Annotated in this window: 115 protein-coding genes (2 of these 115 only partly in view); 68 read left to right on the top strand and 47 right to left on the bottom strand. The window is 63.1% G+C overall.

Annotated elements, in window-relative coordinates; genetic code table 11:
* Together PKB_RS05835 and PKB_RS05840 are read left to right on the top strand one after the other, a co-directional pair.
* On the top strand, positions 1-309 hold the final stretch of the coding sequence (locus PKB_RS05835; RefSeq protein ID WP_043249827.1) for an efflux RND transporter permease subunit. Its footprint begins 2,775 nt before the window's first position; 309 of the gene's 3,084 nt are visible here — the last part of the coding sequence; its start codon lies beyond the left edge, outside the window; it ends in the stop codon at positions 307-309.
* A 293-nt stretch (positions 310-602) separates the two neighbouring features.
* Positions 603-1,553: an IS110 family transposase gene (locus tag PKB_RS05840; RefSeq protein ID WP_043248478.1), complete on the top strand. Its 951-nt coding sequence runs from the start codon at positions 603-605 to the stop codon at positions 1,551-1,553.
* 39 nt (positions 1,554-1,592) lie between these two features.
* Here the strand turns inward: PKB_RS05840 and PKB_RS05845 are convergent, their stop codons facing one another.
* Positions 1,593-2,438, bottom strand: a complete 846-nt coding sequence (locus tag PKB_RS05845; protein ID WP_043249829.1) for a crotonase/enoyl-CoA hydratase family protein — start codon at positions 2,436-2,438, stop codon at positions 1,593-1,595.
* A gap of 98 nt (positions 2,439-2,536) precedes the next feature.
* On the opposite strand from PKB_RS05845, the gene PKB_RS05850 reads away from it, so the two are divergent.
* Positions 2,537-3,136, top strand: coding sequence for a TetR/AcrR family transcriptional regulator (locus tag PKB_RS05850; protein ID WP_043249831.1), 600 nt, complete (start codon positions 2,537-2,539; stop codon positions 3,134-3,136).
* A gap of 19 nt (positions 3,137-3,155) precedes the next feature.
* Positions 3,156-4,304, top strand: a complete 1,149-nt coding sequence (locus PKB_RS05855; protein ID WP_043249832.1) for an aromatic ring-hydroxylating oxygenase subunit alpha — start codon at positions 3,156-3,158, stop codon at positions 4,302-4,304.
* A 53-nt stretch (positions 4,305-4,357) separates the two neighbouring features.
* On the opposite strand, the gene PKB_RS05860 is transcribed toward PKB_RS05855, so the two are convergent.
* The 18 genes from PKB_RS05860 to plsB form a co-directional block, all read right to left on the bottom strand.
* The gene (locus PKB_RS05860; RefSeq protein WP_043249835.1) at positions 4,358-4,762 is read right to left on the bottom strand and encodes a YbaY family lipoprotein; all 405 of its coding nucleotides are present in this window, start codon (positions 4,760-4,762) and stop codon (positions 4,358-4,360) included.
* 129 nt (positions 4,763-4,891) lie between these two features.
* Positions 4,892-6,988, bottom strand: a complete 2,097-nt coding sequence (locus tag PKB_RS05865; protein ID WP_043249837.1) for a YjbH domain-containing protein — start codon at positions 6,986-6,988, stop codon at positions 4,892-4,894.
* Entirely contained in the window at positions 6,985-7,755 is a 771-nt protein-coding gene (locus tag PKB_RS05870; RefSeq protein WP_043249839.1) for a capsule biosynthesis GfcC family protein, read from the bottom strand. Before PKB_RS05870 ends, PKB_RS05865 begins: the two co-directional genes overlap by 4 nt.
* A complete protein-coding gene (locus PKB_RS05875) occupies positions 7,752-8,411 on the bottom strand; it encodes a YjbF family lipoprotein (RefSeq protein WP_043249841.1) in 660 nt (219 codons plus the stop codon). The genes PKB_RS05870 and PKB_RS05875 overlap by 4 nt, the downstream gene beginning before the upstream one ends.
* 18 nt (positions 8,412-8,429) lie before the next feature.
* Positions 8,430-9,542, bottom strand: a complete 1,113-nt coding sequence (locus PKB_RS05880) for a polysaccharide export protein (protein WP_084166578.1) — start codon at positions 9,540-9,542, stop codon at positions 8,430-8,432.
* Positions 9,543-9,671: 129 nt separating this feature from the next.
* Complete coding sequence (locus PKB_RS05885) at positions 9,672-9,941, bottom strand: hypothetical protein (RefSeq protein ID WP_043249842.1); 270 nt, start codon at positions 9,939-9,941, stop codon at positions 9,672-9,674.
* A 201-nt stretch (positions 9,942-10,142) separates the two neighbouring features.
* A complete protein-coding gene (locus PKB_RS05890) occupies positions 10,143-11,558 on the bottom strand; it encodes an undecaprenyl-phosphate glucose phosphotransferase (RefSeq protein WP_043249844.1) in 1,416 nt (471 codons plus the stop codon).
* Between the two features lie 62 nt (positions 11,559-11,620).
* Positions 11,621-12,361, bottom strand: coding sequence for a WecB/TagA/CpsF family glycosyltransferase (locus PKB_RS28965; protein WP_084166579.1), 741 nt, complete (start codon positions 12,359-12,361; stop codon positions 11,621-11,623).
* 1 nt (position 12,362) lies between these two features.
* A complete protein-coding gene (locus PKB_RS29530; protein WP_156957994.1) occupies positions 12,363-13,562 on the bottom strand; it encodes a hypothetical protein in 1,200 nt (399 codons plus the stop codon).
* Positions 13,559-14,635, bottom strand: a complete 1,077-nt coding sequence (locus tag PKB_RS29535; protein WP_156957995.1) for an alpha-2,8-polysialyltransferase family protein — start codon at positions 14,633-14,635, stop codon at positions 13,559-13,561. Before PKB_RS29535 ends, PKB_RS29530 begins: the two co-directional genes overlap by 4 nt.
* Entirely contained in the window at positions 14,632-15,855 is a 1,224-nt protein-coding gene (locus PKB_RS28970; protein ID WP_084166580.1) for an oligosaccharide flippase family protein, read from the bottom strand. The genes PKB_RS29535 and PKB_RS28970 overlap by 4 nt, the downstream gene beginning before the upstream one ends.
* A 17-nt stretch (positions 15,856-15,872) precedes the next feature.
* Positions 15,873-16,607: a 3-deoxy-manno-octulosonate cytidylyltransferase gene (locus tag PKB_RS28715; protein WP_052355193.1), complete on the bottom strand. Its 735-nt coding sequence runs from the start codon at positions 16,605-16,607 to the stop codon at positions 15,873-15,875.
* Positions 16,604-17,272 carry an HAD hydrolase-like protein gene (locus PKB_RS28975; RefSeq protein ID WP_084166581.1) on the bottom strand — a complete coding sequence of 223 codons (669 nt, stop codon included), beginning with the start codon at positions 17,270-17,272 and terminating at the stop codon, positions 16,604-16,606. Before PKB_RS28975 ends, PKB_RS28715 begins: the two co-directional genes overlap by 4 nt.
* A complete protein-coding gene (locus tag PKB_RS28980; protein ID WP_043249847.1) occupies positions 17,247-18,842 on the bottom strand; it encodes an aldolase catalytic domain-containing protein in 1,596 nt (531 codons plus the stop codon). The genes PKB_RS28975 and PKB_RS28980 overlap by 26 nt, the downstream gene beginning before the upstream one ends.
* A 359-nt stretch (positions 18,843-19,201) precedes the next feature.
* On the bottom strand, positions 19,202-19,798 hold the full coding sequence (rfaH, locus tag PKB_RS05900; protein ID WP_242411211.1) for a transcription/translation regulatory transformer protein RfaH: 597 nt from the start codon (positions 19,796-19,798) through the stop codon (positions 19,202-19,204).
* Positions 19,799-19,867: 69 nt separating this feature from the next.
* Complete coding sequence (locus PKB_RS05905; protein WP_043249852.1) at positions 19,868-22,096, bottom strand: polysaccharide biosynthesis tyrosine autokinase; 2,229 nt, start codon at positions 22,094-22,096, stop codon at positions 19,868-19,870.
* A 39-nt stretch (positions 22,097-22,135) separates the two neighbouring features.
* Complete coding sequence (locus PKB_RS05910) at positions 22,136-22,582, bottom strand: low molecular weight protein-tyrosine-phosphatase (RefSeq protein WP_043249854.1); 447 nt, start codon at positions 22,580-22,582, stop codon at positions 22,136-22,138.
* 202 nt (positions 22,583-22,784) lie between these two features.
* Complete coding sequence (plsB, locus tag PKB_RS05915; RefSeq protein WP_043249857.1) at positions 22,785-25,274, bottom strand: glycerol-3-phosphate 1-O-acyltransferase PlsB; 2,490 nt, start codon at positions 25,272-25,274, stop codon at positions 22,785-22,787.
* Between the two features lie 469 nt (positions 25,275-25,743).
* Between plsB and PKB_RS05920 the strand changes: the two genes are divergently transcribed.
* From PKB_RS05920 to PKB_RS05940, 5 genes are all read left to right on the top strand, one after another.
* Positions 25,744-26,667: an ABC transporter ATP-binding protein gene (locus PKB_RS05920; protein ID WP_043249860.1), complete on the top strand. Its 924-nt coding sequence runs from the start codon at positions 25,744-25,746 to the stop codon at positions 26,665-26,667.
* Positions 26,664-27,398 carry an ABC transporter permease subunit gene (locus PKB_RS05925; RefSeq protein ID WP_043249862.1) on the top strand — a complete coding sequence of 245 codons (735 nt, stop codon included), beginning with the start codon at positions 26,664-26,666 and terminating at the stop codon, positions 27,396-27,398. Before PKB_RS05920 ends, PKB_RS05925 begins: the two co-directional genes overlap by 4 nt.
* Positions 27,399-27,408: 10 nt before the next feature.
* Positions 27,409-29,244: a GldG family protein gene (locus PKB_RS05930; protein ID WP_043249864.1), complete on the top strand. Its 1,836-nt coding sequence runs from the start codon at positions 27,409-27,411 to the stop codon at positions 29,242-29,244.
* 10 nt (positions 29,245-29,254) lie between these two features.
* A complete protein-coding gene (locus PKB_RS05935; RefSeq protein ID WP_043249866.1) occupies positions 29,255-30,226 on the top strand; it encodes a DUF4340 domain-containing protein in 972 nt (323 codons plus the stop codon).
* 387 nt (positions 30,227-30,613) lie between these two features.
* On the top strand, positions 30,614-30,823 hold the full coding sequence (locus PKB_RS05940; protein ID WP_043249868.1) for a cold-shock protein: 210 nt from the start codon (positions 30,614-30,616) through the stop codon (positions 30,821-30,823).
* A gap of 111 nt (positions 30,824-30,934) precedes the next feature.
* Here PKB_RS05940 and PKB_RS05945 read toward each other — a convergent pair whose 3' ends face one another.
* The 5 genes from PKB_RS05945 to PKB_RS05960 all read right to left on the bottom strand — a co-directional run bounded on the left by PKB_RS05945 (position 30,935) and on the right by PKB_RS05960 (position 36,192).
* Positions 30,935-31,318: a hypothetical protein gene (locus PKB_RS05945; protein ID WP_043249869.1), complete on the bottom strand. Its 384-nt coding sequence runs from the start codon at positions 31,316-31,318 to the stop codon at positions 30,935-30,937.
* 41 nt (positions 31,319-31,359) lie between these two features.
* Positions 31,360-32,169 carry a putative RNA methyltransferase gene (locus PKB_RS05950; protein WP_043249870.1) on the bottom strand — a complete coding sequence of 270 codons (810 nt, stop codon included), beginning with the start codon at positions 32,167-32,169 and terminating at the stop codon, positions 31,360-31,362.
* Between the two features lie 2 nt (positions 32,170-32,171).
* Positions 32,172-32,342, bottom strand: a complete 171-nt coding sequence (locus PKB_RS29845; RefSeq protein ID WP_167333358.1) for a hypothetical protein — start codon at positions 32,340-32,342, stop codon at positions 32,172-32,174.
* Positions 32,339-33,487 (bottom strand): succinyl-diaminopimelate desuccinylase, encoded by a 1,149-nt coding sequence (gene dapE / locus PKB_RS05955; RefSeq protein WP_043249871.1) that lies wholly within the window; start codon positions 33,485-33,487, stop codon positions 32,339-32,341. Before dapE ends, PKB_RS29845 begins: the two co-directional genes overlap by 4 nt.
* A 95-nt stretch (positions 33,488-33,582) precedes the next feature.
* Positions 33,583-36,192 (bottom strand): glycosyltransferase, encoded by a 2,610-nt coding sequence (locus PKB_RS05960; RefSeq protein WP_043249873.1) that lies wholly within the window; start codon positions 36,190-36,192, stop codon positions 33,583-33,585.
* A gap of 225 nt (positions 36,193-36,417) precedes the next feature.
* On the opposite strand from PKB_RS05960, the gene tcdA reads away from it, so the two are divergent.
* Positions 36,418-37,224, top strand: coding sequence for a tRNA cyclic N6-threonylcarbamoyladenosine(37) synthase TcdA (gene tcdA, locus PKB_RS05965; RefSeq protein ID WP_043249875.1), 807 nt, complete (start codon positions 36,418-36,420; stop codon positions 37,222-37,224).
* A gap of 110 nt (positions 37,225-37,334) precedes the next feature.
* Here tcdA and PKB_RS05970 read toward each other — a convergent pair whose 3' ends face one another.
* From PKB_RS05970 to PKB_RS05990, 5 genes are all read right to left on the bottom strand, one after another.
* A complete protein-coding gene (locus tag PKB_RS05970; RefSeq protein WP_043249877.1) occupies positions 37,335-37,742 on the bottom strand; it encodes a SufE family protein in 408 nt (135 codons plus the stop codon).
* Positions 37,739-38,944, bottom strand: a complete 1,206-nt coding sequence (locus tag PKB_RS05975; RefSeq protein ID WP_043249879.1) for an aminotransferase class V-fold PLP-dependent enzyme — start codon at positions 38,942-38,944, stop codon at positions 37,739-37,741. Before PKB_RS05975 ends, PKB_RS05970 begins: the two co-directional genes overlap by 4 nt.
* A gap of 88 nt (positions 38,945-39,032) precedes the next feature.
* Positions 39,033-40,067 carry a 2,3,4,5-tetrahydropyridine-2,6-dicarboxylate N-succinyltransferase gene (gene dapD / locus PKB_RS05980; RefSeq protein WP_043249881.1) on the bottom strand — a complete coding sequence of 345 codons (1,035 nt, stop codon included), beginning with the start codon at positions 40,065-40,067 and terminating at the stop codon, positions 39,033-39,035.
* A 27-nt stretch (positions 40,068-40,094) separates the two neighbouring features.
* Entirely contained in the window at positions 40,095-40,721 is a 627-nt protein-coding gene (locus PKB_RS05985) for a LysE family translocator (RefSeq protein WP_043249883.1), read from the bottom strand.
* A gap of 10 nt (positions 40,722-40,731) precedes the next feature.
* A complete protein-coding gene (locus PKB_RS05990; RefSeq protein ID WP_043249885.1) occupies positions 40,732-41,082 on the bottom strand; it encodes an ArsC family reductase in 351 nt (116 codons plus the stop codon).
* A 188-nt stretch (positions 41,083-41,270) separates the two neighbouring features.
* Between PKB_RS05990 and PKB_RS05995 the strand changes: the two genes are divergently transcribed.
* Positions 41,271-42,932, top strand: coding sequence for a Na+/H+ antiporter (locus tag PKB_RS05995; RefSeq protein WP_043249886.1), 1,662 nt, complete (start codon positions 41,271-41,273; stop codon positions 42,930-42,932).
* 99 nt (positions 42,933-43,031) lie between these two features.
* On the opposite strand, the gene dapC is transcribed toward PKB_RS05995, so the two are convergent.
* The 3 genes from dapC to map form a co-directional block, all read right to left on the bottom strand.
* Positions 43,032-44,228 carry a succinyldiaminopimelate transaminase gene (dapC, locus tag PKB_RS06000; RefSeq protein ID WP_043249888.1) on the bottom strand — a complete coding sequence of 399 codons (1,197 nt, stop codon included), beginning with the start codon at positions 44,226-44,228 and terminating at the stop codon, positions 43,032-43,034.
* 16 nt (positions 44,229-44,244) lie between these two features.
* Positions 44,245-46,947: a [protein-PII] uridylyltransferase gene (locus PKB_RS06005; RefSeq protein ID WP_043249890.1), complete on the bottom strand. Its 2,703-nt coding sequence runs from the start codon at positions 46,945-46,947 to the stop codon at positions 44,245-44,247.
* 138 nt (positions 46,948-47,085) lie between these two features.
* The gene (gene map, locus PKB_RS06010; protein WP_043249893.1) at positions 47,086-47,868 is read right to left on the bottom strand and encodes a type I methionyl aminopeptidase; all 783 of its coding nucleotides are present in this window, start codon (positions 47,866-47,868) and stop codon (positions 47,086-47,088) included.
* 263 nt (positions 47,869-48,131) lie between these two features.
* Here map and rpsB point away from each other — a divergent pair, with 263 nt between their 5' ends.
* From rpsB to PKB_RS06130, 24 genes are all read left to right on the top strand, one after another.
* Positions 48,132-48,872, top strand: a complete 741-nt coding sequence (rpsB, locus tag PKB_RS06015; RefSeq protein ID WP_043249896.1) for a 30S ribosomal protein S2 — start codon at positions 48,132-48,134, stop codon at positions 48,870-48,872.
* Positions 48,873-48,996: 124 nt separating this feature from the next.
* Positions 48,997-49,866, top strand: a complete 870-nt coding sequence (gene tsf, locus PKB_RS06020) for a translation elongation factor Ts (RefSeq protein ID WP_043249898.1) — start codon at positions 48,997-48,999, stop codon at positions 49,864-49,866.
* A 201-nt stretch (positions 49,867-50,067) separates the two neighbouring features.
* Entirely contained in the window at positions 50,068-50,805 is a 738-nt protein-coding gene (gene pyrH, locus PKB_RS06025; protein WP_043249900.1) for a UMP kinase, read from the top strand.
* Position 50,806: 1 nt separating this feature from the next.
* Positions 50,807-51,364 carry a ribosome recycling factor gene (gene frr / locus PKB_RS06030; RefSeq protein ID WP_043249903.1) on the top strand — a complete coding sequence of 186 codons (558 nt, stop codon included), beginning with the start codon at positions 50,807-50,809 and terminating at the stop codon, positions 51,362-51,364.
* Positions 51,365-51,380: 16 nt separating this feature from the next.
* Positions 51,381-52,139, top strand: a complete 759-nt coding sequence (uppS, locus tag PKB_RS06035; RefSeq protein ID WP_043249906.1) for a polyprenyl diphosphate synthase — start codon at positions 51,381-51,383, stop codon at positions 52,137-52,139.
* Complete coding sequence (locus PKB_RS06040; protein ID WP_043249909.1) at positions 52,133-52,948, top strand: phosphatidate cytidylyltransferase; 816 nt, start codon at positions 52,133-52,135, stop codon at positions 52,946-52,948. The genes uppS and PKB_RS06040 overlap by 7 nt, the downstream gene beginning before the upstream one ends.
* Positions 52,945-54,135: a 1-deoxy-D-xylulose-5-phosphate reductoisomerase gene (ispC, locus tag PKB_RS06045; protein WP_043249911.1), complete on the top strand. Its 1,191-nt coding sequence runs from the start codon at positions 52,945-52,947 to the stop codon at positions 54,133-54,135. The genes PKB_RS06040 and ispC overlap by 4 nt, the downstream gene beginning before the upstream one ends.
* A 15-nt stretch (positions 54,136-54,150) precedes the next feature.
* Complete coding sequence (rseP, locus tag PKB_RS06050; RefSeq protein WP_043249913.1) at positions 54,151-55,503, top strand: RIP metalloprotease RseP; 1,353 nt, start codon at positions 54,151-54,153, stop codon at positions 55,501-55,503.
* A gap of 72 nt (positions 55,504-55,575) precedes the next feature.
* On the top strand, positions 55,576-57,963 hold the full coding sequence (gene bamA, locus PKB_RS06055; protein WP_043249915.1) for an outer membrane protein assembly factor BamA: 2,388 nt from the start codon (positions 55,576-55,578) through the stop codon (positions 57,961-57,963).
* A 48-nt stretch (positions 57,964-58,011) separates the two neighbouring features.
* On the top strand, positions 58,012-58,515 hold the full coding sequence (locus PKB_RS06060; protein ID WP_043249918.1) for an OmpH/Skp family outer membrane protein: 504 nt from the start codon (positions 58,012-58,014) through the stop codon (positions 58,513-58,515).
* The gene (lpxD, locus tag PKB_RS06065) at positions 58,515-59,576 is read left to right on the top strand and encodes a UDP-3-O-(3-hydroxymyristoyl)glucosamine N-acyltransferase (RefSeq protein ID WP_043249920.1); all 1,062 of its coding nucleotides are present in this window, start codon (positions 58,515-58,517) and stop codon (positions 59,574-59,576) included. The genes PKB_RS06060 and lpxD overlap by 1 nt, the downstream gene beginning before the upstream one ends.
* A 48-nt stretch (positions 59,577-59,624) precedes the next feature.
* Positions 59,625-60,065 carry a 3-hydroxyacyl-ACP dehydratase FabZ gene (gene fabZ, locus PKB_RS06070; protein ID WP_043249923.1) on the top strand — a complete coding sequence of 147 codons (441 nt, stop codon included), beginning with the start codon at positions 59,625-59,627 and terminating at the stop codon, positions 60,063-60,065.
* On the top strand, positions 60,062-60,838 hold the full coding sequence (gene lpxA, locus PKB_RS06075) for an acyl-ACP--UDP-N-acetylglucosamine O-acyltransferase (protein ID WP_043249925.1): 777 nt from the start codon (positions 60,062-60,064) through the stop codon (positions 60,836-60,838). The genes fabZ and lpxA overlap by 4 nt, the downstream gene beginning before the upstream one ends.
* A 2-nt stretch (positions 60,839-60,840) precedes the next feature.
* Positions 60,841-61,983 (top strand): lipid-A-disaccharide synthase, encoded by a 1,143-nt coding sequence (gene lpxB, locus PKB_RS06080; protein WP_043249926.1) that lies wholly within the window; start codon positions 60,841-60,843, stop codon positions 61,981-61,983.
* Positions 61,983-62,594, top strand: a complete 612-nt coding sequence (gene rnhB / locus PKB_RS06085) for a ribonuclease HII (RefSeq protein ID WP_043249927.1) — start codon at positions 61,983-61,985, stop codon at positions 62,592-62,594. The genes lpxB and rnhB overlap by 1 nt, the downstream gene beginning before the upstream one ends.
* A gap of 96 nt (positions 62,595-62,690) precedes the next feature.
* Positions 62,691-66,221 carry a DNA polymerase III subunit alpha gene (dnaE, locus tag PKB_RS06090; RefSeq protein ID WP_043249929.1) on the top strand — a complete coding sequence of 1,177 codons (3,531 nt, stop codon included), beginning with the start codon at positions 62,691-62,693 and terminating at the stop codon, positions 66,219-66,221.
* Between the two features lie 115 nt (positions 66,222-66,336).
* A complete protein-coding gene (locus tag PKB_RS06095) occupies positions 66,337-67,287 on the top strand; it encodes an acetyl-CoA carboxylase carboxyltransferase subunit alpha (protein WP_043249930.1) in 951 nt (316 codons plus the stop codon).
* Between the two features lie 138 nt (positions 67,288-67,425).
* Positions 67,426-68,739: a tRNA lysidine(34) synthetase TilS gene (tilS, locus tag PKB_RS06100; protein WP_043249931.1), complete on the top strand. Its 1,314-nt coding sequence runs from the start codon at positions 67,426-67,428 to the stop codon at positions 68,737-68,739.
* A 169-nt stretch (positions 68,740-68,908) separates the two neighbouring features.
* Entirely contained in the window at positions 68,909-70,537 is a 1,629-nt protein-coding gene (locus tag PKB_RS06105) for a CTP synthase (protein ID WP_043249932.1), read from the top strand.
* Positions 70,538-70,539: 2 nt separating this feature from the next.
* Entirely contained in the window at positions 70,540-71,385 is an 846-nt protein-coding gene (gene kdsA / locus PKB_RS06110) for a 3-deoxy-8-phosphooctulonate synthase (protein WP_043249933.1), read from the top strand.
* A 48-nt stretch (positions 71,386-71,433) separates the two neighbouring features.
* Positions 71,434-72,723: a phosphopyruvate hydratase gene (eno, locus tag PKB_RS06115; RefSeq protein WP_043249934.1), complete on the top strand. Its 1,290-nt coding sequence runs from the start codon at positions 71,434-71,436 to the stop codon at positions 72,721-72,723.
* Positions 72,724-72,798: 75 nt separating this feature from the next.
* The gene (gene ftsB, locus PKB_RS06120; RefSeq protein ID WP_197539265.1) at positions 72,799-73,077 is read left to right on the top strand and encodes a cell division protein FtsB; all 279 of its coding nucleotides are present in this window, start codon (positions 72,799-72,801) and stop codon (positions 73,075-73,077) included.
* Positions 73,074-73,787, top strand: a complete 714-nt coding sequence (ispD, locus tag PKB_RS06125) for a 2-C-methyl-D-erythritol 4-phosphate cytidylyltransferase (protein WP_043249935.1) — start codon at positions 73,074-73,076, stop codon at positions 73,785-73,787. The genes ftsB and ispD overlap by 4 nt, the downstream gene beginning before the upstream one ends.
* Before the next feature lie 8 nt (positions 73,788-73,795).
* A complete protein-coding gene (locus PKB_RS06130; RefSeq protein ID WP_043249936.1) occupies positions 73,796-74,377 on the top strand; it encodes a hypothetical protein in 582 nt (193 codons plus the stop codon).
* 11 nt (positions 74,378-74,388) lie between these two features.
* On the opposite strand, the gene PKB_RS06135 is transcribed toward PKB_RS06130, so the two are convergent.
* The gene (locus PKB_RS06135; RefSeq protein WP_043249937.1) at positions 74,389-75,279 is read right to left on the bottom strand and encodes a LysR substrate-binding domain-containing protein; all 891 of its coding nucleotides are present in this window, start codon (positions 75,277-75,279) and stop codon (positions 74,389-74,391) included.
* A gap of 187 nt (positions 75,280-75,466) precedes the next feature.
* Between PKB_RS06135 and PKB_RS06140 the strand changes: the two genes are divergently transcribed.
* From PKB_RS06140 to rpoS, 8 genes are all read left to right on the top strand, one after another.
* Complete coding sequence (locus PKB_RS06140) at positions 75,467-76,579, top strand: S-(hydroxymethyl)glutathione dehydrogenase/class III alcohol dehydrogenase (protein WP_043249938.1); 1,113 nt, start codon at positions 75,467-75,469, stop codon at positions 76,577-76,579.
* Between the two features lie 52 nt (positions 76,580-76,631).
* Positions 76,632-77,489, top strand: a complete 858-nt coding sequence (gene fghA / locus PKB_RS06145) for an S-formylglutathione hydrolase (RefSeq protein WP_043249939.1) — start codon at positions 76,632-76,634, stop codon at positions 77,487-77,489.
* 59 nt (positions 77,490-77,548) lie between these two features.
* Entirely contained in the window at positions 77,549-78,022 is a 474-nt protein-coding gene (gene ispF, locus PKB_RS06150; RefSeq protein WP_043249940.1) for a 2-C-methyl-D-erythritol 2,4-cyclodiphosphate synthase, read from the top strand.
* On the top strand, positions 78,019-79,077 hold the full coding sequence (truD, locus tag PKB_RS06155) for a tRNA pseudouridine(13) synthase TruD (protein WP_043249941.1): 1,059 nt from the start codon (positions 78,019-78,021) through the stop codon (positions 79,075-79,077). The genes ispF and truD overlap by 4 nt, the downstream gene beginning before the upstream one ends.
* Complete coding sequence (gene surE, locus PKB_RS06160) at positions 79,065-79,823, top strand: 5'/3'-nucleotidase SurE (protein WP_043249942.1); 759 nt, start codon at positions 79,065-79,067, stop codon at positions 79,821-79,823. The genes truD and surE overlap by 13 nt, the downstream gene beginning before the upstream one ends.
* A gap of 22 nt (positions 79,824-79,845) precedes the next feature.
* The gene (locus PKB_RS06165; protein ID WP_156958117.1) at positions 79,846-80,481 is read left to right on the top strand and encodes a protein-L-isoaspartate(D-aspartate) O-methyltransferase; all 636 of its coding nucleotides are present in this window, start codon (positions 79,846-79,848) and stop codon (positions 80,479-80,481) included.
* An 83-nt stretch (positions 80,482-80,564) separates the two neighbouring features.
* Positions 80,565-81,419 (top strand): peptidoglycan DD-metalloendopeptidase family protein, encoded by an 855-nt coding sequence (locus PKB_RS06170; RefSeq protein WP_408004227.1) that lies wholly within the window; start codon positions 80,565-80,567, stop codon positions 81,417-81,419.
* A gap of 94 nt (positions 81,420-81,513) precedes the next feature.
* Complete coding sequence (gene rpoS / locus PKB_RS06175; protein WP_043249944.1) at positions 81,514-82,518, top strand: RNA polymerase sigma factor RpoS; 1,005 nt, start codon at positions 81,514-81,516, stop codon at positions 82,516-82,518.
* Between the two features lie 422 nt (positions 82,519-82,940).
* Here rpoS and fdxA read toward each other — a convergent pair whose 3' ends face one another.
* Positions 82,941-83,264: a ferredoxin FdxA gene (gene fdxA, locus PKB_RS06180; RefSeq protein WP_043249946.1), complete on the bottom strand. Its 324-nt coding sequence runs from the start codon at positions 83,262-83,264 to the stop codon at positions 82,941-82,943.
* Between the two features lie 66 nt (positions 83,265-83,330).
* A complete protein-coding gene (mutS, locus tag PKB_RS06185) occupies positions 83,331-85,898 on the bottom strand; it encodes a DNA mismatch repair protein MutS (protein ID WP_084166583.1) in 2,568 nt (855 codons plus the stop codon).
* A 295-nt stretch (positions 85,899-86,193) separates the two neighbouring features.
* Between mutS and PKB_RS06190 the strand changes: the two genes are divergently transcribed.
* On the top strand, positions 86,194-86,673 hold the full coding sequence (locus PKB_RS06190; RefSeq protein WP_043249949.1) for a hypothetical protein: 480 nt from the start codon (positions 86,194-86,196) through the stop codon (positions 86,671-86,673).
* On the opposite strand, the gene PKB_RS06195 is transcribed toward PKB_RS06190, so the two are convergent.
* The 4 genes from PKB_RS06195 to PKB_RS06200 all read right to left on the bottom strand — a co-directional run bounded on the left by PKB_RS06195 (position 86,670) and on the right by PKB_RS06200 (position 88,372).
* A complete protein-coding gene (locus tag PKB_RS06195) occupies positions 86,670-87,659 on the bottom strand; it encodes a tyrosine-type recombinase/integrase (RefSeq protein WP_043256993.1) in 990 nt (329 codons plus the stop codon). The genes PKB_RS06190 and PKB_RS06195 overlap by 4 nt on opposite strands.
* Positions 87,659-87,862: a DUF4224 domain-containing protein gene (locus tag PKB_RS28985; protein ID WP_084166584.1), complete on the bottom strand. Its 204-nt coding sequence runs from the start codon at positions 87,860-87,862 to the stop codon at positions 87,659-87,661. Before PKB_RS28985 ends, PKB_RS06195 begins: the two co-directional genes overlap by 1 nt.
* 74 nt (positions 87,863-87,936) lie before the next feature.
* Positions 87,937-88,059: a hypothetical protein gene (locus tag PKB_RS30290; RefSeq protein ID WP_277914514.1), complete on the bottom strand. Its 123-nt coding sequence runs from the start codon at positions 88,057-88,059 to the stop codon at positions 87,937-87,939.
* Entirely contained in the window at positions 88,052-88,372 is a 321-nt protein-coding gene (locus PKB_RS06200; protein ID WP_043249950.1) for a hypothetical protein, read from the bottom strand. The genes PKB_RS30290 and PKB_RS06200 overlap by 8 nt, the downstream gene beginning before the upstream one ends.
* 71 nt (positions 88,373-88,443) lie before the next feature.
* On the opposite strand from PKB_RS06200, the gene PKB_RS06205 reads away from it, so the two are divergent.
* The gene (locus PKB_RS06205) at positions 88,444-89,061 is read left to right on the top strand and encodes a hypothetical protein (protein ID WP_156957996.1); all 618 of its coding nucleotides are present in this window, start codon (positions 88,444-88,446) and stop codon (positions 89,059-89,061) included.
* 353 nt (positions 89,062-89,414) lie between these two features.
* Here the strand turns inward: PKB_RS06205 and PKB_RS06210 are convergent, their stop codons facing one another.
* From PKB_RS06210 to PKB_RS06245, 8 genes are all read right to left on the bottom strand, one after another.
* On the bottom strand, positions 89,415-89,957 hold the full coding sequence (locus tag PKB_RS06210) for an HD domain-containing protein (RefSeq protein ID WP_043249953.1): 543 nt from the start codon (positions 89,955-89,957) through the stop codon (positions 89,415-89,417).
* Positions 89,954-90,628: a hypothetical protein gene (locus PKB_RS06215; RefSeq protein WP_043249955.1), complete on the bottom strand. Its 675-nt coding sequence runs from the start codon at positions 90,626-90,628 to the stop codon at positions 89,954-89,956. Before PKB_RS06215 ends, PKB_RS06210 begins: the two co-directional genes overlap by 4 nt.
* Before the next feature lie 66 nt (positions 90,629-90,694).
* Positions 90,695-91,012, bottom strand: a complete 318-nt coding sequence (locus PKB_RS06220; RefSeq protein WP_043249957.1) for a pyocin activator PrtN family protein — start codon at positions 91,010-91,012, stop codon at positions 90,695-90,697.
* The gene (locus tag PKB_RS06225) at positions 91,009-91,461 is read right to left on the bottom strand and encodes a hypothetical protein (RefSeq protein WP_052355194.1); all 453 of its coding nucleotides are present in this window, start codon (positions 91,459-91,461) and stop codon (positions 91,009-91,011) included. Before PKB_RS06225 ends, PKB_RS06220 begins: the two co-directional genes overlap by 4 nt.
* Before the next feature lie 3 nt (positions 91,462-91,464).
* Complete coding sequence (locus tag PKB_RS06230; protein WP_043249960.1) at positions 91,465-91,668, bottom strand: hypothetical protein; 204 nt, start codon at positions 91,666-91,668, stop codon at positions 91,465-91,467.
* Positions 91,658-91,951, bottom strand: a complete 294-nt coding sequence (locus PKB_RS06235) for a phage antirepressor KilAC domain-containing protein (RefSeq protein ID WP_043249961.1) — start codon at positions 91,949-91,951, stop codon at positions 91,658-91,660. The genes PKB_RS06230 and PKB_RS06235 overlap by 11 nt, the downstream gene beginning before the upstream one ends.
* 8 nt (positions 91,952-91,959) lie before the next feature.
* On the bottom strand, positions 91,960-92,550 hold the full coding sequence (locus PKB_RS06240) for a hypothetical protein (protein ID WP_043249963.1): 591 nt from the start codon (positions 92,548-92,550) through the stop codon (positions 91,960-91,962).
* A 254-nt stretch (positions 92,551-92,804) separates the two neighbouring features.
* Positions 92,805-93,611 carry a LexA family protein gene (locus tag PKB_RS06245; protein ID WP_197539243.1) on the bottom strand — a complete coding sequence of 269 codons (807 nt, stop codon included), beginning with the start codon at positions 93,609-93,611 and terminating at the stop codon, positions 92,805-92,807.
* A gap of 14 nt (positions 93,612-93,625) precedes the next feature.
* Here PKB_RS06245 and PKB_RS06250 point away from each other — a divergent pair, with 14 nt between their 5' ends.
* From PKB_RS06250 to PKB_RS06360, 23 genes are all read left to right on the top strand, one after another.
* Entirely contained in the window at positions 93,626-93,901 is a 276-nt protein-coding gene (locus tag PKB_RS06250; RefSeq protein ID WP_043249966.1) for a transcriptional regulator, read from the top strand.
* Between the two features lie 295 nt (positions 93,902-94,196).
* Positions 94,197-94,706: a phage regulatory CII family protein gene (locus PKB_RS06255; RefSeq protein WP_043249969.1), complete on the top strand. Its 510-nt coding sequence runs from the start codon at positions 94,197-94,199 to the stop codon at positions 94,704-94,706.
* Positions 94,699-94,908, top strand: a complete 210-nt coding sequence (locus tag PKB_RS06260) for a TraR/DksA C4-type zinc finger protein (protein ID WP_043249972.1) — start codon at positions 94,699-94,701, stop codon at positions 94,906-94,908. Before PKB_RS06255 ends, PKB_RS06260 begins: the two co-directional genes overlap by 8 nt.
* A 20-nt stretch (positions 94,909-94,928) precedes the next feature.
* Positions 94,929-97,151, top strand: coding sequence for a VapE domain-containing protein (locus PKB_RS06265; RefSeq protein ID WP_043257000.1), 2,223 nt, complete (start codon positions 94,929-94,931; stop codon positions 97,149-97,151).
* Positions 97,148-97,522: a PA0613 family protein gene (locus PKB_RS06270; protein ID WP_043249974.1), complete on the top strand. Its 375-nt coding sequence runs from the start codon at positions 97,148-97,150 to the stop codon at positions 97,520-97,522. The genes PKB_RS06265 and PKB_RS06270 overlap by 4 nt, the downstream gene beginning before the upstream one ends.
* A gap of 611 nt (positions 97,523-98,133) precedes the next feature.
* A complete protein-coding gene (locus PKB_RS06275; protein WP_043249976.1) occupies positions 98,134-98,472 on the top strand; it encodes a phage holin family protein in 339 nt (112 codons plus the stop codon).
* Positions 98,447-98,833, top strand: coding sequence for an HNH endonuclease (locus tag PKB_RS06280; RefSeq protein WP_043249979.1), 387 nt, complete (start codon positions 98,447-98,449; stop codon positions 98,831-98,833). Before PKB_RS06275 ends, PKB_RS06280 begins: the two co-directional genes overlap by 26 nt.
* Positions 98,834-99,004: 171 nt before the next feature.
* The gene (locus tag PKB_RS06285; protein WP_043249980.1) at positions 99,005-99,529 is read left to right on the top strand and encodes a P27 family phage terminase small subunit; all 525 of its coding nucleotides are present in this window, start codon (positions 99,005-99,007) and stop codon (positions 99,527-99,529) included.
* Positions 99,492-101,318, top strand: coding sequence for a terminase large subunit (locus PKB_RS06290; protein WP_043249982.1), 1,827 nt, complete (start codon positions 99,492-99,494; stop codon positions 101,316-101,318). Before PKB_RS06285 ends, PKB_RS06290 begins: the two co-directional genes overlap by 38 nt.
* Positions 101,315-101,494 (top strand): hypothetical protein, encoded by a 180-nt coding sequence (locus PKB_RS06295; RefSeq protein WP_043249984.1) that lies wholly within the window; start codon positions 101,315-101,317, stop codon positions 101,492-101,494. The genes PKB_RS06290 and PKB_RS06295 overlap by 4 nt, the downstream gene beginning before the upstream one ends.
* Positions 101,495-101,496: 2 nt before the next feature.
* On the top strand, positions 101,497-102,771 hold the full coding sequence (locus tag PKB_RS06300) for a phage portal protein (protein ID WP_043249986.1): 1,275 nt from the start codon (positions 101,497-101,499) through the stop codon (positions 102,769-102,771).
* The gene (locus tag PKB_RS06305) at positions 102,768-103,721 is read left to right on the top strand and encodes a S49 family peptidase (protein WP_043249988.1); all 954 of its coding nucleotides are present in this window, start codon (positions 102,768-102,770) and stop codon (positions 103,719-103,721) included. Before PKB_RS06300 ends, PKB_RS06305 begins: the two co-directional genes overlap by 4 nt.
* 61 nt (positions 103,722-103,782) lie before the next feature.
* A complete protein-coding gene (locus PKB_RS06310; protein WP_043249991.1) occupies positions 103,783-105,105 on the top strand; it encodes a phage major capsid protein in 1,323 nt (440 codons plus the stop codon).
* A gap of 57 nt (positions 105,106-105,162) precedes the next feature.
* Positions 105,163-105,504, top strand: coding sequence for a hypothetical protein (locus tag PKB_RS06315; RefSeq protein ID WP_043249994.1), 342 nt, complete (start codon positions 105,163-105,165; stop codon positions 105,502-105,504).
* A gap of 2 nt (positions 105,505-105,506) precedes the next feature.
* Entirely contained in the window at positions 105,507-106,058 is a 552-nt protein-coding gene (locus PKB_RS06320) for a hypothetical protein (protein ID WP_043249997.1), read from the top strand.
* Between the two features lie 181 nt (positions 106,059-106,239).
* Positions 106,240-106,611 carry a hypothetical protein gene (locus PKB_RS06325; protein ID WP_242411212.1) on the top strand — a complete coding sequence of 124 codons (372 nt, stop codon included), beginning with the start codon at positions 106,240-106,242 and terminating at the stop codon, positions 106,609-106,611.
* Positions 106,612-106,625: 14 nt separating this feature from the next.
* Entirely contained in the window at positions 106,626-107,222 is a 597-nt protein-coding gene (locus tag PKB_RS06330) for a hypothetical protein (protein ID WP_052355195.1), read from the top strand.
* A 58-nt stretch (positions 107,223-107,280) separates the two neighbouring features.
* Positions 107,281-107,715 carry a hypothetical protein gene (locus PKB_RS06335; protein ID WP_043250005.1) on the top strand — a complete coding sequence of 145 codons (435 nt, stop codon included), beginning with the start codon at positions 107,281-107,283 and terminating at the stop codon, positions 107,713-107,715.
* Positions 107,716-107,743: 28 nt separating this feature from the next.
* The gene (locus tag PKB_RS06340) at positions 107,744-108,532 is read left to right on the top strand and encodes a hypothetical protein (protein WP_043250007.1); all 789 of its coding nucleotides are present in this window, start codon (positions 107,744-107,746) and stop codon (positions 108,530-108,532) included.
* Positions 108,529-108,894: a hypothetical protein gene (locus PKB_RS06345; RefSeq protein WP_043250009.1), complete on the top strand. Its 366-nt coding sequence runs from the start codon at positions 108,529-108,531 to the stop codon at positions 108,892-108,894. Before PKB_RS06340 ends, PKB_RS06345 begins: the two co-directional genes overlap by 4 nt.
* A 26-nt stretch (positions 108,895-108,920) precedes the next feature.
* A complete protein-coding gene (locus PKB_RS06350; protein ID WP_156957997.1) occupies positions 108,921-109,070 on the top strand; it encodes a hypothetical protein in 150 nt (49 codons plus the stop codon).
* On the top strand, positions 109,070-111,265 hold the full coding sequence (locus PKB_RS06355; RefSeq protein WP_043250013.1) for a tape measure protein: 2,196 nt from the start codon (positions 109,070-109,072) through the stop codon (positions 111,263-111,265). The genes PKB_RS06350 and PKB_RS06355 overlap by 1 nt, the downstream gene beginning before the upstream one ends.
* A gap of 35 nt (positions 111,266-111,300) precedes the next feature.
* Positions 111,301-111,382, top strand: partial view of a hypothetical protein gene (locus tag PKB_RS06360; protein ID WP_043250015.1) — the beginning only. It continues 431 nt past the right edge of the window; the window shows 82 of its 513 coding nt (coding positions 1-82); the start codon lies at positions 111,301-111,303; the stop codon falls past the right edge of the window.

The raw sequence follows: 111,382 nt of genomic DNA on the forward strand, positions 1-111,382 counted from the left end.
CTGTCCGGGATGATCATGCGCAACTCGGTGATCCTGGTGGACCAGATCGAGCAGGACATCGCCCATGGCCTGGACCGCTGGCACGCGATCATCGAGGCCACGGTGCGGCGCTTCCGCCCGATCGTGCTGACCGCCCTGGCGGCGGTGCTGGCGATGATCCCGCTGTCGCGCAGCGTGTTCTTCGGGCCGATGGCGGTGGCGATCATGGGCGGCCTGATCGTCGCCACGGCGCTGACCCTGCTGTTCCTGCCGGCGCTTTATGCGGCCTGGTTCCGGGTGAAGAAGACACCGGCACCCGATAACGCATAACGCTTCCCATAACCCGTAGGAGCGGACCTTGTCCGCGATAGCCGGAGGTTCCGGCGTGATTCGCGGATGAGATCCGCTTGTATGGCGTTAGGGTAGGAACCTGTCGGGGTGTGGAGGGACAAGATCCGCTTCTGCAAGCCAGACGGTAGGAGACTTCCCCCACCCACCCGCTCACGACAAGCGCCGATAAGGAATCCATCGGATTGAGTAGCCGCTCAAACCGACAATACCGGCAAGCCTGCGCCAATGTGAGCTCCCGACAGGTTGGACCATCTTCACTGTCGGAGAACCCCATGACAAGCCAAGTTCCGGTTATCGGTATCGATGTCGCCAAGGAGTCGCTGAGCCTCTGCGATACACGCTCGGGCGAGGTATTCGAACTGGCCAATGACGTCCGCACTATCAAGGCCTGGCTGAAAACCCTCCCTCCCTGCTGCGCCATCGCGATCGAAGCGACCAGCACCTATCACATGGATGTTGCGACCCTGGCGCATGCGCGGGGACATCGGATCTACGTCATCAATGGCTTTCGCCTGAGCAACTACCGCAAGGGGATTGGTGGGCGAAACAAGGATGATCGCAGCGATGCCCTGCTGCTGGCCCGTTACCTGACCCACGAACAAGCGCAACTGGAGCCTTGGCAGCCGCCGAGCAAGGCCTACTGCCGCCTGCAGACACTGCTGCATCGGCGTGCTGCACTGGTCCGTAGCGCCATCTCGTTGCGCCAGAGCTTTTCCCAGGATCGCTCCCTGGCCAAGGCGCTAAAGCCTGTTCTCAAGCAAATGGCCACACTGGAGTCACGCCTGGAGAAAGAGATTCAACAGGCGCTGCGAGAGGCTGGCCTAATGGAGCAAAGCAAGCGCTGCCAGGCCATCGAAGGGATCGGACCGCTGACGGCAGCGGCCCTGAACCTGGCATTTCTGCGAGGACGTTTTCGCAATAGCGATGCCTTCATCGCCTTTATCGGATTGGATGTGCGGCTCAAGGAGTCCGGCCGCTATAGCGGCCGTCGAAAGCTGACCAAGCAAGGGGATCCTGAAATCCGTCGGCTGCTCCACAACGCGGCCATGGCGGCAGCGCGCACGCAGCGCTGGCAGGCCCTTTACCAAAGCTACCTGGCGCGCGGCCTGAAGAAGATCGAGGCCCTGACTATCCTCGCCCGCAAATTGGCCCGAATTGCCTTTGCCCTGATGCAATCCCAGACCAGCTACCAGCCTCCAAAGCAGGAGCCGTCATTGACATAGAATCTCCTACGGTGCTATACCGAGCGCCTGGCGTTTCCCTCAGGGAATCGGCGCCCCCGAATCCCGCTCGCGCACCGCCTGGGCGAAGCCCACTTCCTCGCACCGCGCCTTGAAACGCACGCCTTCCGGGCTATGCCGGGTGATGCCGTCGAACAGCGTGGCGAACATCTGCGTGCTCTCCAGGCCCATGTTGTGGAAGGCCTGGTTGATCATCAGCTTCTGCATCATCAGCTGGTTCTTCGGGATGCCCTGCATGCGTGCGGCCAGCGCATCGACGGTGGCGTCCAGCTCGGCCAGCGGCACGCTCTGGTAGACCAGGCCCAGGCGCTGCGCTTCGCGGCCGTCGATCAGGTCGCCGGTGAGCAGCATGCGCTTGGCCTTTTCCGGCCCCAGGCGGTAGACCCACATGGCGGTGGTCGGGCAGCCCCAGACCCGCGCCGGCGGGTAGCCGATCTGCGCTTCCTCGGCCATCACGATCAGGTCGCAGCACAGCGCGATATCGCTGCCGCCGCCCCCCGCCGGGCCGTTGATCTTGGCGATCACCGGCTTGTAGCTGCGGAACAGGCTCATGAACTGCTCGGTGTTCCGCTTCATCAGGGCGTAATCGACCATCGGGTCCCAGGGCATTTCCTGGCTGCCGTAGACCCCGCGCGGGTTCTCGGCGAAGAACTTGAGGTCGTAGCCGCTGCAGAAACCGCGCCCGGCGCCGGTGAGCACGATGACGTGGACGGCGTCGTCGGCGTTGGCGCGGGCCACAGCGGCCTCGATGTCGGCGGGCATGCGGTCGTCGATGGCGTTGAGCCGATCGGGGCGGTTGAGGGTGAGGGTGGCGACGCGTCCTTCGACGCTATAGAGCACGGTGGAGTACACGCTGGACTCGCTCATGGACTTCTCGCTGGTCGGGGTTCGGAAGTGGGCTTGGCTAAGTGCTGAAAAGAAGTAAATTGAATTCACTTTTTCTGTCCAGTGCCACGAGTCCCGTCATGCCCGATCTTTCCGCCAAGGCCCTGAAAACCCGCGCCAGCCTGCTGGAGGCCGCGCGCGATGACCTGTTGGAGTTCGGCGGTGGCCTGGAAGTGGGCCGCGTAGCAGATCGTGCGGGCGTCTCCGTCGGGCTGATCTACCGCTACTTCGCCTCGCGCGCTGGCCTGCTGGCTGCCGTCGCGGAGGACTTCTACGACCGCTACCAGGCCCAGGTGATGGTCGCTGACCCGCTGCCCGATGCCTGCGACTGGAGCCTGCGCGAAGAGCAACGGGTACGCCGCGCGGTCGAGTTCGTCTATGCCGAACCGTTGGCGCCGCTGGTGCTGGTGAGCCTCGCGCGCGAGCCGGAGGTCGCCGCGCTCGAAGCGCAGCGTATCGCCGAGAACATCCGCCAGGGCGCCGACAACATCCGCCGCGGCCAGGCCGCCGGCCAACTCAATGCCAGCCTCGACCCGCAACTGGTGTCGGCGATGATCCTCGGCGGCCTGCACCAGGCGCTGCTGGAAGCGCTGGCGCGCCAGCCCAGGCCACCGGCCGAGCAGTTGGCACGGCAGCTCTGGCACTTCATTCGCGGCGCGCTGGCGCCGATCACTGCCTGACAGGGAAGAGGAGGCGAAGATGCACCACGAGACGCAAGTGCGGTTACTGCGAAAGGTTCTGGCGCTGGCCGAACAGGGTGTTTCCGATTGCGCTGAAACCCCGTCGGCCCTGCCGGTAACGGCGTATCTGGATGAGGTCCGCTATCGCCGCGAGCGTGAAGAAGTCCTGCTGCGCGAACCGGTGCTGGTGGCGCGCTCCGGCGAAATTCCCAGCGGCCATTTCCTCACCCGCGAGCTGCTGGTGCCGGTGTTGCTGACCCGCGACGAGCAAGGCCGCCTGCGCGCCTTCCTGAATGTCTGCAAGCATCGCGGCACGCAGTTGGTGGCAGAGGAAAGCGGCAGCAACCGAGTCTTCGTCTGTCCCTACCACGCCTGGTCGTACAACCCGGACGGCAGCCTGCGCGGCATTCCCCATGGCTACGGTTTCGAGGGTGTCGACCGGGCCTGCCTGAACCTTACCGAACTGCCGGTTGCCGAACGCTTCGGCGCAGTCTGGGCGCGGCTGTCGCCAGGGTCGGCGCTGGACCTGGATGGGTTCTTCGGCGAAGAGATCCTCGCCGACTTCGAGAGTTTTGCGGTCGACGATCATGTGTTGTTCGACCCCCGCGACATCCGCCGGCCGGTGAACTGGAAGCTGACCGTCGACACCTTCCTCGAGAACTACCACGTGGCCAAGGCGCACCAGGCGACCATCGACCACCTGTTCTGGCCCAACCTTGGCAGTTTCGAGCGTTTCGGCCGGCACATCCGCAACTACTACGCGAAGCGCAACCTGCGCGAGCTGCCCGGGCAGCCGGAATACCAATGGGACCTGCGCCGCCACGGCAACCTGCTCTATTACCTCTGGCCGAACACCCTGGTGCTGGTGGAGCCGGACCACATCGACTTCACCAGCGTCTACCCCGACGGCCCGCTGGCCACGCGGGTGCTCAGCCACACGCTCCTGCCCGAGGACCCGGCGACCGAAAAGGCCCGGCGCTACTTCGAGAAGAACAACGAAATCCTCTACGCCGCCCTGGAAGAGGACTTCGCCATGGCCACGCGGGTGCAGAACGGCATTCGCTCGGGGGCCAGCGACCGGCTCTGGCATGGCCGCTACGAAGTGGCACTGAGGTGGTTCCACCAGAACCTCGACGAGGCGCTGGACGAGCCAAGCGTCATCGCCTGACGCAAACGAAAACGCCCGGCACAAAGGCCGGGCGTTTTGCATTTCGGGTGGCGTCAGCGCACCGCATCCACGCGGATGCGCAAAGGCTGCGGATCGCTGCCATCGAGCTTCACGCTATGTCGTTCGGTGCTGATGAACTTCAGCTTGCCACCTATCTCGATACGCGCGCTGACCGCGTAGCTGTGCCCCGGCTTCACCTGCGCCGGGTCGTAGTTCAGCGTGAATGCAATCGGTACCTGCTTGCCGCTGGGCAACACCTGGTGGGCCAACTCGACAGCGGGCGCATCGGCCAGCGAGACATCCTGCAGGCTCACGGAAACCTGTGCGCTCGGCGGCAACGCGATGCGCTGCAGATAGAACACCTCGCCACTGAGCGAAGCGCTCTGCGGGGCCGAAGTAGACGAGCAGGCGGCGAGCAGGCCGGTGGCGAGGACAAGGGGGAGAGCGGTGAACTTCATCGGCGGATTCCTTCCGGGTGGATCGGGTGTGATCCGACCCAGCATAGGCCGATTGGTTGCAGCGGGTTTTGTAAGTGGAATTTTCCTTGATCTGCCGCAACCCCGGTGCGAGTGCACCGGGGATTGGCGTCACTCGGTGATCTTCTGGAAGCTGCCGTCGAACATGTCGAGGTTGCGCCCATCGGTCAGGCCATACAGCGAGTAGCTGCGCGACAGTCGCGCACCGCCGTCGCGGGTCAGCGGGGCCCAGGCCAGGTTGGCGCGGCGCATGGTCGAACTGCTCATCAGCTCGTCGAAGGGGATCGAAACGTAGATGCCTTTATCGAAGCTACCTTCGCCGTACTCTTCCTTGGACGCGGTGGTCAGCGTCACCCAGCCGCCAAAGCGCACGCCGTTGCTGAATTCGCGCGACAGGTCGAGGGTGGTGCCCCAGTCACGCGCCAGGTAGCGGCCAACGCTGACGGCTGCGAGCACGTCCTGGAAGTCGGTCTTCAGGTAGCCGGTGACATGGCCGGTGAGGACCTTGTAGTCACGCAGGCCGAAGCCCTGGTCGAAGTCGCGCTGGCGCACGTAGTTGAGGTCGGTCCCCAGCGCCCAGCGTTCGCCCATCGGCCGGTACAGCAGCTCGCCGCCGACGCCGGCGAACATCGATTCCAGGTAGCCGCCGTAGACCATGCCGTAGAGGTCTTCGTCCAGGCGCTTGGCCTTGTTCAGCTGGAAGTCCGTCATGGTGACGTCGGACGTCGTCCAGTACTCGCGCAGGTAGGTGCGCACGCGCGGCAGGTTGCTGGGCGCGTCGTACTTGAACTTGTCGAAGTTGTTCACCAGGTTGGCGCTGAGCGAGCCGTTCCACCAGGTGTCCGGGGTGAAGCGGTACTCGGCGCCGGCATCCGCGGTGAACTGGTAGAGGAGGAAGCCGTCGGGGCCGCCGACGTTCTGCTTGTAGCCCAGGCCGAATCCGTAGCTGAACGGGGCCGGCTTCTGCCGGAAGAGCTCCTTTTCCTCGCGCGGCAGCGGCCAGTTCTGCTCGGTGCCGCGACGCAGGTCCTCGAGCGGGCGTTCGTGCTGCACCACTGCGCGGAAGGTCTCGCGGGGCACGCTGGTTTCGACCACCGGCATGTCGTAGCGCTTGTCGACCACGGTGAAGTACTTGATGTCGTCGTCGACACTGTTGTCGAGAATGCGGGCCGCGCGACCAACCGCCTTGGGTGGGTAGAGATAGCGGGTCTGCTCGCCGTAAACGACGATCTCCGAGTCGCGCTGGGCGATGCGCTCGACCTTGTAGCCGGCGTTCTTCTCCAGGCGCCGCGAGACGTTGGCCCAGTCCACCTGGTCCGGGTGCAGGTCCGGCGTCTTGGCCGGCAGGGACTCGGCCGGTGGGTCGTAGGTCTTGGCCGGTGCGGTGCGGGTGGCGAAGTTGGTGTGCAGGGTGATGCCGAACATGGCGGTGTTGCCGCGTTCCCAGCCGGCCGTGAGGTCCACCGAGTCGCCGGCCTTGAAGACGAAGCCGAGGTTGATCGGGGAGCTCTGGTCCTGGTTGTTACTCAGCGGCTCGCGCTTGTAGTCGTTGCCGTCGTATTCCAGCTTGACCGAGAGGCGATCCCAAGGCGTCTGCCACTGCACGCCGCCGAACAGCGCGGGCGAGCCGCGGTAGTAGTTACTGAGGTCGAACGAGCCGGCGTTGGCCACGTCGCTGGTGGGAATGGGGCGGTTGTCGTACTTGTCGTCGATCCAGCCCAGCGGGTTGTCGAAGTCGCCCCGATTGCCCAGGTAGCCCCAGGCAACGCCGAGGCTCAGGTCGAAGTTGCCGAAGCGCTTGTTGCCGACGAAGTATTCGCTGGAGAACAGGCCGGTACCGCCGACGTCCAGGAAACCGGCAGCGACTTCCGGCGTCCAGCGGCTCTCGCGCAACAGGCGGAATTTGGCGTCCACCGCCTTGTCCTTGTAGCTCTGGTCGCCGCTGAAGTCCTCGGCGCCGTAACGGCGGTTGCTGACCGAGGTATAGCGGAAGGAGGTCTCCATCCAGTCGAACGGCTGCAGCGAGAAGCTGTAGCGCGAATACGGGTCGACACGGTTCGCGGTGATCGCCACCTCGCCGGCCGGCAGCATACGCGCGGTCGGCGTCTGCATCAGGCCGACGATGCCGAAGTCGTTGTGCGTGTAGCGCGGATCGGCGTGGCTAACGGTCCAGGGCAGCAACAGACACAGGGAATAGCGGAGCTTCATGGCGCCACCTCGGACAGCGGTTGGGTGGCGATGAATTCGGCAAGCTCGGCGTTCAGTTGCGGGAAGGCGCTATCGGCGTTGCCCACCTTGAACGGGACAAGGATGGTCGCGCCCGGTGCGGGAGGCGCTGCGTCCTGGCGATTCCACAAGGCGATGCCCAGGTGGCTGATCTGCCCGTCCGGCTGGATGAGGTAGACGTAGTCATTGTCCGCCTCGGCCCGTATCGGGCACTGGTCGAGGTAGTCGCGGGCCTGCTGCAACGGGACGAAGTCCAGGGTGCAGTCGGCGGGCACTGCGCCAATCACGCGAACGGTGGTTGGACGTGCCGGGTAGATGAAGACGTCGCCGGCGCTTACGCGTTGGTTCTGCTCGGTGTCGACTTCTACGCCCACAGGGTCCAGCAGGTGCGCTCGGCGGCCGCTGACAGGCAGCGCAGCCACCTTGTCATGCAGACGCCGCGCGAGGTTCGCGAGCACGGGTTGGTCGTCGAGCAGGGCCTTCTGCTCGAGCTGCAACAGGTCAAAGAGCACGCCGGCCTTGAGCCGCTTCTGTGGCTGGACGAGCGACTGCTGCAGCCAGGCGCCGCCCAGCCAGTAGCCCTCGGCTTTGACCTGTGCGGTGCGCAGTACATCGCCGAGGCGAGTGTCGGGCGCTATCGCGATCATGCCTGCCTTGGCGGCGTCGCCGCGGACTTCCACCGAGTCGGCGGCCGAGGCGCATGTGCTCGCGAAGAGCGCGAAAGGAATCAGCAGGGAGCGGAGTTTCATTTCCCGTCTCCCTTGTACGGCCGCAGCTGGGTGATGGCCACCTGCAGGTCCGGCGTGACCTGCTGCAGGCTCTGCATCACGAAGCCGTCCTGCGGATCGACCCAGTAGCGGTTGGTGGCGCTGAAGCCGAGCAGCGGGGCGCTGATCTCTTCATCGACGCGCAGCAGTTCGTAGTCGCGTTCGAGAATGCTGACGCGCTCCAGGCCGACCTTGCGGAATTGGCTGGTGACGGGCACGCCATAGCGATAACCGCTGGCGAGATCGAGCCAGCGTTCGCTGGTCTGGCCGTCGGCGACCTTGTTCAGCCCGGTATGGAAAGGCGAGTCGGCGCCCAGGCGGGTGCCGGCCAGGTTGTCGGCGAAGCCGGTGGTACGCACGACCAGGCCGTCGCGCATCATCACCACCTGGTGGGACGAGGCCAGCCAGTACTGCAGGTCGCCCTGCAGACGCACCAGCGCCAGTACCGCTTCGCCGCCCTGGGTCTGCAGCTTGATCTGGTAGTAGGGCAGTGCATCGACCTGAGCCTGGTTCAGCTCAAGCGGCTGCGGGCCCTGCACGGCGGCGCGCATGGTGTCCCAGGATGCGCGCATCAGCGGATTGCACGCGCATAGGGAGAGAGCCGCCCCGGCCAGGGCGGCGAATCGAAGAATCTTCACGTTCGACCTGGGTCCGGTTTAGTTGCTGCTGTCGCTCAGGTCGTTCTTGACGTTGGCGCCTGTGCCGATGATGGTCGTCGAGGGCACGAGCTGGCTGATCAAGCGGTTCCAGCGGGTTACGCCGGCCGGGCCGACATAGACCACATCCTGCGGCTGCAGATTGAAGCGCTGGGCGAGGATGAAGGCGGTGGGCGACTGGGCATCCAGCTGGAACACCTTGGCTTTCTGGCGCGCGAGGTCCTCGACGCCGCGGATGACGTAGACAGCCTTGCCGTTGGAGCTGGCCTGGTTGAGGCCGCCCACGCTGCCGAGTGCGTCGGCCAGGTTCAGGTTCTTGGTCTTGTAGGTGATGGCGCGCGGAGCGTTGACCTCACCCATCAGGTAGACCTTGCGGCGGTCGTTGTACGGCAGATAGACCTGGTCGCCGTCCTTCAGATAGACGCTGTAAAGGTCACTCTGCTGCAGGTCGTTGAGCGCATCGAGGTTGAGCGCGTATTCACGCCCGTCGCGCTTGAGCACCAGGTTGGAGAGGTCCGCCGAGCCGGCATTCACACCGGCGGTGCTGACCGCTTCCATCAGGCTCAGCGGAGTGGTGGTGATGGGCTGCGCGCCGGCCTTGGCGAAGGCGCCGTTGACCACCACCTTCTGGCTGGCGAAACGCAGGATGGCGAGGTCGACCTGCGGGCTCTCGACGTACTGGGCCAGGCGGCTGGCGATTTCCGAGCGAACCTCTTCGATGGTCCGACCGGCGACACGCACGGTGCCGATGTACGGATAGAACAGCGTGCCGTCCGGGCGCACCAGGCGGCCGTTGGCATCGATCTGCTGCTGTTGGCCGGAAGGCGCGGTCAGCTCGGGGTGGTCCCAGACGGTGATATAGAGCAGGTCGCTGGGGCCGATGCGGTAGTCCTGCGGGTGGTAGGCCAGCAGCTCGGCCGGTACCTGGCCGTCCTTTTCCGTTGCGGCATCCACGGCCAGCAGTTTCGGAGTGATCTGGATCAGCTCGACGCGGCTGCTCTCGGCAGAGCCATCGCGGACGATGCGGCTGGTATCCATGTTCTGGCCAGGGGCGAACATGCAGCCCTGGAGCGAAAGAGCGGCGACAACGGCAACGGATAAAGAGCGGATCATGGGAAAGGAACTACGCAAATAAGCCAATACGACACCACCCGGCGGGTGCCGAGAGGTGATGAAAAGTAGGGGGCGGAACGGAAGACCCTGCCGCCTAGGGCGGCAGGGCTTGGCAGTTACTCGCTGGTATCAGCGGGTAGTGCCGGTGGTGCCGGTGGTGCCACCGGTGCCCGGGTTGCTGTCGTGGCCACCGCCGCCGCCGCTGTTGGAAGCGGCTACGCCAGCTGCCACAACGGCAGCACCGATACCGACTGCACCACCAACGGTGACACCGCCGGCAACCGGGGTAGCGAGGGTCAGCGGCGAGGATGCCGGCGGAGCAGTCGGCTTGGGCTCTTCAGCCGCCAGCAGGCTGGTGCTCAGGGTCGCCATGGCGGCGATCATCAGCAGTTTTTTCACAATGGACTCCTTGTGGGAACGTTCCTTCAGAAGAAGGGAAGGGTAAAACTGGCACTAGGCCAGTGCAAGCGAAAAAGGCCCGGCGGTCAGCGTCTGCGCCGCGGCCTGGGCTGCTATCCAGAGAGGCTTTGCCGCCTGCCGGAAGGCGGCACAAGTCGGGGGCTTCGGCTGGCTGCCGGGACTTTCAGGCTTTCGGTGTTCTCAATAGGCGTTCTTGTGGACGAATCCCTTAAACACCGTGAGAAAGACGATCTTCAGGTCCCACCAGAGGGACCAGTTGTGGATGTAGGCAAGGTCGTGTTCGATGCGCTTCTGCATCTTGTCCAGGGTGTCGGTTTCACCCCGCCAACCATTGATCTGCGCCCAGCCGGTGATGCCCGGCTTGACCTTGTGGCGCAGCATGTAGCTGCTGATCTGCCCGCGGTATTCCTCGTTGTGCGCTACCGCGTGAGGGCGCGGGCCGACGATGGACATGTCGCCCAGCAGCACGTTGATGAACTGCGGCAGTTCGTCCAGCGAGGTACGGCGCAGGAAGGCGCCGACTGGGGTGATTCGGTTGTCGCCGCGAGTGGCCTGCACCACGTCGGCGCCGTTCTCCATGACCCGCATGCTGCGGAACTTCCAGACCTCGATAGGGCGGCCATCGATGCCGTAGCGCTTCTGGCGGAAGAACACCGGGCCGGGTGAGCTGAGCTTCACGGCGGCGGAGATCAACAGCATGGGAACGGCGATCAGGCACATGATCAGCGCGGAGAGAATGACGTCCTCCAGCCGCTTGATCACCGTGTTCGCGCCGGTCATGGGGCTGTCGAAAATGCTGATGGTTGGCACGCCGTTGATGTTCTGGCTGCGTGCGTGCAGCAGCTCGAAGACGAAGACGTCCGGAACGATATAGACCGATGCGGTCGTATCGCTGAGCTGGTTACCCAGCCACTTGATGCGCGCTTCGCTGCGCATCGGCAGGGTGATGTAGACGCGGTCGATCTCACCGGCGCGCGCCTGTTCGACCAACTCTTCCAAGCCACCGGAAATCGGCAATTTGACCTTGCTGTTGCCGAGGCGGATGGGGTCGCGGCGTCTGTCGTCGAAGAAGCCGAGCAGGTCCAGACCCATCCAGGGGGCGCCGGCGATGTTGGAAGCCAGGCGCTGGCCGAGTGGGCCCGCGCCTGCGATGGCGACCGAACGGGTGTTGAAGCCTTTGCGGCGCAGAGCATTGAGGGCTGTGCGCAGGAAGATCCGATAACTGCACAGGCTGACCAGCACGAGGCTGAACCATTGCAGCAGTGCGACATCCTCGAGCAGCGGCATATTGACGAAGAAGTAGTCGCTGAGGAAAACGCCAACGAAGCTGATGGCCCAAATTCCACCGACCTTACGAACTTCCTCGCGGATACGCTCGCCGCGCCAGGAGGCATACAGCTGGCCGAAGTCACCCAAGAGGTAGAACACCACCAGCGCAAGCAGGCTGGCGATCACATGTTCTTGATCGAATTCGCCGCCGTGCCAGAACACCACGGTTGCCATGCCGGCGAGGATAACCAGCAGGTCGAGAAGCCGTTGAAGAATTGAAATGGAGCCCTGGTGTGCTCTGAGAATGCCGCGATCCGTGCTGTTCATATGCATGTCTCTTTGTCTTTATGCATTCTAAAGTTGGAAATTTTGAGCGGCGCAGGATGGGATTAATTGGCGGTTCCGACAATGAAAGAGATCAGCCATTTTGCATTCTTAAAATATCGAGGAGCTAGCCGCATAGGTTCGCTAAGCATTCTATGCATCCATTCGAGATGAAGTATTTGTATCCATTTCGGGGCGCGTGATGTTTTGCCGGACAAGAAATCCAGGGACGCCCCGATGCACAGAACTATCATTGAATGCTGTGAGGTGTCCTTTATCATGCTTGCGAGTATTTCTTGGCGAGGGCTTCCAACAGCAAGAAAAAGAATGCTAGGAGCGGACTTTTCGATAAAGTCTAGGCACTTCTGGGTTTCGCAAAAGTTCTCAATGAATCCCATCGGAGGGCTGTAATGAGAGAGATGGGAAAGAGTGTATCTAGCTCTAATGTTTTCGCAGTCTCTATCGCTTGGGCCAATGAAGCAAACTTTGCACTGCTTGACCCAATGCTCATTCAAAAGCCTTTCGGTCAAATCGCTTCCAGGAACTACGTTAATTATTCTTTTTCCTTTTAGCCTGGCTGCAATGCGAAAAACCCTGCTATCGCATAGGGTGAAGGAGGCCCGCTGATAAGCTCGTTTGAATGCTCCGTTATCAGCAAGGGTAAGGCGCTGCAGGTGGTCGATGTTTGGCGTTACTACAATCTCTGTGCCCGTAGAGTTTGCTAGGGATGTTTTGAGTCTGTGGAGAAGCTCGTCGATACCTATGTCATTGATGTTGACGCCGCAAATAGAAATTACCTGGCTCATTTTAATATGCTGCTTGAGATTCGTTGATGGCGAGAGCTTTATGGTTTTTTGTTCGAGTGGAATACTTTGCGGACCAGAGGGACATCAGAAGTGCAAATAATACTATGGGCAAATTGAATGTTTGTAGTGGAAAAGAGAATATGAGTGGGTAGATAAAGAAGATGGACGCAGCCCTGCCTTTTCCAAATTTAATTATATTCCGGTACGTAGATAGGGCGAGGAGGAGCAGCAGTGGCGCGAAAAGGCCTACGCCCCCCGTTAGTGCGTACTGTAACGGCATGCTTTCTAATCGCACGTTCCATGCACCAAGCTCCCGGGCATCCCTAAAGCCCTCGCCAGTTATATTGAGTACATGATTTAAACCAAGTTGATAATTAAGTATGTGTTCAGAAATAGATCCGGTGTCGTCGGTAAAGGCTTGCTCTAATATCCATTGATAAATAGGGTTTGAAAATATTGCTGCGCTAATTAATGCGATTGGTAAAAGCAGTAGAAGATAAAGCTTCGTATGTCGTAAAAGTAATGCATAACTAGCCCATAGCATTGCTAGTAGAATGGCGCTCCTTGATAGAGACAGCGCGATGATGGTAAGCAGGATGGCGTAGATTATTTTGTCTTTGCACTCAAGCAGGTACAGTGTGATGGCTAGAATTAAAGCGGTGAATGCAGATGCTAGCGGATTAAATAGTAGGCCGTACATTCGATGAATGCGGCCGTCCATTAGGAGACCGCCGAAATCATTATCTTTCCTATAGAAAATTGCCGCAACTTCGTCCCAGAGGAGAAGGTGGATTATCAATGACAATACTAGATAGAAAAGCAAAATCGCTCTTGTCTTTTTAAATGTTGTTTCGTTTGGCGGAAGGAGTCGTTTGGTCGAAAAATAAAGGATAAAAACGACAAATGAGATAGCAGAAAAAAGCTGATAAATAAACTCTTGAGGAAGACTTCGGTTATTGGTTGCGAATGTGATTATGGTGAATAGAAGAAGCCAGGATGAAAGCGCAAGGGGAATGAGTGTGCTGCGTTTAATCTTTGTTGTGGTGGATAGTGCTTTAAATGCGAGGAGTATTAAGAATATCGGTGTTAGAGGGGCGTCTATTTCTAGGAGGTTTACTAGGGCTGCCTGTGTTATCGATAGTGCAAGTATGGAGAATAACAGTGTGTCAATAGATGCACCCTGAAGGTTTTTATTTTTCATGGTGAAGTCATTTTTACGCGATAGTCGATGTAAAATTCCGGAAATTTTTCGGACAATGTTTGATGGATCTTTTTAAGGTGGGAGTTTTCAGTTGATAGTTGTTCTATCAGGTGATGGTTCATCGTAAAACTCCTGATATGGAACAATGGGGCCGAGTATATTACGGTGTTGCTCCACATTCCAACGATGGAGTGATAAGGGCGTGTGGCGATAAGGTTTTCTGCAGGGAATTTTGTTTCCAGTATTTCAATGCCTGCTGCGCGGATTGCATCTCGTTTTAGTCTTGTTGTTCTCGGGTGTGCCTTGAGTTTTACGGGGCCGGGCAGCGTATCGCTCGCTGTCTTGTAGAGGCGAACTTCCTGTTCAAGAGTTGCGATTCCATCCTCAAATAGAGTTTGGCCAATGATCAGGCTTTCTGAGTCGTCGACAATGGCCTCTTCGGTTATTGAAAAGTTCTTACGAATTTCAGTTGCGTATTCAAGGAGGGCGATAAGTTTCTTGCTTTTCCAGCGCTGGGTAATTTTTTCTGGGAAGAAGCAATAGTAGGATGATGTTTTATTCTCAAGTTTCGAATTTCTTCTACGGTAGAGATCCGACTTTATTAATAAAGTGGCGAGAATGTTTTTTATGAGAAGGAGGGGCTTTTTATGGTTTATGAAGTTAAATTCGAAATAGTCGCAGATGCCGTCTTCTACTCGAATGACTTCTCGCTTGCTTAATGCTTTTGGTAAGCTTTTTATTATTTTTCGTGTGATCGGGCTGTAAAAATTAAAGTAGTATACTTTTCTGGTTTGGCTCTGATTGAGATACTTGCACGAGTTTTCTATGCGTTCGAATTCTAAGTGCATATTTCGAATGAAGCGGAATATGCCCAGCTTCTTAATGCTTTCGAAGCGAGTATTTTCGTGTTGAAAAATTGCTAATGTCGGGTGTTTTAATATGCCGAGTATTTGCTCTAGTGATGAGCTGGAAATTTCTTCCACAATAATACTCGGATTTTTAATTTCTTCCCGCTCGATAATGGCGTTAGCTAGCGCTGCGTGCCAAGGGCTACCAATTATGAATAGACTCATTTAAGTCTCTTCTTTGACGCTATGATAAAAATTGTTGCGGATGAAGTTACTATGAATAGTTCAGAAAGAAAAGTCGTATAGGCTGCTGCAATAATCCCGATTTTAGGGAGGTAGAGGATATTTCCTGTGATGTTTATGGCAGCCCCAATCAGCGTCAAAAAAAAGAAAGTACGTCCCTTGCCATAGATGTGTAGTGCATTGGGGTAAAGCAAGCCGAAAGAGAGCGCGACACAGGTCGCAACGAAAATGTTGGTAAGCTCAAGTGCCTGTGTTGAAAGATAGCGGCTTCCCAAGAAGATAGATATTAGCCCTGATTTCGTAAGGAAAATAATGGCGAAAATTGGCAGAAGCACTGCCCCGAATGATGTAGATAGCTTTAGGACCTTTTTACGAAGTGCGGCTGAGTTTTCAGTGTTGCAAAGACTTGGATAGAGACTATTAATCACTACGCCACGAAAAGCGATAAAGGTAATATATAAGGTTGAAATCGCAGAGTAGATTCCGACCTGGTGGCTGCCGAGGATATGTTCTATTAATAATATGTCTGCATTAAAGTATGCCTTTGCCAGAAGCGATCCGGAAACCAAGTATATTACATTTGCTGATGGTGGTTTGATTCTTGGTTTGAAGTGTTTGCGATTGCTATGCGGGATGCATGTGATTGTTATAGTAAGGGTAAGAAGAGCTAGTGCGATTCCCTTTAGTGCTGTTAGAGATTCGGGGTTGAGAAGTTTAGTGTTAGAGGTAAGTGTGAGCAACGTCACCGTGGCGATAAGTATCCCCAGGTGTGTAGTGTTCGGAATAGATGCTAGTAATTGTTTTCCAATTGCACGCAAATACCAATCTTTGCTCATGCTGTAAGCAATGACACACGCGGCCAAAGAGAGAGCTTCTCCGATGCTTAGCAGGTTAGTTATACCCAGGATTCCTAAGCAGGCAGCGCTGAGGAACAGTCCAAGCGTACGATTGCTGAGAATGTTCTGTAGCTCAGAGTTGAAGAGTTCTTTATTTCCTTTGGCTTTTATGAGCGATCTGATTCCCTCTTGATTGCTGCCGAATTCAATAAAGACGATGAAGTAAAGAAGTACTGCCTGAAGGTAGTTCCATCGTCCAAATGAATCGATATCTAATTGGCGGGCAAGTAGCAATGAAAGTGAAAGTCCGAGCGCTCTTGCAGTAAGTTCGCTAATAATAGTTTTGGATATTTCTCTCTTATGCATGGCTATCTAAGCTTCGGCTATAGACCGAGCTGAGTGAGGGCAGCTTCTGCGCGTGGAATGTCTTCTGGAGTGTCCACTGCTACCGAGTCACTCGACATTTCAATCATCGTTACATCGAAGCCTAGCTCAACGAATCGCAAGATCTCGATATCTTCGATTTCTTCTAGCGGAGTTTTTGTAGACGCCGAGGAAAAGGCAGCCAAAGCCGCTCTTGGAAACGCATAGGCACAGACTTGTCGCGAAGCGACGGTGAAGGCGCCTTTCTTGTTAGTCGGAATAGGAGCTCTCGACATGTACAGGAGGTTTCCATCAGGCCGCATCACCACTTTGGGAATGTTCGGACTACGGAAGTGGGTTTCATCCGAAATCTTGCAGTACCCATTGATTATTTTCTGTGGGTTATCCTGAGAAGCTTCTATGATTTTACGTATATCTACCGGGTTGAACGCTGGCTCGTCGCCTTGAACGTTTATGAATATATCCGCGTCAATTAGATTTGCACACTCTGCGACTCGGTCCGTACCTGTTAAACAATCCTTCGATGTCATTAGGTACTGTATTCCTTCGCTTTCGCAAAGCTTCCTTATTAAATCGTCGTCGGTAGCAACATAAATCATCGAGGCCGGGGCCGCTTTCAAGCACTGGCGGTAGGTCCTGACTATCATTGGAATTCCGCGTAACTCAATTAGCGGCTTTCCGGGAAGGCGGGAGGACTCATAGCGAGCGGGGATTATGATTGCAATTTTTTTCATGGAGAAATCTCTTGAGCTAGTTCCTGTAGGTTGGAGATGACTCTGAGGCCTTGCATTGCGTACTTTTCACCAAGTTCTGGGGTGTTGGAGTAGTTTCTACAGAATATAAAATCTATGTCGTTGTCACGAGCGGCCTGATAGTCACCAGATGAATCGCCGATTATGCATAGAGTGGATGCTTCCAAGTTATTAGTTTCAATGATCTTCGCAATATTGGTGGACTTGGCCGTTGGTGAGCCCAGGACGTCTTTGAAATGCCGGCGAAGGTTACGGCTGGAAAAAACACCGCGAAGCTCTTCCTGATCACTGCCTGATACTACCCAGCAATTATCAGGGGATAGCAAGGTTAATAATTCGATAGCGCCAGTGCAAATTTCACAGGTTTGGTATTCCTCTCTGCAGGCTCTTGCATACTTTTCGAGAATCGCCTGTTGCTCTCCGTCTGCGGGAGGGCGTCCAAGGAAAACCTCGAAGAATAACTTTACGTGCATGTACCGTGATTTACCAAAGTTACTCGTAAAATATTCGATGAAATCTTTGGCAGCTGTCTCGGGATAGGAGGAAATCGCTGTGCGCATTGCCGAAACTTTGAACTTGTTACTGTCGAGCAATACCCCGTCGCAGTCGAATATGAAATTTTTATATAGCATATATCGAGCCAGCATTGATGTTGTAGCTTGTTGGTGTTAGACAGGTGATTGACAGCTTGTTCTTAAAGTGGTCAAAGGTCTCCTGAGAGTCCTTCCCTCTATTGTCTGGCGGGGCGTAACCATCAAATCCTACTAAGCTTACGCTTTCGGCGCCTCCAACCTCGCATATTGAAAGTGCGTAGCTAAGTGTAAGTTCTAAAGGAATAGTGCAGTGCGAGTTACCAGATTCCCAGTTGTCGCCGATTTGTATTTCGTAGTTAATTTTTGGGCTGATCGAGTTTTCCTCGAAGCGGGAGCGCGGTGCTATAAGCTTTTGCTCAATCTCTTTGTATTTCTTGTTGTCTGTTAGGAATTTTGCGTTATGTATGGCGGTATAGTAGTTGATTAGTTTTTCAGGAATGGTTTCGTTGACGTTTATCGAGATGACAATGGGCGCTCGCTCGCAGATGTAATCACAAATTGCACTTGCGTATTTTTTAGTGCTTGCGCCGGGCCCGATAAGAAGGACTTCTTTGCGCAAGAGCAATCCGCGGATATCATCCCCGGGTAGAACTTTAGTAGAGTAAGCACGCTTTCCAGAGTTGAGCGCCATCTCGAGGTTTTCGCCATCGTAATTGGAGCTTTCAACTGTGCTGAGATAGCTTATGGCCGCTGAACGCTCGTCAGGTCCAAATCGTGTGTCGCTGCAGAGTTGCTGAATGTAGGTCGGGTGTATGTTGGCAGTTGCGCCAATGTGATAGAGCAGATTACTTCCCCAGCCATATTCACGCTGCATAGGCTCGAAATTCCTGAGGACCAGTTCGTACAACTCTTGCGGCCTATAATTTGCGTTGTATTTCTCGCAGAGCTCTAGTAGCAATACCTCGGTTTTGGTATTTCCCGCTCCTCGCCCCATGCCTGTAATGGTCGAATCGAGATAGCTGACTCCCAACTCTACTGCCTCAAGCGTATTTGAAAGGGCGCGAGACATATTGTCATGAGCGTGGAGTCCTAAGTCGCCTTCCCATACTTCACGCAGTGATCGAATAATCCGATGTTGATCCTCGGTTCGCATGTTTCCGAAGGAGTCTGCGAAATACAACACGTCTACTGTATTAGAGTCTTTTATTTTTCTTGCTGTTTTTATTATTAGCTGCTCAGCCTTGCCAACGGTTTGCATCAAGTTTAGGCCGACAAAATATCCCAGCTTTTTGAGCTCCCGACAAATTACGATGGCTGCCTCAACTTCATGATAGTGCGCGGCCACTCGTACGAAAGAGAGACGGCTATCAGCCTTCTTTACGAAAAGCCGATTGACACTGCTGATAATGTCTGGTGGTGAGGAAATTAAGGTTTTGGCGTCAACCATGACTCCATAGGCGGGGCCTTCGGGCAGATCGAGCTGATTGATGTATCGCTCAGTTGTGAATGCGCTAGCTCCTTTGAACGACTTTCCGGGGAAGTTCCTTAGGCCTAGTTCAATTAGGTCGATTTTTGCTGCGGCTACTGCTTTGAGATAATTTGAGACTAATACCTCTGGGAAGTCCCAGTTGTTGTAATAGCCGCCATCTCTAAGTGTGCAGTCCAATATTTTTAATTTTCTCAAAAATATATTCCATTATGTTTTAGATGGCGCTGTGCGCTCATATCTTTTGACAGGGGGCTGCGATCGGCAGGTATAGGGGGCAGCTAGCCCTGTCGTATGCCTGAAAATGCGTCTATTGGCATTAGGCACGCTACCGCCCCAGGATTATCGGTCAATTTCCTGAGAACGCAGGTTTTTGGCAGTGTAATGAGTCTTGAGTTATTTCTAGTCGTGCGCTTTGATGAAAAAAGGGGCGCGTGCAGCAGTTGAATTTTCTTGAACTCTTTCTTCCACCTCTGCTAGGTGGTTTTCTGCATTGACATACATGCAGGTACGAATATTTTTGACTTTACGAGTTAGTGAGTTTTATCTGAAGAACTTCACTTCTTTGTGGTTTCTTGGTCCTTTTTGAGTTGGAGTCGCGAGACTGGCTCGTAAGTTCGAAGCTCAATCTTTTGCACTTGAGTAAGCGGAACGCTGACTACAACTTCTCTTTGAAGTAGCGAGAGCAAAAGCAATACCCGCCCGTCACTATTCTTCTCAAGGAAGATGGCTTCTATCTGTTGCAGGCTGGTGTCGTTAAGAACAACTCGGTCACCAGCAATGAGTGCAGGCAGGACGTTTGTGTGCGGGCTCTGTAGTTTTGTAACAATTGCTTCTGGCACAGGTGTAGGGCGCCCTCCAAAGCTCACGATCTGATTCACACCGCGGGTCGAACGGATGGGCATCCAATTGTCATCCACCCGATCCAGGTGAATGAACAAGTAGCCGGGGAAGAGAGGCTCACTGAGTTGCTGCAGTTTTCCCTTTTGCAGTCGCTCGATCTGGTGAGTGGGTAGCAGGCACGGGTACCCCTGGCGCTCCAGATGCTCCAGCGCGCGCATGTCCTGGCGCGGCTTGCACTGGATCAGGTACCACTGTTTTCCGGTTGCGTCCGGCATGTTTCCCTCTCTGCAGGTCAATTGCACCTGCTGCATTTCTGGATTCCCGCCTACGCGGGAACGACGAATCCATAGATGGAGGCCTTCCGTGGCCTCTTTCCGGGGTCAGGCTTTGTCCGATTTGTATTCGTAGTGGTAGTAGCCGTAGCCGCCGTACCCGTAGTAGGCCGAGGCTCGTTTTTCCACGCCGTTGAAGATCGCGCCTTTTAGTTCGATGCCGTTCTGCGCGAAGCGGCGGATGGTCAGGTCGATTTCCCGTGCCGGGTTCAGGCCGAAGCGGGTGACGATCAGGTTCGTGCCCGACTGGCGGCCGACGATGGCGGCATCGGTCACGGCCAGCAGCGGCGGGGTATCGAGTATCACCAGGTCGAACTGCTTGCTCGCTTCTTCGAGGAAGGCGGTGAAGTTGGGGTGCATCAGCAGTTCCGACGGGTTCGGCGGAATCTGGCCGCGCGGAATGAAGTGGAAGCCTTCGATATCGGTGGTACGCACTGCAGTAGCAAAGTCGCAGCGCTTCACCAGTAGGTCGGACAGGCCGTTCTCTTCACCGCTGTTCAGCACCTTGTGCAGGTAGCCCTTGCGCATGTCGACATCGACCAGCAGGACGCGCTGGCCTGTCTGGGCGATGACCGCAGCCAGGTTGGAGGACACGAAGGTCTTGCCCACCGCCGGGCTCGGACCGGAAATCATCAGGCGGTTGTTGCCGGCTTCCAGCATGGCGAAGTGCAGGCTGGTGCGCAGGCTGCGCAGGGACTCGATGGCCAGGTCGGTCGAGTGGCTGATGGCGAGCAGCGGCGCGGCCTTGGCGGCACGGCCACGGCCCTTGTCGCGTTTATCTTCCTCGGCTTTCTGCAGGACGCTGTACGGAATGGATGCGTAGACCGGCAGGCCCAGTTGTTCGATGGCGTCCGGAGTCTCGATACCGCGGTTAAGGGCTTTGCGCAGCAGCACCAGGCCGATCGCGAAGAACAGGCCGAGCAGGGTGGCGACCAGTACTACGAGCGGCTTTTTCGGCTTGACCGGCTTGGTGGTGTCCACGTCGGCCGTGTCGATGATGCGCACGTTGCCCACAGCGCCGGCGCGCATGACGTCGAGTTCCTGGGCCTTGTTCAGCAGTTGGGTGTAGATGGCCGTGCTGACCTGTACGTCGCGGGTCAGGCCCAGCAGTTCCTGCTGGGTCGCCGGCAGGCCTTCGACCTTGCGCGACAGGCCATTCTGCTTGCTGGTCAGTTCGCCGATCTGCTTCTGCAGTGCCTGGTAGGCCGGGTGCTGGCGGGTAAACTTGCGGTCCATCTCTGCCTGCTGCAGCTTCAGCTCGGAGATGTTGGTGTCCAGGGCTACGATCTGGTCGAGCAGGGCCTTGGTTTCCAGGCTGATGTCCGCGGATTTGGCGCGAGTCTGATAGCTGCTAAGCGCGTCCTCGGCCTTCTCCAAATCACGGCGCACGTCAGGCAGTTGGCCACGCAGGAACTCCAGGCTGGACGCCGCTTCGGCGGAGGCGCGTTCGACGTTCTGGCGAACGTAGAGCTTGCTGATCTCGTCCAGCACCTGCAGCGCGCGATCGGGCTCGTCGTTTTCCAGCGACAGGCTGATGATCCCGGATTCCTTGCCGGTTTCGCTGACGTTGAGGTTGTCCTGGTAGTCGAGGATGGTGGTCAGGCGGCGTTCACGGACAACGTTGAAATGCGTGCCCGGGTTGGCCTGCAGTTTCTCGACCTGGAGCTTCACGCCATTTTGGTCGTAGGCCTGGCCGACCTTGCCTTCGACGAGCACGTTGTCGTCATCGTCGAGCAGGGTGAAGCCGCCGTTCTCCCCGGCAATGAGCGTGAGGTCTTTCTCGAGCAGGACCTCGGGAACCTCCAACTGGAAGATCTTCAGCTCTTCGCCGCCCCAGCCAAAACGGCTCAGGCCGAACAACGGCGCTGCGACTTCGGTTGTCGTTTCGGGTTGGAAGTGACGTGCGATAAAGCCGCCGACCAGCGGGAAGCGCGACGGCTTCACCACGATATTCAACTTGAGGTTATCCACAGCCTTGCCGATCACCGCACGCGAGGTCAGCAGCTGGATCTCGGTGATGGCTTCCGACTGGGCACCCAGCAGGTCACCCATATCCGACAAGCCCGGAATGGTCGGCTTCTTCGGCTCCACCTGAACGATGGCATCGGAGCGATAGATGGGCGGTGCCAGCAGCGCATAAGCCACGCCAACGGCCATGAAGCCGGCAGTGATCCCGGCGATCAGCCATTTGTGATCGATCAGGGTGCCGAGCAGACCGAGCAGGTCGATCTCGTCATCGTCGTGGTCTTGCATGGCTATCGCGGGTTGCTGCTGCATGGCTTGCACTGCTTCTTCTTCTATCGGTGTCGGTGAGGCTTAGCGGGTCGGGCGGATGCGTTTGGCCCAGGCGTCGACGCCCTCGGTGATCAGGGCGTAGGCGTGCTCGAAGGCGGCCGTGCTCTGCCGGTAGGGGTCGGGGATTTCGCGGTCGTCCTGCCACTTGCCGAGCAGGAAAGTCTTGCCGCGCGCTTCGGGGGCAATCTGGGTGACGCCCTGCAGGTGGCGTTTCTCCATGACCAGGACCAGGTCGGAGTCGCGCAGCAGGCTGGAAGTCAGTTGACGGGCGCGGTGGTCGTGCGGCGTCTCGCCATGCCGCTCGAGGGCGGCCAGCGCGTTGCTTTCGATGGGCTTGTCGACCAGGGCACCGAGGCCGGCGGAGCTGACCTGGATGTCGCTGCCAGCAAGGCGCTGGCGCAGCAGATGTTCGGCGGTGGGGCTGCGGCAGATGTTGCCGACGCAGACGACCAATATCCGTTTGAACACAACGACTTCCTTGTTTCGTACAGAGGCGTATGTAAGAAGCCGGCGATTTTGTAAGTCGATTCCTTCAGAGTCAAGGCCGATAGTCGCAATGTGACACTATTAAGGCGGGCTTAAACCAACGCTTTTTTGACAAGTCACCGCGCAAATTGCGGCCTTGATCACAGCCGATCAGGTCCATTGACCGGCTGTCGGGACGTTTGAACTATTTTTCAGCGCTGCTGCCTTCCTGCTCCGGCCGCTCCAACGCCACCTGCCTGATCGACAGGCGAATCTCCGCCGGCAGCACGCGCTTGGCGGCGCCTTCGACGATCTCGCCGAGCTTCTCGTGGTAGCTCAGCTTGCCCTCTTCGTCCTTGCGCAGCACGCCCTGGTCGAGCATCGCCTGGATGAAGTTTCGGAACAGGGTCTTGTCGAAGAACTCCGGGGCGTTGAGGCCGTGGAGGATCGACAGGCGCTGGGCCATCACCGTGCTCAGGTTTTCCAGTTCCTCGGCGCTCAGTTGCTTCTGCCCGGCGTTGAGCAGCAGGGCGATCGCCATGTAGAAGCGCTGCAGGGTCTGCGTGATAGCGCGGGCGAGCAGGGTCAGCAGCACGTATTCGCGTGAGCTGGGGGCCGGGCGCACGTAGGCGTCGCCTTCCTGGCGCAGCAGGCCTTGGCCTACCAGCGCGGCGAGCCACTCGTCCACCACGGCGTCCAGCTGATCCAGGTCCCAGCGGATGAAGAGTTCCTGCTGCAGGTACGGATAGAGCGCGCGGGTGTAGGTGAGCAGTTGCTCGCGGCTGATCCGCGATTTGCTCTGGAAGAAGCTGGCGATCAGCGCCGGCAGGGCGAACACGTGCAGGACGTTGTTGCGGTAGTAGGTCATCAGCACCGCGTTCTGCTCGTCGAGGTAGAGGATGCGGCCGAGCGCGTCCTTCTGTTCGGCGAGCAAGTTCATGCTCTTCACGTATTCGATCAGGTCCTGGCCATTGCCGTCGGGCAGGGTGGCGCTGGGCGAGTAGGGCACCTTGCGCAGCAGGGCCAGGTAGAGGTCGAGCACGCGGGCCAGGGCGTTCGCGTCCAGGGCCAGGCGGCTGGTCGAGAGCAGCGCCAGGGCGACCAGGTTGACCGGGTTGATCGCCGCCGCGTCGTTGAGGTGACGGGCGACTTCGCGGGCCAACTGGTTGGTCGTTTCCGACAACCAGGCCGGGCGGTACTCCGGGCCGAGCTCCTGTTTCTTCCAGCCCGGCTCCTGGCGCTCCAGGAAGGCGTCCAGGTGGATGGGTTCGCCGAAGTTCACCCACACCTGGCCGAAGCGCTGACGCAGGGCGCCGATCACCTTGAAGATGTCGAAGATGGATTCCTTCTTCTTCGCCGCGCCGCGCAGTTCGCCCAGGTAGGTGCGGCCTTCGAGCACGCGCTCGTAGCCGACGTAGACCGGCACGAAGACGATCGGCCGGCGCGAGTCGCGCAGGAAGCTGCGCAGGGTGATGGCGAGCATGCCGGTGCGCGGGTGGAGCATGCGCCCGGTGCGTGAGCGACCGCCTTCGACGAAGTACTCGGTGGGGAAGCCGCGGGTGAACAGCGTGTGCAGGTATTCGTTGAACACTGCGGTGTAGAGCTGGTTGCCCTTGAAGCTGCGACGCATGAAGAAGGCGCCGCCGCGACGCAGGATGGAGCCGACCACGGGCATGTTGAGGTTGATGCCGGCGGCGATGTGCGGCGGCGTCAGGCCGTTGCGGAACAGCAGGTAGGACAGCAGCAGGTAGTCGATGTGGCTGCGGTGGCAGGGCACGTAGACGATCTCGTTGCCCTGGGCGACGTCCTGCACGCGCTCGATGTGGTTGACCCGCACGCCCTCGTAGAGCTTGTTCCAGAACCAGGTCAGGGTGACTTCGAGGAAGCGGATCACCGGGTAGGAAACGTCGGCCGCGATCTCGTTGGCGTAGCGCAGCGCCGAGGCTTCGGCCTTCTCCTGGGAGATCTTCTGGGCGTCCATCTCCTCCTGGATGGCCTGGCGCACCAGCGGTGCGCGCAGCAGGCCCTTGACCAGTGTGCGGCGGTGGGAGAGGTCCGGGCCGATCACCGCGGTCTTCTGGTTGCGGAAGTGCACGCGCAGGATGCGCTGGACCATGCGCTGGGTGCGCTCCTGGCCCTTGCCCTGTTCGACCAGCTCGCGCAGGTGGATGGGCGCGGAGAACTGCACGCGGGTCTTGCGTCCGAGGATGAGGATGCGCGCGAGCTTGCGCAGGCGTCCGGTCACTGCCCAGTTGTCGGCGAACAGCAGTTTCCAGGCGCTCTTCTCGCTGTCCGGCGACTGCCCCCAGAACACGCTCACGGGCACGATCTGAGCATCGTCGACGCCGTTCTGCTCCAGTGCGGCCAAGGTGCGCACCAGCGCCGGCGGAGCGCCGCGCTTGTCCTGGCGACCGAACCAGTCGGGCTCGCGGGTGAGGTAGAAGAAGGCTGCCGGCTCGACGCTGCCGCCGATCGCCACCGGCATCACCGGGCGCGGCAGGCCGGCCTTGCGGCATTCGTTGTCGATGACCGCGAGGTCGCTCACCGACGGCTGCGGGAGGGCATAGAGCACCGGCTTGTTGCGGTCGATCTTCAGGCTCAGCGAGGACTGATTGATGGTTTCCGAGCGGACCCAGAGGTACAGCAGGCGGCGCAGGGCACCAAAGCCGAAGCGACGGAACGGATAGCGGGGCATACGGACTCTTGAGGCAGTTGAAAGAGGCCAGGGGCAAACCAAGCGGACGCTAGTGTGCCGCAATAGCCGGACCGGCAAAAGGGCGCCGGCCCGGCAATCCGGCGGGTATCTCCGTCCGCTTGCCGGCAACGGCGCGGAAAAATCAGGGGCTCGGCGAGCCGCCATGGATTTCTTAAGGCGACCGTAATGCGGTTCGTCGAGTCTCTGGCCGGGCAGCCGATGATGCCGTTCCGCTCCTCGGTAATAGGAAATTTCCCAACGCTTGCCAGAAAACAGCTATTGCTTTGACAGCATTTGGAAAACTTTTCACTGTGCAGGCTGTCTTGCATAGCCGTTGGTCGCCTTCTTATAGTCCGGCCTGCATTTTGGGGAGGCCTGCCTGCGCTGCGAGTTCCGGGTGGAAGGCGGGTGCTGATCAAGGCTCCGCGCCGGGTAAAGGTCGGGGCCCTTACCGCAATGGTGAGAGACCATGATCGAGATAAGCAGACTCACGAAGCGCTTCGCTCAGCAGGCTGTAGTGGACGATTTGTCCTTCAGCGTGCAGCCAGGCGAAGTCCTGGGATTTCTCGGCCCGAATGGCGCCGGCAAGTCCACCACCATGAAGATGCTCACCGGTTTTCTCGCGCCCAGCTCGGGCACGGCGAGCATCCACGGCTTCGACATCCAGACCCAGACCCTGCAGGCCCAGCGCTTGATCGGCTACCTGCCCGAGGGTGCGCCCTGCTATGGCGACATGACGGTCGGCCGCTTCCTCGAGTTCATCGCCGAGGTGCGCGGCTACCGCGGTGCCGACAAGCGCGCGCGGGTCGATCGCGTGGTCGGCCTTTTGGAGCTGGAGCATGTGCGCCGGCAGTCCATCGAAACGCTGTCCAAGGGTTTCAAGCGCCGCGTCGGGGTGGCCCAGGCGATCCTGCATGACCCGAAGGTGCTGATCCTTGACGAGCCCACCGACGGCCTCGACCCGAACCAGAAGCACCAGGTCCGCGAGCTGATCGGCAGCCTGGCGCAGGAGCGCATCGTTATCATTTCCACCCACATCCTCGAGGAGGTCACCGCGGTCTGCACCCGCGCGGTGGTGATCGCCAATGGCCGGCTGGTCGCGGACGGTACGCCCTTCGAGCTGGAAAGCCGCTCGCGTTACCACCAGGCGGTGACCCTGGTTGGCGAGAACGCTCTCGATCGCCAGGCACTGGCCGCGCTGCCGGGCGTCGCCGGCGTCGAGGAGAACCCGCTGGAGAACAGCCTGACCGTGCTGGCCCGGCCGGGCGAGGTGATCTTCCCGCAGGTGAACGCGCTGATCGCCGAGCGCGGTTGGCGAATCAAGGAACTGGACGTGGAGCGCGGTCGGCTGGATGAAGTCTTCCGCACCCTGACCCGAGGGGAGGCGGCATGAAGCAGTTGCCCGTGGTCTTCAAGCGCGAGCTGGCAAGCTACTTCGCCACGCCGCTGGCTTACGTGTTCATCGTCATTTTCCTGGTGCTCTCCGGGGTCTTCACCTTCTACCTCGGCAACTTCTACGAGCGCGACCAGGCGGATCTGACGGCCTTCTTCAACTTCCACCCCTGGCTCTACCTGTTCCTCATCCCGGCCATCGCCATGCGGCTCTGGGCGGAGGAGCGCAAGTCCGGCTCCATCGAGTTGCTGATGACCCTGCCGATCACCCGCCTGGAGGCGGTGGCCGGCAAGTTCCTCGCCGCCTGGGTGTTCGCCGGCATCGCCTTGCTGCTGACCTTCCCCATGGTGCTGACGGTCAACTACCTGGGCGACCCGGACAACGGCGCCATCCTCGCCGGCTACCTGGGCAGCTGGCTGCTGGCCGGCGGCTACCTGGCGATCGGCTCGTGCATGTCGGCGCTGGCGAAGAACCAGGTGATCGCCTTCATCCTCGCCGTGGTGATGTGTTTCGTCTTCATCGTCAGCGGCTTCCCCCTGGTGCTCGACGCTTTCAGCGGCTGGGCGCCGCAGTGGCTACTCGACGCTGTGGCCTCGATGAGCTTCCTGACCCGCTTCGACGCGATCAGCAAGGGTGTCATCGACCTGCGCGACCTGCTGTTTTTCGTCAGCCTGATCGTCGCCTGGCTCGCCGCCACGGCGGTGGTGGTCGACCTGAAGAAAGCCGACTGAGGAAGCCCTGATGAAGAAAGTGATGTTTTCCGGGGCCGGCCTGCTGGTCATCGCCCTGCTGTTCCTGGCCTTCAACCTGGTCTCCGGGGTGGCCTTCACCGGCGCGCGCCTGGACCTGACGCAGCAGAAGCTCTACACGATTTCCGATGGCACGAAGAAGGTCCTCGGCTCCATCGGCGAGCCGATCAACCTGTACTTCTTCTATTCGGACAAGGGCACCAAGGACCTGGTCCCCCTGCGCAACTACGCCAAGCGCGTCGAGGAGCTGCTCAAGGCCTACGAGCGCGAGGCGGGCGGCAAGCTCCACCTGCACATCATCGACCCGCAGCCGTTCTCCGCCGAGGAGGACCGCGCGGCCGAGCTGGGCCTGCAGGCCGTGCCGCTGTCGCAAGGTGGCGACACCGTCTACTTCGGCCTGGCCGGCACCGATGCGCTGGACAACACCCAGGTGATCCCGTTCTTCCAGCCGGACCACGAGGAGTTCCTCGAGTACGACGTCAGCCGCCTGATCAATGCCCTGGCGCATCCCAAGCGGCCGGTGGTGGGCCTGCTCAGCACGCTGCAGATGAACGGCGGCTTCGACATGCAGACGCAGCAGCCGACCTCGCCCTGGATGCTGCTCGAGGAGATTCGCCAGCAGTTCGACCTGAAGAGCATCAAGCCGGACGTCGACGCCATTCCCGACGACATCAGTGTGCTGATGCTGGTGCATCCGAAGAACCTGCCGCAGCAGACCCTCTACGCCATCGACCAGTTCGTCCTGCGCGGCGGCAAGCTGCTGGCGTTCGTCGATCCCTACAGCGAAGCGGACAAGTCTTCCGACATGGGCATGCTGGAGAATGCCGGCCTGCCGTCCTCGGACCTGGAGCCGCTGTTCAAGAGCTGGGGCCTGCAGATGCTGCCGGGCAAGGTGCTGGGGGACGGCACCTACGCGATGTCCGTGAGCATGGGCCAGGGCCAGCGTGCCGCGCACCACCCCGCCTGGCTGAACCTGGACAGCAAGGCGCTGGACGCCGGCGACGTGGCCACCGCCGGACTGGACAGCCTCACCGTCGCCACGGCAGGCATCCTCGAGCCGCTGAAGGACGCCAAGACCCGCTTCACCCCGCTGGTGCGCAGTTCGGCCTTCGCAATGCCCTTCGACGTACAACGCTTCGTCACGCTCCGTGATCCGGGTGAGCTGATGGCTCAGCTGAAACCGAGCGGTGACCGCTACGCCATCGCGGCTCGCGTGCAGGGGCCGGTGCAGAGCGCCTATCCCAATGGCATCGAAGGGCACAAGGGCGGCCTCAAGGGCGCGGCGAACATCAACGTGATCGTGGTGGCCGACACCGATCTGCTCACCGACCGGATGTGGGTGCAGGTGCAGGACTTCTTTGGCCAGCGCGTGCCGCAGCCCTGGGCCGACAACGCCACCTTCGTGATCAACACGCTGGATAACCTGGCTGGCTCCGACGCGTTGATCAGCGTGCGTTCGCGCGGGCGCTTCAGCCGGCCGTTCACCGTGGTCGACGAGCTGCAGCGCCAGGCCGAGACGCGCTTCCGCGAGAAGGCCGATGGGCTCAAGCAGCGGCTGTCCGACACCGAGCAGAAGCTCGCCGCGCTGCAGAACCAGGACCCGAGCAAGACGCTGGAACTGACGCCCGAGCAGCAGGCTGCGGTGCAGCAGTTCATCCAGGAGCGCGTGCGCATCCGCAAGGAGCTGCGCGATGTGCAGTTCCAGCTCAACGCCGACATCGAGGCGCTGGGGCGCACCCTGAAGATCATCAATATCGCGGCGGTGCCGTTGCTGCTGACCCTGGGCGTGCTTGTCCTGTGGTGGTGGCGCCGTCGGCGCCAGGCCTGAGGAGGCGGGCATGCAACGCAAGAGTCTGATGCTGCTGGTTGTCCTGGCCGTGTTGCTGGGAGGGCTGTATGCCTGGCTGCAGCGCGAGCCGGAGAGGGCTCCAGCGAAAGAGAGCCACTACTTCCCGGGCCTGCAGGTGCAGCAGGTGAGTGCGGTGAAGATCCAGCGCCCCGGCCAGCCGGATATCCGCGTGGCGCGCCAGGACGGCCGCTGGGTGATGCCGGCGAAGGCCGACTACACCGCCGCCGGGCGCCTGATCGGCGACCTCCTGCAGGACCTCGCCCAGGCCCGCAAGGTGGAGGCGAAGACCCGCGAGCCGGGCAACTTCGCCCAACTGGAGCTGGCCGAGCAGGGCCCCGGCGCCGCCGTGCGGCTGACCCTGGAGCGGGCCGGCGGCGCGCCGCTGGAGCTGCTGGTGGGCAAGGCCTCGCAGCAGGGCGGGCGGCTGGTGCGCCAGCCGGGTGACAACCAGGTCTGGCTGATCGACAAGGACCTGCGCCTGCCGCCGGACGAACTCGACTGGCTGGATCGCCGGGTCACCAGCATTCCCTTCGAGAAGATCGCCGAGGTCGCGGTGACTTATCCCCAGGGCGAGACCCTGACGGTGTTCCGCGACAAGCCCGAGGAGCCCAACCTGCGCGTACGCGAACTGCCCAAGGATGCCAAGCTGGCCTACGAGGCGGTGGCCAATGGCATGGGCACGCCCTTCGGCCAGCTGACGTTCGCCGACGCGGCCCCGCTGGACCAGGTGCAGTTCAATGGTGCACCGGAGCTGACTTTCAGCCTGAAGTCCTTCGATGGCGCGAGCCTGCGCGGGCAGGTGCACGAGCAGGGCGGTCATCCCTGGCTGATCATCGACAGCGCCAAGGGATTCGCCGACGGCCAGGTCCAGGCGCGTGCGGGGTGGGCGTATCGCATCGAGGATTTCCAGTACAAGGCGCTGGCCAGGCACCTGGCCGAGATCACCGCGAAGAAACCCTGAACGGCTGGAACGCCAGTACCGAAATCCCGCCGGTGACGGTACTGGCGTGCATCGAAAATGTGCACCGGCGCACAGGACGAACCCGCAAGAATACGCCGTGTTTACGCCTCGCCGATGCACCTAAATGGCCCTGCAAGCCCCGTAAAATGGCACTTTGGCCAGTTTGGTCATGACCCTCTGCAGTTGATGAAAAATTGCTTTTCAGCTGTAACTTTTGATTTATATACTCGGGACCGCGGTCGTCATTGGGGTGTTATTCGAATTGCCCTTCCAACTCGGCTCCGGCCCTGGATGGTCAACCCGGACAGCTCTCCGCCTGTCGAGCCGTTGCAGTCCTCATTCCCGGGGGCCAACCAAAAATAAAATCGAAAGTTGGAGAGTGTGGTAATGGCTGATCGTGAGGTCGGAACCGTCAAGTGGTTCAATGACGCCAAGGGTTATGGATTCATTCAACGCGATAGCGGTCCGGACGTTTTCGTTCACTACCGTGCCATTCGTGGCGAAGGTCACCGCTCCCTGGTCGAAGGCCAGAAAGTGGAGTTCTCGGTGATCCAGGGTCAGAAAGGCCTGCAGGCGGAAGACGTCGCCAAGGTCTGAGCCCCCGAAATCAAAGGCCCGTCGTGAGACGGGCCTTTGATTTTTCAGCCTCCCCGAACAGGAAGGCCTCTATAGACGGCGCCGCATCAGCGGAAACGCCGTTTTCGTGTTTCAGCCGGTACGCCAGGTGATTTCCTGCACGCCCTCGGCGGTCACCTTCAGCCAGCGATCCGCATCTTCCTCACCCTGTTCCTCGCTCCAGCTGCCCGGTGCGCAGCGCACCTCGACGCCCAGCGCCGCATTGGCCGCACGCGCGCAGGCGACGTCGTCGTCCCAGGGCGTGGCGTCGCTGTCGATGAACAGGCTGTGCCACTTGCCCACCGCCTTCGGCAGCCAGGTCAGCGGGATCATGCCGCTCGGGCTGTCGGCCATGCACTTGAAGGTCTCGCCCTGGGCGCGCCATTCGCTGCACGGTCCCAGTGCCTTTGCCAGCCACTCGCCCACTGCGGCCTGATCGGCGTCCTTGAGGTAGATCTCGATATCGGGTTGGCGCATGGCGTCCTCTCAGCGTCTGTGGGCGGGGCGAAGGGTGGCGGTCAGGGGATCTGGCGTTCCAGCCAATCGTAGCGCACCGCGACCGTCACCTCGAAAGGCTCGGCGAGAATGCGCTCGCGGCGTTCGGCGTTGACCCGCCAACCGTGCGGGGTCATGGACAGCAAGGTTTCGCGGGCTTCGCGGGTGTCTAGCGCAATGCGGAAGCTGAGGCTTTCGGTGTGCGCTAGCTGCAGCTCGGCGGGCAGGTCGGCCAGGTGCTTGTCTTCGACGTACTCGCGCACCTCGTCGTACAGGCGCTCGCGCAGCTCGAGCAGGTGGTCGCGCGCCGGGCCGAGGCGCAGCACGCCGCCGCCGGGCGGCAGCAGGCGCGCGGCTTCGTTCCAGTCGATCGGGCTGAACACGCTGGCCAGCAACTGGCAGCTGGCGTCGGCCAGGGGCACGCGGGCCATGCTGGCGACCATCCAGGTCAGCTGCGGCGCGCGGCGGCAGGCGGCCTTCACCGCCTCGCGGGAGATGTCCAGCGCATAGCCGTCGCTGCCCGGCAGGGCTTCGGCCAACTGGGCGGTGTAGTAACCCTCGCCGCAGCCGATGTCGAGCCAGCGTGCGGGCGCGCGCTCGGCGGCCAGCTCGGCCAGGCGTTTGGCCAGCGGGGCATAGTGACCGGCGCCAAGGAACTGCCGGCGTGCCTCGACCATGGCGGCGTTGTCGCCCGGGTCGCGGCTCTTCTTGTGCTGCACCGGCAGCAGGTTGAGGTAGCCCTGGCGGGCGCGGTCGAAGCTGTGCCCGGCCGGGCACTTCACGGCGTTTTCGTGGCGTTCCAGGCTGGCCTGGCAGATCGGGCAGACGAGCATGCTCAGTCCTTCGTCTTCTGCGCCAGCGGGTTCAGCAGGACCATCGGCAGGCTGCGCCGGCGGGCATCGAGCTGGTAAGTGCGCAGTGCATAGCGACGCTCCGGCGCCGGGGCAGGCGGCGGGATGTCGGGTTGGGTCGCGGCCAGGCAGAAGCCTTTGATCGGTTTAGTCATGCCAGCAGTCGCACCAGGGTCTGGTAATAGATTTCGGTCAGCAGGTCGAGGTCGCTGGCCAGCACGCGCTCGTCGACCTGGTGGATGGTGGCGTTCACCGGGCCGAGCTCGACCACCTGGGTACCCATGGTGGCGATGAAGCGGCCGTCGGAGGTGCCGCCGGAGGTCGACGGGGTGGTCTCGCGGCCGGTCACGGCGCGGATCGCGGCGGCCACGCCATCGAGCAGTTCGCCCGGCTGGGTGAGGAACGGCAGGCCGGAGAGGGCCCAGTCGATGTGCCATTCCAGGCCGTGCTTGTCGAGGATCTCGGCGACGCGCTGCTGCAGGCCTTCCACCGTGGATTCGGTGGAGAAGCGGAAGTTGAAGATCACCTTCAGCTCGCCCGGGATCACGTTGGTCGCGCCGGTGCCGCCGTTGATGTTGGAGATCTGGAAGCTGGTCGGCGGGAAGTAGTCGTTGCCGTTGTCCCAGTGCTCGGCGGCGAGTTCCGCCAGCGCCGGAGCGGCCAGGTGGATCGGGTTCTTCGCCAGGTGCGGGTAGGCCACATGGCCCTGCTTGCCGCGCACGGTCAGGGTGGCGCCGAGGGAGCCACGGCGACCGTTCTTCACCACGTCACCCACCAGGGTGGTGCTGGAGGGTTCGCCGACGATGCACCAGTCCAGGCGCTCGTTGCGCGCCTTCAGGCGCTCGACCACGGCCTTGGTGCCGTGATGGGCGGGGCCTTCCTCGTCGCTGGTGATCAGGTAGGCGATGCTGCCGCGATGGTTCGGGTGGTCGGCGACGAAGCGCTCGGTGGCGATGATCATCGACGCCAGGCTGCCTTTCATGTCTGCCGCGCCACGGCCGCAGAGCATGCCGTCGGCGTCGATCAGAGCGTCGAACGGCTGGTGCTGCCAGGCCTGTTCCGGGCCGGTGGGGACCACGTCGGTGTGGCCGGCGAAGCACAGCACCGGGCCTTCGCCATTGTCGCGGCCGGCGCGACGGGCCCAGAAGTTGTCCACATCCTCGATGCGCATCGGCTCCAGCTCGAAGCCGCAGGCGGCCAGGCGCTGCATCATCAGCTGCTGGCAATCGGCATCGACAGGGGTGACGGAGGGCCGGCGGATCAGCTCGCAGGCGAGGGCCAGGGTCGGCGACAGGGACATGGAGTGGGATTCCTGGGGGCGCAACGGAAAAAGGCGCACATCTTAAAGCAAAAACGCCGGCACAGGGCCGGCGTTCGACGGGGTGTGAGGCGGCCTCAGCCGACCTGCTCCGAGCCGCTCAGCACCTCTTCCTCGCGCGGCTTGGGCAGCGAGGAGAGCAGGGCCATGATCAGCGCCGCCAGGTACGGCAGCGACTGCACAAGCAGCATCACCACCCAGAACAGCAGGTCCGGGTCGACCACGCCCTGCACCAGCACGATGCCCAGCGCCGCGCCCCACAGCAGAAGCATCACGAAGACCTCTTCGCGTGCCTCCGCCAGGGCCACCATCAGGCCGTGGCTGGAGCGCATCTTCGGGGTGCGGAAGAACGGGATGGAGCTGGTGACGAAGCCGTACAGCACCGCCTTGGCGATGGTGTGCGACAGTGACAGCCCGGCCAGCGCGGCGAAGAGTGCGTCGCGCAGGTTCACCCCGACCGTGCGGCGGTAGAGGAAGAGGATCTTGCCCACCTTGAAGGCGAACAGGGTCAGCGGCAGGATCGCGAAGATCAGCAGCGGCGGGTCGACGCGCTTGGGCACGATGATCATCGCCGCCGACCAGAGCAGGGCGCCGATGGTGAAGAAGATGTTCATGCCGTCGGCGATCCACGGCAGCCAGCCGGCAACGAAGTGGTAGCGCTGGCCGCCGGTCAGCTTGCTGCCATCCGGGCTGCGGCCGCGCAGCAGGGCGTCGGTGTGGCGCTTCATGATCTGGATGGCGCCATAGGCCCAGCGGAAGCGCTGCTTCTTGAAGTCGATGAAGGTGTCGGGCATCAGGCCCTTGCCGTAGCTGCGCTCGAAATAGGCTGCCGAGAGGCCGCGCTCGAACACCCGCAGACCCAGCTCGGCGTCTTCGGTGATGCACCATTCGGCCCACTTCAGCTCGTCCAGCACCTGGCGGCGGACCATGGTCATGGTGCCGTGCTCGATGATCGCGTCGCGGTCATTGCGGGTGACCATGCCGATGTGGAAGAAGCCCTTGTACTCGGCGTAGCAGAGGCGCTTGAAGGTGCTCTCGTGCTGGTCGCGGTAGTCCTGCGGCGACTGCACCACGGCGATCTGCGGATCGGCGAAGTGCGGGACCATGTGTTTGAGCCAGTCCGGGTCGACGCAGTAGTCGGAGTCGATCACCGCGATCACTTCGGCGTCGGGTGCTACGAACTGCAGCGCGTAGTTCAGCGCGCCGCCCTTGAAGCCGGCCAGGGGCGCGACGTGGAAGAAGCGGAAGCGTGGGCCGAGCAGCTGGCAGTGCGCCTGCACCGGCTCCCACACGGCTGGGTCCTTGGTGTTGTTGTCGATCACCAGGACCTCGAAGTCCGGGTAGTCGAGCTTGGCCAGGGCGTTGAGGGTTTCCTTCAACATCTCCGGCGGCTCGTTGTAGCAGGGCACGTGGATCGACACCTTGGGCCGGTAGGCCTCGTCGGCGGTCACCGGCAGGAACAGGCGGCGGCGCCGGCGCGTCCACACCGCCTCGGCCAGCTCGTGTGCCTCGGTGAACAGCACTATCACCACGCCGAGGGCGCCGATGCCGAGCAGGACGCCGACGGTGATGCTGAACCAGGTGCTGTATTGCTGGCTGTAGTCGTAGCCGATCCACACCAGGACCGAGGCGCAGGCGAACGAAACCACGGCGAGGAAGGTCCGCCCGCGCTGGCGCAGAGCGCTGCCGTCGATCAGCAACAGGGTGAAGGTGAGCAGGGCGAGCACCACCGAGGCGATCGCCAGGGTGCGCCACTTGGGAATCGCCACCACCGGGCCGGTGAAGTTGAACTTCGGCTGGCGTTCGGCGTTGTACACGCCCCAGTAGGCGCCGACCGAGCCTTCGTCGGTGTACTTCCACGGCTGGTCGAAGGCTTCGACGACGAAGTAGCTGTAGCCCTTCTTGTTCAGCGCGTTGGTCAGCTCGCGCAGGTAGATGGCCTGGTCCGACTGGGTGGCGGTAGCGCCGCCGCGCATGCGCCCGTTGCTGGGCCAGCCGACTTCACCGAGCAGAAGCGGCTTCTTCGGGAATTCGGCGCGCAGCTCGCGGGCGCGGTCGAGGACGAACTGTACCGAGTCTTCCATCGGCACGAACTCCCAGTAGGGCAGCACGTGGGCGGCGATCAGGTCGACGTGCTTGGCCAGCTCCGGGTACTTCCTATAGATGTGCCACTGCTCGGCGGTGGTGACGGGCACTTTCACGGCGGCGCGGACGCGGTCGAGGTAGCCGATCAGCTGCTGGCGGGTGACTTCGCGTCGGAACAACGCCTCGTTGCCGACGATTACTCGCACCACGCTGCGCGAACGGTTGGCGATCTCGATGCCGCGGGCGATTTCCGCCTCGTTTTCCGCCTCGTCCGGGCCGATCCAGATGCCCAGGCTGACGCGCATGCCGTATTCCTCGGCGAGGAAGGGGATGTCGGCCAGGGTGCCCTTGGTCGAGTAGGTGCGGATGTTGTCGGTCTGCTTGGAGATCAGCTCCAGGTCCGAGCGGATCTGGTCGTCCGTCGGGAAGTTGCCGCTCTGCGGGCTCTGGTCCAGGCGGAACGGCGAGAAGGAAAAGCCGGAGATGGTTTCCGGCCAGTCCGGGGCGCTCACCGGACGGTTGTAAAGGGCCCAGGCGCCGGTGAAGAGCGCGGCGAGGGCGACCAGTACGACCAGGTTGAGTCCGAGTTTGCGTGAAGACATAGAGCGATCGGCTTCCAGAGGGGGAACGGGGGATCGGGTCGGCGCGCATCCTACTCGCCGCCCCAGCGAGTGTATAGCACTCGCCCGACGGCTCGCGGCGCCTGCGCCGGGCATAGAATGTGCGGATGGGCGCGAAGCTCCGTGCGACGCCGGCCGCTCGCCCGGAGCTGCGGCAAGTCGCCCGGCTTCCTATAGAATGCGCGGCGTTTTTCCGGAGGCTTGCAGATGCTAGTGGACCAAGAGCGATTCGGCGGTATCGCCCGCCTGTATGGCACCCAGGGGCTCGAGCGCCTGGCCGCCGCCCATGTGGCGGTGGTCGGCATCGGCGGCGTCGGCTCCTGGGCGGCCGAGGCGCTGGCGCGCAGCGGCGTCGGCGAGATATCGCTGTTCGACCTGGACGACGTCTGCGTGACCAACACCAACCGCCAGGTACACGCGCTGGACGGTTCCGTGGGCAAGCCCAAGGTAGAGGTGATGGCCGAGCGCATCCGGGCCATCAACCCGCAGTGCAAGGTGCATGCGGTGGCGGACTTCGTCACCCGCGAGACCATGGCCGAGTACATCACTACCGAGCTGGACTTCGTCATCGACTGCATCGACAGCGTGGCCGCCAAGGCCGCGCTGATCGCCTGGTGCAAGCGACGCAAGATCCAGGTGGTGACCACCGGCGGCGCCGGCGGCCAGGTCGACCCGACGCAGATCCAGATCGCCGACCTGAACAAGACCTTCAACGATCCGCTCGCGGCCAAGGTCCGTTCGACGCTGCGTCGCGACTACAACTTCTCGCGCACGCCGGGCCGCCACTACAGCGTGCCTTGCGTGTTCTCCACCGAGCAGCTGCGCTATCCCAAGCCCGACGGCAGCGTCTGCCAGACCAAGAGCTTCGTCGGCGAAGGCGTGAAGCTCGACTGCGCCGGCGGTTTCGGCGCGGTGATGATGGTCACGGCCACCTTCGGCATGGCTGCGGCGGCGCGGGCTGTGGATAAGTTGGTGGCCGGTACTCGCAGGCCGTCGGAGCGGCGCGCGGGGTAACGCGGAGTTGATTGGGTTCCCGCGTTCGCGGGAATGGCGGGGCAGGACTGGCTCGTGCGCTCCCCCTGCGTCATCCCCGCGAACGCGGGGACCCAGAAGGCGCGTGGCGTTTATGCCCGGATCAGCTCTTGCATCCGCTTCAGGACAGCATTCAGCCCATTGCTGCGCGAAGGGGAGAGCTGTCGCCCCAGGCCCAGGTCGCTGAACCACTGCGCCAGATCCAGCTGCGCCAGCTCCTCGCCGGGCAGTCCCTGTACACGAATTAACAGCAGCGCCAACAGGCCCCGCAGCAGGCGCGCATCGCTGCTCGCGCGGAAGTGCCAGGCGCCGTCGCGCTGTTCCGCCACCAGCCAGACCAGGCTTTCGCAGCCGTGCACACGGTTCGCTTCGCTGCGCTCTTCCTCGCCCAGCGGCTCGAGCTTGTCGCCCCATTGCATCAGTAGGCGTGCGCGCTGCTCCCAGGAGGCTTGCCCGGTGAAGGCGTCCAGCGCTTGCCGTGCGGTATCCGGAAGGCTCATCGCAGCAGCTCCAGGGCATTGTCGAGGGCGCTGAAGAAGCGCTCCAGGTCGCTGCCGTCGCTGTACAGGCCGAGGGAAACGCGGATCGCGCCGGGCAGGCCGAGGCGCTTGAGCAGCGGCATCGCACAGTGATGGCCGGCACGTACCGCCACGCCCTGTTCGCTCAGCAGATGCGAGAGATCGGCGCTATGTACGTCGCGCACCGTGAAGCTAGCCAGCGCCACCTGCGGTTCGCCCAGCAACTGCACGCCGTCACGGGCGCGCAGGCCGGCGAGCAACTGGGCGTGTAGCACGGCCTCGTGGGCGGCGACTTCGCTGGCGTCCAGGCTGGCCAGCCAGTCGAGGCTGGCGCCCAGGCCGATCACCGCGCCAATCGCCGGCGTGCCGGCTTCGAAGCCGAGCGGGGCGGGGCGGAAGTGGGCCTGTTGATAATCGGCGTTCTGCACCATCTCGCCGCCGAACTGCCAGTGGCGCAGCTCGGCCAGCGCCTCCGGGCGCCCCCAGAGCACGCCAAGGCCTTCCGGACCGTACAGCTTGTGGCTGGAGAATACGTAGAAGTCGCAGCCCAGTTGGCTCAACCGGTGACGACCGTGGACCACGCCCTGGGCGCCGTCGACCACGCTGAGCGCACCGTGGGCGCGAGCCATGGCCAGCAGCTCCAGCAGCGGCTGCCAGGTGCCGAGCACGTTGGAAAGCTGGCTGACTGCAAGGATGCGGGTGCGCGGACCGATCAGCTGCGAGGCAGCCGCCAGGTCGATCACCCCGAGGTCATCCAGTGGCAGGACCACCAGTTTCGCCTGGCAGCGCTGCGCCAATTGTTGCCAGGGCAGCAGGTTGGCGTGGTGCTCCAGGGCGCTGATGACGATTTCGTCGCCCGCGGCGATCCGCTGTTCCAGCCCGTAGGCGAGCAGGTTCAACGCTTCGGTTGCGCCGTGGGTGAAGACCACCTGTTCCGGCGTGCCGCCGTCCAGCCAGTGTGCCAGGCGCGTGCGGGTGCCCTCGAAGGCGCGGGTGGCGCGCTCGCCGGGCAGATGCTGGGCGCGGTGCACGTTGGCCGCGCCGCTGGCGTAGAAGCCAGACAGGGCGTCGAGCAGTGCCTGCGGCTTCTGCGCGGTGGCGGCGCTGTCGAGGTACGTCTGGCCTTCGGCGTCGAGGGCAGCCAGGGCAGGGAAGGCGGAGCGCCAGGGCGAGGTGATGGACATGGCGTGGTTCTTTCGCGGCAATGGAAAACGGGGGCCGCAGCCCCCGCTTTCTAGCTTAGAACCGCTGCCCGCGATGCGGGCCGGCGGATCAGTTGTGCGCGTGCAGCGCTTCGTTCAGCTCGATGGCGGTCTTGTTGGTCTTGCACTCGACCGCGCCGGTCTGCGAGTTGCGGCGGAACAGCAGGTCCGGCTGGCCGGCCAGGTCGCGGCCCTTGACCACTTTCACCAGGTTGTTCTGGTCGTCGAGCAGGGAGATCTTGGTACCGGCGGTGACGTACAGGCCGGCTTCGACGATGTTGCGGTCGCCCAGCGGGATGCCGATGCCGGCGTTGGCGCCGATCAGGCAGCCTTCACCGACGCTGATGACGATGTTGCCACCGCCGGACAGGGTGCCCATGGTCGAGCAACCGCCGCCCAGGTCCGAGCCCTTGCCGACGAATACGCCAGCGGAGACGCGGCCTTCGATCATGCCCGGGCCTTGGGTGCCGGCGTTGAAGTTGACGAAGCCTTCGTGCATCACGGTGGTGCCCTCACCGATGTAGGCACCCAGGCGCACGCGGGCGGCGTCGGCGATGCGCACGCCGGCCGGGACCACGTAGTCGGTCATTTTCGGGAACTTGTCCACCGAGAAGACTTCCAGCAGCTTGCCCTTCAGGCGCGCTTCCAGTTGCAGCTCGGCCAGTTCGGCCAGGTCGACCGCGCCATGGTTGGTCCAGGCGACGTTCGGCAGCAGCGGGAAGATGCCCGACAGGTTGACGCCGTGCGGCTTCACCAGGCGGTGCGAGAGCAGGTGCAGCTTGAGGTAGGCCTCGGGGGTGGAGGTTGGCGCTGCATCTTCGGCCAGCACGGTGGCCACCAGCGGCTTCTGGCTCTCGGCCAGGCGGTTGAGCAGAGCGGACTGGGCGGCATCGACGCCTTTCAGGGCGTCGGCCAGCTGGTAGGCCTGCTGGGCGGAGAAGGCGATGGCCTGGTTGCCGCCGGCGTAGGCCAGCAGCGGGCTGATCGCGTCGATCAGTTCGGCGCTCGGGTTGAGCAGCGGCTGGGCGTAGAAGACTTCCAGCCAGGCGCCCTGGCGGTTCTGGGTGCCGACACCGAAGGCCAGGCTGAACAGGGATTGGGACATGTGCAATTCCTCGAGAAAAGAAAGGGGTCAGGCCGGCCGGCGGCTGAGCAACAGGCCCAGCCCGGCGCTGCCCAGCAGGGCGGCGCAACCACGGTTGAACAGGCGCCGCGCGCGAGCGCCGGCGAGCAGCTTGCCGAGGCGGACCCCGGCGAGCCCGTAGAGGGCGATGGCCAGCCATTCCAGGAGCAGGAAGGCCGTGCCGAGTTGGGCGAACTGCGCGCCCACGGGCTGCCGCGGATCGACGAACTGCGGCAGGAAAGCGGTGAAGATCAGGATCGCCTTGGGATTGCCGGCGGCGACCCAGAACTCCTGGCGGGCCATGCGCCACAGGTTGCCGCTGGCCTGCCCGGCATTACCGGCGACCAGCTGGCCGCTCGGTGCGCGCCAGAGCTGCACAGCGAGCCAGAGCAGGTAAGCGGCGCCGCCCAGCTTGATCGCCAGGAACAGCCAGGCCGAGGCCTGCAGCACCAGGGCCAGGCCGGAGGCGGCCAGCGTCAGCATGCCGGCGAACGCCAGCAGGCGGCCGAGGCCTGCCAGGCTGGCGCGGGCGAGGCCGAAACGCGCGGCGTTGTTCAGCGACAGCAGGTTGTTCGGTCCCGGCGCCATGTTCAGGGCGAAGCAGGCGGGGAGGAACAGGGCCCAGGCGATGCTCATGGCAGGTGGCTCAGGCCAGCGCGGCAGCGTAGGCGTCGGGCTTGAAGCCGACCAGGGTGCGGTCGCCCAGGTCGAGCACCGGGCGCTTGATCATCGACGGCTGGGCGAGCATCAGTTCGATGGCGCGGGCTTCGTCGAGGTCGGCCTTCTGCGCGTCGTCGAGCTTGCGGAAAGTGGTGCCGGCGCGATTCAACACCGTCTGCCAGCCATGCTCGCTGCACCATTGCTGCAGGCGCTCGCGGTCGATGCCGGTTGCCTTGTAGTCGTGGAAGGCGTATTCGACGCCATGCTCTTCAAGCCAGGTGCGGGCTTTCTTCATGGTGTCGCAGGCCTTGATTCCGTAGATGGTCCGCTGACTCACGGCGGGGGTCCTCGTCGTTCCATACGCAAGCGCGGGATTATGCCATTTCCCGCGGCTTTGCGGGGCGCCGAGCGCAGAAGCGGGCCACGGCCGGCCGGGCAAGAGTCTATTGTCTGCCGTGTGGCTGATCGAAGGTGGTCGCGGATGTTCCAATGGGGGGCCGCGTCCTGACGTCCGGGAGAGCGTCGATGCAAACCGTTCATACCGTGCTGATCCTGCTCCTGGTGGTAGGCGGCACCCGTCTGCTGGCGAACCTGGTGCCGCTACCGCTGCCGCTGATCCAGATCGTCACCGGCGCCGCCCTGGCCTGGCCGAGCCTGGGCCTGCACCTGGCGCTGGACCCGGAACTGTTCATGTTCCTGTTCATCCCGCCGCTACTGTTCGCCGACGGCTGGCGCATGCCCAAGGGCGAGTTCTGGAAGATGCGCTGGCCGATCCTCTCGCTGGCCTTCGCCCTGGTGCTGTTCACCGTCCTTGGCGGCGGCGCCTTCATCCACCTGCTGATTCCCGAAATTCCCTGGGCCGCAGCCTTCGCCCTTGCGGCGGTGCTGTCGCCCACCGACGCCCTGGCGGTTTCCGCCATCGCGCAGAACCGCCTGCCGCGCAAGCTCATGCACGTGCTGCAGGGCGAGGCGCTGATGAACGACGCCTCCGGCCTGGTGGCGTTCAAGTTCGCCCTGGCCGCCACCCTGACCGGGGTGTTTTCCCTGCGCGACGCCGGCCTGACCTTCCTCGCCGTGGCCTTCGGCGGGCTGGCCTGCGGCCTGCTGCTCAGTTGGCTGCTGGGCCGCGTTCGCGGCTGGATGATCCGTCGCGGCTGGGACGATCCTGCGACCCATGTAGTGCTGATGCTGCTGTTGCCGTTCGCCGTATACATGGTCGCCGAGGCTTTGGGTGTGTCGGGCATCCTGGCGGCGGTGGCGGCGGGCATGATGCAGAGCTGGGCCGACCTGCTGCCGCGGCAGACCCATACCCGCCTGCTCAACCGCAGCGTCTGGTCGATGCTCGAGTTTGCCTTCAATGGCGTGGTCTTCCTGCTGCTCGGCCTGCAACTGCCGGACATCCTCAAGTCCGTGACCCAGCACGCCGACGACAGCCTGTGGCGCTATTCGCAGCTGCTGACGTACGTGCTGGCGGTCTACGTCGTGCTCCTGCTGCTGCGCTTTGTCTGGGTCTGGTGCTATTGGCGGCTCTCGGTGCGCTTCGAGCGCTGGTGGGGAATCGAACTGGGCGGCCGGCCGGGCGAGCCGATCCTGCGCCTGTCGGTGATATCGGCGCTAAGCGGTGTGCGCGGTGCGCTGACCCTGGCAGCCGTGCTCTCGCTCCCGTTGGCGCTGGGCAATGGCGAGCCGTTTCCGCAGCGCGACCTGATGATCTTCATCGCCGCCGGGGTGATTCTCGTTTCGCTTCTGGCCGCGACCGCCGGCCTGCCGGTCCTGCTGCGGGGCCTGCCGGTGGGCAGCAATGACCAGGCGGAGCTCGAATTCCGCTCGGTATGGCGGCGCACGGCAGTGGCGGCCATCCACATGCTGGAGAAGGAGGAGTTGCCGGCCGGGGAGGGTGTCGATGCCGAGGAGGCGGCGCGACTGGCCGAGCTGAAGGCGCGGCTGATGGCTGAATATCGCCAGCAACTCGATCCCGCCGCAGACAGCGCTGAAGCACGGGAGCGGGCGCGCAGCCTGGAAGTGGCCGATCAGGCGCTTCGGATCAAGGCGCTGCGCGCCCAGCGTCTGGAGTTGTATCACCTGCGCCGGGAGAACCTGATCGACGACGAGACCATGCGCAAGGTGCTCGGCGAGATGGACTCCCAGGAAGCCTGGCTGACCAGCAAGGCGGGGCGGTGGGTGTGACGGCTGTTCTTTGGGCCCCCGCATTCGCGGGGGAGACGATCGGATGGAAGCACCACCCAGCGTCATTCCTGCAAACGCGGGAACCCAGTAAGCATCGCCTCAGAGCTCCTGGACGAAGCGCTTGATCCGCTCGGCGGCTTCGACGCACTCGGCCAGCGGGGCCACCAGCGCCATGCGGATGCGGTTGGCGCCGGGGTTTTCGCCGTTCACTTCGCGCGACAGGTAGGAGCCCGGCACCACGGTGACGTGCTGCTTGTCGAACAGGCCGCGGCAGAACTCGGTGTCGGCGATGGGCGTCTTCGCCCACAGGTAGAAGCTGCCGTCCGGGCGGGTGACGTCGAGCACGCCCTGGAGGATGTCCAGCACGGCGTCGAACTTCTCGCGGTACAGGTCGCGGTTGGCGCGCACGTGGGCCTCGTCGTTCCAGGCGGCGACGCTGGCCAGTTGGGTCTGCACCGGCATCGCGCAGCCGTGGTAGGTGCGGTACAGCAGGAATTTCTTCAGCACCTCTGCGTCACCGGCGACGAAGCCGGAGCGCAGGCCCGGCAGGTTCGAGCGCTTGGACAGGCTGTGGAACACCACGCAGCGCTTGAAGTCGCTGCGGCCCAGTTCGACGCAGGCACTGAGTAGGCCGGGCGGCGGGCTTTGTTCGTCGAAGTACAGCTCGCTGTAGCACTCGTCGGCGGCGATCACGAAGTCGTGCTCGTCGGCCAGGGCGATCAGTTGCTTCAAGGTTTCCAACGGCACCAGCGCGCCGGTGGGGTTGCCCGGCGAGCAGAGGAAGAGGATCTGGCAGCGTTGCCAGACGTCCGCCGATACCGCATCGAAGTCCGGGTTGAAGCCGTTCTCTTCCAGGCAGGGCAGGTAGTGCGGCTGTGCGCCGGCGAGCAGGGCTGCGCCTTCATAGATTTGGTAGAACGGGTTCGGGCTGACTACCAGGCCGTTCTTGCTGCGATCCACCACGGTCTGGGTGAAGGCGAAAAGCGCCTCGCGGGTGCCGTTCACCGGCAGCACGTGGCGCGCGGCATCCAGCCAGCCGGCCGGGACGCCGAAGCGGCGCTCGCACCAGGCGGCGATGGCTTCGCGCAGGGCCGCAATGCCCAGGGTGGTCGGGTAGACCGCCATCTGGTCGAGGTTGTCGGCCAGGGCCTTGGCGACGAACTCCGGCGAGCGGTGCTTGGGCTCGCCGATGGACAGCGCGATGTGGCGCAGTTCGGCCGGCGGCTGGGCGCCGGCGAGCAGGGCGCGGAGCTTCTCGAAGGGGTAGGGCTGGAGCAGGTCGAGGGCAGGGTTCATGTGGGCAAGGCTCGTTCTAGATACTGATGCGGACGGGCATGGTGGCCTGTCCGTTGGCTTCCGAAAGGGTTTCGATCACGGCGCTCTGGATGCGCTTGCACAGCTCGGGGTCTGACAGCGGCTGGTTGTGTGCGTCGGTCACGAAGAACACGTCTTCCACGCGCTCGCCGAGGGTGACGATCTTGGCGTTCTGCACCGACAGGTCGAAGTCGAGGAACAGCCCGCCCAGGCGCGCCAGCAGGCCGGGTCGGTCGGGGGCGATGACCTCGAGCACGCTGACGTGGCGCGCCGCGTCGGTGGAGATGGTCACCACCGGTGCGAAGGCGAAGTGCTTGAGCTGGCGCGGCACGCGGCGCTGGATGATGGTCGGGTAGTCGGCCGGGTTCTTCAGCGCATCCACCAAGCCTTGGCGGATTTCGCTGATCCGCTGGGGATTGTCGCCGATCGAGCCGCCATCGGCGTCGAGCACTATGTAGGTGTCGAGGGTGAACTGGCTGGTGGAGGTGATGATCCGCGCGTCCTGGATGTTCAGGTTGAGCTGGTCCATCGCGGCCACGGTCACGGCGAAGAAGTCGTGCTGGTCGGCGGCGTAGATGAAGATCTGCGTGCCGCCTTCGAACTCGCGCTGCGCGGTTTCCTTGATCAGCACCAGCGGGGTGCCGTCGTCCGGATGCTGGAGGATCGCTTCGGTGTGCCAGGCCACGTCGGCGGCGCTGTGGCGCAGGAAGTAGTCGTCGCCGAGCTGGCTCCAGAGCTGCTCGGCGTCGTCCTGGTCGATGCCTTCGCGGACGAGGATGTCGATCGCCGCGTTCTGCGTCTGCAGGATCTGCTCCTCGCGGTCCAGCGGATTCTCCAGGCCGCGATGCAGGGCGCGCTTGGTCTCGGTATAGAGCTGGCGCAGCAGGCTGGCGCGCCAGGAGTTCCACAGGCTCGGGTTGGTCGCGTTGATGTCGGCCACGGTGAGCACGTAGAGGTAGTCCAGGCGGGTCTGGTCGCCGACCAGTTGGGCGAAGTCGAAGATCACCTGCGGGTCGGAGAGGTCCTTGCGCTGCGCGGTGGTGGACATCACCAGGTGGTTCTGCACGAGCCAGCTGACCAGTTGGGTGTCCCAGTGCGGCAGGTGGTGGCGCTGGCAGAACTGCTCGGCATCCACCGCGCCCAGTTCGGAGTGATCGCCGCCGCGGCCCTTGGCGATGTCGTGGTAGAGACCGGCGAGGTAGATCAGCTCGGGCTTGGGCAGGCGTTCCATGACCTTCGCGGCCAGCGGGTATTTCTCCGCCATGTCCGGGCGCTGCAGTTTGCGCAGGTGCTTGATCAGGTTGAGGGTGTGCGCGTCGACCGTATAGATGTGGAACAGGTCGTGCTGCATCTGCCCGATGATCAGGCCGAACTCCGGCAAGTAGCGGCCGAGGATGCCGTAGCGGTTCATCCGCCGCAGGTTGCGGTGGATGCCTTCCTTGCACTTGAACAGCTCGATGAACAGGCTGGTGTTGCGGATGTCGTGGCGGAAGTCGTCGTCGATCAGGTGACGGCTGTCGCGCAGCAGGCGGATGGTGTCGGCGCGTACGCCCTTGATTTCCGGGTGCTGGGCCAGCAGCACGAAGATTTCCAGGAGGGCGAAGGGAGTGCGCTTGAAGACGTTCGGGTGGGTGACCTCGAGATAGCCTTCGCGCACCTGGAAGCGACTGTTCAGCGGCGCGATCTGGCCGCCTTCACCGGCGCGCAGGATGACTTCCTCGAAGTGCTGCATGATCAGGTCGTTGAGCTCGGAAACCGCCATCACCACGCGGTAGTACTTCTGCATGAAGCGCTCGACGGCCAGCTTGGCGTCGTTGTCCTGGTAACCGAGCAGGCCGGCAATGCGGCGCTGGTGGTCGAACAGCAGGCGGTCTTCGGCGCGTCCGGCGAGCATGTGCAGCGCGTAGCGGACCTTCCAGAGGAACTCCTGGCAGGAGGCGAGCATGCTGGACTCGCTTTCGACGAGGAAACCTTCCTTCACCAGGGCGTGCAGGTTGAGGCTGCCGAAATGCCGGCGGGCGACCCAGAGAATGGTCTGGATGTCGCGCAGGCCGCCTGGCGAGCCCTTCACGTTGGGCTCGAGGTTGTATTCGGTGTCGTTGTACTTGGTGTGGCGGTGGATCTGTTCCTTGCGCTTGGCCATGAAGAACTGGCCGCTCGGCCACATCTGGCGGGTATTGGTGGCTTCCAGCATGCGCTGGCGCAGGTGGTCGGGGCCGGAGATGGTGCGGCATTCCATCAGGTTGGTGACCACCGTCAGGTCGGCGCGCGCTTCCTCGGCGCACTGCGCCACCGAGCGCACGCTCTGGCCGACTTCCAGGCCGATGTCCCAGAGCAGGGTGAGGAAGCCCTCGATGGGCTCGCGGAAGACTTCCTGGTCCTCGCTGTCGAGCAGGATGAGGATGTCGATGTCCGAGTGTGGGTGCAGTTCGCCACGACCATAGCCGCCGACCGCCACCAGGGCGATATCCGCGTCTTCGCTCCAGGGAAAGCGCTGCCAGGCCTGGTGCAGGATCTGGTCGACGACCCAGGCGCGGTCCTCGATCAGCCGGCGAATGTCGCGGCCACCATGGAAGCGCGCGTCGAGCACTTCGTTGGCCTGGCGGATGGCCTTCTTGAAGGCAGCGATAGGGCTGGATTTGAGGGCCAGTTCCGCCTGGAACTGCCCACGGTCGAACAACTCGGGATCCACCTGCGGCATGGCGGCCTTCCTACTTCAGGGATGGGGGAGGGCAGGGGCAGGGAAGCCGCCGGGGCCGAGCACAGGCAGGGCCCCGGGGCTGTGCCGGGCCGGGATTTCTATGTTCTACCCAGCCGTCGGCGAGATTGCAAACGGCTGTCACGCACCCGTGCGCGGGAAGCTCTCGTCGTTGCGCAGGGTCAGGATCTCGTAGCCGTCGGCGGTGACCAGCACGGTGTGCTCCCACTGCGCGGACAGCTTGCGGTCCTTGGTGATGGCGGTCCAGCCGTCGCCGAGCAGGCGGGTTTCCGGGCGACCCTGGTTGATCATCGGCTCGATGGTGAAGATCATGCCTTCCTTCAGTTCCAGGCCGGTGCCGGCGCGGCCGTAGTGCAGCACTTGCGGCTCTTCGTGGAACACTTGGCCGATGCCATGGCCGCAGTACTCGCGGACTACCGAGAAACCGTTCTTCTCGGCGTATTTTTGAATCACCTCGCCAATGTCGCCCAGGCGCGCGCCCGGCTTGACCACGGCGATGCCTTTGTACATGCATTCCTGGGTGATCTGGCACAGGCGGTCGGCCCACTCCGGCGTCTTGCCGACCAGGAACATCTTGCTGGTGTCGCCGTGGTAGCCGTCCTTGATGACGGTGATGTCGATGTTGACGATGTCGCCTTCCTTGAGCGGCTTCTCGTTGGGGATGCCGTGGCAGACGACGTGGTTGATCGAGGTGCAGATCGACTTGGGGAAGCCCTTGTAGTTCAGCGGGGCCGGGATCGCCTGCTGCACGTTGACGATGTAGTCGTGGCAGATGCGGTCCAGTTCATCGGTGGTGACGCCGGGCTTGACGTGCTCGCCGATCATTTCCAGCACTTCGGCGGCCAGGCGGCCGGCAATGCGCATCTTCGCGATGTCTTCGGGCGTCTTGATGGTGACGGTCATAGAATTCTCGGACGCAGGCTTAAAAGCGGCTATGTTACCAGCTTCGTGCCGCAAGCCATAAGCCGTACGCTGGTCCGGCAGTTCTCGCCAGTAGCCGGGCCCTGCTTTCTGTGATATAAAGCGCCCCGCTTTTGCGGGTGAGTGCCCGCGAAGCCTTAAAACCACACATGCATCGACACGATGGCCTGGGTGCCTTTCGACAAGATCGAAGGGTTGGCCATTGGGATGCATGGAGGCCCAACCCGACTTATCGAGGAATCAAAATGTCCCAAGTCAACATGCGCGATATGCTGAAGGCCGGTGTGCACTTCGGCCACCAGACCCGTTACTGGAACCCGAAAATGGGCAAGTTCATTTTCGGCGCGCGCAACAAGATCCACATCATCAACCTGGAAAAGACCCTGCCGATGTTCAACGAGGCCCTGACCTTCGTTGAGCGCCTGGCCCAGGGCAAGAACAAGATCCTGTTCGTCGGCACCAAGCGTTCCGCTGGCAAGATCGTTCGCGAAGAAGCTGGTCGTTGCGGCATGCCGTACGTCGACCACCGTTGGCTCGGCGGCATGCTGACCAACTACAAGACCATTCGTCAGTCGATCAAGCGCCTGCGCGAGCTGGAAACCCAGCAGCAAGACGGCACCTTCGAGAAGCTGACCAAGAAAGAAGCCCTGATGCGCTCCCGTGATCTGGAAAAACTGGATCGCAGCCTGGGCGGCATCAAGGATATGGGCGGCCTGCCGGACGCTCTGTTCGTGATCGACGTTGACCACGAGCGCATCGCTATCACCGAAGCCAACAAGCTGGGCATCCCGGTCATCGGCATCGTCGATACCAACAGCAGCCCGGAAGGCGTCGACTACGTCATCCCCGGTAACGATGATGCCATCCGCGCCGTGCAACTTTACCTGGGCGCCATGGCCGAGGCCGTTCTGCGCGGTAAGCAGAACGCCGTTGGCGGTGCTGACGAGTTCGTAGAAGAAGCGCCGGCCGAATCCGCCGAAGGCTGATTCCAGGACGTCCAGACGTCCAGCGGTGCGCAAAAAGGGGGCCTGGCCCCCTTTTTGCCACTCCCGAATTCCGCCCGGTTAGCCGGGCGATCTGGTTTTGAGAGCAACTCAAGAGGATTTGCAAATGGCAGAAATCACTGCAGCACTGGTTAAAGAACTGCGCGAGCGCACTGGCCAGGGCATGATGGAATGCAAGAAGGCCCTGGTTGCCGCTGAAGGCGACATCGAGAAGGCCATCGACGACATGCGCGCTTCCGGCGCCATCAAGGCTGCCAAGAAGGCCGGCAACATCGCCGCCGAAGGCTCCATCGCCGTGAAGGTGTCTGACGACGCCAAAGCCGCCACCATCATCGAAGTCAACTCGCAGACCGACTTCCTGGCTCTGCAGGACGATTTCAAAGGCTTCGTCGCCGCCTGCCTGGACAAGGCTTTTGCGCAGAAGCTGACCGACGCCGCTCCGCTGATCGCCGAGCAGGAATCCGCTCGTGAAGCCCTGGTCGCCAAGTGCGGCGAGAACGTCAACATCCGTCGTCTGGCTCGCGCCGAAGGCGACGTGGTTGGCGCCTACCTGCACGGCCACCGCATCGGTGTTCTGGTTACCCTGAGCGGCGGCAACGCCGATCTGGCCAAGGACATCGCCATGCACGTTGCTGCCAGCAACCCGCAGTTCCTGGACCCGTCGCAGGTTTCCGAAGAAGCCGTTGCCAAGGAAAAGGAAATCTTCCTGGCCCTGAACGCCGACAAGATCGCCGGCAAGCCGGAAAACATTGTCGAGAACATGGTCAAAGGCCGTATCGCCAAGTTCCTGGCCGAAGCCAGCCTGGTCGACCAGCCGTTCGTCAAGGATCCGGAAGTCAAGGTCGGTGATCTGGCCAAGAAAGCCGGCGCCACCATCGTTTCCTTCATCCGCTACGAAGTGGGCGAGGGCATCGAGAAGGTCGAAGCCGACTTCGCTGCCGAGGTTGCTGCTCAAGTAGCCGCTTCCAAGCAGTAAGACGGACTTCACCGTCGCCCCGGAAGAGGCTGCCCGCTAACGCGAGCGGCCTCTTCGTCAAATTGGGGGAGCCATTCGGGGTGGCTTCCACGGCACGGGCCCGCACGGCGGGTCACAGCTGCCGCAAGTCGGCTAGCCGGCTTCCGCAATGGGCGCCACGTGTGGCGCCAAGCATTTCAAACGCCGCAGGAGAAAAAGGTCATGGCTCAGCAGCTGAGCGCTCGTCAACCTCGCTATAAACGCATTCTTCTAAAACTGAGCGGCGAAGCCCTGATGGGGAGCGAAGAGTTCGGCATCGATCCCAAGGTGCTGGACCGCATGGCGCTGGAAATCGGCCAGCTCGTCGGTATCGGCGTGCAGGTCGGCCTGGTGATCGGCGGCGGCAACCTGTTCCGAGGCGCCGCCCTGTCGGCCGCCGGCATGGATCGGGTTACCGGCGACCACATGGGCATGCTGGCCACCGTGATGAACGGCCTGGCGATGCGCGATGCCCTGGAGCGTTCGAACATCACCGCCATCGTCATGTCGGCCATCAGCATGGTCGGCGTCACCGACCACTACGACCGCCGCAAGGCCATGCGCCACCTGGGCAGCGGTGAAGTAGTGATCTTCTCCGCCGGCACCGGCAACCCGTTCTTCACCACCGACTCCGCCGCCTGCCTGCGCGCCATCGAAATCGATGCTGACGTAGTGCTGAAGGCGACCAAGGTCGATGGCGTGTACACTGCCGACCCGTTCAAAGACCCGAATGCCGAGAAGTTCGAGCGCCTGACCTACGATGAAGTGCTCGACCGCAAGCTGGGCGTGATGGACCTGACCGCCATCTGCCTGTGCCGCGACCAGAAAATGCCGCTGCGGGTGTTCAACATGAACAAGCCGGGCGCGCTGCTGAATATTGTTGTTGGTGGTGCCGAAGGCACCCTGATCGAGGAGGATTGAGATGATCAACGAGATCAAGAAAGAAGCGCAGGAGCGCATGGGCAAAACCCTGGAGGCCCTGGGCCACGCCTTCGCCAAGATCCGCACCGGCCGTGCTCACCCGAGCATCCTGGATAGCGTCATGGTGTCCTACTACGGCGCGGACACTCCGCTGCGCCAGGTGGCCAACGTCACCGTGGAAGACTCCCGCACCCTGGCCCTGAGCGTGTTCGACAAGAGCATGATCCAGGCCGTCGAGAAGGCCATCATGACCTCCGACCTGGGCCTGAACCCGGCTACCGCTGGCACCACCATCCGTGTGCCGATGCCCGCCCTGACCGAAGAAACCCGCAAGGGCTTCACCAAGCAGGCTCGCGCCGAGGCAGAGCAGGCCCGCGTTTCCGTGCGCAACATCCGCCGCGACGCCATGGCCCAGCTCAAGGACCTGCAGAAAGAGAAAGAAATCAGCGAGGACGACGAGCGCCGCGGCGGTGACGAAGTGCAAAAGCTCACCGACAAGTTCATCGCCGAGATCGACAAGGCCCTCGAGGCCAAGGAAGCGGATCTGATGGCCGTCTGACGGCCGGGTTGCAGTCATGGACAAGACCAAACAGGTGGTGGCCGCGGTGCCACGCCACGTGGCCATCATCATGGACGGCAACAACCGCTGGGCGAAGAAGCGCCTGTTGCCCGGCGTTGCCGGGCACAAGGCCGGCGTCAGCGCGGTTCGCGCGGTGGTCAAGACCTGTGCCGAGGCGGGCGTCGAGGTGCTGACGCTGTTCGCCTTCTCCAGCGAGAACTGGCAGCGTCCGGTCGACGAGGTCGGCGCGCTGATGGAGCTGTTCCTCATGGCCTTGCGCCGCGAGGTGCGCAAGCTCGATGACAACGGTATCCGCCTGCGCATCATCGGTGATCGCAGCCGCTTTCATCCGGAGCTGCAGGCCGCGATGCGTGAGGCGGAAAACCTCACTGCCAGTCACAAGGGCCTGCTGTTGCAGGTGGCAGCCAACTATGGCGGCCAGTGGGATATCACCCAGGCGGCGCAGCGTCTCGCTCGCGAGGTGCAAGCCGGGCATCTGGCGCCCGACGAGATCAGCCCCGAGCTGATCCAGGGTTGCCTGACCACCGGTGACCAGCCGATGCCGGACCTGTGCATCCGTACCGGCGGCGAGCACCGCATCAGCAACTTCCTGTTGTGGCAGCTGGCCTACGCCGAGCTCTACTTCTCCGATCTCTACTGGCCGGACTTCAAGAGCGCGGCGATGCGCGAAGCGCTGGCCGACTACGCTACCCGCCAGCGTCGCTTCGGCAAGACCAGCGAGCAGGTGGAGGCCGAGGCTCCCCCGTCATGCTGAAACAACGAATCATCACAGCGCTGGTGCTGTTGCCCATCGCGCTGGGTGGTTTCTTCCTCCTTGATGGCGCGGCCTTCGCGCTGTTCATCGGGCTGGTGGTCAGCCTGGGCGCCTGGGAATGGGCGCGCCTGGCCGGCTACGGTGAGCAATCCGCACGTATCGCCTATGCCGGTTTGGTCGCCGCGCTCCTGCTGTTGCTGAGCTGGCTGCCGCAGCTGGCTGGTGGCGTGCTGGTACTGGCGCTGCTCTGGTGGTTGCTGGCGACCGTCATGGTGCTCACCTATCCGGATAGCGCCTCCAGCTGGGGCGGCCGCTGGCGTCGCCTGCTGATCGGCCTGCTGATCCTCGTGCCGGCCTGGCAAGGCCTGGTAGTGCTCAAGCAGTGGCCGCTGGCCAACTGGCTCATCGTTGCGGTCATGGTGCTGGTCTGGGCCGCCGACATTGGTGCCTATTTCTCCGGCAAGGCCTTCGGCAAGCGCAAGCTGGCCCCGCGGGTCAGCCCCGGCAAGAGCTGGGAAGGTTTCTACGGTGGCCTGGCGCTGAGCCTGGCGATCACCTTCGCAGTCGCCCTTTATCGCGACTGGACGGTTCGTGAGCTGCTCCTTGCCCTTCCGTGCGCCGCCCTCGTCGTTGCGCTCTCGGTGGTCGGTGACCTGACCGAAAGCATGTTCAAGCGCCAGTCGGGCCTGAAAGACAGCAGCAACCTGCTGCCGGGCCATGGCGGCGTGCTCGATCGCATCGACAGCCTGACTGCAGCTATCCCGGTCTTCACCGTGCTGCTTTGGGCAACCGGCTGGGGTGCGCCGTGAGTCGCCCGCAACAGGTCTGCGTACTTGGGGCTACCGGCTCCATCGGCCTCAGCACGCTTGATGTGTTGGCGCGGCATCCGCAGCGCTATCAGGTATTTGCCATTACCGGGTATTCACGGCTCGCCGAGCTGGAAGCGCTCTGCCTGACCCATCGTCCGCAGTTCGCCGTCGTCGCCAATGACGAGCAGGCCCGGCATCTGCTGGGCGGCTTGCAGGCGGCGGGGCTGAAAACGCGCGTACTGGTTGGCGAGCAGGGCCTGTGCGAGGTCGCAGGTCACCCGGATGTCGATGTGGTCATGGCAGCCATCGTTGGCGCCGCGGGCCTCAAGCCGACCCTGGCGGCCGTGCAGGCCGGCAAGCGCGTGCTGCTGGCTAACAAGGAGGCGCTGGTGATGTCCGGCGCGCTCTTCATGCACGAGGTGCATGCCAGCGGTGCAGTGCTGTTGCCGATCGACAGCGAGCACAACGCCATCTTCCAGTGCATGCCCGGCGACTACGCGCGCGGCCTGGATCAAGTTGGCGTAAGAAGAATCCTGCTGACTGCCTCAGGTGGTCCGTTCCGCGAGACACCGCTCGAGGCGCTTGCCAATGTCACGCCCGAGCAGGCCTGTGCACATCCCAACTGGTCGATGGGCCGGAAGATTTCCGTCGACTCGGCGAGCATGATGAACAAGGGGCTGGAGCTGATCGAGGCCTGCTGGCTGTTCGATGCCGCGCCGTCGCGTGTCGAGGTGGTGATCCACCCGCAGAGCGTGATCCATTCCCTGGTCGACTATGTCGATGGCTCGGTGCTGGCGCAGCTCGGCAACCCGGACATGCGCACGCCCATCGCCCATGCCCTGGCCTGGCCGGAACGCATCGACTCCGGCGTTTCGCCGCTGGACCTGTTCAGTGTCGCCCGCCTGGACTTCCAGGCGCCCGACGAGCAGCGCTTCCCCTGCCTGCGCCTGGCGCGCGAGGCGGCAGAGGCGGGTGGTAGCGCGCCGGCCGTGCTCAATGCTGCAAACGAGGTGGCAGTCGCCGCATTCCTCGAGCGGCGCATCCGCTTCACTGAGATCGCGGTTATCATCGATGAAGTTCTGAACCGCGAGGCGGCCGCTCCGGTCGAATGCCTCGACGCGGTCCTGGCGGCTGACAAACGCGCCCGCGAAGCCGCTCAAGCCTGGTTGCGTGGGCACGATCGATAAGCCCTGGAGGTTGCGATGAGTGCACTTTATATGGTCGTCGGGCTGGTCATCGCCCTTGGCGTCCTGGTGACATTCCACGAATTCGGGCACTTTTGGGTGGCGCGCCGTTGCGGCGTCCGGGTGCTGCGCTTCTCCGTCGGCTTCGGTACGCCGCTGGTGCGCTGGCATGATCGCCACGGTACCGAGTTCGTAGTTGCGGCCATCCCGCTGGGCGGCTACGTGAAGATGCTCGACGAGCGTGAGGCTGAGGTCCCGGTCGACCAGCTCGACTACGCCTTCAATCGCAAGTCGGTATTCCAGCGCATCGCCATCGTCTCCGCCGGTCCCATTGCCAACTTCCTACTGGCCATCCTGTTCTTCTGGGTGCTGGCGCTGCTGGGTTCCCAGCAGGTGCGACCTGTCATCGGTTCGGTGGTTGCCGGCAGCCCGGCTGCACTAGGCGGGCTGGTGGCCGGTCAGGAAGTGGTAGCGGTCGATGGAGAGGCGGTCGACGGTTGGGCTGCGGTCAACCTGCGCCTGGTGCGTCGCCTGGGGGAGACCGGCGAACTGACTGTCGCTGTGCGCGAGCCAGGCTCCAGCGTCGATGTGACGCACAAGGTGGCGATCAGGTCCTGGCTGAAGAGTGCCGAGAATCCTGACCCCATCGGCGGCCTGGGTATCCAGCCGTGGCGCCCGGCGATGCCGCCGGTGATCGCCGAGCTGGATCCTGAAGGCCCGGCCAAGGCCGCGGGGCTGCAGATTGGCGATCGCCTGGTGAGCCTCGATGGCGTGGCCGTGGATGACTGGCAGCAGGTTGTGGACAAGGTTCGTGCGCGTCCCGCGCAGAGCGTTGCCCTGGCGTTCCAGCGCGATGGCCAGAGCCATGAGCTGAAGCTGACCCTGTCGACGAAAGGCGAAGGCAAAGCGCGTACCGGTTATCTGGGGGCCGGTGTCTCGGGCGGCCAATGGCCGGCGGAGATGCTCCGCGAAGTGCGCTACGGTCCGGTCGCCGCGGTAGGCGAGGCGCTCTCGCAAACCTGGTCGATGAGTCTCCTAACTCTGGATTCTCTAAAGAAAATGGTGCTCGGACAGCTCTCGGTAAAAAACTTGAGTGGGCCGATAACCATTGCTAAAGTGGCGGGCGCTTCGGCCCAGTCCGGCGTGGGGGATTTTCTGCATTTCCTGGCCTATCTGAGCATTAGTTTGGGGGTTCTCAACCTGCTGCCGATTCCCGTCCTCGATGGCGGACATCTGGCGTTCTACCTGGTCGAGTGGGTGCGTGGTCGCCCATTGTCCGAGCGGGTCCAGGCTTGGGGGATGCAGATCGGCATCAGCCTGGTCGTTGGGGTCATGCTACTGGCCCTGGTCAACGATCTGAGTCGACTGTAGCTGCCATTGGTTTTCGGATCTGCCGCCTAATGCGGCAGATTCTTTATTTGTCAGTTGGAAAAAAAGGACTCCATGAAACGCTTTCTGTTACCCGCGGCCGTGTCCGCGTTGATGATCGCCCAGGTTCACGCCGAGTCCTTCACTGTTTCCGATATCCGCGTCAACGGTTTGCAGCGGGTATCCGCGGGTAGCGTATTCGCCGCGCTGCCGCTCAACGTCGGCGACCAGGTCGACGATCGCCGTCTGGTCGAAGCGACCCGTTCGCTGTTCAAGACCGGTTTCTTCCAGGACATCCACCTCGGTCGCGACGGCAGCGTGCTGGTCATCGACGTGGTCGAGCGTCCGTCGATCTCCAGCATCGAGATCGAAGGCAACAAGGCCATCAGCAAGGATGACCTGATGAAGGGCCTGAAGCAGTCGGGCCTGGCCGAAGGTGAAATCTTCCAGCGCGCGACCCTCGAAGGCGTGCGTAACGAACTGCAGCGCCAGTACGTCGCCCAGGGCCGCTACTCGGCCACCATCGAAACCGAGGTCGTGCCGCAGCCGCGTAACCGCGTCGCGCTGAAGATCACCATCAACGAAGGCACGGTGGCGGCCATCGCCCACGTGAACGTCGTCGGCAATACCGTGTTCTCCGACGAGGACCTGACCGACCTGTTCGAGCTGAAGACCACCAACTGGCTGTCCTTCTTCAAGAACGACGACAAGTACTCCCGCGAGAAGCTGTCCGGCGACCTGGAACGCCTGCGCTCCTACTACCTGGACCGCGGCTACATCCACATGGACATCGCTTCGACCCAGGTGTCCATCACCCCGGACAAGAAGCACGTCTACATCACCGTCAACATCAATGAAGGCCAGAAGTACACCGTCCGCGACGTGAAGCTGTCCGGCGAGCTCAAGGTGCCCGAGGAGGAGGTCAAGAAACTCCTGCTGGTGCAGCCGGGCCAGGTCTTCTCGCGCAAGGTGATGACCACCACTTCCGACCTCATCACCCGCCGTCTGGGTAACGAGGGCTACACCTTCGCCAACGTCAACGGCGTGCCCGAAGCGCACGACGACGACAAGACCGTGTCCATCACCTACGTGGTCGACCCGGGCAAGCGCGCCTACGTCAACCGCATCAACTTCCGCGGCAACACCAAGACCGAGGACGAGGTGCTGCGCCGCGAGATGCGCCAGATGGAAGGCGGCTGGGCATCGACCTACCTGATCGACCAGTCCAAGCAGCGCCTGGAACGCCTGGGCTACTTCAAGACCGTCAACGTCGAGACCCCGGCGGTTCCGGGTTCCGATGACCAGGTCGACGTCAACTACAGCGTCGAAGAGCAACCGTCCGGCTCGATCACAGCGAGCGTGGGCTTCGCCCAGGACGCCGGTCTGATCCTCGGCGGCTCGATCAGCCAGAACAACTTCCTGGGTACCGGCAACAAGGTCAGCATCGGCCTGACCAAGTCCGACTACCAGACCCGCTACAACTTCGGCTTCGTCGACCCCTACTGGACCGTCGACGGCGTGAGCCTTGGCTACAACGCCTTCTACCGCAAGACCGACTACAGCAACCTCAACGTCGATATCTCGGACTACTCGGTCGACAGCTACGGCGCTGGTGTGAGCATCGGCTACCCGATCAGCGAGACCTCCCGCCTGACCTACGGCCTGACCGCGCAGCGCGACAGCATCAACCCCGGCGCCTACACCGTCGATGAGATTTACGACTTCATCAATCAGGAAGGCGACACCTTCACCAACTACAAGGCCTCCATCGGCTGGTCCGAATCGACCCTGAACAAGGGCGTGCTGGCGAACCGTGGCCATTCGCAGAGCCTGGTGCTGGAATCGACCATTCCGGGCAGCGACCTGTCGTTCTACAAGCTCGACTACCGCGGCCAGATCTTCGCGCCGCTGACCAACACCTACACCATGCGCTTCCACACCGAACTGGGTTATGGCGATGGTTACGGCTCCACCGATCGCCTGCCGTTCTACGAGAACTACTACGCCGGCGGCTTCAACTCGGTGCGCGGCTTCAAGGACAGCTCCCTCGGCCCGCGCAGTACGCCCAGCGTGGCGCGCGACGCCGGCGGCAACGTGATTTCCGGCCCCGACGCGAACGGTCGCTACACCGACCCGGACCAGGATCCGCAAGCCTTCGGCGGTAACGTGATGATCACCGGCGGCGCCGAACTGCTGTTCCCGATGCCGTTCGTCAAGGACCAGACCCAACTGCGCACCGTGCTGTTCTGGGACGTGGGTAACGTGTTCGACACCAACTGCCCGCTGTCCACCACCCAGGGTTGCGATGGCATCAAGTTTAACGACATGGCCATGTCCGCCGGTGTCGGCCTGACCTGGATCACCGCCCTGGGGCCGCTGAGCTTCAGCCTCGGTACGCCGATCAAGAAGCCGGACAACGCGGAAACCCAGATCTTCCAGTTCTCCCTGGGGCAGACCTTCTAAGTCGCCGTACCGTTATAAAGACAACCTAGCTTTGTGCAGGAGTGTATTGTGCGTAAGTTGACCCAGCTCGTTCTGATCACCGCGGCCCTGATGGCCAGTCCGGCATTCGCCGACATGAAAATCGCGGTGCTCAACTATCAGATGGCGCTCCTCGAGTCCGATGCGGCCAAGCAGTACGCCGTCGATGCGGAGAAGAAATTCGGTCCGCAACTGACCAAGCTGCGCGCCCTGGAAACCGACGCCAAGGCCCTGCAGGACAAACTGGTCAACGGCGGCAGCAAGATGTCCCAGGCCGAGCGCGACAAGGCCGAGAACGACTTCAAGCAGAAAGCCCGTGACTTCCAGTTCCAGTCCAAGGAGCTGAACGAAGCCAAGGCCGCTTCCGACCGCGACACCCTGAAGAAGCTCAAGCCGAAGCTGGATCAGGCCGTCGAAGAAATCATCAAGAAGGGTGGCTATGACCTGGTGATCGAGCGTGGCGCGGTCGTCGACGTCAAGCCTCAGTACGACATCACCCGCCAGGTCATCGAGCGGATGAACCAGCTGCGTTGATGATGACTGCGCTGTCCTTCACCCTCGCCGAACTGGCCGTGCAGCTCCAGGCGGAGCTGCGCGGCGATCCGTCGCTGGTCATCACGGGCCTGGCTACCTTGCAGGATGCCGGCCCTGACCAGTTGACCTTCCTGGCCAACCCGCAGTACCGCAAGTTCCTGGGCGAAACTGCCGCGGGTGCCGTACTACTGACAGCTGCCGATGCCGACGGCTTCGCCGGCAATGCGCTGGTGGTGGCCGATCCCTACCTGGCCTACGCCGGTCTCTCGCACCTGTTCGATCCCAAGCCGAAGGCCCCGGTCGGTATCCACCCGACGGCGGTGGTCGATCCTTCTGCCAGCGTCGACCCCAGCGCTTGCGTCGGTCCCTACGTGGTGATCGAGGCCGGTGCGCAGATCGGTGCGGATGTCACCCTCGGCGCCCATAGCGTCGTAGGCGCGCGCAGCGTGATCGGCGAAGGCGGCTGGCTGGCCCCGCGCGTCACGCTGTACCACGACGTACGCATTGGCAAGCGCGTAGTCATCCAGTCCGGCGCCGTCATCGGCGGCGAGGGCTTCGGCTTCGCCAAGCAGAAGGGCGTCTGGCAGAAAATCGCCCAGATCGGCGGCGTGACCATCGGTGACGACGTCGAGATCGGCGCCAACACCACCATAGATCGCGGTGCACTCTCGGATACCCTGGTTGGCGACGGCGTGAAGCTGGACAACCAGATCATGATTGCGCACAACGTGCAGATCGGCGATCACACCGCCATGGCCGGCTGCTGCGGGATTTCCGGCAGCGCCAAGATCGGCAAGCACTGCATGCTCGCCGGTGGCGTCGGCCTCGTCGGGCACATCGAGATCTGCGACAACGTCTTCGTCACCGGCATGACCATGGTCACCCGCTCGATCACCGAGCCGGGCGCCTACTCATCCGGAACGGCCATGCAACCGGCGGCAGAGTGGAAGAAAAGCGCTGCCCGCATTCGCCAGTTGGACGACATGGCCCGTCGTCTGCAACAGCTGGAAAAACGCCTGGCTGCCGTGACCTCGAGCGGAGACACTCCATCTGATGCGTGAGTCACGCATTTTTTGGCGTTTCCCTTTTCTGAACAGGCTCCCCTGAACATGATGGACATCAACGAGATTCGCGAATACCTGCCTCATCGCTACCCTTTCCTGCTGGTGGATCGGGTAGTGGAGCTGGACATCGAGGCCAAGCGCATTCGCGCCTACAAGAATGTCAGCATCAACGAGCCGTTCTTCAATGGCCACTTCCCGCAGCACCCGATCATGCCGGGCGTGTTGATCATCGAGGCCATGGCCCAGGCGGCCGGCATCCTCGGTTTCAAGATGCTCGACGTGAAGCCGGCCGATGGCACCCTCTACTACTTCGTCGGCTCGGACAAGCTGCGCTTCCGCCAGCCGGTGCTGCCGGGCGACCAGCTGCAACTGCACGCGCAGTTCATCAGCGTCAAACGCGGCATCTGGAAGTTCGACTGCCACGCCACTGTCGATGACAAACCGGTCTGCTCGGCCGAAATCATCTGCGCGGAACGCAAACTATGAGTTTGATCGATCCTCGCGCCATCATCGATCCACGGGCAAAGCTGGCCGACAATGTTGAGGTGGGCCCCTGGTCCATCGTCGGGCCGGATGTGGAGATCGGCGAAGGTACGGTGATCGGTCCGCACGTAGTGCTCAAGGGCCCCACCCAGATCGGCAAGCACAACCGGATTTTCCAGTTCTCCAGCGTCGGTGAAGACACCCCCGACCTGAAGTACAAGGGCGAGCCGACCCGCCTGGTGATTGGCGATCACAACGTGATCCGTGAAGGTGTGACCATTCACCGCGGGACCATTCAGGACCGTTCCGAAACCACCATCGGCGACCACAACCTGATCATGGCCTATGTCCACATCGGCCACGACAGCGTGATCGGCAACCACTGCATCCTGGTCAACAACACTGCGTTGGCAGGTCATGTACACGTGGACGATTGGGCGATCCTTTCCGGCTATACGCTGGTGCACCAGTTCTGCCGCATTGGCGCCCACGCCTTCTCCGGCATGGGTACCGCGATTGGCAAGGACGTCCCGGCCTACGTGACCGTCTTCGGCAACCCGGCCGAGGCGCGCAGCATGAACTTCGAGGGCCTGCGCCGTCGCGGTTTCAGCGCGGAGGCCATCCATGCCCTGCGTCGCGCCTACAAGGTGGTCTACCGCCAGGGCCTGACCGTGGAGGAGGCGCTCGCCGAGCTGGCCGAATCTGCCGCGCAGTTCCCGGAAGTGGCGGTGTTCTGCGCCTCCATCCAGAGCTCCACACGCGGCATCACCCGCTGACCATGAGTGCGAGCGCCGGCAAGCTGCGCGTCGCCCTGGTCGCCGGCGAGGCGTCGGGGGATATCCTCGGCGCCGGCCTGATGCAAGCCTTGCGCGAGCGCCATCCGAATGTCGAATTCATCGGTGTGGGTGGCCCGCGCATGCAGGCCCAGGGCCTGGTTTCCGAATTCCCCATGGAACGCCTGGCGGTCATGGGGCTGGTCGAAGTCCTGGGGCGCCTGCGTGAGCTGTTGAAGCGGCGCAAGGATCTGATCCGAACGCTGATCGCTGCCCGTCCCGATGTCTTCATCGGGATAGACGCTCCGGACTTCACCCTCGGCGTCGAGCTGAAGCTGCGCCAGGCGGGCATCCGCACCGTGCATTACGTCAGCCCCTCGGTCTGGGCCTGGCGGCAGAAGCGCGTGTTGAAGATCAAGCAGGCCTGCGACCTGATGCTCGCCCTGTTCCCCTTCGAAGCGAAGTTCTACGAAGAACATGCCGTCCCGGTGCGCTTCGTCGGGCATCCGCTGGCCAATACCATCCCGCTCGATGCTGATCGCGCGGCGGCGCGCGATCAGCTTGGGCTACCGCAGCACGCCCAGGTCGTAGCCCTGCTGCCCGGTAGCCGTGGCGGTGAGGTCGGCCGCCTGGGCGCACTCTTCCTCGATACCGCTCAGCGCCTGCTGCAACAGCGCCCCGGTATTCGCTTCGTGCTGCCTTGCGCCAGCCCGGAGCGCCGTGAGCAATTGGAGCAGATGCTGCAAGGGCGCGAATTGCCGCTGCAATTGCTCGACGGCCAGTCCCACGAGGCTTTAGCTGCGTGTGATGCGGTGCTTATCGCTTCCGGCACCGCGACCCTCGAAGCGCTGCTGTACAAGCGCCCGATGGTGGTGGCGTACAAGGTCGCCCCGCTGACTTATCGCATCCTCAAGCGTCTGGTGAAGAGCCCCTACGTCTCGCTGCCCAACCTGCTCGCCGGTCGCCTGCTGGCACCTGAGTTGATCCAGGACGCAGCGACCCCCGAGGCGCTGGTGCAGCACCTGCTGCCTTTGCTGGATGACGGCAGCGCACAAACCGAATCCTTCGACGCCATCCATCGCGCCCTGCGCCAGGATGCGTCCGCACAGGCCGCCGAGGCCGTGCTCGAGCTCGTGGAGAAACACTGATGCAGATGGGCCTGGACTTCACCCTGGTCGAGGACCTGGTTGCCGGCGTCGACGAGGTGGGCCGCGGCCCGCTTTGCGGGCCGGTGGTGACTGCTGCGGTGATTCTCGATCCCGCGCGTCCGATCCAGGGGCTGAACGATTCCAAGAAGCTCAGCGAGGCCAAGCGCGAGGCGCTGTTCGACGAGATTCGCGAGAAGGCCCTGGCCTGGTGCATCGCCCGTGCCGAAGTCGAGGAGATCGACCAGCTGAACATCCTGCACGCCACCATGCTGGCCATGCAGCGTGCGGTTGAAGGCCTGTCCGTCACGCCCAAGTTGGCGTTGATCGACGGCAACCGCTGCCCGAAGCTCAAGGTGCCGGCGGCACCTGTGGTCAAGGGCGACGCTAGCGTTCCGGCGATTGCCGCCGCCTCGATCCTGGCCAAGGTCGCGCGCGATCGTGAAATGGCCGAGATGGAAGTGCTTTATCCCGGCTACGGCATCGGTGGGCACAAGGGCTACCCGACCCCGGTACACCTGGAAGCGCTCAGGCGCCTGGGCCCGACGCCGATCCATCGGCGCTCCTTCGGTCCCGTGCGCGAGTTGCTCGAGACCCCGAACGGACTGATCTGAGGCCGCACGGCGGCATTGGCGATCTGAAGCCTGTAGCTTTGCGGAAGGGGCCGGTACAATCGGCCGCTTATCGTTTCCGCGTTGCATAGGACCGTCATGACCGCCTCCTTCGTCCACCTGCGTCTGCATACCGAGTACTCCCTGGTCGACGGCCTGGTCCGGGTCAAGCCCCTGTGCAAGGCGGTGGCCGGTGCGGGCATGCCGGCGGTGGCGGTCACCGACCAGAGCAACATGTGCTCGCTGGTGAAGTTCTACAAGACGGCAATGGGCGCCGGGATCAAGCCGATCTGCGGCGCCGACATCTGGCTGGCCAACCGCGACGACGAAGGCCCGCTGAGCCGCCTGAGCCTGCTGGCGATGAACGCCAAGGGCTACCGCAATCTCACCGAGCTCATCTCCCGCGGCTGGCAGCACGGCCAGCGCAACGGTGAGATCATCATCGAACGCGAATGGGTCCGCGAGGCTGCCGAAGGCCTGATCGCCCTGTCCGCAGCGAAAGAGGGCGAGATCGGTCATGCCCTGCTGAACGGCGAGAACGACCTGGCCGACTCGCTGCTCGCCGAGTGGATGGAAGTCTTCCCCGATCGCTTCTACCTGGAAGTGCAGCGCACCAGCCGGGCATACGACGAAGAACACCTGCATGCCGCCGTGGCCCTGGCCGAACGCAGCGGCGCGCCGCTGGTCGCCACCAACGACGTGCGTTTCATCAAGCCCGAGGACTTCGAGGCCCACGAGACCCGCGTATGCATCGGTGAAGGCCGCGCACTGGACGATCCGCGCCGCTCGCGCAACTTCTCCGACCAGCAGTACCTGAAGACCCCGGCGGAAATGGCCGAGCTGTTCAGCGACCTGCCCGAGGCGCTGGAAAACACCGTCGAGATCGCCAAGCGCTGCAACATCGAAGTGCAGCTGGGCAAATACTTCCTGCCCAACTTCCCGATCCCCTTCGAAGGGATGGACATCAACGAATACCTTCGCCATGTCTCCTACGAGGGCCTGGAGGAGCGCCTGGCGGTGCTCTGGCCGAAGGAGACCACGCCGGACTACGAAGCCAAGCGGCAGATCTACATCGACCGCCTGGAGTTCGAGCTGGGCACCATCATCCAGATGGGCTTCCCCGGCTACTTCCTGATCGTGATGGACTTCATCAAGTGGGCCAAGAACAACGGCGTGCCCGTGGGCCCCGGCCGGGGCTCGGGTGCCGGCTCGCTGGTAGCCTACGTGCTGAAGATCACCGATCTCGATCCGCTGGCCTATGACCTGCTGTTCGAGCGCTTCCTCAACCCCGAACGTATCTCCATGCCCGACTTCGACGTGGACTTCTGCATGGAGGGCCGCGACCGGGTAATCGACTACGTGGCCGGTGCCTACGGGCGCAACGCGGTGAGCCAGATCATCACCTTCGGCTCCATGGCTGCCAAGGCGGTGGTGCGCGACGTGGCGCGGGTGCAGGGCAAGTCCTACGGGCTGGCCGACAAACTGTCGAAAATGATTCCTTTCGAAGTCGGCATGACCCTGGAAAAGGCCTACGAGCAGGAAGAGATGCTCCGCGACTTCCTCAAGTCCGACGAGGAAGCCCAGGAAATCTGGGACATGGCCCTGAAGCTCGAAGGCATCACCCGCGGTACCGGCAAGCACGCCGGCGGCGTGGTGATCGCGCCGACCAAACTCACCGACTTCGCGCCCATCGCTTGCGATGAAGAGGGTGCCGGCCTGGTGACCCAGTACGACAAGGACGACGTGGAGGCCGCCGGCCTGGTGAAGTTCGACTTCCTCGGCCTGCGTACGCTGACCATCATCAAGTGGGCGATGGAGATCATCCACCGCATCCAGCGCAAGAACGGCGACGACAACCTGGTCGACATCGACCGTATCCCGCTGGACGACAAGAAGACCTACGACCTGTTGCAGAAGGCGGAAACCACCGCGGTCTTCCAGCTTGAATCGCGCGGCATGAAGGAGCTGATCAAGAAGCTCAAGCCGGACTGCCTGGAAGACCTGATCGCACTGGTGGCGCTGTTCCGTCCCGGTCCGCTGCAGTCGGGCATGGTGGACGACTTCATCAACCGTAAGCACGGTCGCGAGGAAATCTCCTATCCGCACCCGGACTACCAGTACGCGGGCCTCGAGCCGGTCCTGAAGCCGACCTACGGCATCATCCTGTACCAGGAACAGGTGATGCAGATCGCCCAGGTCATGGCCGGCTACACCCTCGGCGGCGCGGACATGCTGCGTCGAGCCATGGGCAAGAAGAAGCCCGAGGAGATGGCCAAGCAGCGCGGCGGCTTCATCGAAGGCTGCGCCAACAACGGCATCGATGCGAACCTCGCGGGCAACATCTTCGACCTGGTGGAAAAGTTCGCCGGCTATGGCTTCAACAAGTCGCACTCGGCCGCCTATGGCCTGGTCTCCTACCAGACCGCCTGGCTGAAGACCCACTGGGCAGCCCCCTTCATGGCTGCGGTACTCACCGCGGATATGCAGAACACCGACAAGGTGGTGACGCTGATCGAAGAATGCCGGCACATGAAGCTGCGCATCGTGGCGCCGGATGTGAACAACTCCGAATTCCGCTTCACCGTCGACGACGACAACCAGATCGTCTACGGCCTCGGCGCGATCAAGGGCGTCGGTGAAGGTCCGGTGGAAGCCATCACCGAATGCCGCAATGAGGGTGGGCCGTTCAAGGACCTGTTCGACTTCTGCGACCGCGTCGACCTCAAGCGGATCAACAAACGAACTCTCGAGGCGCTGATCCGCGCCGGTGCGCTGGATCGCCTGGGCCCGTACTTCCATGACGAGGTCAAGGCCTACCAGGCCAACGTCGACCGCAACCGCGCGGTGTTGCTGGCGTCCATGGAGGAAGCCATCAAGGCCGCCGAGCAAACCTCGCGCAGCCATGACAGCGGCCACATGGACCTGTTCGGCGGACTCTTCGCCGAGCCGGAAGCGGACGTCTATGCCAACCATCGCAAGGCCAAGGAGCTGACCCTCAAGGAGCGGCTGAAGGGCGAGAAAGACACCCTCGGCCTCTACCTTACCGGTCACCCGATCGACGAGTACGAAGGTGAGGTCCGCCGCTTCGCCCGCCAGCGCATCGTCGAGCTCAAGCCCGCGCGCGACACCCAGACGGTGGCCGGCCTGATCGTCAACCTGCGAGTGATGAAGAACAAGCGCGGCGACAAGATGGGCTTCGTCACCCTCGACGACCGTTCCGGACGCATCGAAGCCTCGCTGTTCGCCGAGGCCTTCGCCGCCAACCAGGGCCTGCTGCAGACCGACGCCATGGTGGTGATCGAGGGCGAAGTAAGCCAGGACGACTTCTCCGGCGGCCTGCGCCTGCGCGCCAAGCGCGTCATGGGCCTCGAAGAGGCGCGCACTGCGCTGGCCGAAAGCCTGCGGGTGAAGGTCGCCGCCGATGCCCTCAAGGGCGACCGCCTGCGCTGGCTGGCCGAGCTTTGCGGGCGTCATCGCGGCAACTGCCCGGTGACCGTCGACTACAGTTCCAGCGACGCGCGCGCCCTGTTGCAGTTCGGCGAGGAATGGAAGATCGACCCGGCCGACAGTCTGATTCAGGCATTGCGTGACCAGTTCGGACGAGACAACGTCTTCCTCAACTACCGCTAGCGCGAGCGATGGCCAAGAGCCTCGTTCCCGCCAGCCTCGACCCTGGGCGCCCGATACCGTAAGGTAGGGCGCCAAACGGACCAGGCCCAGCCGCCATCAGCACGACGGATAGCCCATGAACCCGAATTTCCTCGATTTCGAACAGCCGATCGCCGACATGCAAGCCAAGATCGAAGAGCTTCGGCTGGTCGGCAACGACAACTCGATCAACATCAGCGACGAGATCTCCCGCCTGGAAGACAAGAGCCGGGCGCTGACCGAGAACATCTTCGGCAACCTGAGCAGCTGGCAGATCGCCCAGCTCGCCCGCCATCCGCGCCGCCCCTACACCCTCGACTACATCGAGCACATCTTCACCGAGTTCGAAGAGCTGCACGGCGACCGTCACTTCGCCGATGATGCCGCGATCGTCGGCGGCGTGGCTCGCCTGGGCGAGCAGCCGGTGATGGTCATCGGCCATCAGAAAGGCCGCGAAGTGCGCGAGAAAGTGCGCCGCAACTTCGGCATGCCGCGTCCGGAAGGCTACCGCAAGGCTTGCCGCCTGATGGAAATGGCCGAACGCTTCAAGATGCCGATCCTGACCTTCATCGACACCCCCGGCGCCTACCCGGGTATCGACGCCGAAGAACGCGGCCAGAGCGAGGCCATCGCCTGGAACCTGCGCGTCATGGCGCGCCTGAAGACCCCGATCATCGCCACCGTCATCGGTGAGGGTGGTTCCGGCGGTGCGCTGGCCATCGGTGTCTGCGACAACCTGAACATGCTGCAGTACTCCACCTACGCGGTGATCTCGCCGGAAGGCTGTGCCTCGATCCTCTGGCGTACCGCAGAGAAGGCGCCTGAAGCCGCAGAGGCCATGGGCATCACCGCGGCGCGCCTGAAGGACCTGGGTATCGTCGACACCGTGATCCCGGAGCCACTGGGCAGCGCCCACCGCGATCCGGCTGCCGCCGCGCAGAACATCCGTACCGCCATCGAGTCGCAACTGGCCATGCTCAAGGGCCTGAGCATCGACAAGCTGCTGGAGCGCCGCTACGAGCGCCTGATGAGCTACGGCATCGCCTGATTGCTCGCCGCGCCTTCGGGCGCGGGCCGGTCAGCGAAGAGGGCGGAACCTGCGAGGGTTCCGCCCTTCGCATTTCTGGCGACCGGCCGCCTCGTTTATGCTTGCCGGCATTGCTTATCCACAGCCCGATTTCCTGCCATGTCCCTGGAATCCCGACTGCTGATTGCCCTGACTCCCTGGCGCCACGCTCGCGCCTGGCGGGTTGGGCTGTCCGGCGGCCTGGATTCCGTCGTCTTGCTGCGCGCGCTGGCGCGTCTCGCCGAGAAGGAAGTATTGCCGCCAATCTCGGCCATTCATGTGCATCACGGTCTACAGGCCGTTGCGGATGACTGGCCGGCGCACTGTCAGGCGCTCTGCGATGAGCTGGGTGTGCCGCTGATCGTCGAGCGGGTCAAGGTCGAGCAGGGGGCAAGCCTCGAACAGCAGGCGCGCCGGGCGCGATATGCAGCCTTCGAAAAACATCTGGAGGAAGGCGAGTTTCTGCTAACCGCTCAACATCGCGACGACCAGGCCGAGACATTGCTCTTCCGCCTGCTGCGAGGTGCTGGTGTTCGCGGGCTGGCGGGCATTCCCGCTGTACGGCGGCTGGGGAGAGGGTCGCTGCTGCGCCCCTTGCTGGATGTCTCGCGTACGGAGCTTGAAAGCTACGCCCGCGAACAGGGCCTGCAGTGGGTCGAAGATCCATCCAATGGCAATACCGAATTCGCTCGCAACTTCATGCGCCAGAGAGTCTTGCCGATGCTCGCGGAGCGTTGGCCGCAAGCCTCGGCCAATCTGGCTCGCAGCGCTGCGCATCTGGCCGAAGCGGAGTCGTTGCTGAACGAGATGGCCATGCAGGACCTGGCTCTTGCCGATGTCTCGACGGCGTTCGACTGGTTACCTCTGCCTTCTTTGCAATTGGAGCCCTTGCGCAAACTAAGCGAGCCACGTCAGCGCAACGCGCTGCGCCATTGGTTGGCGCCTTTGACGCCGATGCCTGACAGCGCCCATTGGGCGAGCTGGCAGACGCTGCGCGATGCGGCCGGCGATGCTGTGCCCGTCTGGCGCCTGGGGGGAGGGGAGCTGCATCGCTGTGGTGATCGGCTCTGGTGGTTGTCCGGTCTCTGGCTGCACACCGTCGAAGGTGAAATGCAGTGGAGTGTTCCGACACAGCCACTCGTGCTGCCCGGAAATGGCGAGCTGCACCTGGACGGACTGCCGCCGGTCGGCTCGCTGCGGGTGACCTATCGTCGCGGTGGCGAGCGGCTGGAACTAGCCATGCGCGGCCGCCGTGATCTCAAACGGCTGCTCAATGAAAGCGCCTTGCCGCCGTTCGTTCGAAGCCGTCTGCCGCTGCTCTGGCGCGGCGATGAGCTGCTTGGCGTGGCCAATCTGCCAGCCCTGGTTCGGACGGGTGAGCAGGGCTGGCGCCTGCGCTGGATACCGCCGACGAATGACCCGGGTTTGAGCTGAAACGCCCTTTCCGGTAGACTACGCTCCCGTCTTGTACCGCTCCTGCCGATTCCCCCGGAATCAGCGGGAGTTCGCTATTTTAAGCGGCATGCGCCGCGGTTTGGGCCGCGGCCCATTCATCGCTTCCCCGGCGGCACAGCCGCCTAAACGCTGACATTCAGGGCTTTTCATGACGCGCTACATCTTCGTCACGGGTGGTGTTGTTTCTTCATTGGGGAAAGGCATCGCCTCGGCTTCCTTGGCTGCCATTCTGGAAGCGCGTGGCTTGAAGATCACGATGCTCAAGCTGGATCCGTACATCAACGTCGATCCGGGCACCATGAGCCCGTTCCAGCACGGTGAGGTGTTCGTCACCCACGACGGCGCCGAGACCGACCTCGACCTGGGCCACTACGAGCGCTTCGTGCGCACCACGATGACCCAGAACAACAACTTCACCACCGGCCGCGTCTACATGGACGTGCTGCGCAAGGAGCGCCGTGGCGACTACCTGGGCGCCACCGTGCAGGTGATCCCGCACATCACCGACGAGATCAAGCGTCGCATCATCAAGGGCGCCGGCGATGCCGACGTGGCCCTGGTTGAAGTCGGCGGTACCGTCGGCGACATCGAGTCGCAGCCGTTCCTCGAGGCGATCCGCCAGCTGCGCGTGGAAATCGGTTCGCGCCGCGCGATGCTGATGCACCTGACCCTGGTGCCGTACATCGCCACCGCTGGCGAGACCAAGACCAAGCCGACCCAGCACTCGGTGAAGGAACTGCGCTCCATCGGCCTGCAGCCGGACGTGCTGATCTGCCGTTCCGACCACCCGGTGGACGTGTCCTCGCGCCGCAAGATCGCGCTCTTCACCAACGTGGAAGAGCGCGCGGTCATCTCGCTGGAAGACGTCGACACCATCTACCGTATCCCGTCCGTACTGCACGCCCAGGGTCTGGACGACATCGTCGTCGAGCGCTTCGGCCTGGAGTGCGGTCCGGCTGACCTGTCCGAGTGGGACCGCGTGGTCGACGCCAAGCTCAACCCCGAGCGTGAAGTCACCATCGCCATGGTTGGCAAGTACATGGAACTGCTCGACGCCTACAAGTCGCTGATCGAAGCCATGACCCACGCCGGCATCCAGAGCCGCACCAAGGTCAACCTGCGCTACATCGACTCCGAAGACATCGAGCAACAAGGCACCAGTCTGCTCGAAGGCGCTGACGCCATCCTGGTTCCGGGTGGCTTCGGCCTGCGCGGCGTGGAAGGCAAGATCACCGCCGTGCAATACGCCCGCGAGAAGAAGCTGCCGTACCTGGGCATCTGCCTCGGCATGCAGGTCGCGGTCATCGAGTACGCCCGCAACGTGCTGGGCTGGAAAGACGCCAACTCCACCGAGTTCGACAAGTCCAGCGGCCACCCGGTCGTCGGCCTGATCACCGAATGGCAAGACTCCACCGGTGCCACCGAAGTGCGCACCGAGGCTTCCGACCTGGGCGGCACCATGCGCCTGGGCGCCCAGGAGTGTCAGCTGGAGCCGGGCACCCTGGTGCACGATTGCTACGGCAAGGACGTGATCGTCGAGCGTCACCGCCACCGCTATGAAGTGAACAACAACCTGCTGCCGCAACTGCAGGCTGCCGGCCTGAAGATTTCCGGTCGCTCCGGCGACGGCGCGCTGGTCGAAGTGGTCGAGTCGCCGGATCACCCGTGGTTCGTCGCCTGCCAGTTCCACCCGGAGTTCACCTCCACCCCGCGTGATGGCCACCCGCTGTTCAGCGGCTTCGTCAACGCTGCCCTGAAGCACGCCGGGAAGGCCTGAGCATGACCCAGAAGATCATCCGCGTCGGCGACATCCAGATCGGCAACGAACTGCCGTTCGTGCTGTTCGGCGGCATGAACGTGCTGGAGTCGCGCGACCTGGCCATGCAGGTCTGCGAAGAGTACGTGCGGGTTACCGAGAAGCTCGGTATCCCTTACGTGTTCAAGGCCAGCTTCGACAAGGCCAACCGCTCCTCGATCAACTCCTTCCGGGGTCCGGGGATGGAAGAGGGGCTGAAGATCTTCGAAGAGATCAAGCAGACCTTCAAGGTTCCGGTCATCACCGACGTCCACGAGCCCTACCAGGCTGCTCCGGTGGCGGAGGTGTGCGACATCATCCAGCTGCCGGCCTTCCTGTCCCGGCAGACTGACCTGGTCGTGGCGATGGCCAAGACCAACGCGGTGATCAACATCAAGAAGGCTCAGTTCCTCGCGCCCCAGGAGATGAAACACATCCTGACCAAGTGCGAGGAAGCCGGTAACGACCAGCTGATCCTTTGCGAGCGCGGTTCGAGCTTCGGCTACAACAACCTGGTCGTCGACATGCTCGGCTTCGGCATCATGAAGCAGTTCGGCTACCCGGTGTTCTTCGACGTGACCCACGCCCTGCAGATGCCGGGCGGTCGCGCCGATTCCGCTGGCGGCCGCCGCGCCCAGGTCACCGACCTGGCCAAGGCCGGCATGAGCCAGGGCCTGGCCGGCCTGTTCCTCGAAGCCCATCCGGATCCCGAACATGCAAAATGCGACGGCCCGTGTGCGCTGCGTCTGAACAAGCTCGAAGCGTTCCTGTCCCAGCTCAAGCAGTTGGACGACCTGGTGAAGAGTTTCCCCGTAATCGAGACTGCCTGAGTCTCACCAGCCCGCCCCGTTTTTCTTTTCTTCGGAGTGTTAACAACAATGGCAAAGATCGTCGACATCAAGGGCCGTGAGGTCCTGGACTCCCGCGGCAACCCCACCGTTGAAGCGGACGTGATCCTGGACAACGGCATCGTCGGCAGCGCCTGCGCCCCGTCCGGTGCTTCCACCGGTTCCCGCGAGGCTCTCGAACTGCGCGATGGCGACAAGAGCCGTTACCTGGGCAAGGGCGTGCTGAAAGCCGTGGCCAACGTCAATGGCCCGATTCGCGACCTGCTGCTGGGCAAGGACGCGGCTGACCAGAAGGCTCTGGATCACGCGATGATCGAGCTCGACGGTACCGAGAACAAAGGCAATCTGGGCGCCAACGCCATCCTGGCTGTCTCCCTGGCCGCCGCCAAGGCTGCCGCTCAGGCCAAAGGCGTGCCGCTGTACGCGCACATCGCCGATCTGAACGGCACCCCGGGCCAGTACTCCATGCCGGTTCCGATGATGAACATCATCAACGGCGGCGAGCACGCCGATAACAACGTCGACATCCAGGAGTTCATGGTTCAGCCGGTTGGCGCCAAGAACTTCGCCGACGCACTGCGCATGGGCGCCGAGATCTTCCATCACCTGAAAGCCGTGCTGAAGGCCCGTGGCCTGAACACCGCTGTCGGTGACGAAGGCGGCTTCGCACCGAACCTGGCTTCCAACGAAGACGCCCTGGCCGCCATCGCCGAAGCCGTCGCCAACGCCGGCTACAAGCTGGGCGAAGACGTCACCCTGGCTCTGGACTGCGCCTCCTCCGAGTTCTTCAAGGACGGCAAGTACGACCTGGAAGGCGAGGGCAAGGTGTTCAGCGCCGAAGGTTTCGCCGACTACCTGGCCGGCCTGACCCAGCGCTACCCGATCATCTCCATCGAAGACGGCATGGACGAGTCCGACTGGGCTGGCTGGAAAGTGCTGACCGACAAGATCGGCGAGAAGGTGCAACTGGTCGGCGACGACCTGTTCGTAACCAACACCAAGATCCTCAAGCGCGGTATCGAAGAGAAGATCGGCAACTCGATCCTGATCAAGTTCAACCAGATCGGCTCGCTGACCGAGACCCTGGAAGCCATCCAGATGGCCAAGGCCGCCGGCTTCACCGCGGTGATCTCGCACCGCTCCGGCGAAACCGAAGACAGCACCATCGCTGACCTGGCTGTCGGCACCGCTGCCGGCCAGATCAAGACCGGTTCGCTGTGCCGTTCCGACCGCGTGTCCAAGTACAACCAGCTGCTGCGCATCGAAGAGCAGCTGGGCGCCAAGGCGCCGTACCGTGGCCGCGCGGAATTCCGCGGCTGACGCTAGTCTGGTACGGTGAAGGGGTGGCAGGAGCCACCCCTTCGCATATGGAGTCCTGAAGTGCGTCTGAGTCGCCTGCGTAGCCCCTACTGGCTATTCCTCGTGCTGAGCCTCGCTCTCGCCGGCCTGCAGTATCGCCTGTGGGTAGGTGAAGGCAGCCTGGCGCAGGTGCGCGACTTGCAGAAGCAGATCGCCGATCAGCAGGGCGAGAACGAGCGCCTGCTGGAGCGCAACCGCATCCTCGAGGCCGAGGTGGCGGAGCTCAAGAAAGGCACCGAGACGGTCGAGGAGCGTGCCCGCCACGAACTCGGCATGATCAAGGACAAGGAAACCCTCTACCAGCTGGCCCAATGAAATTCCGCGACATTTCCCTTCCCGCCTTCTGGGCCGTGATTCCGGCCGCGGGCATCGGTTCGCGCATGCGCGCCGACCGTCCCAAGCAGTACCTCGACCTCGCCGGTCGCAGCATCCTCGAACATACCCTCGACTGCTTCCTCGGCCATCCGATGCTGAAGGGGCTGGTACTCTGTCTTGCCGCGGATGATCCGTGGTGGCCGGGCCTGGGCTGTGCCGACGATCCACGCATCGTGCGAGCCGAAGGTGGTCGCGAGCGCGCCGATTCCGTGCTCAATGGCCTGCTGAAGCTGAACGAGCTGGGCGCCGGAAGCGACGATTGGGTGCTGGTGCATGATGCGGCGCGTCCCAACCTGAGTCGCGGCGATCTCGATCGCCTGCTCGACGAGTTGGGCAACGATCCGGTGGGCGGCCTGCTCGGCATTCCCGCACGGGATACCCTCAAGCGCGTAGGCGAAGACGGCCGAGTGCTGGAAACCGTGGATCGCAGCGTCGTCTGGCAAGCCTATACCCCGCAGATGTTCCACCTGGGCGCGCTGCACCGCGCGCTGGCCGACGCCCTGGTTGCCGAAGCGGCAATCACCGACGAGGCATCGGCCATGGAGTGGGCGGGCTATGCACCGCGCATGGTCGAAGGCCGCGCGGATAACCTCAAGGTGACGACCCCCGAAGACCTGCAGCGCTTGCAGCAAACTTTCAGCAGGCGCTGAGGCTGGACATGAAGCGCCTCGCGATGTTCCTGCCCAGGCTCGAAGGCGTTCTGCACCGAATGTTGCGCTGGGCCGGAGACGGCTGGAAGTTGCCCTGGCTGTGCTTGGGGCTGGCCCTCGTCGGCACCCTGTTCGCCATCTACCCCATCACCTCCGTGGTGGTGCCGGCAGTCCTGCTGGTGCCACGGCGTTGGCTGGGCATCGCATTGTTCTGTGCGCTGGGAAGCAGTCTGGGGGCGCTGTTGCTGATGATCGTTGCCCACCACATGGGCTGGGCCAGCCTCTACGCTCACTTCCCGCAGATGTTGCAGGACCCGACCTGGCAGCGGGTGATGGACTGGACCCACAGCTACCACTTGCTGGCACTCTTCCTCGTATCCATCTCGCCGCTACCGCAGACGCCTGCGTTGGTGGTGCTGGCCAACGCCCCGCTGGACTATCCAGGCGCGCTACTGGTGGTCTTCGTCGGCAAGCTGCTCAAGTACGGCCTCTTCGCCTGGGTCGGTTCGCGTTTCCCAGCGCATATCCATGACTTCCTGCATCGCCACGGTCGGCATGCTGGCGCCGACGATTCGGCCCGGAGCCACTAGCGGCGTTGGACTCAAGCCGTTCCTGGATGAATGCGTTGCAGGCCATCCTTCAGGAAGTCCACCAATTGGCGAACCTTCGGCGACAGATGCCGCTGCTGCGGATAAAGCGCCCACACCGCGGTGTTTGGCGGCTGATGTTCCTCTAGCAGCGAGACGAGGCGGCCTCGCTGCAGATGCTCGAGCACGTAGTAGTCCGGCAACTGGCATAGGCCAAAGCTGCGCAGAGCGGCATCGAGTACTGCTTGTCCACTATTGCAGCGCCAGTTGCCCTGGACGCGGTGCTGGGTTTCCCGGCCATTCTCGAGGAAGGTCCAGATGTCGCTGCTGCCGATCAGGCAATTGTGCTGCGGCAATTCGGCCGGCGACTGCGGCGCGCCGTGCCGTGCCAGGTATTCGGGCGTGGCGCAGAGATACATGACTCGCGGCGCGATGCGCGTGGCCACCAGCCGCGAATCGCTGAGGCGCCCGAGGCGGATGGCCAGGTCAAAACCTTCGTGGAGCAGGTCGAGTTGCCGGTTGGATAGTTCCATCTCGACGCGCAGTTGCGGGTAGTCGGCCATGAAGGCGTTCACCAGCGGCACCACGAAGCGCTCGCCGTAAGCGACGGCGCAGGTCATGCGCAGCAGGCCCTTGGGTTCGGCGGAGAGGTCGCTGACCGCGCGCAGTGCCTCGTCGCGGGCATCCTGCAGGCGCTGGCAGTGCTGGAGGAACGTCTGCCCGGCTTCACTCAGCGAGACACGGCGGGTGCTGCGATAGAGAAGGCGTGTCTGCATGCGTTCTTCCAGCCGCGCAATCTGCCGGCTGACATGCGAGGAGGAGACGCCCAGGCGTTCGGCCGCCGCGGTGAACTGGCCGGTTTCCGCTACGGCGACGAATTCGTCGAGCCCTTCCCAGCGATTCATCTGTATTGTCCCTGTATGGCAATAATATTTTGATTATTGCCTGATTATTCCCTGGCAGGCACTTTTCTACACTTTCAAGGCTGTATCCCGTGCATCTGCCGGGCAGCCGAATTCCCGCCGGCGCCGTTTGCCGGCCGCTTCCGCCCAGCGGCGGGAGCCCACGCATCAATCCGCCAGGAGTTTCGAGATGATCAAGTCCCGTGCCGCCGTCGCCTTCGCCCCCAATCAGCCGCTGCAGGTTGTAGAGGTCGACGTGGCGCCGCCGAAGAAGGGTGAGGTGCTGGTTCGCATCGTCGCCACCGGGGTCTGCCACACCGACGCCTACACCCTGTCCGGTCAGGATTCCGAAGGCGTGTTCCCGTGCATCCTCGGCCATGAAGGTGGCGGCATCGTCGAAGCGGTGGGCGAGGGGGTTACTTCGCTGCAGGTCGGCGATCACGTGATCCCGCTGTACACCGCCGAATGCCGCGAGTGCAAATTCTGCAAATCCGGCAAGACCAACCTCTGCCAGGCCGTGCGCGCCACCCAGGGCAAGGGCCTGATGCCCGACGGCACCACGCGCTTCTCCTACAACGGCCAGCCGATCTACCACTACATGGGCTGCTCGACCTTCTCCGAGTACACCGTGCTGCCGGAAATCTCCCTGGCCAAGATCCCGAAAGAGGCGCCGCTGGAGAAGGTCTGCCTGCTCGGCTGCGGCGTCACCACCGGTATCGGTGCCGTGCTCAACACCGCCAAGGTCACCGAGGGCTCCACCGTGGCCATCTTCGGCCTTGGCGGCATCGGTCTGGCGGCGATCATCGGCGCCAAGATGGCCAAGGCCTCGCGGATCATCGCCATCGACATCAACCCGGCCAAGTTCGACATCGCCAAGGAGCTGGGCGCAACTGACTTCGTCAATCCGAAAGACCACAGCAAGCCGATCCAGGACGTCATCGTCGAGATGACCGACGGCGGCGTGGACTACTCCTTCGAGTGCGTCGGCAACGTGCAACTGATGCGCGCGGCCCTGGAGTGCTGCCACAAGGGCTGGGGCGAGTCGACCATCATCGGTGTCGCCGGCGCCGGCCAGGAGATCAGCACCCGGCCGTTCCAGCTGGTCACCGGTCGCGTCTGGCGCGGTTCGGCGTTCGGCGGCGTGAAAGGTCGTACCGAGCTGCCCAGCTACGTGGAAAAGGCGCAGAAGGGTGAAATCCCTCTGGATACCTTCATCACCCACACCATGGGCCTGGACAAGATCAACGAGGCCTTCGATCTGATGCATGAAGGCAAGAGCATCCGTTCGGTCATCCACTACTGATGGGACGGCCGGAGCGCCGCCAGCGCTCCGGCCCTGAAGGAAGGAGGTTCCCATGGCGGAATCCATCGAGCTGATCAGCAGCCAGAAAAGCTTCGACGGTTGGCACCAGCGTTATCGCCACCGCTCCGAAGTGCTCGGCTGCGACATGGTGTTCGCCGTCTACCTGCCGCCCCAGGCCGAGCCCGAGGCGGGGCTGCCAGTGCTCTACTGGCTCTCGGGGCTGACGTGCACCGACGAGAACTTCATGCAAAAGGCCGGTGCCCAGCGCATGGCTGCCGAACTTGGCCTGGTGCTTGTGGCGCCGGACACCAGCCCGCGGGGCCCGGACGTGCCGGGCGATCCCGACGGCGCGTGGGATTTCGGCCTTGGCGCGGGTTTCTACGTCAACGCCACCCAGGAACCCTGGGCGCGCCACTACCGCATGCACGACTACGTGGTGCACGAACTGCCGGCGCTGATCGAGGACAACTTCCCCGTATCACATCGCCGCGGTATTGCCGGCCACTCCATGGGTGGACACGGTGCGCTGGTCTGCGCCTTGCGCAATCCGGGACGCTATCAGTCGCTGTCGGCTTTCGCGCCGATCAGCCATCCAAGCGATTGCCCCTGGGGGCAGAAAGCCCTCGGTCGTTTCCTCGGTAAAGACCGAGCGGCCTGGGCCGAATGGGACGCCTGCGAGTTGCTGGCGAAGGCCAGCGAGCGCCTGCCGATCCTCGTCGACCAGGGCGAGCGCGACGACTTCCTGGCTACGCAGCTCAAGCCCGAGGCCCTGCGCCAGGCGGCGGAGGCGGTGGGGCACCCGCTGAATCTGCGTCTGCACCCGGGGTATGACCACAGCTACTACTTCATCGCCAGCTTCATCGATGACCACCTGCGACACCACGCGCAAGCACTGACAGCGCCGGCCTGACACCGGCGCTGCGGCTTTCCGGTAGAATCGACGCCCTGACAGTTTCAGGGCGTTTTTTCATGCGTATCGGCCACGGCTACGACGTACACCGCTTCGGCGAAGGCGACTTCATCACCCTCGGCGGTGTGCGCATTTCGCACAAATTCGGACTCATCGCGCACTCCGATGGCGACGTGCTGCTGCACGCCCTGGCCGACGCGCTGCTTGGGGCCTGTGCCCTGGGCGACATCGGCCGGCACTTCCCCGATACCGACCCGCGCTTTAAAGGCGCCGACAGCCGCGCATTGCTGCGCCACGTCGTCAGCCTGGTAAAGGGCAAGGGCTACGTGGTCGGCAACGTCGACGCCACTATCGTCGCCCAGGCGCCGAAAATGGCGCCGCATATCGAAGCCATGCGCGCGAATATCGCTGCCGATCTCGAGGTCGAGGTGGATCAGGTAAACGTCAAGGCCACTACCACCGAGAAGCTCGGCTTCACCGGTCGCGAAGAGGGCATCGCCGTGCATGCCGTGGCTTTGCTGGTCCGCCCATGACCGAGCTGGAACTGCTGGGCCCTCGCGCCCATGGCGAACCCTGCGGGCAGGCAGTGCTCAAGGCCGTGGCCGAGGACTTCCAGGTCGACGAGGTGCTGGACATCCCGCTATCCGGTGATGGCGAGCACCTCTGGCTGTGGGTCGAAAAACGCGGGCTGAACACCGAGGAAGCGGCTCGCCGCCTGGCCCGCGCCGCCGGCGTCTCGCAACGGATGATCAGCTACGCCGGGCTCAAGGATCGCCAGGCGCTGACCCGGCAGTGGTTCAGCCTGCACCTGCCGGGCAAGGCCGATCCCGATCTGACCGCCGCCGAAGATGATTCGCTGCGCATCCTCCAGCGCACCCGGCACCAGCGCAAGCTGCAGCGCGGCGCCCATTCGGCCAATGGTTTCTGCCTGCGCCTGACCCAGCTGAGCGCCGACAAGGCAGCGCTGGAAGAGCGCCTGCAGCGCATCGCTCGCGAAGGCGTGCCCAACTACTTCGGCAGCCAGCGCTTTGGTCATGACGGCGGCAACGTCGTCGATGCGCGCAGTTGTGCCGAGCGCGGCATCCTTCCGGAGCAGCGCAATCTGCGCTCGCGAATGCTCTCGGCCGGACGCAGCTTCCTCTTCAATCAGGTGCTTGCCCAACGGGTGGCCGAGGGGGACTGGAATCGCGCCCGAGTCGGCGACCTGCTGGCCTTCACCGACAGCCGTAGCTTCTTCCCGGCAGGCGAGGCGGAATGCGCCGATCCGCGCCTGGCTATTCTGGACCTGCATCCGACGGGGCCGCTCTGGGGCAAGGGCGCGTCGCCTGCTGCCGGCCGGACCGCCGAGCAGGAGAATGCCATCGGCGCTGACGAAATGGCACTTTGCCAATGGCTGGGCGATGCGGACCTGGTGCACGAACGGCGTATCCTGCGCCTCCCCATCCAGAGTCTGGCATGGCATTATCCCGGCCCTGACATTCTGCAACTGGAATTCGTCCTGCCGGCAGGCTGCTTCGCCACCGTCGTCGTGCGCGAGCTGGTCGATCTGATACCGGCGGGGCAGATGGAAAACCCATGCGCATATTGATTGCCAACGACGACGGGGTTAACGCGCCCGGTATCGCCGCGCTTTACGACGCGCTGAGCGAACACGCCGAGTGCGTGGTGGTCGCTCCCGAACAGGATCGTAGCGGCGCCAGCAGTTCGCTGACGCTGGACCGGCCGCTGCACGCGCAGCGCCTGAGCAACGGATTTATCGGTATCGACGGTACGCCGACCGATTGCGTGCACCTGGGCCTGAACGGCTTGCTCGAGACCTTGCCGGACATGGTGGTCTCGGGCATCAACCTGGGCGCCAACCTCGGCGATGACGTGCTCTATTCCGGAACTGTGGCAGCCGCTATCGAAGGGCGCTTCCTGTCGCGGCCGGCTTTCGCCTTCTCGCTGCTCTCGCGGCAGCCGGACAATCTTTACAGCGCGATGCACTACGCGCGCCTGCTGGTGCAGAACCACGAGCAGCTCGACCTGCCGCCGCGTAGCGTGCTCAACGTCAACGTGCCTAACCTGCCGCTGGAGCGCATCCGCGGAGTCCGCCTGACTCGCCTGGGCCACCGCAAGCGCGCTGCCGCGCCGGTCAAGGTGGTCAATCCGCGCGGCAAGGAAGGCTACTGGATTGCCGCTGCCGGCGATGTCGAAGATGGTGGAGAAGGCACTGACTTCCATGCCGTGATGCAGGGGTACGTATCCGTTACTCCTCTGCAGCTGGACCGTACCTTCCATGAGGCGTTCAATGGCCTGCAGGACTGGATCGGAGGGCTCGAGCATGGCCGATGACCTGACGCGCCGCGGAATTGGCATGACCTCGCAGCGGACGCGGGAGCGCCTGATTCAGCGTCTGTACGAGGAAGGGCTGTCCAACGCCCATGTACTCGAAGTCATTCGCCGTACGCCGCGCCATCTGTTCGTCGATGAAGCTCTATCGCACCGGGCCTACGAAGACACCGCGCTGCCGATCGGGCATAACCAGACAATCTCCCAGCCGTTCATGGTGGCGCGGATGACCGAGTTGCTGCTGGCGGCCGGTCCGCTGGACAAGGTGCTGGAGATCGGTACTGGCTCCGGCTACCAGACCGCCGTGCTGGCGCAACTGGTCGAGCGCGTCTTCTCCGTCGAGCGCATCCAGGCGCTGCAGGATCGTGCCAAGGAGCGCCTTGCGGAGCTAAACCTGAGAAATGTTGTCTTTCGCTGGGGGGACGGCTGGGAAGGCTGGCCGGCGCTGGCACCGTACAACGGCATCATAGTTACCGCGGCGGCTGCCGAGGTGCCTCAGGCACTGCTAGACCAACTGGCACCGGGCGGACGCCTGGTCATTCCGGTGGGGAGCGGAGAGGTGCAGCAGCTGATGCTGATAGTGCGAACCGACGACGGCTTCCAGCGCAGCACCCTGGACTCGGTGCGTTTCGTCCCTCTACTCAATGGCCCGCTGGGCTAGTCCAGGATGCGACTGTCGGCCTGAGCCGCAGCGGAGAATACCGGCAGTAGCCGGGCATGTTTGAAATGGATAAGGGGGAAGGGGTGAGCCTGAACGCAGCCCTTGCACAACGGAATTGGATCCAGGGCGCTTGCCGGCTGATGCTGGCGGTCGTCCTCTGCTCCCTGATGGTTGCCTGTTCGTCTACGCGCAGCAGCAGCTCCTCCTCTTCGGTACAGCAGAGCGCCGAACCAACCCGTGCCCCTGTGACCAACGGCCAGTACCAGGTACGCCGTGGCGACACCCTTTATTCGATCGCCTTCCGCTATGGATGGGATTGGAAAGCCCTGGCTGCGCACAACAATATCCCTGCGCCCTATACCATTCGCCCGGGCCAGACGATCCGCTTCGACGGAAAAGCGGCACCTCAGTCGTCTGTCGCTAAAAATACCCCGCCTGTCGCTCCGGTCGTGGTAACCAAGTCCGCAACCAGTGTTCAGCAGCCGCCGAAGAGCGAGACGGCGAAAGCCGCCATTATTCCGCCATCTTCCGCAACTACCGCCACTTCCCCGGCGGTAGGCAAGGGGGCAGAAGGTTGGGTGTGGCCGACCAGCGGTACTCTGATAGGTCGCTTTGCATCAAACGGGAGTTTGAATAAAGGGATTGATATAGCCGGGCAATTGGGCCAGCCTGTCTTGGCTGCGTCGAATGGTACGGTTGTGTACGCCGGTAGTGGTTTGCGGGGCTACGGCGAACTCGTGATCATCAAGCACAGCGATACCTACGTCAGCGCCTACGGCCACAACCGGAGGCTGCTTGTTCGGGAAGGGCAACAAGTCAAAGTCGGGCAGAACATTGCCGAGATGGGCTCCACGGGCACGGACCGGGTGAAGCTGCACTTCGAGATTCGCCGCCAAGGCAAGCCCGTAGACCCTCTGCAGTACTTGCCACCTCGTTGATCGTTGTCGCTCCCTGCGTGGGTGAGCGGGTTCAGGCGTCCCAAGGATATGGAATCGCCTGAACTTGTTGTCGAACTCAGCAAGGGATAACGATATGGCACTCAAGAAAGAAGGGCCGGAGTTTGACTTGGATGACGAGCTGCTGTTGCTGGAGCCCGCCATCTCTTTCGAAGAGTCACTTGCCGAAGAGCAGGTCTCCCTTCAAGTCACTCCCAAAACAACCTCTCTGTCTTCACTGAAGCAGCACAAGCATATCGACTACAGCCGGGCACTGGATGCTACCCAGCTGTATCTCAACGAAATCGGTTTCTCGCCTCTGCTGACGCCCGAAGAAGAAGTCCACTTCGCGCGCCTGGCCCAGAAGGGCGACCCTGCCGGCCGGCGGAGGATGATCGAGAGCAACCTGCGCCTGGTGGTGAAGATCGCCCGACGCTATGTCAATCGGGGGCTATCGCTGCTCGACCTGATCGAAGAAGGCAATCTCGGTCTGATTCGTGCGGTGGAGAAGTTCGACCCGGAGCGCGGCTTCCGCTTCTCTACCTACGCGACCTGGTGGATTCGACAGACCATTGAGCGGGCCATCATGAATCAGACTCGCACCATTCGTTTGCCGATCCATGTGGTCAAGGAGCTCAACGTCTACCTGCGGGCGGCGCGTGAGCTCACCCACAAGCTGGACCATGAACCCTCTCCCGAAGAGATCGCCAATCTTCTCGAGAAGCCGGTGGACGAGGTCAAGCGCATGCTCGGTCTCAACGAGCGTGTCACTTCGGTCGATGTCTCCCTGGGGCCGGATTCGGATAAAACCCTGCTCGATACCCTGACCGATGACCGCCCGACGGATCCCTGCGAACTGCTGCAGGATGATGATCTGAGCGAGAGCATCGACCAGTGGCTGTCCGAGCTGACCGACAAGCAGCGCGAAGTGGTGATCCGCCGCTTTGGTCTACGCGGCCACGAAAGCAGCACCCTCGAGGAAGTGGGGCAGGAGATTGGACTGACGCGCGAACGGGTGCGCCAGATCCAGGTCGAGGCTCTCAAGCGCTTGCGCGAGATCCTCGAGAAGAACGGTCTGTCGAGCGACGCCCTGTTCCAGTAACAGGTGATCAGATGAAAGAGCCCGGAGTGATTCGGGCTTTTTTATGCGCGCGTTGTAAGCCTTTGCTTACACGTGCTGTGAGTAATTGTCGCTTTTGCCTGCCCGAAAAAGGGATGTGCAACGCTGACTCATTCTAAGCTATTGTTTTTAATGGATTTATTAATGTGGTCCGCGGGCGATAGGCTGTGCCCGGTGACATTTCGTCGCCTTGCGACGTATTGGCAGATCATTAATATCACCCCTGCGTACACGGAATGACGCGGGTCGAAAAGGACTTCGGCCAGGACGTCGCGGGATGCGACTCATCAGGATGATGGGGTAGGGAAAAAAAGGGCGGGTTAATCCCGCCCCTTTTTTTTGCCTGCAGAAAAGTACCGCCCAGATACAACAAGGCCCGCTCTTGGCGGGCCTTGCGGGTGCGATCAACGCTCCAGGTGCTTCAGCTTGTCGGCTACACCGTCCCACTCTTCCGCGTCGGCGAGAGGGTCTTTCTTCTCGGTGATGTTTGGCCAGACGTCAGCCAGATCCTTGTTCAGCTCGATGAACTCCTGCATGTTCTCGGGCACTTCGTCCTCCGAGAAGATCGCCTGGGCCGGGCATTCCGGCTCGCAGAGCGCGCAGTCGATGCACTCGTCAGGGTGAATGACGAGGAAGTTCGGGCCTTCGTAGAAGCAGTCGACCGGGCAGACTTCCACGCAGTCGGTGTATTTGCACTTGATGCAGTTGTCGGTGACGACGAAGGTCATTTTCTAATTCTCTCCTCAGGCGGGCGGCACAGCGCGCGCGATTCTAGCAGCTTGTAGGCGCGTCCGTCAGACTCGCATCTTCCATGCATATAACAGATCGAGTGCCTGGCGGGGCGTCAGATCATCGGGTTGGATGCGCGCCAATTCATCGATCAGCGGGTGTGGCAGGCTGGCGAAGAGGTCACTCTGCATGGGCACTGCAGGCTTGCCGAGCTCCTGGCGCGGATGTTCGTGAGGCAGGCTGGTGGTTTCCAGGCGCGCAAGGTGTTCGCGGGCGCGCTGGATCACCATGCCGGGAACGCCTGCCAATTGCGCGACGGCCAGGCCGTAGCTCTGGCTGGCCGGCCCGGGTAGCACATGGTGCAGGAAGACAATCCGCTCATTGTGCTCAGTGGCGTTGAGATGGACGTTGGCGACCACGGGTTCGCTTTCTGGCAGCACCGTCAGTTCGAAGTAGTGAGTGGCGAACAGGGTGAATGCGCGCAGCTTGGCCAGATGCTCCGCTGCCGCCCAGGCCAGCGAAAGACCGTCAAAGGTGCTGGTGCCGCGTCCGACTTCGTCCATCAGCACCAGGCTGCGGTCGGTGGCGTTGTGCAGAATGTTGGCGGTTTCGCTCATTTCCACCATGAAGGTCGAGCGGCCGCCGGCGAGGTCATCGGAAGAGCCGATCCGAGTGAAAATGCGGTCCACCAGCGACAGCTCGCACTTCGCCGCCGGAACGAAACTACCAATGTGCGCGAGGAGCACGATGAGCGCCGTTTGGCGCATATAGGTGGATTTACCACCCATGTTCGGACCGGTAATTACCAACATGCGCGTGTCTTCATCGAGCGTCAGATCGTTGGCCACGAAGGGGGTGTCCAGCACCTGCTCCACCACCGGATGGCGGCCTTGCTCGATGCGAATACCCGACTCCTCGACGAATCGTGGGCGGTTCAGATCAAGATGCAGAGCGCGCTCGGCCAGGTTGGCCAGTACGTCCAGTTCGGCTAGGGCTGCTGCGGTGTCCTGCAGCGGCGCAAGCTGGGCGATCAGCAGTTCGAGCAACTCTTCGTACAGTTGCTTCTCGCGAGCCAGTGCGCGGCTTTGCGCGGAAAGCGCTTTGTCTTCGAAGGCCTTCAGTTCCGGGGTGATAAAGCGCTCTGCACCTTTAAGCGTCTGGCGGCGGATGTAGTCGGCCGGAGCCTGTTCAGCCTGGACCCTTGGCAGTTCGATGTAGTAGCCATGGATGCGGTTGTAGCCCACCTTGAGGTTAGGCAGCCCAGTGCGGGCTTTCTCGCGAATTTCCAGGTCCATCAGGTACTGGCCGGCGTTCTCGCTGAGCGTTTGCAGCTCGTCCAGCTCCGCGTCGTAACCGCGCTTGATTACTCCGCCATCGCGGATGACTGCTGGCGGATTGTCGATGATCGCTCGTGCCAGCAGGTCCGCCAACTCCGGATAGGTGCGGATACTGGAGGCCAGTTCGCCCAGGTGCGGGGCTTCCAGTTCGTTCATGCCATGTTGCAGCGCCGGCAGTGCGGCCAGGGCATCACGCAGGCGCGCAAGGTCGCGGGGACGGGCGTTGCGCAGACCGATACGCGCGAGGATGCGCTCGACATCACCAATTTCCTTCAGCTGTGGCTGAAGGTTCTCGAAGCGGTAGCGCTCGAGCAGGCAAGCGATGGATTCCTGGCGTGCTTCGAGTATCGCGCGGTCGCGTAGAGGGCGATTCAGCCAGCGGGTCAGCAGGCGGCTGCCCATGGCGGTCTGGCAGCGGTCCACCACCGATTGCAGGGTGTTGTCCCGACCGCCGGCGAGGTTGATGTCCAGCTCGAGGTTGCGACGGCTTGCACCGTCCAGCACGACTGTATCGTCCAGGCGCTCATGGCGCAGGCTGCGCAGGTGCGGCAGGGCGGTACGTTGGGTTTCCTTGGCATAACCGAGCAGGCAGCCGGCAGCACCGATGGCCAGGGTGAGATCTTGGCAACCGAAGCCTTTCAGATCCTGGGTGCCGAACTGCTGGCACAGGCTCTTGAACGCCGAGTCGCGATCGAAGTCCCAGGGCGCGCGACGGCGTGCGCCGCGGCGTTTTTCCGCCGGGAGGCCGGTTGGCCAGTCGTCGGGAATCAGCAGTTCCGCCGGGTTGAGGCGTTCGAGCTCGGCCAGCAGCGGTTCCCAGCCACGAATTTCCTGGACGCTGAACCTGCCGCTGGTAATGTCCAGTACGGCGAGGCCGAACAGTCGTTCGTCACCCAGGACGGCACCCAGCAAGTTGTCGCGGCGCTCGTCGAGGAGAGCTTCGTCGCTCACGGTTCCAGGGGTGAGGATGCGCACTACCTGGCGCTCCACCGGACCCTTGCTGGTGGCGGGATCGCCGATCTGCTCGCAGATCACCACCGACTCGCCGAGCTTGACCAGCTTGGCCAGGTAGCCCTCGGCAGAGTGGAAGGGAATTCCGGCCATCGGGATGGCATTGCCCGCCGACTGACCTCGGGCGGTCAGGGTGATGTCGAGCAGCTTGGCGGCCTTCTTGGCGTCCTCGTAGAACAGCTCGTAGAAGTCACCCATGCGATAGAACATCAGTTGGTCCGGATGCTGATTCTTCAGCTTCCAGTACTGTTGCATCATTGGGGTGTGCTGAGAAAGATCGTTCATTCAATCACTTAGGTGAAAACGTCTATTTGACGAACGCTGCCTGTCTAATACTTATCGATCATGCCGACCGTTCGTCGGGTACGATGCGTAGGCTAGAGAGGCTGCGAGCCGTCATGGGAAAAACGCATAGCGTATCGTTTCGAGCGTCCTTTCCCAAGGCAATACGATAGGGTTCGCGTGGCCATAACTGATTGAATCAATGAAGGGCGAAACACAATTGGCTGAGTCATCTGAATCTGCTTCCAGACTTAAATTGGGATGGTTGGTCGCTTGGGGGCTTCCGATGGCAGCCCTAATGATCACGGTCGTATCGACTTCATGGACGCTCTTTTCGTCCCTGGAAGATGCTAATCGCCAAGCAACGAGGCTTCTTCAAGGCTCCGAAAGCAAAGATTCGTTGAAAGTGGACGTCACGTTGCTGAAGGAGGACGTTGATCAGCTTAAGAGGGCGGTTTTCCAGTCTGCGCCGCTTCCAAGCGATCAGCAGTTGGCGCTGAAGATTGACGATTTGAAACAGCAAATGAACTCGCTGGATCAGCGCCTTGGAAAGCTTGAGACTGCCATCATGGCGAGCCCAGCGAAGGCTCTTGAGATACCCCTATTGCAGCGGGATTTAGATAGTGTGAAGGCGAGCCAACTGACCCACCAGGCTGCGATGGCCGCTAGCGTTGACAGAATATATGACCAGAACAAATGGCTGCTTGGCGGCATGGCCGTAAGCATCATTGTCCTTGCCATAACGTCCCTCGCGCGGGGGCGTGAGGCTTCAAATTAGGACTGCTTCGGAATGGCTCGTCGGGAAAGTGCAGGCCCAGTTGCAATATCTATCTCCCGAAGTCGGATGTAGCGGTCGGTCATTCGCGGGTCGCTGTGACCTGCCAGCAACTGCGGATTGTTCCCCTGGTTTTTGGTGTCGGTGATTGCCTTGGCGCGAAGGTCATGCAGGGTGGCGTCTTTAACCCCGGCACGCTCACACGCTTTCTTGAACTGCTGCTTGACCGTCTCGTAAATCACCGGCTTGCAGGTGGTCCGGGTGGTGAACAGGGTGAGGCCCCGTGCTGAGCGGGGCAGGGCTTTGGTTCGTGTGATCACATCGTCGATGTCAGGCGTCATGGCGACAATCAGGCGCTTGCCTGTTTTCTGCTGCTTGAAAGCTATGCCCTCGTCACTGATGTCGGACAGCTTGATGCCGAGCACATCGTTGATGCGTTGGCCGGTCAGGTAGGCCATCTGGTAGATCACGCGCATGTTTTCGGTCGATACCGCGCAGATCGCTAGGAACTCGTCATCGGTGATATAGCGCTCGCGCTTCTTCTCGACGTGCCGTCGGATGCCGATGCATGGGTTGGCGTCGACCCGCTGCCATTCCACCGCATAGCTGAACACGGTGCGCAGGAAGCTGAGCATTCGATTGGCCATGTTCGGCGTGCCGGCTAGCTCGGCCTTGATGGCTGCAACGTGGCGCGGCAAGACCTGGTCAGGATTGAACTGCGCCAGGATTTTCTTCAGTCGCTCGGCCAATGTGGTGTACTGCGTCACCGTGTTGGATGCGAGGTTCGGGCTGATGTGCCGCAGGACTTCGTCGATCAAGTCGGGCATGGCGCCTCCGGACCTCGGCGCAACTTTCTTGGCGTATTCCTTCAGTGCTGCCTCCAGCGTGCTGCCAAGGCGCTCCCACTTGCCCTGATGGACGTAGTAGAAGGCGCCGTGCTTCTGGTAGACCTTTGCAGGCAGGTGTCGATCTTTCTTTCTGGGTCGCATCAGGATGCCCACTGTAGCTGTGGTGCCTGTTCAGTCGCGACGGTACCGCCCAGGCGCTCGAGAACTTTTTCTCGCAGCACCTTAGGTTTCCCGTCCCCTCCAATCATATGTGGGATCTTTTCGGCCCTCAGCCATCGCGCCTGCGCGGATGGCTTCTGCTTGCCTGAAAGCGTCTGCAGTTCGGCCTCTGACAGAAACACCATCGTTTCCCAGGTCTGTGGGGAGTTGGCCCCAGGCCGCGCTGCGGTGCGGTTCGGGTTCTGCTTGGTCTGACGGCTCACAGATGACACCCCCACTCCCAGTACATGAACGCCGGAATCACCGGCACGATGATGCAAAAGCCGATCACGGCGAAGACCAGCGCAATAGCGCTGCCGGCGTAGAGCAGGGCGTTACGCATGGCTATCTCCTTCGATATTGGCCGGCGGGTGCGCGCAGCGGTTCAGTAGATCGATGATTTCGGTGACTGGCACCGGCATGCCGTTTCTCAGGATTGCTGCGCCATCGTCGCAGATGCCCTCGGAATAGAGCGGCCCGCCCGCCTCGGATTTAGGAAGCCGCAGCTGTAGCCCCTTGATCGCCTTGGCCAGCGCGCTACGCGCTCCGGTAACGCATTTGCGGCACTCGGTGATGCGGATGGTGCATTCGGCGCTCATCAGCCAGCCGTCCACGATGTTCAGTGCGGTCGCCAGTTCTTGGGTATTGATGCTCATGCTGCCACCCCCTGGACCCTGACGACGGCCATCGGCATGCTGCGAGCACTATTGATGGCAAGGGGATGGCCATGCTTCCAAACGAATTCACGATCAAGTTGCGCCCGCGCAGCCTGTTGATTGGTGCGTTGCTGTCGCCGTTTGCTGTTGTGCTGGCGATTTGGGTTTTCAGTTGGCCCTGGAGTAGCAGCAATGCGTCCGGTTGGGTCCAGGCGGTTGGTAGCCTCATCGGCTTGGGCATTGCCCTGTGGCTTCCCTGGCGGGAGGGGCGCAGGCGCGAGTCCGATGATTTCAGGAAGAACTTGGGTCTTACTCGACGGCTGTACTACACGGCTCATGAGATCAACGGTCGGTTGGAGTTCATGTTTCCCAGCGGCATCTTCAAGGGCTTCGATGCTCGTAGCGACATTGAGTCGATGAGCAGGGTGCTGGTTAGGCTGAACACCACGTTTGATGATGATCATGATCCGCGTCGAGTGGCCCTTACACACCAATTGCGGCAGAACCTGCCCGCCGTCATCGCTAATCTGGACAAGTTTTCCAGTAAGCAGGGAGATGGAGAGGAGGCGCTGCGGCAGCTTTGGGGGTACTACAAGCGGAATGTCGAGTTGTGCTGGAAGGAGATCGTCAAGCTTGAGCAAGGGTTGCCTGCAAATGAGCGAACGAAAAACATTCACGACCCCGGCTAGCTGAGCTTCACTGACCTGCTTATACCCCTCGACAAGCTGCGCGTGCGGCGCAGTGGGGGAGCGAAGCGATGCAGCATCTTTTGCGCCTCGGCGCACGCGTGTCGTGGGGTATGCGACCCCTGCGTGGACTTGGGGCTTGGGTAGGAATATGCCTGCTGCTGCGCAGCAGAGGCTTTCTATAGCGCCACCCTCGGGCATCGAGGGGCGGCCTGCGAGGCTCAGTGTCAGCAGGCAGCGACGTGCCAGGCCGCCGCCGCGCTTTCGCGCAGCCGGGGCTTTGGTGCTCAGGGTGGCGGGTGCCAGGGCGCAGCCCTGATCTTGTGCCGCTACGCGGCGAGCCGGGATGCGAGGGGTCATGCAGCGGCCCTCCGGTGGGTGGTGGCCAGCAGATCCTGCAGGCGCGTGAAGTAGTGCTGCGACGATTCCTCGGCGCTCCATGGGCGAATGCGCGCCTGCATCGGCTGGGTTCCGGCGAGGCAGACCCAGGCGTCGCCGTGGGCTGGCATCACGTCTCGGCGCTCGGTTGCCAGGGCGATCAGGTCGGCGTCGTGCACGCTGGGCGGCAGCTCGGTGTCGAGGTCGAATCGGGCGCAGATGGCGTGCCAGATCCGCAGCTCGATCTGGCGGTACTCCGGCAGAACCTGCTTGAGCGGGCTGACCAAGTCGCCGACGTACGCCTCGGTCGCGTCATGCAGCAGGGCGGCGAGCTGGTGCTCGACGGGCACCAGGTCCGCGACGATGTAGCAGTGCTGGGCGACGCTGTAGTGGGTCAGGGTGTGGCCGTTGAAGCGGCACTGCCGGCCCAGGCTGTGGGCGATGTCGGCTGGCTCGATCATGTGGGCGGCCGGTTCGAGCAGGTCGAAGCGGCGGCCGGTACGGGTGAGAATCCAGCTCATGCCGAGGCCTCCAAGGTTGCCTGGTGGTTCTGCTCGATATCGGCGGCCTGCTGCATGCCGAGGCGGATGATGTCGCGCACGTGGGCATGTCCTGCGGGGCGGGTGCAGACCATGAAGCGCAGCTCGGCGCACTCGTGGTCGGCATGGACCGTCGCTTCCAGGTCCAGCCATTCGATCAGCAGGGTGTCAGGGTGATCCTGAGGTTCAGTACCGGCACGCTCGGCCAGAGCGGCGGCGTATTCGGCCTGAACTCGTGCGGCGCCTGCGTGGTCGTTGGCGCGCAAGCCTGCCCAGGTGTCGGCCGCCAGGTTCAACTTCGAGGCGATGGCCTGCAGGACGGCGCGGTCCTCCGGCGTCAGCGTGGTAGCGGCGGCCAGGCGGTGTTGCAGGCCGCGCAAGACCTCGGCGTGGTCGTCGGCTTCGATCTCGATGTTGGTGCGCAGGGCCTTCAGCTCGCGGTTACGGCAGTCGAGCAGGCGCTGGGCCTCGTCGCGCTGGGCGATCTTCGTCGCGATCAGCGGGCGCCAGTAGTTGGTGGCAGTGGTGCGACCTTCGCTGTATCCGGTTTCTTTGCCGGCTCGGTGGCCGGACCAGTAGGCGATGCCGGCAACGATGGCGATAAACGCCAGGATGATCGCCGTGGCGATGATCTGCGTGGTGGTGAATTCCATAGTGGTTCTCCTCATGGTTCCGCTGGCTGGTGGTGGCAGCTGCTGCGGTTGTCAGGTGGTTGTCCGTTACTCGTCTTGCTTATTCAGGCGTCGCTCCAGATCCGCGTCGGCCTGGCTTGAGCACTGCTCGATGTGCGCGGCCAGCTGGTGGATCTCGACGAAGCGTTGGGCCTTGGTGCTGCCGTCCAGGGTGGTGACTGGGATGGGCAGTCGTTCGGTGCCGATGACGCGCTCGAAGCGCTCGCTGTTGAGGTTGCGGAAATAGCGTGCGCGGAGGTCTTCCAGGGGGATCAGGACCGTGCCGAAGGTGCGGAACAGTAGTTCCACAGTCGCCTGTCGGGCTTGGACTGGCAGGCGCAGCTGTTGTTGGTCGGGTTGGCTCATGCAGGCTCCTTACGTCGATGGCGGGGAAGGTGTCGGAGCGGGCTACGGTTGGCCTCTCGTGGTTGCTTCAGCTTCACAGGGGGAGTGAGGCCATGCGCAGCAATGGCTTCGCGCAGCTGGGCCAGCACGCCGGCCGCGGTGTGGCCGAAGCCGGTGAAACGGGTGTCGCCAGCCTCAATGGAGGCGAACAGCTCCACGCCGTTCAGGTCGGGGCCGATGCGCAGGTTGGTGCGGTAGGTGAAGCTCTCGCCGAGCTGGCCGGCGAGGAGAGCTGCGGCGCTGGCCAGCTGCATCTGCTCCAGCTGCAGGTCCGTCAGGCCTTCCGGCTTCAGGCCGGCGGCGACGCTGGCAAGGGTCAGGTGACTCTTGATCACCTCGGCGGTGCGCTGGTCTTCGGGCATGCGCAGCAGCGAGATCAGGGTCTCGTCGAGTAGCTTGATGTCTTTCATAGGTCAGCCTGCTTTGTTGCGTTGTGGGTGGTCCCAGGCGATCACCAGCTGGGTGCGGATCAGGTCCTGCCACTCTTCCGGGCATTCCGCGAGGGCGGCGCGGCGCTCCTCCAGCGTCTTGAGCTGGAGGATGGCGGCGACGTATTCCCTCGGTCGGCGTGGAAAGAGCGCCACGCCATCGATCACCAGAAAGGGCTTATGCGACATCGCGGCGATCCGGCGTTGGTGGTGGCAGGTCGCGCTGGATGCCCAGCTTCTCCTCCAGCCAGCGCAGCCCCGCCTGGCGTACACGTGTGCTGCGGCTGTACTGCATGCCGAGCTTGTCGTGCATCCAGCTGCCCTCGTGGATGCTCAGGTAAAGGCGGTCGCGCACTGGGTGAGCGGGCAGGTTCTGGTCGTTCAGCAGCCCCTTCTCGCGCATGAGCGCGATCAGCTTCGGGCGGGTCGTCTTCAGCTGCTTGGCGGTTTCCTGCAGGGTTAGGTCCTTCATCGTTCACCTCACGCCGCCTTCGGGGTGGCGAGTGCCACTAGGTGCTCGATGGACTGCAGCAGGCGCTTGGTCACCTCCTGATGGTCGCCGCGTGCGGTCCAGCAAGCCGTGCGCGGTTTGCGCTCGCCGATGCTGGTGATCACGGTTATTCCCTCGCAGGTGTAGGTGCGATGCACGGCGACGTGGATCGGGTGTTCCAGGCCTACGTCGAGTTGGAGGTGCCCGCCCTTTCGAGTCAGCAGGGCGACGGCTGTCTGCTGGGCGGTGTCCAGGGCCGACTCGGGCTCGGACTGGACGAGCTGCAGGCGCGGCGGTTCCGGCTCGGCCGAGTCAACGCGGCCGTTGGCGATGGCCTCCACGAAGTCGGCGAGGGTGCGCGAGTTGCCGGCGGCGCCGGTAGTCAGCGTGATGCTGTGCTTCTCGCCGCCCATGATGATGGTCACCGCAGTTTCGGCTACTGCGCGCTCCACCTTCATCTTCAGCTGGATCTGGTGGCGGCTGTAGGCCGAACGGCAGGTGTGGTTGAAGGCGCCGCTGAAGTTCAGCTGCTCGGTCATGAGTGCGAGCGATTGGTCGGAGAGGGTGAATACCTGGCTCATGCCGCGTCGCCTCCGAAGGGGGTGGAGGGGGCGGCCTTGGTGCTGTTCAGGCGTGGCTTGCCGGGGATGTAGCGGACGCCCATGGCTTGGGCGGCGCGACGGAGTTCAAAGACTCGGGTAGGAGTGCACGACGGGAGTGCGTGCAGCGTGCTGGTATGCATGATTGCCTCGGCTCTGTGGTGGAGAGACGAGGCAAAACTACAAGTTGTCCTGTAGGGTGGTCAACAGTTTTGTTTGTAGTCTGATTGTGAGGGTTACAACTTCTGAACTCGCCACATGGCTTTTCCGCAGATGTGCCATTCCTCTGACATGCGGATGTAGCGTGGGTCCCAGCCCGGGTTTATAGCCTCCAAGTACCACTCGCCGTCTTCGCACTGGAGGCGCTTGAAGGTGACCCTATTCGAGCCGGTCAGCTTTGCGGCAACGAAGTCCCCGGTCTGCGCCTCAATGGATGGGTCGATCACGACTCGGTCGCCGCTTTCGAAGCTAACCGGGCCGTTCGGGTTCTTCATGCTGATGCCTTCCACGATAAGCACGAACGCACCGGGCCCGACAGGACCTGGTGAATCGATCCATTCTTCTGCATCACCTGGCTGGAAAAGGTCGATAGCTTCGACCCATGAGCCTGCTGCGATTGAGCCAACCACTGGCAACTTTCTCCCTGCCGGACCTACTACTGTGGCCTTTTCGCCGTAGGCGATCACCGTGTCCTTGACCATGTTTGGTCCGGGGTATGACGGGTCGACCGCCTGGGGCGGTATTCCGAGCACGCGTGCTATCGGGGCCAGGTACTTGGAGTGCTTGGTCTTTCCCTTTTCTATCGCGGCATACGACTGCTGAGTGAAAACCTCGCCGCCCAAGAGCTCGCGCACTCCTTTGGCTACCTCAGATTGAGACAGCTTCAGTTCTTCGCGTCTTTTGCGGAATAGGGCGGCGATGACGGCTTGGCGTTCAGTTGGCGTATTCATGCTGACAAAACTACAAACGCCTTTGTTGCTGTTCAAACAAAAATGCCTGTTGCCTGTTAACAGTTTTGTTTGTAGATTGAGTGGCAGCTCCATTCGAGGAAACCTCCATGTCAACTCGTGAACAGATGAAAGAAACCTTCGAGCGGGCTATCAGCGAGGCCGGCGGTCAGTCTGAGCTGTCGCGAAAGCTCGCAGTCTTTGGGGTCCAGCTTTCCCAGCAGATGATTTCCCATCACCTCCGCAGCAGCGGGCTTTGCCCGGCCGAGGTGGTGCTGAAAGTTGAGGCGCTGACCGGGGTGAGCAGGCATGACCTCCGCCCGGACGTATTCGGCCCAAAGGTCGATGACTCGGCAGCGTTGCTCGCTCAAAAGCTGGCGGCTTGACGCTGGATTCCCGAGAGCACTTCACCACGGTGCTTTAGGGGCGCAGAGAGAGCGACCCTTGTAGATCGCCCTCTCCGCGCTGGCCAAGACACGGATGTCCTGGGTTGCCTGACTCTCCACCACAGATAAGCAGGCTGTTTCGGCAGGGTGCTCGCGGAGCGAGGGCCTTGCCTGGGGTGCGGCGGTCTCTCCATCACAGATCAACCGCTGCAAGTGACCACCTGACGAGTGACCACGCCGCAACTTTATCAACAGGCTTCGGCGCGGTCACTGGCAGACTTTAGGAGTGATTGCCATGGGCCGAGCCCGATTTGGACAGACCGAGCGTGCGCGCCGGACGCTGTTGACCCTCCCGCAAGCGCTGTACCACGCAGCGCACGACTACCCTGGCGGTGCCACCGCCCTGGCTGCCATCGACGGCACCAGCGCCATCACACTCAGCCATAAGCTGAGTCTGACCAACACCACGCACACGCCGAACATCCGCGATCTGGACCTGATCCTGGATGTCACTCGCGACTCCCGCATTGTCGAGGCGATCCTTCAGCCCATCGGCTGGGTGGGCATCGACGTATCCGATCTGCGCGCTACCGATACCCCGAGGTCGCTGCTGGCTGGCATCAGCGAAATGCTCAGCCGCGAGGGCGAGCTGACGCAGCACCTTTCGCAGAGCCTGGATGACGACGTGCTGAGCGACACCGAGCTGGCCGAGTTCGAGGCGCTGACCGAGCGCCTGGTGCAGGCCGTGTTCAAGCTCGGCGCCGCCGTGCGCAAGAAGCACGAGGAGGATCGCGCCCATGGCTGACATCGCCGACATTGCGAACGACCACGTGCTGCAGCAGCAGGAGCAGCGGCTCGCCGCGCGCAAGCCTGCCGTAGTGGAGATCTCCGAAGAGTGCCACCAGTGCGGCGATCCTATCCCGCCGGCCCGCCTGGTTGCCTTGGCTGGGCAGGGCTGCGTGCACTGCATCGAGTGCCAGACCATCCTCGAAGCACAGCGGAGGTGACCATGGTGGACAAGCACACGTTGATGGATGACGTGCTTGCCCAGCTGGTGGATGGAGGCCTTGAACCGGAGACGCCGCTGATCCCCGGGAAGCGCGTCCGGTGTCGTGCGGCAGGCGACAAGGGCAAGGCCAAGACCGGCTTCTACGTCATTTACGAGCACGTCAACGAGGGGCGCACCTTCTATGCCGGGGCCTTCGGGTCCTGGCGCGAGGGTGAGAAGGGCTCCTTCCACAAGCTCAAGCCCGTCGGTGGGCGGATGAGCGAAGACGACCGCAAGGTGATCCGCGCCCGAGTCGAGGCGGCCCAACAGGCCGAACTGGCGAAGCGTGTGCGCCGTCAGGCCTCGGCCTCGCGCCGTGCGCAGGGGATCTGGAAGACCCTGTCCGAGCGTGGGCGCTGCAGCTACCTGGAGCGCAAGCAGGTGGTGGCGGTGGGCCTGCGCTTCGGGCGCAAGCCTGACACCGCGCTCGTCCCGATGGTCACGGTGACCGGCAAGCTGGTCGGCCTGCAGGTGCTGCTCGGCCAGCCGGACGAGGACGGCCTGACCAAGCGCTATTGGCCGCCCGGCCTGGAAAAGCAGGGCGCCTTCCACCTGCTCGGCCCTGAGCCGGGGCCGGGCGAGACGCTGCTGATCTGTGAGGGCTACGCCACCGGCGCAAGCCTGCACATGGCGACCGGGTTGTGCGTGGTGGTGTGCTTCGACGCCGGCAACTTGTTGCCGGTGACCGAGGTCATGCGCGAGCGCTTCCCGGCGCGGCGCTTCGTGTTCTGCGCCGACGACGACTGGAAGACCACCAACCATAAGGGCGAGGCCTGGAACCCGGGCGTGGAGAAGGCCGAGCACGCCGCGCACCTGGTGGGTGGCCGCGTGGTGGTGCCGGTGTTCTCGGGCGAGCGGGGCGAGAAGTGGACCGACTTCAACGACCTGCACGTGAGCGAGGGCCTTGATGCAGTGCGTCGCCAGGTCATGGCGATGGTGAAGCCACCGGCGGACGCTGAATGGATGTTCTTCCTCCAGCGCACCCCGAAGGGCGCCCTGATGTCGCACGTCTACAACGTGACGCTGATCCTGCAGAACGATGAAGAGTGGGCTGGGGTCATCGGTGAGGACACCTTCGCCGCGCGCACGATGAAGCGCAAGGCCGCGCCCTATGGGGGTGGCGTTGGAGAGTGGAGCGATCTGGATGACACGCGCACGGCCAACTGGCTGGCCGAGAAGTACGGGCTGCTGGTGAAGTCCGTGCAGGTACTGGAAGCCGTTTCGGTCGTCGCGCACGACAACCAGTTCCACCCGGTCCAGAACTACCTGAAGGGGCTGAAGTGGGACGGGACGCCGCGCCTTGGTTCCTGGCTGCGGGACTACATGGGCGCGCAGACGCTGTCCGACTGCCCGGAGTACCCCGACATCATGGGCATGCGCTACCTGGTGTCGGCGGTGGCGCGAGTCATGGTGCCGGGCGCCAAGGCGGACTGCGTGCTGATCCTTGAGGGCGACCAGGGCCTGCGCAAGTCTAGCTCGCTGGCCGTGCTGGGCGGCGATTGGTTCATGGACACCCCGATCCCGCTTGGCGACAAGGACGCCTATCAGTCGATTCAGGGCATGTGGATCGTCGAGCTGGCCGAGCTGGACGCGCTGAACAAGGTGGAGAGCACCAAGGCCAAGTCGTTCTTTGGTGCCTCGGTGGACATCTTCCGGCCCAGCTATGGGCGGAGAACTATCCGCCTGCCACGCCAGTGTGTTTTCGCGGGTACGACTAACCAGGACGAGTATTTGCGCGACCCGACCGGCAACCGCCGGTACTGGCCGATCCTCTGCACGCGGGTGGATCTGGCTGGCCTGCGCGAGGTGCGCGATCAGCTCTGGGCGGAGGCCTACGCGCTGTATCAGGACGGCGAGCCCTGGTGGCCGCAGGACGGCGAGAAAGCGATGTTCGAGGCCGAGCAGGACGCGCGCTTCACCGGCGACGCCTGGGAGCCGCGCATTGTGAAGTACCTGGAGGACAACCTATGCGAGAGCATCAGCGGCGACGTGCTGCTGGAGAAGGCGCTGAACATCGAGGCCAGCCACTGGGGTAAGCCGGAGCAGACGCGGATTGGCCAGGTGATGCACCGCCTGGGTTGGAAGCGTCGGCGCATGGCGCCGCTTGGGCGCTACGGTGTGCGGCCCTATGCGTACATCCGCCCGGAGAGCTGGAAGCCCAAGGGGCAGATCCCCTTGGCCGCAAGGGAGCCCGTCCTATGATCAAGTACATCGACGAAGCGCTGGAGCTGTGGGCGGCCGAGCTTCATCCGCCGGAGGGAGTGGAAGCGCTTGGGGGTGGCGGTGGCGGCAGCATGCTTGCTACCCTGATCGCCTGCCGTGGTGAGCTGATTCGCAGCACACGCGGCAGCCGAGTGTTGCTAGATGAGTCGGCCGAGATCGAGCTGATCGTCTTCAAGCTCTTGCCGGTTAGGGAACGCCAGGTCGTGATCGAACGCTACACGAACTACGACAGCCTGGAGCGACAGCGGTGGGAAGCGTGCGGATGCAGTGCCGCGCAGTTCTACCGACGACTCCACCGGGCGCACCTCCTCATCGAGGGGCACCTGATCCAACGGAAGCGCGCCGCATGAGGCGCGCTTTTTGTTTGTGTCCCACCTGCCTCACACGCGCTTTTGACGTGGGGCACGGCAACCCCACGTCATTCCTCGCTGTGTCCCACCTCCCCACTTGTCCACAGGCTCTGCGCGCTAGGCGGGCATGAGGCGCGCATATGTGCGCGCAGCGTGTGTCCGCGCGCTCGCGCGTGCATATATACAAATCTTCCATTTAGGTGGGGTAGGTGGGACACACCTAGAGAGAGTAGGGCTTGAGGGTGACTCACCTATAAAAACTGGTGAGTCAGGTGGGACACAGCGCCGGAGGCGCTGGAAGCCAGATTGAACTATTGCCGGCGGATTGCCGGTGCATTCCTGCTGCATTGCCTATGCATTGCGTATATGGCAGCCGGGGCGCCTTGTTGCCATGCGAAAACAGGGGTACAAAGTCGCTAATTTCACAGAGGTGCGCGAGCAGCGAGCCTCCCCCGAACCCGGCCACTGCGCCGGGTTTTTCGTTTCTGGCGCCGTGGGTTCCCCGCCCAGGTCAGCGGTGCCGCGCCGGCGTCAGCCGGCACCTATCCCCGGTCGGCTGATAGCCGCTCGGTTCTGCCCCTGAGCCGGGGCGCTTTCTTCGAGGTGGCGTGATGCCGAACGAACAGCAGGCCCTGGCTGAGATGCCGGTGTGGGTCCTGATCCTGCTCGCTGCTGCGGGTGGCGTCAGCGGTGAGATGTGGCGCGCGGACAAGGCTGGCCTGACTGGCTGGGTGCTGCTGCGGCGCCTGGCCCTGCGCTCCGGCGCTTCGGTGGTCTGCGGTGTTGCAGTGATGTTCCTGGCCATGGCTATGGGCGCCGCGTTGTTGCTGGCCGCTGCCATCGGCAGCCTGACCGCCGCGGCCGGCGCGGAGGTGGCCGTCGGCCTGTACGAGCGCTGGGCCGCCAAGCGAATCGGGGTGTGCGATGTCCAGCCCGGCGCCGAAGGATAAGCCGCTCAGTTCGACGGCAAAGGGCTACGGCTACCGCTGGAAGTTGGCTAGGGCTGACCACCTGCGGCGCAATCCTCTCTGCGTGTTCTGCCTGCTGGAGCAGCGGCAGACTCGGGCGGTGTTGGTCGATCACAAGATCGCGCACCGCTTGGGTGACGCGATACTGAGCGGTGACCCGGAACGAATTGCGCAGGCGCGCCGGCTCTTCTGGGATCGGAGCAACTGGCAGTCGCTGTGCAAGCTCTGCCACGACTCGACCAAGCAGCGAATGGAGAAGTCCGGGCGCGTGCTCGGCTGCACCGCCGATGGCCGGCCGGTTGACCCCGCTCACCACTGGAACCGGCGCTGCGGGCAGGGGTAGGGGGGGTGAAAAAGATCCATTCCGGCAGACCCTCGAACGACGGGGGGATCGCTTCTTGCGCAGCCGGGAAAAATGGAGGGGGTGGGGGTTCGTTTTATGCCCTGGCCAACCTTCCAATCTCACCCTGTAACCCACGAGTTTCGTGGGTTTCTTCAATTCTAGGAGGTGCTCATGGCTGGGAATGCCAACTCCGGTCGGCCGGCCCTTCCGGCCACCGTTCACATGCTGCGCGGTGACCCGAGCAAGAAGGGCATGGCTGCACTCCAGGCTGCTGCACAGTCCCCAGCAGTCCCGGTGAAAGCTCCGCCGAAGCCGGACCATCTCAGCCCTGAGGCATCCGCCGAATGGGACCGCGTTGTCGAGGCCCTGCTGGCGCTGGGATGGATCAGTGAGCTCGACGGCATGGCGCTCGCCACCTACTGCGAGGCGGTGGGGGATTGGCATCGGTTCCGCCGCAAGATCGCCGAGTTAAATGAGCAACTGGATGGATCTGGGGACGTGCAGACGTTCCAGAGTGGCGCCAAGCAGATCTCGGTGTGGCGGCAGATGGCCGAGAACGCCGAGCAGCGCGCGAACCGCGCCGGTGCCCTGTTCGGGTTCTCTCCGGTCGCGCGGCGCGCGATGAAGGCGCTGGCGCCTCAAGGAGAGTTGTTCCCCAATGCAGAACGAGACGCAGCAGACAAATACTTCAGCTGACTGTCGTGTCGCCGGCTTCGCGCGGGCGGTGCTCGCTGGCGAGATCGTTGCCGGGCCGGATGTTCGCAATGCGGCACGCCGCCACCTGCAGGATCTTGAAGACGGTCACCTTCGTGGCCTGATCTGGAGTCAGGAGGCCGCCGACCGAGCCATCGGGTTCTTCGAGGACGTGCTGTGCCTCAACGGTGGCGAGTACGAGGGCATGCCCTTCCTGCTCGCGCCATGGCAGGCCTTCGTCGTCGGCAGCTTGTTCGGCTGGTACAAGGACACCGGCCACCGGCGCTTTCGGATCGCCTACATCGAGACGGGCAAGGGCTCGGGCAAGTCGCCGCTCGCCGCTGGCATCGGCCTCTATGGCCTGGTGTCGGATGGTGAGCAGCGCGCGGAGATCTACGCCGCGGCGACGAAAAAGGACCAAGCGCAGATCCTGTTCCGCGACGCGGTGAGCATGGTGAACATGTCGCCGAAGCTGGCCACGCGCCTGGTGCAGTCCGGCCAGCACGAGAAGGTCTGGAACCTGTTCTACCCGAACACCAACAGCTTCTTCCGCTCGATTGGCTCGGACGAGAACAGCCAGTCCGGGCCGCGCCCGCACATCAGCCTGCTGGACGAGGTGCACGAGCACCGGACCCCGGCGATGGTCAACATGATGCGCGCGGGCACCAAGAACCGCCGCCGCGCCATGGTGGTGATGATCACCAACTCCGGGTCGGACAAGAACAGCGTCGCCGGCCAGTACCACGAACAGGGCAAGCGCGTCTGCTCGGGTGCTGAGCAGAGCGACACGCTGTTCGCCTTCATCTGTTCCCTGGACAAGGGCGATGACCCGTTCAAGGACGAGGCCTGCTGGCCGAAGGTGAACCCGTCCCTGGACTTCGTCGCAGAGGACCAGGCCGACGGCATCCCTGGCCGAGTCTACCTTCGCGAGCAGGTGGAGGAGGCGAAGGGCCTGCCGGCCAAGGAAGCGGTGGTTCGCCGCCTCAACTTCTGCGAGTGGACGCAGGCGGACTCACCGTGGATCAGCTGGGATGTCTGGAGTGAGGCCGAGGAGCCAGTGCAGATGCGGCTGCTGCGCAATCGGCCGGCCGTCGCGGGCCTAGACCTTTCCAGTACCACCGACCTTACGTCGTTCGTGCTGTTGTTCTACCCCGTGGAGTGGGACCCCCACTGGCGCCTGCTGTCGTACTTCTGGATTCCTGACGACAAGCTGGACGAGCGCGAGCGCCGCGACAAGGTGCCGTATCTGGCCTGGATCAAGGCGCGCCACCTGGAGACAACCCCGGGCCGTGCGATCAGCAAGCTGCATGTGCTGCGCCGCCTCGCGGTGATCTGTGCCTACTTCGATGTGCGAAAGATCGCGTATGACCGCTGGCGGATTGAGGATCTGCGGTCGCTGATGGTCGAGCACGACGTTGAACTGCCCGAGTTGGTCGCATTCGGCCAGGGCTTCAAGGACATGGGGCCGGCTGTCGACGAGTTCGAGCGTCGCCTGCTTGGGTTGCCGCCGAAAGCTGAAGGTGAGGGCATCGAGCCGGAGTCGGAGGACTGGGAGGTGCTGGAAGACGGCGAGCCAGTGGAAACGCTTCGGCACGACGGCAACCCGGTGCTGACCTGGAACGCTGGCAACGCGGTGACGGTTTCCGACCCGGCGGGCAACCGCAAGGTAGATAAGGCCCGAGCCATCGGGCGGATCGACGGCATCGTCGCCTCGATCATGGCGACAGGCGTCAGCGGGACCGCTGCTCCTGTCGAAAGCGAATCGATCTACGACAAAGGTGTCGGCATATGAAATTGCTTCTTCTGGCCTGGCTGGCCGGCTTGTTGGGTTTCGGCTTGCTGGTCGCCGGTGTGGCGCTGATCAGCGTGCCGGCGGCGTACATTGTCGCTGGCCTTTGCCTGCTGGCCTGGTCGCGCCTGGTTGACCGGGCTGCGGCGGCGCAACGGGCGCCAGGCAAGGGGGGCTGAGCATGTTCTTTTCCAGCATTCTCAGCGGTGGCCAGAGCACCCTAGTCGAGGACAAAGGCGGCCTCTGGCGTAGCCTTATTGGCCGTGGCTCGAACAGCAGTGGTGTGGTGGTGACACCGGAAACGGCGCTTGGCCTGCCGATCCTGCAGAACTGCGTGACGCTGCTCGCCGAGAGCATCGCGCAGCTGCCGCTGGAGCTGTATCAACGCAAGGGCGCGGGGCAGCGTGAGGCGGCCATCAATCACCCGCTCTACGACGTGCTGCGATACCAGCCGAACGGCTTCCAGACGCCCTACGAGCTGCGCGAGTGCGGGCAGATGGCGCTGGGGCTGCGCGGCAACGCCTTCCAGCTGATCGAGCGTCGCGGCGACGGCAATGTGTCGGCGCTGTGGCCGCTGTGCAACAGCAAAGTGGTGGTCTACAAGGGCGCCGACCTGTTGCCCTACTACCAGGTAGGCAACTACCAGGAGCGGCTGCCGATGCGCATGGTTCACCATGTGCGCTGGCACAGCTCGAACCACTACACCGGGCTTTCCCCTGTCGAACTACATGCCGAAGCGGTAGGGCTGGCCCAGGCGGTGCGGCAGTACACCGGGAAGTCCTTCGCCAACGGCACGTCGGTGTCGGGCGTGATCGAGCGCCCCAAGGAGTCGGCCGCGATCAAGGATCAGGCCAGTATTGACCGGATCACCGATCAGTGGGCCGAGAAGTACAGTGGCATGGACAACGCCCACAAGGTGGCGTTGCTGCAGGAGGGCATGACCTTTCGGCCGATCTCGATGACGAACGTCGACGCCGACATCGTCAACATCCTCAAGCTGTCGGGCTCCGACGTGGCGCGGATCTACAAGATCCCGCTGCCGATGGTGAACGACCTGGACAAGGCCAACTACAACACCGTCGAGCAGCTGCTGATTCAGTTCGTAGTGTTTTGCCTGCTGCCGTGGGTCAAGCGCCACGAGCAGTCGATGATGCGCGACTTCCTCCTGCCGGGGGATCGCCGCGACTACTTCATCGAGTTCAACCTGTCGGGCCTTCTGCGGGGCGACCAGAAGAGTCGCTACGAGGCCTACGCCATTGGCCGCCAATGGGGCTGGCTGTCGGTCAACGACATCCGCCGCTTGGAGAACATGCCGCCGGTCGACGGGGGCGACATTTACCTGCAGCCGCTGAACATGGTGGACGCCGGCAAGGGCATGCCAGACCTGAACAACCCCAAAGTGCGGGCGCAGCTGGAGCTGCAGCAGCGCGAAATCGAGAGGATCTTGACCCAATGAAGCGCTTCCTGCGGGCATCCAGCCTGCTCTTCAATCAGCCGCTGCTGGTGACGCCGGACATGCTCGACTTGGGCGTGCGCTGGGCCAACCAGGCAATGAACCTCAACATCCTCAACATTGGTAGCGCTCCGGCGCCGCACATGATGGAGGATGACGACTACGACCACGGTGCCCGCCTGGAGCGAATGCAGGAGCAGCGCCGCGCCGCCATCGCTAAGACCGGCGTCGAGGTGCTGCCGGTCCATGGCGTGCTCGTCAGCCGCGGCAGCCACATCAACGCCTGCGAGACGATGACCAGCTATGAAGGGCTGCGCAGCCAGCTGCAGCAGGCCGTCGCTGACCCGATGGTTGAGCACATCGTGCTCGACATCGACAGCCCGGGTGGATCTGCCGTCGGTGCCTTCGAGTTGGCCGCCGACATTCGTGCCATGGCGCAGCAGAAGCCGATCACCGGCCTGGTCAACTACATGGCCTACTCCGGCGGCTACCTGATGGGCGCTGCCTGCAGCGAGCTGGTTGTGAGCCAGACCAGCGGCATCGGCTCCGTTGGCGTGATCGCCAGCCACATGGACCGCTCCAAGCTGGAGGAAAACATGGGGGTGAAGGTCACCACCGTGTTTGCCGGCGCCCACAAGAACGACCTGAGCCCGCACGAGCCGCTGAGCGACCAGTCGCTCCAGGTTCTGCAGGACATCGTCCAGGAGAGCTACCAGATGTTCGTCAGCGCCGTGGCCGAGTATCGAGGCCTCTCGCCGGAGCAGGTGATCGCCACTGAGGCCGGTCTGTATCGCGGTCAGGCGGGTATTGCTGCTGGCCTGGCCGACCGCCTGGAGAGCCCGCAGGCGGCCGTCGACAACCTCTCTCGCGCAGTGGCCCTCAGCCGCTCGCAACGTCAGCCAGGTCGCGTCAGCGTGCGAGCTGCGGCCATGGCGATTCAATCCCGACTCTGACCGCGTTCGCGGCAGTCAACCAGCCCGCCTAGTGCGGGCTTTTTTATGCCCAGGAGGCACTATGTCCCTTGTTCTTCAAATGCGTCGCGAACGCGCCGAGCTGAACGACCAACTGCAGGCGCTGGCCAAGATCGAGGCCGACGGCGGCTCCCTGACCGCCGAGCAGATGACCCAGTTCGGCCAGCTGGAAAGCCAGATCACCGCGCTGACCGACAAGATCAGCCGCGCCGAGATTGCCGAGCGCGCGGCTGCCGCGTCGGCAGTGCCGGTCGACGAAAGCGCCCGCGGCATCACCGGCCCGCCGGAGAGCCGTGTGGAAGGTCCCTACGGCCAGCCTGCCAAGGGCGCCAAGATGGCGCAGATGGTGCGCCTGTTGGCCGCCGCGCAAGGCAATCAGCAGGCCGCCGCACAGATGGCCAAGGACGGCGGCTTCGGCACTGACGTGCAGATGGCACTGTCTGTGGTCACTCCTGGTGCTGGTGGCGTGCTGGTGCCGACCAACTTCTCGAGCGAGGTGATCGAGGCCCTGCGACCGGCGTCGGTTGTTCGCCGCATGGGTACGAAAAGCCTGCCGCTGAACAACGGCAACCTGACCCAGCCGCGTATCACCGGCAACACCGTGGTGACCTACATCGGTAGCGATGACGACATCGCGCTGACCGGCATGACCTTCGCCGACACCAAGCTGGCGGCGAAGAAAGCGGCAGCCCTGGTGCCGGTCTCCAACGACTTGCTGCGCATGGCCGGCGTGAACCCGCGAGTTGATCAGCTGGTTGCCGACGATGTCACTGTCAGCATGGGCCTCTCCCAGGATCTGCACTTCATCCGCTCCGATGGCGGCTCGGGACTGCTGCCCAAGGGCATGCGCTACTGGGCGCTGCCGCAGAACCTGCGGCCTGCTCCGACCGCAACCGGTATCACCCTGGAGCAGATCGACCTGTTCCTGGGCGGCATGATGCTCCGCGTCGAGACGGCCAACGTCGACATGAAGCAGTGCGGCTGGCTGATGCCGCCGCGCGTAATCCGCTGGCTGCAGAGCCTGCGCGATGGCAACGGCAACAAGGCTTACCCGGAGATCGAGATCGGCAAGCTCAAGGGCTACCCGTTCGGCCTGAGCAACCAGATCCCGACCAACCTCGGCGCCGATGGCGACGAGACCGAGATCTACTTCGTCAACTTCGCCGACATGATGATCGGCGAGGACATGGATCTGGTCATCGATCTCAGCAAGGAAGCCTCCTACAAGGACGGCTCGGGCAACATCGTGAGTGCCTTCCAGCGCGATCAGACCTTGATCCGCGTCATCGCCAAGCACGACTTCGGGCCGCGCCACGTTGAGTCCATCGTGGTGGCCACCGGCGTCGACTGGGGCGCTGGCATGTGACCTGGTGCCCCGCCTTCCCGGCGGGGCTTCCTCTGATCAACTTCGACAGGTGATGCGATGAGCAGCAACGTATCCGTGCGCTTCCTCAAGGCGTGGCGCAGCTATTTCAAAGACGACACGGCCGGTTTCTCTCAGGCCGTGGCCGATGAGCTGGTGGCCGGCGGGGTCGCTGAGTACACCGATAGCGCAGGCTCGACTGCCGCCCCGGCGGCCAAGAGCCAGCGACGTGGAAAGTCTGGCTCTAAACCTGCTGCCACTGGCGGCGCGTCTGCCCCAACCCCGCCCCCTGAGGGCCAGGAACCTCCGCCGGAGACTGACGGTGGCGAGGGCGGCGAGGGTGAGGGCGGCGGCGGTGGAGGCACCGATACCGACGACGGCGCCGACGACGAGAAGCCCTGACCATGGCCCGGCGTATCGCTTATAGCGGCGATGCGCCGATCACCCTGGCGGATGTGGCGAGGCAGTGTCGGGTCGAGGTCGATGACCTGGAGCCTGAGCTGATCAATCTCGTCATCATCCCCGGCGTGATCGCGCAGGCCGAGGGCAAGACCGGCGCCGCAGTGCGCCCGGCGGAATACGTCGAGGACTGGCCCGAGCACTACCCCTCCGGGCATGCCTTGGACGTGGGGCAGGCGACGGAGATTATCGCCATCCAGCGCGTCGGCGTCGACGGGGTGACCGTAGACCTCGACGTGCCGCACTACCTGGAGCAGGGTCAGCGGGAGAGCTGGCTGCGCTTCCCGAATGGTCGTCCTCCTGGTGTCCTGCGGGTGCGCTATAAGGCCGGCATGGATTCCGACGCCTATCCAGGAGTGCGGATGTGGCTGCTGATGAGCGCGGCAACGGCCTACGAGTTCCGCGAGACGCTGGTAATGGGGACGATTCTGGCGGAGTTGCCGTCGTCGTTCCTCGACACCCTGCTGACCGAAATCGAGGTCCCGGCGAGGTTCTGATATGCGTGCTGGTGAGCTGAGGTATCGGGCGTCGGTGCTGGAGTTGACGCCGGAGATTCGCCCCTTGGATCTGGGGCGCCGCTGGATTGGCATCCGTGGGCGCGAAGCTGGGGATGTCCAGGCAGCGACGGGATTGCGTGCCCGAGCGATGGTGGAGGTGCGGGCACGGTTCACCTCTGCCTTGCGCCCGGGACGCTACCTTTGCCATGGCAAGCGGCTGCTGGTGATCACCAGCGTGCGTGACTTCCGTGGTGATCAGGCGGAGCTGATTCTGAGCTGCGAGGAGTTGGTCGGTGAGCCGGCCGAGTTCCGGCCGGCTGATGGCCCTCCGGTTCCGTGCCGGGTGTTCATCACCCACAGCGCTCCGGTGTTCGATGACGAGCAGCGGGTGACTGACTACCGGACGCTGGCTGAGCTGGCCTTGATCGAGGTCGGGCGCTGCCAGGTCGACGACCAACTGCAGGTCGCCGGGCAGCTCTACAACATGATCGACTACGCCGGCAGCAGCGACGATGGCGTGGTGCGTGGCATGTACCTGGAGGCCGTGACGTGAGGATGCGGGTATCGATGGCCGGCGTGGAACTGGCTCGTGCACAACTGGCCGAGATCGGCCGCGAGGTCGAGCCGGATCTGCGCCTGGCGCTGAACACGACGGTCCGGCGGGGGCGGAAGGAGCTGTACGTGCCTGCGCTGCTGCGCTTCTTCCCGTCCCGGCGCTTCCTCAATCGATCCATGGTGATCAAGCTGGCGGGGACGCGCCGCCTCAACGCGCGGATCATCCCGTCGAGCTCCGGGGTTCCGGTGAAGGATCGCAAGGGCTGGAGCTTCGGCGGTGGCCGTTCAGGGATACCGACCCGCAAGCAGATCTTCGTTCCCGACATTAACGGGACGAAGCTGGCTGCGGGCTTCGTCAACCCGCGCGGGGCGAAGCAAGCGCCCCTGGCGACGCACAGCAGCAAGGCGCGAGTGTTGAAGAAGCCTCCGCGCACTCCCGGCAGCCACTACCGCTACTCGTGGGGCGGGAAGCCTTACGACGCGCTGGGGCCGTCGGTCGCCTACTACTTCAAGCGCATCACCACCGCGCAGGCAGTCAGGGTAGTCAATGCCATGGCGCAGCAGGAGTTCGTGCGCAGGGTGCGCGCCCGATTGGCCAAGGCCGGCTGATGCAGCAACTCGCCACCCTCAGCCCGCTTCGGCGGGCTTTTTCATGCCCGGAGGAAACATGCCGAAAGCCACGCAGCTGACGGTTGCGCTCAAGGCCTGCCTGGAGGGCATCAAGCCTTCGGCCGGCTACGTGACTGAGGTCAGGCAGGTCTACGGCCTGCTGGAGACGCCGAAGGACAAGGCGCCCACCCCCTACATCAAGCTGCGCGTGGCAGATGACCGGCGAACCTCGACGGCCGGTATTCAGGCCACGCGCGTGCGGACCTACCTGATCGAGGCCTTCTTCGCCAAGTCCGCGGCAGAGGCAGAGTTGGACGCCGTTGGGCCCGACATCTTGCGGGCGCTTGGGTTCGGCCTTCACCCGCACGAGCGTGCGTTGCCCGGCCTGATCGATCAGGAAGACGAGATCCAGATAGACCCCTGCGAGGCCGGCGCGGTGCTTCACCGCGTCACGGTGACGGTCGGGGTCACCTACGTCGAAAGCTACCAGTAACCCCGGCGCCGCCGGCCAGGAGAAAGCAATGTCCCAGACCCCCTACACCCAGCTGTTCCGTGGGCCGACCAGTATCTGCCCGTACCCCAGCTGGAACTTCGAGCAGATCTTCCGCCTGCAGAACATCGTCGGCGAGCCGGAAACCAGCGAGGTAACGGTGCCCGACCCGACCCGCCCGGGCCTCCCCGAGCTGGACGGTGTGACCTCCTTCAAGGCCGTCAACCTCACTGGCGAGGCGGTCGATTTTTCGCCCGCCGCGGCGGCGATCTGCCTCTATGGCTCCATCGAGCGCACGCCTTTCGGCACCAAGACGGGCGAGGACTGCGTTGCCTATATCGGCAAGACCATCCGCTTGGCCAAAATTCCGTTGAGCATCACCAAGGTGACCAACGCCGATGGCGATACGGAGTACGCCAAGAACAAGGACTACGCAGTAACCCCGGGCGGCATCAAGGTTCTGGTCGGCGGTGATCTCGCCGCCGATATCGCCGCGACCACGGCAGCCACTGGTGTGGAGAAGAGTCTGCCGATCAAGGTCGACTACGCCTTCCCGACGGTGGACCTGATTAAACCCTTCACTGCGGGCCGCAAGTATTACCGCGTGATGTGCGAGCAGATCAACGAAGGTGGCGGCAACGAACGTCGCCGGGTGACTGGCTTCTATGCGCGGATCAGCCTCAACGGCGGCATGCCGCTGCTGAGTGGCGACGAGTTCGCCACCATCCCCGTCCAGATCCACCTGCTGCCGGACCCGGAGATCATCGAGCCGGGTGAGGCTTCCATGTGGACCATCGAGCACCAGGTGATCGACGCATGAGCGACCTGAGCATTCTCTTCCCGAAGGCGGAAGAAGTGCTCCTGGGGCGCCGCCGGGTGGAAATCCGCCCGGTGGCCTTCGAGCATTTCGCCGAGTTCGGCGCCGCGGCCAAAGGCTTGATCGAGCTGGTCGGCGCCGGCAGCACCCTGGAGATCGCCACCTACGCCGAGCAGCACGCTGCCGAGCTGGGGAAGGTGGTCGTTCACTGCACCAACCTTTCGCGCTGGCGTGTTCGCCGGCTGCCGGCCTCCGTCATCGTCCAGCTGGTGGCGCACGTCGTGCGGGCGAACGCGGATTTTTTCGGCCAAGCCCAGGTGGCGACGGCAAAGGCGCTCCGTGGGCCGTTGTCGCCCAGCGGTTGATCGGCGCCGGCCACTGCTGGGCCGATGTGCGCGGCTACACCCTGGCCCAGCTGGAGGCCTTCCGCGAGGCCGTCGATAGCGAGGCGCGCGAGTCCAGCCGCATGGCGCTGATCATCACGCGGGCGGCGCAGGCGAAAGAAAAAGACTACCGCAAGATCCTGAAGGAGCTGAGCTGATGGCCGGGCGGGTTACCACGCAGCTGATCATCGAGGGCAAGAACACCTCGAATAAGGCCTTCGCTGAGGTCGACAAGAACCTGAGCAAGCTCAACAGCAAGGTCAGCAAGGTCGGCGAGGCAATTGCCGCCTACCTGTCGTTCGAGGCGTTGCGCTCGTCGGTGTCGGCCATTTCCGAGGCCGCGGACAGCGTCCAGCTGATGAACGCGCGCCTGCGCCTGGCGACGGGCTCGCAGGAGGAATACAACACCGCCACGGCCGAGCTGGGGCGTATCGCGCTGGCCACGGCCTCGCCGGTGTCGGCCTTGGTCGAGTTGTACGGCAAGATCAGCCGCCCGCTGAAGCAAGCGGGACGCTCGCAACAAGACATCCTGAAGGTCACCGAGGCGGTGGCCTTGTCGTTCCGGGTGTCCGGCGCGAGCGCGGAGGAGGCCGAGAACGGCATTCAACAGTTCGCCCAGGCCCTCGGCTCGGGTGTGCTGCGGGGTGATGAGTTCAACAGCGTCGCCGAACAGGCGCCGCGCCTCATGCAGGCGCTGGCAGATGCTCTCGGGGTGCCGACCACGGCCCTGCGCGGCCTGGCGGAGCAAGGCGCGTTGACGGCTGAGGTGGTGTCCAAGGCGCTGATCGATCAGGTCGGCAAGCTCAAGGACGAGGCAGCGACGCTGCCCGACACCGTTGGCGCGGCCATGACGCGCCTACAGGATGCCCTGACCAAGGCCCTTGGCCAGACCGACACCCAGCCGCTGATCGAGTCCATCGACCGGCTGCGGGCGACGCTGTCCGACCCCGAGGTGTCGAAGAACATCGTCACCCTGGCATCTTCGCTGCTGGAGGTCGCCGCTGCGGCGGCGCGGGCTGGTTCTGAGTTCGTCCAGCTGGCGAAGGAAGCGGGTTACTTCGCCGCCGAGGCCTCCGGCCAGGTCGACGAGCTGACTCGGCTGGAGAAGCTGCTGGATGGCCTCAAGGCCGCTCGCAATGGCGGCTCCTTCATCGGTCGCCCGGTGGCCTCGCTGTTCATGAGCAACGACCAGCTCGACGAGTGGATCAAGGAGGTCGAGGACAAGATCACCGCGACCCGGGCGAACATCATGGGAATTTCCGTGGACGCCCAGCGTGCCGCGGACAAGGCCCTGGAAGACGCCCGGCGCTCCGAGGACGAACAGCGCCAGGCGGCGGCCGAGATCCATGCCGCCCGCGTTTCGGAGTCCGCTGAGTACCGCTCGCAGGTCAAGTCGATCTACGACGGCCTGGCCAAGGACGCGGCAACGGCAGTCAAGGCGCAGACCAAGGCCGAGCAGGATGGTGTTACTGCGCTGGCGAAGATCCGGCAGGACCGCCTGGCCATCGAGAAGCGCTACAAGGACGCGCTGGCCGGCTTCAATGGCGTCGGCGAGGAAGACAGCTTCGGTGCCGCCACAGCGCTCAAGGTGAAGGCGAAGGACGCGCTGCGCAGCGGCGACCTGGAGTCGGCCAAGCAAAACGCCCAGGACGCCCTGCAGATGCTGCAGGACCTGCAGAAGGCCGGCGCCAATACCTACGGCTTTAGCGGGGTGGCGAAGGAGCTCAAGGACATCGAGCTCGCGGCGAATGATGCCGAGGCCGGCAAGGTCACCGACGGGCTGGAGAAGTCCCGGCAGAAGGTGGCGGAGATTCAGGCCGCCCTGGACGCCATGAAGAACGTCAACATCACGTTGAACCTCAGCGACGAGGAAGTGGCGAAGATCACGACGCAGATCCAGGCGCTGGCCCAGGCCTTGGGCAAAGAGCTGTTCATCCCCGTCCAAGTGCAGGCCCCGGCGGAAATGTCGGCGCCGGCCGTGCCGGATACGCAGGTCACCTGGCCAACCACCAGCGGCTATGCCACCGGAACGCAGAGCGCCGAGCCTGGCGTGCACTGGGTGGGCGAAAACGGTCCCGAGCTGTTGGCGTTCAACGGTGGGGAGAAAGTCTTCACCGCGGCCCGTTCCCGGGCCCTGGCCGCGCGGCTAGAAGGCATGCAACTGCCGAGCCTGGCTACGTCGCCCATGGTCGACGCGTCGTTTGCTGGTGGTGGTGGCGGTGATCGCTCTTTGGGGCACGTCGCAGCGTACTTCGGCAACGAGCGCTACGACCTCCTGGCCGAAGAAAGCACCTTCAAAAAGCTGCACCGCACGGCGCTCCAGCGGGGCAGCCGCCGGCAGCGCACGTCGTAACGCCTGCCGGCGCTGCCGGCCAATGAGGAGTTCCTATGTACAGGCCGACAGTGATGCTCGGCGGTGTTCCCCTGGTCATCCATGCGGGGCCGCCGACGCAGCGCTATTCGCCCCTCG

Origin of the sequence: Pseudomonas knackmussii B13, assembly GCF_000689415.1 — a bacterium.
Taxonomy (GTDB): Bacteria; Pseudomonadota; Gammaproteobacteria; order Pseudomonadales; family Pseudomonadaceae; genus Pseudomonas; species Pseudomonas knackmussii.

Excerpts from the sequence above, each read along its gene's own strand:
- PKB_RS05840 (WP_043248478.1), top strand. The coding sequence starts at position 603 with ATGACAAGCCAAGTTCCGGTTATCGGTATCGATGTCGCCAAGGAGTCG.
- PKB_RS05845 (WP_043249829.1), bottom strand. The coding sequence starts at position 2,438 with ATGAGCGAGTCCAGCGTGTACTCCACCGTGCTCTATAGCGTCGAAGGA.
- PKB_RS05850 (WP_043249831.1), top strand. The coding sequence starts at position 2,537 with ATGCCCGATCTTTCCGCCAAGGCCCTGAAAACCCGCGCCAGCCTGCTG.
- PKB_RS05855 (WP_043249832.1), top strand. The coding sequence starts at position 3,156 with ATGCACCACGAGACGCAAGTGCGGTTACTGCGAAAGGTTCTGGCGCTG.
- PKB_RS05860 (WP_043249835.1), bottom strand. The coding sequence starts at position 4,762 with ATGAAGTTCACCGCTCTCCCCCTTGTCCTCGCCACCGGCCTGCTCGCC.
- PKB_RS05865 (WP_043249837.1), bottom strand. The coding sequence starts at position 6,988 with ATGAAGCTCCGCTATTCCCTGTGTCTGTTGCTGCCCTGGACCGTTAGC.
- PKB_RS05870 (WP_043249839.1), bottom strand. The coding sequence starts at position 7,755 with ATGAAACTCCGCTCCCTGCTGATTCCTTTCGCGCTCTTCGCGAGCACA.
- PKB_RS05880 (WP_084166578.1), bottom strand. The coding sequence starts at position 9,542 with ATGATCCGCTCTTTATCCGTTGCCGTTGTCGCCGCTCTTTCGCTCCAG.
- PKB_RS05890 (WP_043249844.1), bottom strand. The coding sequence starts at position 11,558 with ATGAACAGCACGGATCGCGGCATTCTCAGAGCACACCAGGGCTCCATT.
- PKB_RS28965 (WP_084166579.1), bottom strand. The coding sequence starts at position 12,361 with ATGAGCCAGGTAATTTCTATTTGCGGCGTCAACATCAATGACATAGGT.
- PKB_RS29530 (WP_156957994.1), bottom strand. The coding sequence starts at position 13,562 with ATGAAAAATAAAAACCTTCAGGGTGCATCTATTGACACACTGTTATTC.
- PKB_RS29535 (WP_156957995.1), bottom strand. The coding sequence starts at position 14,635 with ATGAGTCTATTCATAATTGGTAGCCCTTGGCACGCAGCGCTAGCTAAC.
- PKB_RS28970 (WP_084166580.1), bottom strand. The coding sequence starts at position 15,855 with ATGCATAAGAGAGAAATATCCAAAACTATTATTAGCGAACTTACTGCA.
- PKB_RS28715 (WP_052355193.1), bottom strand. The coding sequence starts at position 16,607 with ATGAAAAAAATTGCAATCATAATCCCCGCTCGCTATGAGTCCTCCCGC.
- PKB_RS28975 (WP_084166581.1), bottom strand. The coding sequence starts at position 17,272 with ATGCTGGCTCGATATATGCTATATAAAAATTTCATATTCGACTGCGAC.
- rfaH (WP_242411211.1), bottom strand. The coding sequence starts at position 19,798 with ATGCAGCAGGTGCAATTGACCTGCAGAGAGGGAAACATGCCGGACGCA.
- PKB_RS05905 (WP_043249852.1), bottom strand. The coding sequence starts at position 22,096 with ATGCAGCAGCAACCCGCGATAGCCATGCAAGACCACGACGATGACGAG.
- plsB (WP_043249857.1), bottom strand. The coding sequence starts at position 25,274 with ATGCCCCGCTATCCGTTCCGTCGCTTCGGCTTTGGTGCCCTGCGCCGC.
- PKB_RS05920 (WP_043249860.1), top strand. The coding sequence starts at position 25,744 with ATGATCGAGATAAGCAGACTCACGAAGCGCTTCGCTCAGCAGGCTGTA.
- PKB_RS05925 (WP_043249862.1), top strand. The coding sequence starts at position 26,664 with ATGAAGCAGTTGCCCGTGGTCTTCAAGCGCGAGCTGGCAAGCTACTTC.
- PKB_RS05930 (WP_043249864.1), top strand. The coding sequence starts at position 27,409 with ATGAAGAAAGTGATGTTTTCCGGGGCCGGCCTGCTGGTCATCGCCCTG.
- PKB_RS05935 (WP_043249866.1), top strand. The coding sequence starts at position 29,255 with ATGCAACGCAAGAGTCTGATGCTGCTGGTTGTCCTGGCCGTGTTGCTG.
- PKB_RS05940 (WP_043249868.1), top strand. The coding sequence starts at position 30,614 with ATGGCTGATCGTGAGGTCGGAACCGTCAAGTGGTTCAATGACGCCAAG.
- PKB_RS05945 (WP_043249869.1), bottom strand. The coding sequence starts at position 31,318 with ATGCGCCAACCCGATATCGAGATCTACCTCAAGGACGCCGATCAGGCC.
- PKB_RS05950 (WP_043249870.1), bottom strand. The coding sequence starts at position 32,169 with ATGCTCGTCTGCCCGATCTGCCAGGCCAGCCTGGAACGCCACGAAAAC.
- PKB_RS29845 (WP_167333358.1), bottom strand. The coding sequence starts at position 32,342 with ATGACTAAACCGATCAAAGGCTTCTGCCTGGCCGCGACCCAACCCGAC.
- dapE (WP_043249871.1), bottom strand. The coding sequence starts at position 33,487 with ATGTCCCTGTCGCCGACCCTGGCCCTCGCCTGCGAGCTGATCCGCCGG.
- PKB_RS05960 (WP_043249873.1), bottom strand. The coding sequence starts at position 36,192 with ATGTCTTCACGCAAACTCGGACTCAACCTGGTCGTACTGGTCGCCCTC.
- tcdA (WP_043249875.1), top strand. The coding sequence starts at position 36,418 with ATGCTAGTGGACCAAGAGCGATTCGGCGGTATCGCCCGCCTGTATGGC.
- PKB_RS05970 (WP_043249877.1), bottom strand. The coding sequence starts at position 37,742 with ATGAGCCTTCCGGATACCGCACGGCAAGCGCTGGACGCCTTCACCGGG.
- PKB_RS05975 (WP_043249879.1), bottom strand. The coding sequence starts at position 38,944 with ATGTCCATCACCTCGCCCTGGCGCTCCGCCTTCCCTGCCCTGGCTGCC.
- dapD (WP_043249881.1), bottom strand. The coding sequence starts at position 40,067 with ATGTCCCAATCCCTGTTCAGCCTGGCCTTCGGTGTCGGCACCCAGAAC.
- PKB_RS05985 (WP_043249883.1), bottom strand. The coding sequence starts at position 40,721 with ATGAGCATCGCCTGGGCCCTGTTCCTCCCCGCCTGCTTCGCCCTGAAC.
- PKB_RS05995 (WP_043249886.1), top strand. The coding sequence starts at position 41,271 with ATGCAAACCGTTCATACCGTGCTGATCCTGCTCCTGGTGGTAGGCGGC.
- dapC (WP_043249888.1), bottom strand. The coding sequence starts at position 44,228 with ATGAACCCTGCCCTCGACCTGCTCCAGCCCTACCCCTTCGAGAAGCTC.
- PKB_RS06005 (WP_043249890.1), bottom strand. The coding sequence starts at position 46,947 with ATGCCGCAGGTGGATCCCGAGTTGTTCGACCGTGGGCAGTTCCAGGCG.
- map (WP_043249893.1), bottom strand. The coding sequence starts at position 47,868 with ATGACCGTCACCATCAAGACGCCCGAAGACATCGCGAAGATGCGCATT.
- rpsB (WP_043249896.1), top strand. The coding sequence starts at position 48,132 with ATGTCCCAAGTCAACATGCGCGATATGCTGAAGGCCGGTGTGCACTTC.
- tsf (WP_043249898.1), top strand. The coding sequence starts at position 48,997 with ATGGCAGAAATCACTGCAGCACTGGTTAAAGAACTGCGCGAGCGCACT.
- pyrH (WP_043249900.1), top strand. The coding sequence starts at position 50,068 with ATGGCTCAGCAGCTGAGCGCTCGTCAACCTCGCTATAAACGCATTCTT.
- frr (WP_043249903.1), top strand. The coding sequence starts at position 50,807 with ATGATCAACGAGATCAAGAAAGAAGCGCAGGAGCGCATGGGCAAAACC.
- uppS (WP_043249906.1), top strand. The coding sequence starts at position 51,381 with ATGGACAAGACCAAACAGGTGGTGGCCGCGGTGCCACGCCACGTGGCC.
- PKB_RS06040 (WP_043249909.1), top strand. The coding sequence starts at position 52,133 with ATGCTGAAACAACGAATCATCACAGCGCTGGTGCTGTTGCCCATCGCG.
- rseP (WP_043249913.1), top strand. The coding sequence starts at position 54,151 with ATGAGTGCACTTTATATGGTCGTCGGGCTGGTCATCGCCCTTGGCGTC.
- bamA (WP_043249915.1), top strand. The coding sequence starts at position 55,576 with ATGAAACGCTTTCTGTTACCCGCGGCCGTGTCCGCGTTGATGATCGCC.
- lpxD (WP_043249920.1), top strand. The coding sequence starts at position 58,515 with ATGATGACTGCGCTGTCCTTCACCCTCGCCGAACTGGCCGTGCAGCTC.
- fabZ (WP_043249923.1), top strand. The coding sequence starts at position 59,625 with ATGATGGACATCAACGAGATTCGCGAATACCTGCCTCATCGCTACCCT.
- lpxA (WP_043249925.1), top strand. The coding sequence starts at position 60,062 with ATGAGTTTGATCGATCCTCGCGCCATCATCGATCCACGGGCAAAGCTG.
- lpxB (WP_043249926.1), top strand. The coding sequence starts at position 60,841 with ATGAGTGCGAGCGCCGGCAAGCTGCGCGTCGCCCTGGTCGCCGGCGAG.
- rnhB (WP_043249927.1), top strand. The coding sequence starts at position 61,983 with ATGCAGATGGGCCTGGACTTCACCCTGGTCGAGGACCTGGTTGCCGGC.
- dnaE (WP_043249929.1), top strand. The coding sequence starts at position 62,691 with ATGACCGCCTCCTTCGTCCACCTGCGTCTGCATACCGAGTACTCCCTG.
- PKB_RS06095 (WP_043249930.1), top strand. The coding sequence starts at position 66,337 with ATGAACCCGAATTTCCTCGATTTCGAACAGCCGATCGCCGACATGCAA.
- tilS (WP_043249931.1), top strand. The coding sequence starts at position 67,426 with ATGTCCCTGGAATCCCGACTGCTGATTGCCCTGACTCCCTGGCGCCAC.
- PKB_RS06105 (WP_043249932.1), top strand. The coding sequence starts at position 68,909 with ATGACGCGCTACATCTTCGTCACGGGTGGTGTTGTTTCTTCATTGGGG.
- kdsA (WP_043249933.1), top strand. The coding sequence starts at position 70,540 with ATGACCCAGAAGATCATCCGCGTCGGCGACATCCAGATCGGCAACGAA.
- eno (WP_043249934.1), top strand. The coding sequence starts at position 71,434 with ATGGCAAAGATCGTCGACATCAAGGGCCGTGAGGTCCTGGACTCCCGC.
- ispD (WP_043249935.1), top strand. The coding sequence starts at position 73,074 with ATGAAATTCCGCGACATTTCCCTTCCCGCCTTCTGGGCCGTGATTCCG.
- PKB_RS06130 (WP_043249936.1), top strand. The coding sequence starts at position 73,796 with ATGAAGCGCCTCGCGATGTTCCTGCCCAGGCTCGAAGGCGTTCTGCAC.
- PKB_RS06135 (WP_043249937.1), bottom strand. The coding sequence starts at position 75,279 with ATGAATCGCTGGGAAGGGCTCGACGAATTCGTCGCCGTAGCGGAAACC.
- PKB_RS06140 (WP_043249938.1), top strand. The coding sequence starts at position 75,467 with ATGATCAAGTCCCGTGCCGCCGTCGCCTTCGCCCCCAATCAGCCGCTG.
- fghA (WP_043249939.1), top strand. The coding sequence starts at position 76,632 with ATGGCGGAATCCATCGAGCTGATCAGCAGCCAGAAAAGCTTCGACGGT.
- ispF (WP_043249940.1), top strand. The coding sequence starts at position 77,549 with ATGCGTATCGGCCACGGCTACGACGTACACCGCTTCGGCGAAGGCGAC.
- truD (WP_043249941.1), top strand. The coding sequence starts at position 78,019 with ATGACCGAGCTGGAACTGCTGGGCCCTCGCGCCCATGGCGAACCCTGC.
- surE (WP_043249942.1), top strand. The coding sequence starts at position 79,065 with ATGCGCATATTGATTGCCAACGACGACGGGGTTAACGCGCCCGGTATC.
- PKB_RS06165 (WP_156958117.1), top strand. The coding sequence starts at position 79,846 with ATGACCTCGCAGCGGACGCGGGAGCGCCTGATTCAGCGTCTGTACGAG.
- rpoS (WP_043249944.1), top strand. The coding sequence starts at position 81,514 with ATGGCACTCAAGAAAGAAGGGCCGGAGTTTGACTTGGATGACGAGCTG.
- fdxA (WP_043249946.1), bottom strand. The coding sequence starts at position 83,264 with ATGACCTTCGTCGTCACCGACAACTGCATCAAGTGCAAATACACCGAC.
- mutS (WP_084166583.1), bottom strand. The coding sequence starts at position 85,898 with ATGAACGATCTTTCTCAGCACACCCCAATGATGCAACAGTACTGGAAG.
- PKB_RS06190 (WP_043249949.1), top strand. The coding sequence starts at position 86,194 with ATGATCACGGTCGTATCGACTTCATGGACGCTCTTTTCGTCCCTGGAA.
- PKB_RS06195 (WP_043256993.1), bottom strand. The coding sequence starts at position 87,659 with ATGCGACCCAGAAAGAAAGATCGACACCTGCCTGCAAAGGTCTACCAG.
- PKB_RS28985 (WP_084166584.1), bottom strand. The coding sequence starts at position 87,862 with ATGGTGTTTCTGTCAGAGGCCGAACTGCAGACGCTTTCAGGCAAGCAG.
- PKB_RS30290 (WP_277914514.1), bottom strand. The coding sequence starts at position 88,059 with ATGCGTAACGCCCTGCTCTACGCCGGCAGCGCTATTGCGCTGGTCTTC.
- PKB_RS06200 (WP_043249950.1), bottom strand. The coding sequence starts at position 88,372 with ATGAGCATCAATACCCAAGAACTGGCGACCGCACTGAACATCGTGGAC.
- PKB_RS06205 (WP_156957996.1), top strand. The coding sequence starts at position 88,444 with ATGCTTCCAAACGAATTCACGATCAAGTTGCGCCCGCGCAGCCTGTTG.
- PKB_RS06210 (WP_043249953.1), bottom strand. The coding sequence starts at position 89,957 with ATGAGCTGGATTCTCACCCGTACCGGCCGCCGCTTCGACCTGCTCGAA.
- PKB_RS06215 (WP_043249955.1), bottom strand. The coding sequence starts at position 90,628 with ATGGAATTCACCACCACGCAGATCATCGCCACGGCGATCATCCTGGCG.
- PKB_RS06220 (WP_043249957.1), bottom strand. The coding sequence starts at position 91,012 with ATGAGCCAACCCGACCAACAACAGCTGCGCCTGCCAGTCCAAGCCCGA.
- PKB_RS06225 (WP_052355194.1), bottom strand. The coding sequence starts at position 91,461 with ATGAAAGACATCAAGCTACTCGACGAGACCCTGATCTCGCTGCTGCGC.
- PKB_RS06230 (WP_043249960.1), bottom strand. The coding sequence starts at position 91,668 with ATGTCGCATAAGCCCTTTCTGGTGATCGATGGCGTGGCGCTCTTTCCA.
- PKB_RS06235 (WP_043249961.1), bottom strand. The coding sequence starts at position 91,951 with ATGAAGGACCTAACCCTGCAGGAAACCGCCAAGCAGCTGAAGACGACC.
- PKB_RS06240 (WP_043249963.1), bottom strand. The coding sequence starts at position 92,550 with ATGAGCCAGGTATTCACCCTCTCCGACCAATCGCTCGCACTCATGACC.
- PKB_RS06245 (WP_197539243.1), bottom strand. The coding sequence starts at position 93,611 with ATGGAGCTGCCACTCAATCTACAAACAAAACTGTTAACAGGCAACAGG.
- PKB_RS06250 (WP_043249966.1), top strand. The coding sequence starts at position 93,626 with ATGTCAACTCGTGAACAGATGAAAGAAACCTTCGAGCGGGCTATCAGC.
- PKB_RS06255 (WP_043249969.1), top strand. The coding sequence starts at position 94,197 with ATGGGCCGAGCCCGATTTGGACAGACCGAGCGTGCGCGCCGGACGCTG.
- PKB_RS06260 (WP_043249972.1), top strand. The coding sequence starts at position 94,699 with ATGGCTGACATCGCCGACATTGCGAACGACCACGTGCTGCAGCAGCAG.
- PKB_RS06270 (WP_043249974.1), top strand. The coding sequence starts at position 97,148 with ATGATCAAGTACATCGACGAAGCGCTGGAGCTGTGGGCGGCCGAGCTT.
- PKB_RS06275 (WP_043249976.1), top strand. The coding sequence starts at position 98,134 with ATGCCGAACGAACAGCAGGCCCTGGCTGAGATGCCGGTGTGGGTCCTG.
- PKB_RS06280 (WP_043249979.1), top strand. The coding sequence starts at position 98,447 with ATGTCCAGCCCGGCGCCGAAGGATAAGCCGCTCAGTTCGACGGCAAAG.
- PKB_RS06285 (WP_043249980.1), top strand. The coding sequence starts at position 99,005 with ATGGCTGGGAATGCCAACTCCGGTCGGCCGGCCCTTCCGGCCACCGTT.
- PKB_RS06290 (WP_043249982.1), top strand. The coding sequence starts at position 99,492 with ATGCAGAACGAGACGCAGCAGACAAATACTTCAGCTGACTGTCGTGTC.
- PKB_RS06295 (WP_043249984.1), top strand. The coding sequence starts at position 101,315 with ATGAAATTGCTTCTTCTGGCCTGGCTGGCCGGCTTGTTGGGTTTCGGC.
- PKB_RS06300 (WP_043249986.1), top strand. The coding sequence starts at position 101,497 with ATGTTCTTTTCCAGCATTCTCAGCGGTGGCCAGAGCACCCTAGTCGAG.
- PKB_RS06305 (WP_043249988.1), top strand. The coding sequence starts at position 102,768 with ATGAAGCGCTTCCTGCGGGCATCCAGCCTGCTCTTCAATCAGCCGCTG.
- PKB_RS06310 (WP_043249991.1), top strand. The coding sequence starts at position 103,783 with ATGTCCCTTGTTCTTCAAATGCGTCGCGAACGCGCCGAGCTGAACGAC.
- PKB_RS06315 (WP_043249994.1), top strand. The coding sequence starts at position 105,163 with ATGAGCAGCAACGTATCCGTGCGCTTCCTCAAGGCGTGGCGCAGCTAT.
- PKB_RS06320 (WP_043249997.1), top strand. The coding sequence starts at position 105,507 with ATGGCCCGGCGTATCGCTTATAGCGGCGATGCGCCGATCACCCTGGCG.
- PKB_RS06330 (WP_052355195.1), top strand. The coding sequence starts at position 106,626 with ATGGCCGGCGTGGAACTGGCTCGTGCACAACTGGCCGAGATCGGCCGC.
- PKB_RS06335 (WP_043250005.1), top strand. The coding sequence starts at position 107,281 with ATGCCGAAAGCCACGCAGCTGACGGTTGCGCTCAAGGCCTGCCTGGAG.
- PKB_RS06340 (WP_043250007.1), top strand. The coding sequence starts at position 107,744 with ATGTCCCAGACCCCCTACACCCAGCTGTTCCGTGGGCCGACCAGTATC.
- PKB_RS06345 (WP_043250009.1), top strand. The coding sequence starts at position 108,529 with ATGAGCGACCTGAGCATTCTCTTCCCGAAGGCGGAAGAAGTGCTCCTG.
- PKB_RS06355 (WP_043250013.1), top strand. The coding sequence starts at position 109,070 with ATGGCCGGGCGGGTTACCACGCAGCTGATCATCGAGGGCAAGAACACC.